98 protein-coding genes and 1 riboswitch (1 of these 99 running past the window's edge) are annotated in these 113253 nt (G+C 72.8%); of the genes, 40 read left to right on the forward strand and 58 right to left on the reverse strand.

Annotated elements, in window-relative coordinates; translation table 11 throughout:
• The 5 genes from ACZ6ZI_RS01265 to ACZ6ZI_RS01285 all read right to left on the reverse strand — a co-directional run.
• Window positions 1-695, reverse strand: partial view of a 2-hydroxyacid dehydrogenase gene (locus ACZ6ZI_RS01265; protein ID WP_469514242.1) — the 5' portion only. Its footprint begins 298 nt before the window's first position; 695 of the gene's 993 nt are visible here — the first part of the coding sequence; the start codon lies at window positions 693-695; its stop codon lies off the left edge, out of view.
• Between the two features lie 172 nt (window positions 696-867).
• The gene (locus tag ACZ6ZI_RS01270; protein WP_363057038.1) at window positions 868-1896 is read right to left on the reverse strand and encodes a 6-phosphofructokinase; all 1029 of its coding nucleotides are present in this window, start codon (window positions 1894-1896) and stop codon (window positions 868-870) included.
• Window positions 1897-2063: 167 nt separating this feature from the next.
• Complete coding sequence (locus tag ACZ6ZI_RS01275) at window positions 2064-2708, reverse strand: response regulator (RefSeq protein WP_469515757.1); 645 nt, start codon at window positions 2706-2708, stop codon at window positions 2064-2066.
• 23 nt (window positions 2709-2731) lie between these two features.
• A complete protein-coding gene (gene macS / locus ACZ6ZI_RS01280) occupies window positions 2732-3943 on the reverse strand; it encodes a MacS family sensor histidine kinase (RefSeq protein WP_469514244.1) in 1212 nt (403 codons plus the stop codon).
• Window positions 3944-3986: 43 nt separating this feature from the next.
• A complete protein-coding gene (locus ACZ6ZI_RS01285) occupies window positions 3987-4730 on the reverse strand; it encodes a lysophospholipid acyltransferase family protein (RefSeq protein ID WP_469515762.1) in 744 nt (247 codons plus the stop codon).
• Between the two features lie 169 nt (window positions 4731-4899).
• Here ACZ6ZI_RS01285 and ACZ6ZI_RS01290 point away from each other — a divergent pair, with 169 nt between their 5' ends.
• Both ACZ6ZI_RS01290 and ACZ6ZI_RS01295 read left to right on the forward strand, forming a co-directional pair.
• Complete coding sequence (locus tag ACZ6ZI_RS01290; RefSeq protein ID WP_469514247.1) at window positions 4900-5679, forward strand: alpha/beta hydrolase; 780 nt, start codon at window positions 4900-4902, stop codon at window positions 5677-5679.
• A complete protein-coding gene (locus ACZ6ZI_RS01295; RefSeq protein ID WP_469514250.1) occupies window positions 5672-6262 on the forward strand; it encodes a hypothetical protein in 591 nt (196 codons plus the stop codon). The genes ACZ6ZI_RS01290 and ACZ6ZI_RS01295 overlap by 8 nt, the downstream gene beginning before the upstream one ends.
• 104 nt (window positions 6263-6366) lie before the next feature.
• On the opposite strand, the gene ACZ6ZI_RS01300 is transcribed toward ACZ6ZI_RS01295, so the two are convergent.
• From ACZ6ZI_RS01300 to ACZ6ZI_RS01325, 6 genes are all read right to left on the reverse strand, one after another.
• A complete protein-coding gene (locus ACZ6ZI_RS01300) occupies window positions 6367-7113 on the reverse strand; it encodes an endonuclease/exonuclease/phosphatase family protein (protein WP_363056858.1) in 747 nt (248 codons plus the stop codon).
• Between the two features lie 72 nt (window positions 7114-7185).
• A complete protein-coding gene (locus ACZ6ZI_RS01305) occupies window positions 7186-8127 on the reverse strand; it encodes an ROK family glucokinase (protein WP_469514255.1) in 942 nt (313 codons plus the stop codon).
• A gap of 61 nt (window positions 8128-8188) precedes the next feature.
• Window positions 8189-8674, reverse strand: a complete 486-nt coding sequence (locus ACZ6ZI_RS01310; protein ID WP_469514259.1) for a DUF5304 domain-containing protein — start codon at window positions 8672-8674, stop codon at window positions 8189-8191.
• Window positions 8675-8741: 67 nt separating this feature from the next.
• Window positions 8742-9896 (reverse strand): ArsA family ATPase, encoded by a 1155-nt coding sequence (locus ACZ6ZI_RS01315; RefSeq protein ID WP_469514262.1) that lies wholly within the window; start codon window positions 9894-9896, stop codon window positions 8742-8744.
• A gap of 404 nt (window positions 9897-10300) precedes the next feature.
• Window positions 10301-10738, reverse strand: a complete 438-nt coding sequence (locus ACZ6ZI_RS01320) for an SRPBCC family protein (RefSeq protein WP_469514265.1) — start codon at window positions 10736-10738, stop codon at window positions 10301-10303.
• 153 nt (window positions 10739-10891) lie between these two features.
• Window positions 10892-11674, reverse strand: a complete 783-nt coding sequence (locus ACZ6ZI_RS01325; protein WP_469514268.1) for a metallophosphoesterase family protein — start codon at window positions 11672-11674, stop codon at window positions 10892-10894.
• Window positions 11675-11972: 298 nt separating this feature from the next.
• Between ACZ6ZI_RS01325 and ACZ6ZI_RS01330 the strand changes: the two genes are divergently transcribed.
• Window positions 11973-13769 (forward strand): AMP-dependent synthetase/ligase, encoded by a 1797-nt coding sequence (locus ACZ6ZI_RS01330; RefSeq protein ID WP_469514271.1) that lies wholly within the window; start codon window positions 11973-11975, stop codon window positions 13767-13769.
• Window positions 13770-13815: 46 nt separating this feature from the next.
• Here ACZ6ZI_RS01330 and ACZ6ZI_RS01335 read toward each other — a convergent pair whose 3' ends face one another.
• The 7 genes from ACZ6ZI_RS01335 to ACZ6ZI_RS01365 all read right to left on the reverse strand — a co-directional run bounded on the left by ACZ6ZI_RS01335 (window position 13816) and on the right by ACZ6ZI_RS01365 (window position 22254).
• A complete protein-coding gene (locus ACZ6ZI_RS01335) occupies window positions 13816-15432 on the reverse strand; it encodes a GMC oxidoreductase (RefSeq protein WP_469514274.1) in 1617 nt (538 codons plus the stop codon).
• Between the two features lie 131 nt (window positions 15433-15563).
• Window positions 15564-16706, reverse strand: a complete 1143-nt coding sequence (locus tag ACZ6ZI_RS01340; RefSeq protein ID WP_469514277.1) for a glycosyltransferase family 4 protein — start codon at window positions 16704-16706, stop codon at window positions 15564-15566.
• A gap of 23 nt (window positions 16707-16729) precedes the next feature.
• Window positions 16730-17947, reverse strand: a complete 1218-nt coding sequence (locus ACZ6ZI_RS01345) for a hypothetical protein (RefSeq protein WP_469514280.1) — start codon at window positions 17945-17947, stop codon at window positions 16730-16732.
• Between the two features lie 25 nt (window positions 17948-17972).
• Window positions 17973-19022 (reverse strand): C40 family peptidase, encoded by a 1050-nt coding sequence (locus ACZ6ZI_RS01350; RefSeq protein ID WP_469514283.1) that lies wholly within the window; start codon window positions 19020-19022, stop codon window positions 17973-17975.
• Window positions 19023-19299: 277 nt separating this feature from the next.
• The gene (locus tag ACZ6ZI_RS01355) at window positions 19300-20316 is read right to left on the reverse strand and encodes a C40 family peptidase (RefSeq protein WP_469514286.1); all 1017 of its coding nucleotides are present in this window, start codon (window positions 20314-20316) and stop codon (window positions 19300-19302) included.
• Between the two features lie 294 nt (window positions 20317-20610).
• A complete protein-coding gene (locus tag ACZ6ZI_RS01360; protein WP_363057044.1) occupies window positions 20611-21975 on the reverse strand; it encodes an NYN domain-containing protein in 1365 nt (454 codons plus the stop codon).
• Between the two features lie 39 nt (window positions 21976-22014).
• Window positions 22015-22254: a hypothetical protein gene (locus ACZ6ZI_RS01365; RefSeq protein WP_249771655.1), complete on the reverse strand. Its 240-nt coding sequence runs from the start codon at window positions 22252-22254 to the stop codon at window positions 22015-22017.
• A gap of 125 nt (window positions 22255-22379) precedes the next feature.
• On the opposite strand from ACZ6ZI_RS01365, the gene ACZ6ZI_RS01370 reads away from it, so the two are divergent.
• A complete protein-coding gene (locus ACZ6ZI_RS01370) occupies window positions 22380-23102 on the forward strand; it encodes a rhomboid family intramembrane serine protease (protein ID WP_469514289.1) in 723 nt (240 codons plus the stop codon).
• The gene (locus ACZ6ZI_RS01375; RefSeq protein WP_008738815.1) at window positions 23099-23380 is read left to right on the forward strand and encodes an Lrp/AsnC family transcriptional regulator; all 282 of its coding nucleotides are present in this window, start codon (window positions 23099-23101) and stop codon (window positions 23378-23380) included. The genes ACZ6ZI_RS01370 and ACZ6ZI_RS01375 overlap by 4 nt, the downstream gene beginning before the upstream one ends.
• Window positions 23381-23515: 135 nt before the next feature.
• Here ACZ6ZI_RS01375 and ACZ6ZI_RS01380 read toward each other — a convergent pair whose 3' ends face one another.
• The 6 genes from ACZ6ZI_RS01380 to ctaE all read right to left on the reverse strand — a co-directional run bounded on the left by ACZ6ZI_RS01380 (window position 23516) and on the right by ctaE (window position 30838).
• The gene (locus ACZ6ZI_RS01380) at window positions 23516-24928 is read right to left on the reverse strand and encodes an aminotransferase class V-fold PLP-dependent enzyme (protein ID WP_469514292.1); all 1413 of its coding nucleotides are present in this window, start codon (window positions 24926-24928) and stop codon (window positions 23516-23518) included.
• Window positions 24929-25146: 218 nt separating this feature from the next.
• A riboswitch (SAM riboswitch) is annotated at window positions 25147-25263 on the reverse strand.
• Between the two features lie 140 nt (window positions 25264-25403).
• Complete coding sequence (gene trpD, locus ACZ6ZI_RS01385; RefSeq protein ID WP_469514294.1) at window positions 25404-26468, reverse strand: anthranilate phosphoribosyltransferase; 1065 nt, start codon at window positions 26466-26468, stop codon at window positions 25404-25406.
• A gap of 179 nt (window positions 26469-26647) precedes the next feature.
• Window positions 26648-28279 carry a cytochrome bc1 complex cytochrome b subunit gene (gene qcrB, locus ACZ6ZI_RS01390; protein WP_363056887.1) on the reverse strand — a complete coding sequence of 544 codons (1632 nt, stop codon included), beginning with the start codon at window positions 28277-28279 and terminating at the stop codon, window positions 26648-26650.
• A complete protein-coding gene (gene qcrA / locus ACZ6ZI_RS01395; protein ID WP_469514297.1) occupies window positions 28276-29334 on the reverse strand; it encodes a cytochrome bc1 complex Rieske iron-sulfur subunit in 1059 nt (352 codons plus the stop codon). The genes qcrB and qcrA overlap by 4 nt, the downstream gene beginning before the upstream one ends.
• Window positions 29331-30140, reverse strand: coding sequence for a cytochrome bc1 complex diheme cytochrome c subunit (qcrC, locus tag ACZ6ZI_RS01400; protein ID WP_363056891.1), 810 nt, complete (start codon window positions 30138-30140; stop codon window positions 29331-29333). Before qcrC ends, qcrA begins: the two co-directional genes overlap by 4 nt.
• 77 nt (window positions 30141-30217) lie before the next feature.
• Complete coding sequence (ctaE, locus tag ACZ6ZI_RS01405) at window positions 30218-30838, reverse strand: aa3-type cytochrome oxidase subunit III (protein ID WP_069919977.1); 621 nt, start codon at window positions 30836-30838, stop codon at window positions 30218-30220.
• A gap of 187 nt (window positions 30839-31025) precedes the next feature.
• Between ctaE and ACZ6ZI_RS01410 the strand changes: the two genes are divergently transcribed.
• Complete coding sequence (locus tag ACZ6ZI_RS01410) at window positions 31026-31427, forward strand: DNA-binding transcriptional response regulator (RefSeq protein ID WP_363056893.1); 402 nt, start codon at window positions 31026-31028, stop codon at window positions 31425-31427.
• Window positions 31428-31597: 170 nt separating this feature from the next.
• Here ACZ6ZI_RS01410 and ACZ6ZI_RS01415 read toward each other — a convergent pair whose 3' ends face one another.
• The 4 genes from ACZ6ZI_RS01415 to ctaC form a co-directional block, all read right to left on the reverse strand.
• Complete coding sequence (locus ACZ6ZI_RS01415; RefSeq protein WP_469514300.1) at window positions 31598-32845, reverse strand: L,D-transpeptidase; 1248 nt, start codon at window positions 32843-32845, stop codon at window positions 31598-31600.
• Between the two features lie 127 nt (window positions 32846-32972).
• Window positions 32973-33371, reverse strand: a complete 399-nt coding sequence (locus ACZ6ZI_RS01420; RefSeq protein WP_363056897.1) for a cytochrome c oxidase subunit 4 — start codon at window positions 33369-33371, stop codon at window positions 32973-32975.
• Window positions 33368-35098: an aa3-type cytochrome oxidase subunit I gene (ctaD, locus tag ACZ6ZI_RS01425; protein ID WP_363056899.1), complete on the reverse strand. Its 1731-nt coding sequence runs from the start codon at window positions 35096-35098 to the stop codon at window positions 33368-33370. Before ctaD ends, ACZ6ZI_RS01420 begins: the two co-directional genes overlap by 4 nt.
• Window positions 35095-36069, reverse strand: coding sequence for an aa3-type cytochrome oxidase subunit II (ctaC, locus tag ACZ6ZI_RS01430; protein WP_363056901.1), 975 nt, complete (start codon window positions 36067-36069; stop codon window positions 35095-35097). Before ctaC ends, ctaD begins: the two co-directional genes overlap by 4 nt.
• Before the next feature lie 283 nt (window positions 36070-36352).
• Between ctaC and ACZ6ZI_RS01435 the strand changes: the two genes are divergently transcribed.
• Window positions 36353-37732, forward strand: a complete 1380-nt coding sequence (locus ACZ6ZI_RS01435; protein ID WP_469514304.1) for an aminotransferase class V-fold PLP-dependent enzyme — start codon at window positions 36353-36355, stop codon at window positions 37730-37732.
• Between the two features lie 133 nt (window positions 37733-37865).
• Here the strand turns inward: ACZ6ZI_RS01435 and ACZ6ZI_RS01440 are convergent, their stop codons facing one another.
• Window positions 37866-38843: a carbohydrate kinase family protein gene (locus tag ACZ6ZI_RS01440; RefSeq protein WP_363056905.1), complete on the reverse strand. Its 978-nt coding sequence runs from the start codon at window positions 38841-38843 to the stop codon at window positions 37866-37868.
• Window positions 38844-38975: 132 nt separating this feature from the next.
• Between ACZ6ZI_RS01440 and ACZ6ZI_RS01445 the strand changes: the two genes are divergently transcribed.
• Entirely contained in the window at window positions 38976-39191 is a 216-nt protein-coding gene (locus ACZ6ZI_RS01445; RefSeq protein ID WP_363056907.1) for a hypothetical protein, read from the forward strand.
• 84 nt (window positions 39192-39275) lie between these two features.
• The gene (locus tag ACZ6ZI_RS01450; protein WP_469514307.1) at window positions 39276-40709 is read left to right on the forward strand and encodes a hypothetical protein; all 1434 of its coding nucleotides are present in this window, start codon (window positions 39276-39278) and stop codon (window positions 40707-40709) included.
• Window positions 40710-40827: 118 nt separating this feature from the next.
• Here ACZ6ZI_RS01450 and erpA read toward each other — a convergent pair whose 3' ends face one another.
• Entirely contained in the window at window positions 40828-41184 is a 357-nt protein-coding gene (gene erpA, locus ACZ6ZI_RS01455; RefSeq protein ID WP_030010511.1) for an iron-sulfur cluster insertion protein ErpA, read from the reverse strand.
• A gap of 334 nt (window positions 41185-41518) precedes the next feature.
• Here erpA and nadA point away from each other — a divergent pair, with 334 nt between their 5' ends.
• Window positions 41519-42706, forward strand: coding sequence for a quinolinate synthase NadA (gene nadA, locus ACZ6ZI_RS01460; protein WP_363056911.1), 1188 nt, complete (start codon window positions 41519-41521; stop codon window positions 42704-42706).
• 221 nt (window positions 42707-42927) lie between these two features.
• On the opposite strand, the gene ACZ6ZI_RS01465 is transcribed toward nadA, so the two are convergent.
• The 3 genes from ACZ6ZI_RS01465 to ACZ6ZI_RS01475 form a co-directional block, all read right to left on the reverse strand.
• On the reverse strand, window positions 42928-46041 hold the full coding sequence (locus tag ACZ6ZI_RS01465; protein ID WP_469514311.1) for an efflux RND transporter permease subunit: 3114 nt from the start codon (window positions 46039-46041) through the stop codon (window positions 42928-42930).
• A gap of 179 nt (window positions 46042-46220) precedes the next feature.
• Window positions 46221-46940: a response regulator transcription factor gene (locus ACZ6ZI_RS01470; protein WP_363056915.1), complete on the reverse strand. Its 720-nt coding sequence runs from the start codon at window positions 46938-46940 to the stop codon at window positions 46221-46223.
• 30 nt (window positions 46941-46970) lie between these two features.
• Window positions 46971-47792, reverse strand: coding sequence for an adenosylcobinamide-GDP ribazoletransferase (locus ACZ6ZI_RS01475; RefSeq protein ID WP_469514314.1), 822 nt, complete (start codon window positions 47790-47792; stop codon window positions 46971-46973).
• Between the two features lie 70 nt (window positions 47793-47862).
• Between ACZ6ZI_RS01475 and ACZ6ZI_RS01480 the strand changes: the two genes are divergently transcribed.
• Window positions 47863-48693, forward strand: coding sequence for a hypothetical protein (locus ACZ6ZI_RS01480; RefSeq protein WP_469514317.1), 831 nt, complete (start codon window positions 47863-47865; stop codon window positions 48691-48693).
• A gap of 121 nt (window positions 48694-48814) precedes the next feature.
• On the opposite strand, the gene pspAA is transcribed toward ACZ6ZI_RS01480, so the two are convergent.
• Entirely contained in the window at window positions 48815-49093 is a 279-nt protein-coding gene (pspAA, locus tag ACZ6ZI_RS01485) for a PspA-associated protein PspAA (protein WP_469514319.1), read from the reverse strand.
• 13 nt (window positions 49094-49106) lie between these two features.
• Window positions 49107-49904, reverse strand: a complete 798-nt coding sequence (locus tag ACZ6ZI_RS01490; RefSeq protein WP_469514322.1) for a PspA/IM30 family protein — start codon at window positions 49902-49904, stop codon at window positions 49107-49109.
• 274 nt (window positions 49905-50178) lie between these two features.
• Between ACZ6ZI_RS01490 and ACZ6ZI_RS01495 the strand changes: the two genes are divergently transcribed.
• Window positions 50179-50778: a DUF3043 domain-containing protein gene (locus ACZ6ZI_RS01495; RefSeq protein ID WP_363056925.1), complete on the forward strand. Its 600-nt coding sequence runs from the start codon at window positions 50179-50181 to the stop codon at window positions 50776-50778.
• A gap of 110 nt (window positions 50779-50888) precedes the next feature.
• On the forward strand, window positions 50889-51596 hold the full coding sequence (locus ACZ6ZI_RS01500; RefSeq protein ID WP_363056927.1) for a class I SAM-dependent methyltransferase: 708 nt from the start codon (window positions 50889-50891) through the stop codon (window positions 51594-51596).
• 60 nt (window positions 51597-51656) lie between these two features.
• Here ACZ6ZI_RS01500 and ACZ6ZI_RS01505 read toward each other — a convergent pair whose 3' ends face one another.
• Complete coding sequence (locus tag ACZ6ZI_RS01505; RefSeq protein WP_363056929.1) at window positions 51657-51866, reverse strand: glycosyltransferase family 25 protein; 210 nt, start codon at window positions 51864-51866, stop codon at window positions 51657-51659.
• Between the two features lie 93 nt (window positions 51867-51959).
• On the opposite strand from ACZ6ZI_RS01505, the gene ACZ6ZI_RS01510 reads away from it, so the two are divergent.
• The 5 genes from ACZ6ZI_RS01510 to ACZ6ZI_RS01530 all read left to right on the forward strand — a co-directional run bounded on the left by ACZ6ZI_RS01510 (window position 51960) and on the right by ACZ6ZI_RS01530 (window position 58267).
• Window positions 51960-53174, forward strand: coding sequence for a bifunctional adenosylcobinamide kinase/adenosylcobinamide-phosphate guanylyltransferase (locus ACZ6ZI_RS01510; protein ID WP_469514327.1), 1215 nt, complete (start codon window positions 51960-51962; stop codon window positions 53172-53174).
• A gap of 133 nt (window positions 53175-53307) precedes the next feature.
• Window positions 53308-54372, forward strand: coding sequence for a nicotinate-nucleotide--dimethylbenzimidazole phosphoribosyltransferase (gene cobT, locus ACZ6ZI_RS01515; RefSeq protein WP_363056933.1), 1065 nt, complete (start codon window positions 53308-53310; stop codon window positions 54370-54372).
• Between the two features lie 85 nt (window positions 54373-54457).
• Window positions 54458-56338, forward strand: coding sequence for a phosphatidylglycerol lysyltransferase domain-containing protein (locus ACZ6ZI_RS01520; protein ID WP_363056935.1), 1881 nt, complete (start codon window positions 54458-54460; stop codon window positions 56336-56338).
• A complete protein-coding gene (locus ACZ6ZI_RS01525) occupies window positions 56335-57054 on the forward strand; it encodes a hypothetical protein (RefSeq protein ID WP_469514331.1) in 720 nt (239 codons plus the stop codon). The genes ACZ6ZI_RS01520 and ACZ6ZI_RS01525 overlap by 4 nt, the downstream gene beginning before the upstream one ends.
• Window positions 57055-57085: 31 nt before the next feature.
• Window positions 57086-58267 (forward strand): sensor histidine kinase, encoded by a 1182-nt coding sequence (locus ACZ6ZI_RS01530; protein WP_469515767.1) that lies wholly within the window; start codon window positions 57086-57088, stop codon window positions 58265-58267.
• Window positions 58268-58297: 30 nt separating this feature from the next.
• On the opposite strand, the gene ACZ6ZI_RS01535 is transcribed toward ACZ6ZI_RS01530, so the two are convergent.
• The 5 genes from ACZ6ZI_RS01535 to ACZ6ZI_RS01555 all read right to left on the reverse strand — a co-directional run bounded on the left by ACZ6ZI_RS01535 (window position 58298) and on the right by ACZ6ZI_RS01555 (window position 65076).
• The gene (locus ACZ6ZI_RS01535) at window positions 58298-59110 is read right to left on the reverse strand and encodes an endo alpha-1,4 polygalactosaminidase (RefSeq protein ID WP_469514334.1); all 813 of its coding nucleotides are present in this window, start codon (window positions 59108-59110) and stop codon (window positions 58298-58300) included.
• The gene (locus ACZ6ZI_RS01540; RefSeq protein WP_469514337.1) at window positions 59107-59766 is read right to left on the reverse strand and encodes a spherulation-specific family 4 protein; all 660 of its coding nucleotides are present in this window, start codon (window positions 59764-59766) and stop codon (window positions 59107-59109) included. The genes ACZ6ZI_RS01535 and ACZ6ZI_RS01540 overlap by 4 nt, the downstream gene beginning before the upstream one ends.
• 44 nt (window positions 59767-59810) lie before the next feature.
• Window positions 59811-61406, reverse strand: coding sequence for a hypothetical protein (locus ACZ6ZI_RS01545; RefSeq protein ID WP_469514341.1), 1596 nt, complete (start codon window positions 61404-61406; stop codon window positions 59811-59813).
• Window positions 61403-62917, reverse strand: coding sequence for a GT4 family glycosyltransferase PelF (gene pelF / locus ACZ6ZI_RS01550; protein WP_469514344.1), 1515 nt, complete (start codon window positions 62915-62917; stop codon window positions 61403-61405). The genes ACZ6ZI_RS01545 and pelF overlap by 4 nt, the downstream gene beginning before the upstream one ends.
• A 128-nt stretch (window positions 62918-63045) precedes the next feature.
• The gene (locus ACZ6ZI_RS01555; RefSeq protein WP_469514347.1) at window positions 63046-65076 is read right to left on the reverse strand and encodes a hypothetical protein; all 2031 of its coding nucleotides are present in this window, start codon (window positions 65074-65076) and stop codon (window positions 63046-63048) included.
• Window positions 65077-65432: 356 nt separating this feature from the next.
• Here ACZ6ZI_RS01555 and ACZ6ZI_RS01560 point away from each other — a divergent pair, with 356 nt between their 5' ends.
• The 6 genes from ACZ6ZI_RS01560 to ACZ6ZI_RS01585 all read left to right on the forward strand — a co-directional run bounded on the left by ACZ6ZI_RS01560 (window position 65433) and on the right by ACZ6ZI_RS01585 (window position 74963).
• A complete protein-coding gene (locus ACZ6ZI_RS01560) occupies window positions 65433-66968 on the forward strand; it encodes a leucyl aminopeptidase (RefSeq protein ID WP_469514350.1) in 1536 nt (511 codons plus the stop codon).
• Window positions 66969-67280: 312 nt separating this feature from the next.
• Window positions 67281-68669: a dihydrolipoyl dehydrogenase gene (gene lpdA / locus ACZ6ZI_RS01565; RefSeq protein WP_363056951.1), complete on the forward strand. Its 1389-nt coding sequence runs from the start codon at window positions 67281-67283 to the stop codon at window positions 68667-68669.
• A gap of 54 nt (window positions 68670-68723) precedes the next feature.
• Window positions 68724-70493, forward strand: coding sequence for a 2-oxoglutarate dehydrogenase, E2 component, dihydrolipoamide succinyltransferase (sucB, locus tag ACZ6ZI_RS01570; protein ID WP_469514354.1), 1770 nt, complete (start codon window positions 68724-68726; stop codon window positions 70491-70493).
• Window positions 70494-70683: 190 nt separating this feature from the next.
• Entirely contained in the window at window positions 70684-71307 is a 624-nt protein-coding gene (locus ACZ6ZI_RS01575) for a GntR family transcriptional regulator (protein ID WP_469515772.1), read from the forward strand.
• A 316-nt stretch (window positions 71308-71623) separates the two neighbouring features.
• Window positions 71624-74308 (forward strand): pyruvate dehydrogenase (acetyl-transferring), homodimeric type, encoded by a 2685-nt coding sequence (aceE, locus tag ACZ6ZI_RS01580; RefSeq protein ID WP_469514357.1) that lies wholly within the window; start codon window positions 71624-71626, stop codon window positions 74306-74308.
• 136 nt (window positions 74309-74444) lie between these two features.
• Window positions 74445-74963 (forward strand): DUF4240 domain-containing protein, encoded by a 519-nt coding sequence (locus tag ACZ6ZI_RS01585; RefSeq protein WP_363056957.1) that lies wholly within the window; start codon window positions 74445-74447, stop codon window positions 74961-74963.
• A gap of 28 nt (window positions 74964-74991) precedes the next feature.
• On the opposite strand, the gene ACZ6ZI_RS01590 is transcribed toward ACZ6ZI_RS01585, so the two are convergent.
• Complete coding sequence (locus ACZ6ZI_RS01590; RefSeq protein WP_469514361.1) at window positions 74992-75762, reverse strand: SDR family NAD(P)-dependent oxidoreductase; 771 nt, start codon at window positions 75760-75762, stop codon at window positions 74992-74994.
• Between the two features lie 85 nt (window positions 75763-75847).
• Between ACZ6ZI_RS01590 and ACZ6ZI_RS01595 the strand changes: the two genes are divergently transcribed.
• A complete protein-coding gene (locus ACZ6ZI_RS01595) occupies window positions 75848-76501 on the forward strand; it encodes a TetR/AcrR family transcriptional regulator (protein ID WP_469514364.1) in 654 nt (217 codons plus the stop codon).
• A gap of 64 nt (window positions 76502-76565) precedes the next feature.
• Here the strand turns inward: ACZ6ZI_RS01595 and ACZ6ZI_RS01600 are convergent, their stop codons facing one another.
• Both ACZ6ZI_RS01600 and glnA read right to left on the reverse strand, forming a co-directional pair.
• Window positions 76566-76868, reverse strand: a complete 303-nt coding sequence (locus ACZ6ZI_RS01600) for a hypothetical protein (RefSeq protein ID WP_469514367.1) — start codon at window positions 76866-76868, stop codon at window positions 76566-76568.
• Window positions 76869-77020: 152 nt separating this feature from the next.
• Window positions 77021-78430: a type I glutamate--ammonia ligase gene (gene glnA / locus ACZ6ZI_RS01605; protein WP_363056965.1), complete on the reverse strand. Its 1410-nt coding sequence runs from the start codon at window positions 78428-78430 to the stop codon at window positions 77021-77023.
• A 184-nt stretch (window positions 78431-78614) separates the two neighbouring features.
• Here glnA and ACZ6ZI_RS01610 point away from each other — a divergent pair, with 184 nt between their 5' ends.
• Complete coding sequence (locus ACZ6ZI_RS01610; protein ID WP_363056967.1) at window positions 78615-79082, forward strand: RDD family protein; 468 nt, start codon at window positions 78615-78617, stop codon at window positions 79080-79082.
• 204 nt (window positions 79083-79286) lie between these two features.
• Here ACZ6ZI_RS01610 and ACZ6ZI_RS01615 read toward each other — a convergent pair whose 3' ends face one another.
• The 4 genes from ACZ6ZI_RS01615 to lipB form a co-directional block, all read right to left on the reverse strand.
• Window positions 79287-79985, reverse strand: a complete 699-nt coding sequence (locus ACZ6ZI_RS01615; RefSeq protein ID WP_469514373.1) for a DUF4191 domain-containing protein — start codon at window positions 79983-79985, stop codon at window positions 79287-79289.
• A gap of 9 nt (window positions 79986-79994) precedes the next feature.
• Complete coding sequence (locus ACZ6ZI_RS01620) at window positions 79995-80192, reverse strand: SCO2195 family GlnR-regulated protein (RefSeq protein WP_363056973.1); 198 nt, start codon at window positions 80190-80192, stop codon at window positions 79995-79997.
• Between the two features lie 330 nt (window positions 80193-80522).
• Complete coding sequence (gene lipA, locus ACZ6ZI_RS01625; protein ID WP_469514377.1) at window positions 80523-81476, reverse strand: lipoyl synthase; 954 nt, start codon at window positions 81474-81476, stop codon at window positions 80523-80525.
• A gap of 110 nt (window positions 81477-81586) precedes the next feature.
• The gene (gene lipB, locus ACZ6ZI_RS01630) at window positions 81587-82384 is read right to left on the reverse strand and encodes a lipoyl(octanoyl) transferase LipB (RefSeq protein ID WP_363056977.1); all 798 of its coding nucleotides are present in this window, start codon (window positions 82382-82384) and stop codon (window positions 81587-81589) included.
• A 309-nt stretch (window positions 82385-82693) separates the two neighbouring features.
• Here lipB and ACZ6ZI_RS01635 point away from each other — a divergent pair, with 309 nt between their 5' ends.
• Complete coding sequence (locus ACZ6ZI_RS01635; protein WP_469514379.1) at window positions 82694-84130, forward strand: regulator; 1437 nt, start codon at window positions 82694-82696, stop codon at window positions 84128-84130.
• A 57-nt stretch (window positions 84131-84187) separates the two neighbouring features.
• Here ACZ6ZI_RS01635 and ACZ6ZI_RS01640 read toward each other — a convergent pair whose 3' ends face one another.
• The 3 genes from ACZ6ZI_RS01640 to ACZ6ZI_RS01650 all read right to left on the reverse strand — a co-directional run bounded on the left by ACZ6ZI_RS01640 (window position 84188) and on the right by ACZ6ZI_RS01650 (window position 87387).
• The gene (locus ACZ6ZI_RS01640; protein WP_469514382.1) at window positions 84188-85474 is read right to left on the reverse strand and encodes an FAD-dependent oxidoreductase; all 1287 of its coding nucleotides are present in this window, start codon (window positions 85472-85474) and stop codon (window positions 84188-84190) included.
• 161 nt (window positions 85475-85635) lie between these two features.
• Window positions 85636-86538 carry a TIGR01777 family oxidoreductase gene (locus tag ACZ6ZI_RS01645; RefSeq protein ID WP_469514385.1) on the reverse strand — a complete coding sequence of 301 codons (903 nt, stop codon included), beginning with the start codon at window positions 86536-86538 and terminating at the stop codon, window positions 85636-85638.
• 159 nt (window positions 86539-86697) lie between these two features.
• Window positions 86698-87387 carry a VIT1/CCC1 transporter family protein gene (locus tag ACZ6ZI_RS01650; RefSeq protein WP_469514388.1) on the reverse strand — a complete coding sequence of 230 codons (690 nt, stop codon included), beginning with the start codon at window positions 87385-87387 and terminating at the stop codon, window positions 86698-86700.
• A gap of 76 nt (window positions 87388-87463) precedes the next feature.
• Here ACZ6ZI_RS01650 and ACZ6ZI_RS01655 point away from each other — a divergent pair, with 76 nt between their 5' ends.
• Entirely contained in the window at window positions 87464-88594 is a 1131-nt protein-coding gene (locus ACZ6ZI_RS01655) for a PP2C family protein-serine/threonine phosphatase (RefSeq protein WP_469514391.1), read from the forward strand.
• A gap of 7 nt (window positions 88595-88601) precedes the next feature.
• Here the strand turns inward: ACZ6ZI_RS01655 and ACZ6ZI_RS01660 are convergent, their stop codons facing one another.
• A complete protein-coding gene (locus tag ACZ6ZI_RS01660) occupies window positions 88602-88868 on the reverse strand; it encodes a hypothetical protein (RefSeq protein WP_469514394.1) in 267 nt (88 codons plus the stop codon).
• Between the two features lie 107 nt (window positions 88869-88975).
• Here ACZ6ZI_RS01660 and ACZ6ZI_RS01665 point away from each other — a divergent pair, with 107 nt between their 5' ends.
• The gene (locus tag ACZ6ZI_RS01665; protein ID WP_469514396.1) at window positions 88976-89350 is read left to right on the forward strand and encodes an ArsC/Spx/MgsR family protein; all 375 of its coding nucleotides are present in this window, start codon (window positions 88976-88978) and stop codon (window positions 89348-89350) included.
• A 40-nt stretch (window positions 89351-89390) separates the two neighbouring features.
• On the opposite strand, the gene ACZ6ZI_RS01670 is transcribed toward ACZ6ZI_RS01665, so the two are convergent.
• Complete coding sequence (locus ACZ6ZI_RS01670; protein ID WP_469514398.1) at window positions 89391-91070, reverse strand: ABC-F family ATP-binding cassette domain-containing protein; 1680 nt, start codon at window positions 91068-91070, stop codon at window positions 89391-89393.
• Window positions 91071-91324: 254 nt separating this feature from the next.
• On the opposite strand from ACZ6ZI_RS01670, the gene ACZ6ZI_RS01675 reads away from it, so the two are divergent.
• Entirely contained in the window at window positions 91325-91903 is a 579-nt protein-coding gene (locus ACZ6ZI_RS01675; protein WP_469514401.1) for a hypothetical protein, read from the forward strand.
• 193 nt (window positions 91904-92096) lie between these two features.
• On the opposite strand, the gene ACZ6ZI_RS01680 is transcribed toward ACZ6ZI_RS01675, so the two are convergent.
• Window positions 92097-93038 carry a Gfo/Idh/MocA family protein gene (locus ACZ6ZI_RS01680; RefSeq protein ID WP_469515775.1) on the reverse strand — a complete coding sequence of 314 codons (942 nt, stop codon included), beginning with the start codon at window positions 93036-93038 and terminating at the stop codon, window positions 92097-92099.
• Window positions 93039-93226: 188 nt separating this feature from the next.
• On the opposite strand from ACZ6ZI_RS01680, the gene glnII reads away from it, so the two are divergent.
• The 3 genes from glnII to ACZ6ZI_RS01695 all read left to right on the forward strand — a co-directional run bounded on the left by glnII (window position 93227) and on the right by ACZ6ZI_RS01695 (window position 96300).
• Entirely contained in the window at window positions 93227-94246 is a 1020-nt protein-coding gene (glnII, locus tag ACZ6ZI_RS01685; protein ID WP_469514405.1) for a glutamine synthetase, read from the forward strand.
• A gap of 157 nt (window positions 94247-94403) precedes the next feature.
• Window positions 94404-95321 (forward strand): DUF6891 domain-containing protein, encoded by a 918-nt coding sequence (locus ACZ6ZI_RS01690; RefSeq protein ID WP_469514407.1) that lies wholly within the window; start codon window positions 94404-94406, stop codon window positions 95319-95321.
• Window positions 95322-95670: 349 nt separating this feature from the next.
• Window positions 95671-96300 (forward strand): winged helix-turn-helix domain-containing protein, encoded by a 630-nt coding sequence (locus ACZ6ZI_RS01695; protein ID WP_469514410.1) that lies wholly within the window; start codon window positions 95671-95673, stop codon window positions 96298-96300.
• A gap of 78 nt (window positions 96301-96378) precedes the next feature.
• Here the strand turns inward: ACZ6ZI_RS01695 and ACZ6ZI_RS01700 are convergent, their stop codons facing one another.
• Window positions 96379-97839, reverse strand: coding sequence for a PepSY-associated TM helix domain-containing protein (locus tag ACZ6ZI_RS01700; protein ID WP_469514413.1), 1461 nt, complete (start codon window positions 97837-97839; stop codon window positions 96379-96381).
• A 123-nt stretch (window positions 97840-97962) separates the two neighbouring features.
• Window positions 97963-99006: a hypothetical protein gene (locus tag ACZ6ZI_RS01705; RefSeq protein WP_469514416.1), complete on the reverse strand. Its 1044-nt coding sequence runs from the start codon at window positions 99004-99006 to the stop codon at window positions 97963-97965.
• Window positions 99007-99114: 108 nt separating this feature from the next.
• Here ACZ6ZI_RS01705 and ACZ6ZI_RS01710 point away from each other — a divergent pair, with 108 nt between their 5' ends.
• The 7 genes from ACZ6ZI_RS01710 to ACZ6ZI_RS01740 all read left to right on the forward strand — a co-directional run bounded on the left by ACZ6ZI_RS01710 (window position 99115) and on the right by ACZ6ZI_RS01740 (window position 105978).
• Entirely contained in the window at window positions 99115-99684 is a 570-nt protein-coding gene (locus ACZ6ZI_RS01710; protein ID WP_363057006.1) for a rhomboid-like protein, read from the forward strand.
• 68 nt (window positions 99685-99752) lie between these two features.
• Window positions 99753-100547 carry a tyrosine-protein phosphatase gene (locus tag ACZ6ZI_RS01715; protein ID WP_469514420.1) on the forward strand — a complete coding sequence of 265 codons (795 nt, stop codon included), beginning with the start codon at window positions 99753-99755 and terminating at the stop codon, window positions 100545-100547.
• Between the two features lie 142 nt (window positions 100548-100689).
• On the forward strand, window positions 100690-102612 hold the full coding sequence (locus ACZ6ZI_RS01720) for a hypothetical protein (RefSeq protein ID WP_469514423.1): 1923 nt from the start codon (window positions 100690-100692) through the stop codon (window positions 102610-102612).
• Window positions 102613-102743: 131 nt separating this feature from the next.
• Window positions 102744-103640, forward strand: a complete 897-nt coding sequence (locus ACZ6ZI_RS01725) for a metal-dependent hydrolase (RefSeq protein WP_469514426.1) — start codon at window positions 102744-102746, stop codon at window positions 103638-103640.
• A complete protein-coding gene (locus tag ACZ6ZI_RS01730; RefSeq protein WP_469514429.1) occupies window positions 103637-104680 on the forward strand; it encodes a PDR/VanB family oxidoreductase in 1044 nt (347 codons plus the stop codon). The genes ACZ6ZI_RS01725 and ACZ6ZI_RS01730 overlap by 4 nt, the downstream gene beginning before the upstream one ends.
• Window positions 104681-104709: 29 nt before the next feature.
• Complete coding sequence (locus tag ACZ6ZI_RS01735) at window positions 104710-105417, forward strand: TetR/AcrR family transcriptional regulator (RefSeq protein ID WP_363057016.1); 708 nt, start codon at window positions 104710-104712, stop codon at window positions 105415-105417.
• A 36-nt stretch (window positions 105418-105453) separates the two neighbouring features.
• Window positions 105454-105978, forward strand: coding sequence for a GNAT family N-acetyltransferase (locus tag ACZ6ZI_RS01740; protein WP_469514433.1), 525 nt, complete (start codon window positions 105454-105456; stop codon window positions 105976-105978).
• A 131-nt stretch (window positions 105979-106109) separates the two neighbouring features.
• Here ACZ6ZI_RS01740 and pulA read toward each other — a convergent pair whose 3' ends face one another.
• Together pulA and ACZ6ZI_RS01750 are read right to left on the reverse strand one after the other, a co-directional pair.
• The gene (pulA, locus tag ACZ6ZI_RS01745; protein ID WP_469515778.1) at window positions 106110-111467 is read right to left on the reverse strand and encodes a pullulanase-type alpha-1,6-glucosidase; all 5358 of its coding nucleotides are present in this window, start codon (window positions 111465-111467) and stop codon (window positions 106110-106112) included.
• Window positions 111468-111531: 64 nt separating this feature from the next.
• Window positions 111532-113232 carry a carbohydrate-binding module family 20 domain-containing protein gene (locus tag ACZ6ZI_RS01750; protein ID WP_469514435.1) on the reverse strand — a complete coding sequence of 567 codons (1701 nt, stop codon included), beginning with the start codon at window positions 113230-113232 and terminating at the stop codon, window positions 111532-111534.
• Window positions 113233-113253 lie beyond the last annotated feature (21 nt).

The raw sequence follows: 113253 nt of genomic DNA on the forward strand, positions 1-113253 counted from the left end.
CTGGAGTTGACGAGGATCGCGTCGTCGCGCATCGACCTCAGGGCGGCCCCGTCGACGATGTGCCGGGTGGACTCCAGCAGCGGCACGTGCAGGCTGATCAGGTCGGACCGCGCGAACAGCTCCTGCTTGTCCACGTACTCCATGCCCAGTTCCAGGCAGGCCGGGTTCGGGTCGAGGTCCCAGCCGAGCAGGTCCATCCCGAAGCCGTGGGCGATGCGGGCGAAGGCCGCGCCGATCTTCCCGGTGCCGAGGACGCCCGCCGTGCGGCCGTGGAAGTCGCGGCCCATCAGCCCGTTGAGCCGGAAGTCGAAGTCGCGGGTGCGGTTGGAGGCGCGGGCGATCTTGCGGTTGACGGCCAGGGCGAGCGTCCAGGCGAACTCGGCCACCGAGTGGGGCGAGTAGTGGGAGACGCGGCCGACGGTCATGCCGAGGCGGTGGGCCACGTCGAGGTCGATGTTGTTGAAGCCGGTGGAGCGCTGGGCGATCATCTTCGTCCCGCCGGCGGCGAGGGTGTTGAGGACCCGGGCGCTCAGGTCGGCGTTCACGCTGGAGGAGACGACCTCGTAGCCGGCGGCGATGGGGGCGGTGTCCTCGCTGAGGAACACCTCCAGGCAGCGGATCTCGTGCAGCCCCTCGAAGGCCCGCTCCAGGAGCGGCTTCTCGTCGGCGGTCACTCCGAAGGCCAGGATCTCCACGCTTGCTCCCGTACGTCGAGCCGCTCGAACCGGGTGGATCCGTGCGAACCCGGTACGGACCCGCTCGATCCGGGATGGTCCGGGGCGCCACGGGTCGTTCGTCACGATACGACCCGTGGCGCGCGTACGCCGTCCGGCAGGGGCGCGTGTGGGCCCGAGTGGCCCGCTCGGCTCAGCCGAAGAAGACGCCGGCCTCCGCGTACAGCGCCGGGTCCACCGTCTTGAGCTTCGCGGTGGCCTCCACGATCGGGACCCGGACGATGTCCGTCCCCTTGAGCGCGACCATCTTGCCGAAGTCGCCGTCGCGCACCGCGTCGATCGCGTGCAGCCCGAAGCGGGTGGCCAGCCAGCGGTCGTAGGCGCTCGGGGTGCCGCCGCGCTGGACGTGGCCGAGGACCGTGGTGCGGGCCTCCTTGCCGGTGCGCCCCTCGATCTCCTTGGCGAGCCACTCGCCCACGCCGGAGAGGCGCACGTGTCCGAAGGAGTCCTTCGTCGCGTCCTTGAGCACCATCTCGCCGTCGGTCGGCATCGCCCCCTCGGCGACCACCACGATCGGCGCGTAGCTCGCCTTGAACCGGGAGGTCACCCAGGCGCAGACCTTGTCGATGTCGAAGCGCTGCTCGGGGATGAGGATGACGTTGGCGCCGCCGGCGAGCCCGGAGTGCAGGGCGATCCAGCCCGCGTGCCGCCCCATCACCTCGACGACCAGGACCCGCATGTGCGATTCGGCGGTGGTGTGCAGCCGGTCGATGGCCTCGGTCGCGATGCCGACGGCCGTGTCGAACCCGAAGGTGTAGTCGGTGCCCGACAGGTCGTTGTCGATGGTCTTCGGCACGCCCACGCAGGGGATGCCGTACTCCTCGTAGAGGCGGGCGGCCACGCCCAGGGTGTCCTCGCCGCCGATCGCGATGAGCGCGTCGACCTCGTACTTGGCGAGGTTCTCCTTGATCTCGCGGACCCCGTGCTCGGTCTTGAAGGGGTTGGTGCGCGAGGAGCCGAGGATGGTGCCGCCGCGGGGCAGGATCCCGCGGACGGTGGGGATGTCGAGGGGGACGGTGTCCCCTTCGACCGGCCCCCGCCAGCCGTCCTTGAAGCCGACGAACCCGTATCCGTACTCCTGGACGCCCTTGCGGACGACGCCCCTGATCACCGCGTTGAGCCCGGGGCAGTCTCCGCCGCCCGTGAGCACTCCGACCTTCATGGAATCTCCCTTCGCCATGACGGTCACGCTAGTGGTGACCCAGGTCACAACAAGGGGCCTGGATGAGTCAATTCCGGTGGAATCGCGGGGCGTTGCGTCCCCGCGTTCACTCGTACGAAGACGTAAGTACGACCGGCTACTCCATCGGGGGAGCCGGTCGTACGCGGCTAGGCGTCGTCGAGTCCGCGCTCTATGGCGTACCGGACCAGCTCCACCCGGTTGTGCAGCTGGAGCTTGCCGAGGGTGTTCTGCACGTGGTTCTGCACCGTCCGGTGCGAGATGACCAGACGCTCCGCGATCTGCTTGTACGAGAGCCCCTTGGCCACCAGCCGCAGCACCTCGGTCTCACGGTCGGTCAGTTGGGGGGCCTTCGGCTCGTCGGGGGTGGCGGGCGTCGGCTCGGTGGCCAGCCGGCGGTACTCGCCGAGGACCAGACCGGCCAGGCCCGGGGTGAACACCGGGTCGCCGGCGGCGGTGCGGCGGACCGCGTCGATCAGCTCCTGGGCGCCGGCCGACTTCAGCAGGTAGCCGGTGGCCCCGGACTTCACCGCCTCCAGGACGTCGGCGTGCTCGCCGCTGGCCGACAGGACGAGCACGCGCAGCGTCGGATCGGCGCCGACCAGCTCCTTGCAGACCTGCACGCCGGGCATGCCGGGCAGGTTCAGGTCGAGGACCAGCACCGCGGGGCCGGCGGCACGGGCGCGGCGGACCGCCTCCGGGCCGTCGCCGGCCGTGGCCACCACGTCGAACCCGGCGGCGGCCAGGTCCCGGGCCACCGCGTCCCGCCACATCGGATGGTCGTCGACGACCATCACCTTGATCTCGTGCGGCTCGCTCACTGGGTCCTCCCCCTCGGTACTTTCAGTTCCACTTCGGTGCCCTGCCCGGGGACGGACACCAGCTCGGCGGTGCCGCCGAGGTCGCGCAGCCGGCCGCGGATCGACAGGGCCACGCCCATGCGCCCCTCGCCCTCCGCCTGGTCCAGCCGCCCGGCCGGGATGCCCGGACCGTCGTCGCGCACGGTCACGATCACCTCGTCGCCCCAGTCCTCGACCAGGATCCAGGCGCGGGCCTCTTCCCCGGCGTGCCTGCGCACGTTGTCCAGGGCCGCCCCGACGGCCGCCGCGAGCTCCCGCGCGGCGGGCACCGGCAGCGGTACGGGGGTGCCCGGCTCAGCGAAGCTCACCCGCGAACCGGCGTGCGGGGCGAGCAGGGAACGCAGGTCCAGCTCGCCGTCGTCGCCGCCGGGTTCCTCCACCTCGTAGGTGTCCACCAGCGCGCCGAGCGACTCGTCGCGCTGGACCCGCGAGGGGTGCACCAGCCCGCTGGAGACCAGGGTGCGCAGCGCGACCTCCTGTTCCCCGGCCATCCGGCCGAGTTCGGCGGCCTCGCCGCCCAGTTCGGTGCCGCGGCGCTGGACCATGGCGAGGACCTGGAGGACCCCGTCGTGGATGTCCCGGGCGAGGCGCTCGCGCTCGCGGGTGGCGGCCTCGATCTCCAGGGCGCGGGCCAGGGTGGCCTCACTGGCCCGGGCGACCTCGACGACGTAGCCGATCGCGATGGAGGCGACCCAGACCAGCAGGACGTTGTGCAGGGTGTCGCTGGTGGGGTCGCCGCCGTGGACGAGGATGTTGGCGGCGGCCACGAACGTCGAGGCGAAGCCGGCCCACCGCCAGCCGCCCTTGAGGGCGAAGGCGAGGACCGCGCCCGCCGTCCAGATGGTGGGGAGGGTGGGCCCGCCGGCGGCGATCCGCTCGTGGTTGTCGGTGAGCGGGGTCAGCAGGATGCCGACGATCGCGACGGTGAGGTCCGCGCCGAGGAACCCCTTGGTGCAGCGGGCGGCGTTCGCCACCCGGGAGTGGGTGGCGAGCGTCCACACGGCGAGCACCGCCAGGTAGCCGGCGGCGATCCAGGGCCGCTCGAAGCGCCGGTACGCGACGGCGAAGAGCAGCACCGCGTAGACCATGGTCAGCAGGCGGTAGGCCGTCAGGGCCCGCCACAACGGCTGCTCGACCGACATGCGTACGACGCGCTCGCGCTTCGCCATCTCCACCGCCCCCCGCGCGGGCGGTCAGGGCCGCCGCGCCGTCCTACTCGTTCTTCTCGCCCTGCTCGGCCTTCTCGGCCTTGGCCTTCTCCGTCTTCTCGGCCTTCTCCGCCTTCTCGGCGTCGGCGATCTGGCGCTTGGCGGCCGTGGCGTAGATGTCCACGTACTCCTGGCCGGAGAGCTTCATGATCTCGTACATGACCTCGTCGGTCACCGAGCGGAGGATGAAGCGGTCCCCGTCCATGCCCTGGTAGCGGCTGAAGTCCAGCGGCTTGCCGATCCGGATGCCCGGCCGCATCAGCTTCGGGACCACCTTGCCGGGCGGCTGGATCTTCTCGGTGTCGATCATCGCCACCGGGATCACCGGGGCTCCCGTGGCGAGCGCCACGCGGGCCAGCCCGCCGGGCTTGCCCCGGTAGAGCCGGCCGTCGGGTGAACGGGTCCCCTCGGGGTAGATACCGAAGAGCTCCCCGCGCTCGATGACCTCGATGCCGCTCTTGATGGCGGCCTCGCCCGCGCCGCGCGCGCCGGAGCGGTCCACCGGGAGCTGGCCGACGCCCTTGAAGAAGGCCGCCGTCAGCTTGCCCTTGACCCCGGGGGAGGTGAAGTACTCGGCCTTCGCGATGAAGGTCACCTTCCGGTCCAGGACCGCCGGCAGGAAGAAGGAGTCGGAGAAGGACAGGTGGTTGCTCGCGAGGATCGCCGGCCCCTCGGCGGGAATGTTCTCGAGGCCCTCCACCCACGGCCTGAAGGCGAGCTTCAGGGAACCGCCGATGGAGAACTTCATTGCGCCGTAGATCAACTCGAAAGCCTTCCTGTGTCTGTCGAACAGACCTTATCCCCTGGCTCCACCGGGAGCGGCCCGACGGCCCTGGTCGGTACCACCCCGGTCGCGTACGGTGAAGTCACACAGAGCAACGCACCCCCCACCCCCCGCCCCCGTTAAGGAGACCCTGGTGCCCGTCCTCCCTGGAGCCGAGCCGTTCCGCCACGAGGGCGGAGAGGTCGGCGTCCTCCTCTGCCACGGCTTCACCGGCTCCCCGCAGTCCCTGCGCCCGTGGGCCGAGTACCTCGCCGAGCGGGGTCTGACGGTGTCCCTGCCGCTGCTGCCCGGACACGGGACCCGCTGGGAGGACATGCAGCTCACCGGCTGGCAGGACTGGTACGCGGAGGTCGACCGCGCGCTGCGCGAGCTGCTGGACCGGTGCGAGCGGGTGTTCGTCTTCGGGCTGTCGATGGGCGGCGCGCTGACGCTGCGGCTGGCCGCCCGGCACGGGGACGCGATCAGCGGCATCGTGCTCGTCAATCCCGCCAACAAGGTGCACGACCCCCTGGCCGTGACCCTTCCGGTGGCCAAGCACTTCATCCGGTCGACGCCGGGCATCGCCAGCGACATCGCGAAGCCGGGGTCGGCCGAGGTCGGCTACGACCGGGTCCCGACGCGGGCCGCGCACTCCCTGCGCGCCTTCCTGCGCCTGGTGGACACCGAGCTGCCGCAGGTGACGCAGCCGGTGCTGCTGCTGCACAGCCCGCAGGACCACGTCGTCCCGCCGGCCGACTCGGCGCGGATCCTGGCCCGGGTGTCCTCGACGGACGTCACCGAGACCCTGCTGGAACAGAGCTACCACGTCGCGACGTTGGACCATGACGCGGAGCGGATCTTCGCGGACAGTTATGCGTTCGTCGGGCGGCTCGCACAGAGCGTCGGCAGGGAGGGGGCGGCCAGCGGTGGCTGAGCACGAGGAGCCGTCCGGGGGCGTACCCCCGCTGGACGAGGAGGCGGCGTGGGCCGCGATCGTCGCCGGGTACGGACAGGAGCCGCCGGACCCGCCGGGGGCCAGACCGTTCCGGCCGATCGAGAACCTGATGCTGCCCGAGGAGGACGTGAAGCCGGAGCCGCCGGAGGCCCCCGAGGCTCCCGCGACACCGGCCGCGCCGGCGGCTCCGGCCGCGCCCGCCCTGGGCAGCTCGGTGGTGTTCGCCCCGGGCGTGGGCGCGGACGGGCCCGTGGCGGGCCCGCGCGACCACTCCCTGGCGGAGCCTAAGGACGACGACCTGACCGCGTCGGACGAGGGCCACTTCGTCCCGCCGGAGCCGGAGCTGCCGCCCGCCGACACGACGGCGAAGTTCGCGTGGCTCGCGGTGGTCGGCGGACCGGTGCTGCTGTTGCTGGCGGTGCTGTTGCAGTGGGACATGACCTGGTGGCTGACCACCCTGGGCATCGGCGGCTTCCTGGGCGGCTTCGCCACCCTGGTGGCGCGCATGGACCACGGCGACGACGACGAGGACGACGACCCGGGCCGCGGCGCGGTCGTCTAGGCCGTCGCCCCGGCCCGAGCCTGGCCCGAGCCTGGCCCGAGCCCGGCGCGCGCCGGGCCGGGCTCGGGCCCGCCGGGGCCGCGCCGGGGCCGCGCCGGGGTGCGTCAGGCGGCGGGGAGGCGGAGGGTGGCCAGCACCGGGAGGTGGTCGGTGGCGGCGCGCAGGTCCGCCGGGTCGACGCCCGCGAGCCCCGCGGGGACGCCGCAGGCCAGGACCTCCACCCCCGCCGAGGCGAAGACGGCGTCGATGCGCCGGTCCGGCGCCCGCGCCGGGAAGGTGTCCGCGCCGCCCCAGGGGGCGACCGTCCAGCAGTCCCGCAGGGTCGAGGAGAGCAGCCCGAACGCCGCTCCCCCGGGAGTCTCGTTCACGTCGGCCGCCGCGACGGCGTACGGCACGTCCAGCGCGGCGATCCGCTCCAGCAGCAGCCCGGCGTGCGCGATCCGTTCCGCCCGGTCCAGCGACAGGTGGGCGCTGACCACCCCGACCCGCGCCGCCCCGAAGCGGACGACGGCCGTCGCGAAGCCGCGCCGGTGCAGCCCGGGCCGCAGCGGCAGCAGGACGTCCTCGGCGCGCTCCACGAAGGCCCGTAGCGAGCACAGCAGCAGCGGCCCGGCCGCCGTCGCTCCCCCGCCCAGCACCACCAGGTCCGTCTTGGCCGCCAGCCGGGCGGCGTGCTTGCGCCAGCGGAAGAAGCGCGGCGCCTCCTGGACGAGGACCAGGTCGGGGGCGCACGCGCGGATCACCCGGGCCAGCGCCTCCTCGTCGTCGCGCAGCGAGCGGATGTTGTAGCTGAGGACCCGGATCACGGCTGAACCGTCCGGCTCCGTGCGGGAGTTCGGCAGTATGCGCATGCCCCGCAACCTATGCGTCCGCCCGTCGCGCCCCCAGGGGGCGCGACGGGCGGACGCGGGCGGGGAAGGGGATCAGCCCTGGCGGGCCAGGTCGGCCGCGCCGACGAGCCCGGCCTCTCCGCCGAGCCGCGCCGCCAGCACCTGCGCGTGCGGGCGCCAGGCGCCGCCGATCAGCCAGCGCTTGAAGGACTTGCGGATCGGGTCCAGGACCAGGTCGCCCTCGTCGGAGACGCCGCCGCCGACGATGAACGCGGACGGGTCGAAGAGGGAGGCCAGGTCGGCGAGGCCGGCTCCGGCCCAGCGGGCCAGCTCCCGGAAGGAGTCGACGGCCACCGGGTCGCCGGCCCGCGCGGCCTGGCTGATGTGGCGGCCCTCGATGCCCTCGGGGGTGCCGTCGCCGAGGCCGAGGAGGACCGTCGCGTGCTCGGGGGTGGCGTTCGCGCGCTGCTTCGCGTAGCGGACGAGGGCGCGGCCGGAGGCGTACTGCTCCCAGCAGCCCTGGCTGCCACAGCCGCACAGGAGGCCGTCGGGGACGACCCGGATGTGGCCGAACTCGGCGGCCACGCCGAAGCGGCCGCGGCGGAGCTTGTTGCCGATGATGATGCCGCCGCCGAGGCCGGTGCCGAGGGTGATGCAGATGACGTCCTCGTGGCCCTGGCCCGCGCCGAAGCGGTACTCGCCCCAGGCCGCGCAGTTCGCGTCGTTCTCGACGACGACGGGCAGGCCGATGCGCTGCTCGACCTTGTCCTTGAGCGGCTCGTGCCGCCAGTTGATGTTCGGTGCGAAGAGCACCGTCGCGCGCTTGTCGTCCACGTAGCCGGCGGCGCCGATGCCGACGGCGTCGATGGTGTGGTTGCTGCTGACCTCGGAGACGGCGGCGCAGATCGCCTCCGTCACGCCGTCCGCGGTCGGCGGGGTGGGCACCTTGTACGTCTCAAGGATGGTGCCCTCTTCGTCGACCACGCCGGCCGCGATCTTCGTGCCGCCGATGTCGACGCCGATGGTGAGTCCCATTAGTCCCTCGGTTTCCGGTCAAGCCCCGCCACGGCCCACCGTACCCGAGGCGGACGGAGGATCAGTCGAGATCGATCCGCTCGCCCGCGCCCGGCCCCTCGTCGTCCGGGCCGTCGCCGCGCCGGTCGGCGCCGGGCCCCGGGGCGCGGGGCGCGGGGGGTCGCTCCCGGGTCCAGCGGCGTTCGTGGCCCTCGACTGCGGAGCGGTAGGCGGCCAGCAACTCGGAGCCGGCGGCCGCGAGGTGGCCGAAGACCTCCGGGTTGCGCTCGACGACCGGCCGGGCGGCGTGCTTCGCCTGGTTGACGAACTGGCGCACCGTGTCCTGGGCGGTGGCTCCCAGGAGCGGGTTGTCCAGGGAGGAGACCTTGTCGGCGACGGCCTCGAAGAGCTTGAACAGCTCCTCGGCGGCGGTGCCCGTGCCGGCTCCCGTGTCCTGCCGTCCGGCCCGGCGGCGTGCCTTCTCGGCGTCGAGGTCCTCGGCGCAGGCCCGCGCCCAGGCGTCTTCGTCGGCCGCGGGGCCGGTGGGGCGGTCGGTGGCCTCGCTCATCGCGGATTCTCCTTGCGGGCGTTCGGTAAGGCCGTATTTCGACCTTACCCGAACGGCGGTACGGGCTTCAGCGGGCCTGGGGCCAGAGCCCGGGGTCGGGGGTGAAGCGTACGCGCAGCGCGTCGTCGGCGAGGGCGGCGCCGGAGACGGCGCAGCGCCGCAGCGCGGAGGGCAGGGAGACGGTCCTGCGGTACGGGCCGACCGTGAGCAGGAGCTCGTCGCCGCGTCGTACGAGGTCCAGCTCGCTCTTGCGGGCGCCGGGCAGCGGGATCGCCCAGACCAGGACCCCGTCCTCGGCGAGCCGGTCCTCGACCGCCCAGTGCGGGCGGGGCGCGGCGGGGCTCGGGAGGAGGCCGCCGGCCTCGGCGAGGGCGGCGACGTCCCCGTGGCCGCGGGGGGCGCGGCCCAGGTGCGGCAGCCGGGTCACGGGCAGGGCGTCGCCCGCGGTCCGGGCCCACCGGGCGAGGGTGGCGTCCTGCTCGGCGGCGATGCCGGCCGCCCAGGGGTCGGTGGAGTCGGCGGGGGCGAGGCGGTTGGCGACGAGGTCCTCGACGCCGAGCCCGTACAGGGCGAACCCGAGCCGGCCGAGGCGCAGGGACCGCTCGGCGGCGGGCCCCGGTTCGACGACGATCCGCACGCGGGTGGTGTCGGCCTCGACGACGGCCTGGACGGCCGCCAGTTCCTCGTCCCAGCGGGCGGCGGTCTCGTAGAGCCACTGCGCGGGCATCGGGACCCCGGCGAGTTGGGCGAGTACGGGTCTCAGGGCGCGGGCCGCCTGCCGTTCGGCGGGCAGCAGCCGGGCCAGGTGGCGGCGCAGCTGCGCGGGGAGGGCGAGGGTGGTCAGCGCCCGGTGCAGCGGGGGCGCGTCCACGACCACGAGGTCGGTGTCGGGGGCGGCGGCGGCCCGGCGCAGGGCGCGGAGCAGGGAGAACTCCTCGGCTCCGGGCAGTTCGGTCAGCTCCTCGGCGCCGAGGGGCTGTCCACCGAGCAGGGCGAGGAGGGCGGATCCGCGTTCCTGGAGGGCGGCGAGTTCGGCGCGGAACTCCGCGCCGGAGTCGACGCGCGCCAGGCGCAGGCCCGGGGTGGGGGCGAGCTCCGGGAGCTCATCGGCGGACAGCAGCAGCACCCGGCGCCCCGCGCGGGCCGCCGCGAGGGCGGTGGCGGCGGCGACGGTGGTCCGTCCCGCCCCTCCGGGGCCGGTGATCAGCAGGGTCTGCGGCATGCGGTGGCGCTTCCTCCTCGGCGCGGCCCCGCCGACCGCGTCCGCCGGCCGGGAGGGCTCGGCGGAGGCTCCCCGCGGGGTCGGCCGGGATCCGGCCGGACCCCATTCTGTCCCGGGCCGACGCGCCGCCGGTCGGGGGGCCGGCCCCGGTGCGCGCGGACGCGACACCGGTCGGGTCCCGGACGGGCTCCGGACCTCCCCGGCCCGGGCGCGCGCGGACGCGGGTTCCCGGCCGGTCCCGGGCCGTCGACCCGGCCTCCCGGCCCGGGGCGCGCACGGCCGCTCACACGGCCCCGGACGCGCACGGACGCCACAGGATTCGCCCCCGGAGACGACCGGACCCCGGACGCGACCGGATCGGGCGGGATCCGGGAGGGCGGCCGGGGTCGGCGGAGGCGGTGGGCTCAGGCGGATTCGACGCGCTTCTTCAGGCCCGCCAGCGCGCGGTCGATGATGACCTTCTCGGCCTTGCGCTTGATCATGCCCAGCATCGGGATCTTGACGTCCACGGTCAGCTGGTAGGTGACCTGGGTGCGGCCGCCGTCCAGCGGGGCCAGCCGGTAGGAGCCGTCGAGCTGGCGCAGCATCTGGGACTTGTCCAGCGTCCAGCTGACCTCGTCCGTGCCCTTCCAGCTGTAGGCGAGGGTGTGGTCGTCCTTGATCGCGCCGGCGTCCAGGAGCAGGCGCACCTTCTCGGCGCGGCCCGCGGCGTCGGTGGAGAGCACCTCGGCCTCCTTCACCTCGCCGGTCCACTCGGGGTAGCGGGCGAAGTCGGCGATCACGGCCATGACCTCGGCCGGCGCGGCCTCGATCGTGATGCTCGAGCTGGTGTGTTCCGCCATCGCGGTCGCTCCTCCGGGGGGAATTCGACAAGTGTGCGGGCGGCCTCCGGCCGCCGCGTGAAGGCTACCGTGCGTGCGGCCTCGGCCACCGCCGCACCTCCCGCCGGGGCCGCCGGGGCGGCCGGCGGCGCCCCCGCGGGCGCGCCGCCCCGTTCACCACTCCAGCGCCCAGGGGCGTCCCGTCGAGGCGAAGTGGCCGACGTTCACGCACTCCGTGCCGCCGATCCTGACCCGTCGGGCGAGGGGCTGGTGGACGTGGCCGAACAGGGCGTAGCGCGGCCGGGTGCGGCGGATGGCCGCGAGCAGGGCCTCGCTGCCGCGCTCGAAGCGGCGCGCGACCGTGTCGTAGCAGAGCTCGGGGACCTCGGGCGGGATGTGGGAGCACAGGACGTCGACCTCGCCGAGGGCCTCCACCTTGGCGGCGTACTCCTCCTCGTCCACCTCGTAGGGGGTGCGCATGGGCGAGGGCAGGCCGCCGCCGACGAAGCCGAAGACCCGGCCGCCGATCTCCACGCGCTGCCCGTCGAGGACGGTGGTGCCCGGTGCGGCGTACTCCTGCCAGAGGGTCGGCACGTCGACGTTGCCGTAGGTGGCGTACGTGGGAGTGGGGAAGGCCGCGAACATCTGCGCGTACTGGCGGCGTACGGCTTCCTCGATCAGCCGCTCCCTGTCCAGTCCGTCCCACAGGCGGCGGCCGAATTCGCGTGCTTCCCCGAAGCGTCGGGCGGTGCGCAGTTCGACGATCCGGTCGGCGTTCTCGACGCCGAAGAGGTCGGGGAAGATGCCGCGCGAGTGGTCGGCGTAGTCGAGGAAGAGCACCAGGTCACCGAGGCAGATCAGCGCGTCGGCGCCGTCCCCGGCGCGGGCGAGCGCCTCGGTGTTGCCGTGTACGTCGCTGACGACGTGGATCCTCGTACGCATCCTGCTGGCACCCATGTCCGCAACCCTAGGGGGGTACGGCCAGGACGGGTAGAGGACCGGTGGAGTGGTCGCGGGGCGAGCCGCGCGCACCGCTCAGAGGTGGCCGGACCTGCGGTTACTTCCGAGTCGCGCGGCGGGTCGACTACTGTCGGCACGTTCGTTCCGGGTTCCGGGGCAGCCTGACAATGTCTGACGATGTACAGAATGTGACGCACGGAACATCTGGCCGGTTCCCTCTATCCGGAACCCACTACCGGTGGGTAACGTCCGGTCGGTCCACACGGTGGCGATGGCGCCCAGAGGAGCTTCAGTCTTGCGCGAGTTCAGCCTTCCGGCCCTGTACGAGGTCCCTTCGGACGGGAACCTGACGGATCTCATCCGCCGCAACGCCGCCCAGCATCCCGACACCGCCGTCATCGCCCGCAAGGTCGACGGCCGGTGGCAGGACGTGACGGCGACGCAGTTCCTCGCCGAGGTGCGCGCCACCGCCAAGGGCCTGATCGCCTCCGGCGTCCGGCCGGGCGACCGGGTCGCCCTGATCTCCCGCACCCGCTACGAGTGGGTGCTGTTCGACTTCGCGATCTGGAGCGCGGGCGCGGTCACCGTCCCCGTCTACGAGACCAGCTCCCCCGAGCAGATCCAGTGGATCCTCGGCGACTCCGGAGCCGTCGCGGTCGTCGTGGAGAGCCCCGCGCACGCCGAGGCCGTGGCCACCCTGCGCGACCGCCTGCCGGAGCTGCGCGAGGTCTGGGAGATCGACCGGGACGCGGTGGGCACCCTCCAGGCCGCCGGCGCCTCCGTCTCCGACGAGGAGGTGGACGCGCGCAGCGCCCTCGCGGGCGCCGACGACCCGGCCACCATCGTCTACACCTCGGGCACCACCGGCCGCCCCAAGGGCTGCGTGCTGACCCACCGCAACTTCTTCGCCGAGTGCGGCAACGTCGTGGAGCGCCTCAGCCCCCTGTTCCGCACCGGCGAGTGCTCCGTCCTGCTGTTCCTCCCGGCCGCGCACGTCTTCGGCCGTCTGGTGGAGGTGGCGGCGGTACTGGCGCCGATCCGGTTGGGCTGCGTACCGGACATCAAGAACCTCACCGACGAGCTCCAGTCCTTCCGGCCCACGCTGATCCTCGGCGTGCCGCGCGTCTTCGAGAAGGTCTACAACTCGGCGCGCGCCAAGGCCCAGGCCGACGGCAAGGGCAGGATCTTCGACGCGGCGGCCGAGACGGCCATCGCGTACAGCCGGGCGCTCGACGCCCCCGGCGGCCCCTCCTTCGGGCTGCGACTGAAGCACAAGCTGTTCTCCAGGCTCGTCTACAAGAAGCTGCACGCGGTCCTCGGCGGACGCGGCGAGTACGCCATCTCCGGCGGCGCCCCGCTCGGCGAGCGGCTCGGCCACTTCTTCCGCGGCATCGGCTTCACGGTGCTGGAGGGCTACGGCCTCACCGAGTCCTGCGCGGCCACGGCCTTCAACCCGTGGGACAAGCAGAAGATCGGCACGGTCGGCCAGCCGCTGCCCGGCTCCGTGGTGCGCATCGCCGACGACGGCGAGGTGCTGCTGCACGGCGAGCACATCTTCAAGGAGTACTGGAAGAACGAGTCGGCCACGGCCGAGGCGCTGACCGACGGCTGGTTCCACACCGGCGACGTCGGCACCCTCGACGAGGACGGCTTCCTCGCGATCACCGGCCGCAAGAAGGAACTGATCGTCACGGCGGGCGGCAAGAACGTCGCCCCGGCGGTGATCGAGGACCGCATCCGCGCCCACGCGCTGGTCGGCGAGTGCATGGTGGTCGGCGACGGGCGCCCGTTCGTGGCGGCGCTGGTCACCATCGACGAGGAGTTCCTCGGCCGGTGGGCCGCGGACAACGGCAAGCCGGCCGGGGTGACGGCGGCGGAGCTGCGCGAGGACGCGGATCTGATCGCCGCCGTCCAGAAGGCCGTCGACGACGGCAACGCGGCGGTCTCGAAGGCGGAATCGGTGCGGAAGTTCCGCATTCTGGCCTCCCAGTTCACGGAGGAGTCCGGGCACATCACGCCCTCGCTGAAGCTCAAGCGGAACGTGGTGGCGAAGGACTTCGCGGACGAGATCGAGGCCCTGTACCGGGGCTAGGCCGCACGGCGGGAGCCGTCCGGGCGGGAGCCGTCCGGGCGGGACGTCAGCGCGGGTCCTCGGCGAGGATCCGCGCCATGTTCCGTTCGGCGAGGGCCGTGATCGTCACGAACGGGTTCACGCCGAGCGAGCCGGGCACCAGGGAGCCGTCGACCACGTACAGCCCCTCGTAGCCCTTGGCCCGGCCGTAGAGGTCGGTGGCCTCTCCGAGGACGCAGCCGCCCAGCGGGTGGTAGGTGAAGTCGTCGGCGAAGGGCCGGTTGCCGCCGAACAGGTCGTAGCGGTAGATCGTGACGTTGCGCCGGTTGATCCGGTCGAAGAGGTTCCTGGCCGCCTGCACGGCCGGGGCGTTCTGACCTCGGGTCCAGCGCAGGCGGGCGGAGTCGGTGGCGGCGTCGTAGGTGAAGTGGCCGCGCTCCGGGTTCCTGGTGATCGCCAGGTACAGCGAGATCCAGTGCTCGAAGCCCATCGGCAACGGGGCGATCTCGGCGAACACCGGGTTGGCGGCGTTGTCCCAGTCGTCGATGCCGAGCGCCGGCATGGTGGCCTGGTGCGCGCCCACGGTGTCCCAGAGGTGGTTGGCGCGGGCGGTCATGACGTTGCCGTTGGGGCCCCAGCCCCGGCCGACCTGCTCGCTCAGCTCCGGCAGGGTGCCGGTCTCGCGGGCGCGCAGCAGGATCTCCGAGGTGCCGAGGCTGCCCGCGCCCAGGAAGAGCTGCCGACAGCCCAGTTCCCTGACCTGGGTGACCTTGCCGGTCAGGTCGCTGGTGCGGACCGTGACCACGTAGCCGCCCGCCGGGTCGGGGCGTACGCCGACCACCCGCTGCATGGTCTCGATGGTGACGTTCCCGGTGCCGAGGGCGGCGGCGAGGTAGGTCTTGTCGAGGCTCCTCTTGCCGTGGTTGTTGCCGTAGATGACCTCGCCGGCGAGCGCGGACCGCGGGACGGCGCCGGCGGCCTCGCGCTTCATGTAGTCGAAGTCGTAGACGTTGGGCACGAAGGCGGTCCGCAGGCCGGTGTTGTGGGCGTGCCGGCGGGAGATCCGGGCGAAGCGGTACCACTCCGTGGACTCGAACCAGGCCGGGTCGATGTCGTTGACGCCGAGCATGGCGCGGGCCCGCGGGAACCAGGTGCCGTACATCTCCTCGGCGTCGACGCGGGGCAGCACCTCGGCGAAGTACGAGCGGCGCGGGGTCGGGGCCATGCCGCCGTTGACCAGGGAGCCGCCGCCGACGCCCCGGCCCACGTACACGGACATGTCCCCGTGGTCGACCCGGTCCAGGACACCGGGGTAGGGGTTGATGTCGCGGTTGACCACGTCGAGCCAGAGGAACTGGGCGAGCGGGGCCTCGGTGCGGGTGCGGAACCACATGGAGCGCTGATCGGGCGCGGAGGTGGAGGGGAAGACCTTGCCGTCGCCCGCCGGCGTGTCCCACAGCCGGCCCATCTCCAGGACGACGGTGCGCACCCCCGCCTGCCCGAGGCGCAGCGCGGCCACGGCCGACCCGTAGCCGGAGCCGACGACGATCGCCGGGGCGTACCGTGCGGCGGGGGGTTCGGCGGCCTGCGCCGAGGACAACCCGATTCGGGTGAAACCGAGCGCCGCGGCGGTCTGGAGCGCGGTGACGCCGAGGAAGTGACGGCGTGTCAGTTTGGGTGTCATGGCGGCATGATGGGCGCCTTCGCGCCAACCGGCCAGAGACGGTGACGCCATTCATCGCGGGCACAGTCGTGGGTGGCGCATGGCCCGCGCACCGGGCGCCGCCGGCCCGGTGCGGCCCTCGGGCGCGCGGGCTAGAGCAGCTCCCGCAGCCGCTGCGCCAGGAGGTCCCAGCGCCACTTCTCCTCGACCCAGGCGCGGCCCCGGGCTCCCATGCGGGCCCGCAGTTCCGGGTCCCGCAGCAGGGCGACGATCCGGTCGGCGGCCTCGTCCGGCTCTCCGCCGCGGACCACCCAGCCGGTCTCCCCGTCGAGCACCGCGTCCGGGGCGCCGCCGGAGTCCCCGGCGACCACCGGCAGGCCCGTCGCCGAGGCCTCCAGGTAGACGATCCCGAGCCCCTCGACGTCCAGGCCGCCGCGCCGGGTCCGGCAGGGCATGGCGAAGACGTCGCCGGCGCCGTAGTGGGCGGGCAGTTCCTCCCAGGGGACCGCCCCGGTGAAGACCACGTTCCGCGCGACCCCGGTGGATTCGGCGAGCGCCCTCAGGTCCTTCTCGTAGGGGCCCCCGCCCACGATCAGCAGGATGGCGTCCGGTACGGCGGCCAGGATCCTCGGCATGGCCGCGATCAGGGTGTCCTGCCCCTTGCGCGGGACCAGGCGCGAGACGCACACGACCACGGGCCGGTCGGTGAGCCCGAGCCGGGCCCGGACCAGCGCCCCGCCGGAGTCGGGGTGGAAGGTCTTCTCGTCGACGCCCGGCGGCAGTTGCGTCATCCGGGCCGCCGCCCCCGGGGTGAGCGCCGAGGCGATCCGCGAGCGCGTGTACTCCCCGAGGTAGGTCAGGGTGTCGGTGCCCTCGCCGATCCTGCGCAGCAACTGTCGCGCGGCCGGCAGCTGAGCCCAGCCCGCCTCGTGGCCGTGGGTGGTGGCGACCAGCCGCCGGGCGCCGGCCCGGCGCAGCGCGGGGCCCATCAGGCCGAGCGGGGCCGCCGCCCCGAACCACACCGACTCGCAGCCGTGTTCGCGCAGCAGGGACACCGCCCGGCGGGTCACGCGGGGGGTCGGCAGCAGCATCGTCGTGCGGTCGCGCACCACGGTGAAGGGCTGCTCGGCGTCGAAGGCGGCGGTGGCGGCGCGCCCCTCGGCGCCGTGCTTCCAGGTGGAGGCGTAGACGACGACCCGCTCGGGGTCGAGCCGCAGCGCCATGTTGTGCAGGAAGGCCTGGATGCCGCCCGGGCGCGGCGGGAAGTCGTTCGTCACGATCAGCGTCTTGTGCATCCCCGCCAACGTACCGGACGACCTCAGCGCAGTTCCTCGCGCAGGGCCTCCCGCCAGGCCCGGTCCAACCCGTCCGGGTCGATGCCGAGGACCCGCTCCAGGGCCACGGGCAGCGCCTCGCGGCCGGCCTGCGCGTAGAGGCGTACGAGCTTGTCCTCGCCCCACCGGTCGGCGACGAGCCGGCAGGCGAGCCAGGCGCCCTCGTAGGCGCGCGCCGCGGCCTGCGGGTCCCCGCCGAAGGCGAAGTCGGCGTCCGCCGGGAGCGTGGCGGGGATCCGGCCCTCGCGTACGGCGCGGGCCAGCGTGGGCGCGACGCGGTCCGGGGCGAGGGAGCCGCCCCGGTACGCCGCCCAGTCCGCGAACCCCTCCGACAGCCACTGCGGGGTGCGGGCGGTGGTGGCGGCGCGGGTGGCGACGTGGGTGACCTCGTGGGTCAGCACCACCCGCCGCCCCTCCTCCCCGAGCTGCGCCCACCCCTCCGGGTTGATCACCACCCGGTCGGCGGGGGCGGGTCCCGTGCCCACCCGGCCGGTGGTGACGGCGCCCAGGCCCCGGTACTCGGCGGCCGGGCGGCCCAGCAGCGCGGCCATCGCGTCCAGCGAGGCGGGCGCCAGCACCACCACACGGCGCGCCCACTCCCCCGGCCAGGCGGCCCCGACGGCGGGCACCGCCCGGTCCGCCCCCTCGGCCAGGGCGGCCGCCTCGCCCGGCGGCCGGCCCGAGGCCAGGACCAGGGCGTGCGCGCCCCGGACCACCTCCACCGGCCCCTGGTCCCACAGCTGGGGCGGCGCGCCGGGCGCGGGTCGGTCGCCGAGCACCCGGTAGGCGCCCCCGGCCTCGGTGCGCGCGACCTCGACCTCGCGGCGCGCCTCGACGGGCGCCGTGTCGTGGCCGGCCAGCCGGTAGCGCAGCAGGGCGGGGACGCGCAGTTGCGCGCCGGGGTGCGGGGGCACGGAGGTGACCTCGTAGGACCAGTCCTCCAGGGGGATCCCGGCCGGCTTCCCGGAGGGCTCGGCCGACCAGGCGGCGACGGCCTCGCGGACCGGTCGCGCGTCGGCGTCGGCGTCGGGACCGGCCGGGGCCTGGCATCCGGCGGCGGCGAGGAGCAGGCCCGCCAGGAACACCCGCGCCGGGAACACCCGCGCCGGGAGCGCCCGCCGGGAGCGGACGCGCGGCCGGAGCGCGCGCCGCCGCCGCGGCGCGGGCACGCGGGGTCGTACGGCGCGCGGGACCGGGATCATCAGCCGATCGTACGCATCCCCGCGCTCAGGGCCGGGTCACCGAGGACACCGGCATCATCCCGACGGGGTCGTAGCGGACCCGGGCCCCCGGGTAGGGGGCGTGCACCACCTGGCCGTTGCCCACGTACATGCCCACGTGGCTGGCGTCCGAGCGGTACGTGACCAGGTCCCCGGGCTGGGCCTGCGAGAGCGGCACCTGCCGCCCGGCGTGGCGCTGGGCCTGGGAGGTGCGCGGCAGCGAGACGCCCGCCTGGCGGTACGACCACACCATCAGCCCCGAGCAGTCGAAGCCGGAGGGGCCGGTCGAGCCCCACACGTACGGCCGGCCGACGGCCGCGCGGGCCGCCATCACGGCGGTCATGGCCCGCCCGGAGGCCCGGCCGCCGCCGTACGCCGGGGCCGGTTCCGGCAGGCCGTCGGCGCGGCCCGCCGACCGGGAGGCCCGCTCGAAGTCGGCGCGTTCCCCGGAGGGCATGGCGTCGAGGAGCCTGCGGGCGGCGGCGAGCTTCGCGGTGACGGACCGCTTGTGGCGGGCCACGTCGGAGCGCAGGACGTCGAGCGCGGCGAGCTTGCGGCCGGCCTCCTCGCGCTGCTGGCCGATCCGCCGCTGCTCCTCGCGGAGTTCGCCGAGCTGCTGGGCCCGGCGACCGCTGAGCCGGTTGAGCACGGCGGCCTTGTCGAGGTAGTCGCGGGGGTCGTCGGAGAGCATCAGCTCGACGGTGGGGTCGATGCCGCCGGAACGGTACTGGGCTCCGGCGAAGGTGCCCAGGACCCCGCGCATGGTGTTGATGCGGTCCTGGCCGCGGGCCACCGCGTCCTGGGCCCGGCCGATCTCGGCCCGGAGCCGGTCGGCCTTCTCGCCCGCCTCGTTGAAGGCCTCGGTGGCCTTCTCGGCCTCCTCGAAGAGGCGGTCGACCTGGGCGCGGGAACCCTGGGGTTCCGGCGGGAGCGTGGGGGCCGCTCCGGCCGGTGCGCCCGCGAGGGCCACGGCGGCGCCCGCCGCGGCGGCGGTGAAGACGGTGACCTTGGTGTTCCGGTCGGGGCCGCTGAGCCCGGTCCGGCGATGGGACGCCACGTGGAACCGCTCCCTTCCGCTGCGCGGCCCCGGGTCCGCCCCCCGTGGACGGCCGTGGGCCGGGGTTCCGCGCTGGCAGACAGTAGCCGCGCGACCACGCGCCGACCAACGACCTCCGACGGGCCCGTACGGGGGCGCCCCGCCGCGTTCGCAGGTCACCGGCGGGGCGCGCGGTCAGGTCGGCTCCCCGCAATTCGCCCGGATGGGCGGTGTGCGGCGCGTCCCGCCGGAGCGCCGGACGGGGGGGCGCCCGCCGGGACGCCGGACGGGGCGGGCCTCAGATGCGGACGCCGAACCGGAACGGCATGTTGTCCAGGGACTCGTACTTGACGCCGCCGCGCGGGTTGGAGGCGTGCAGGGTGGTGTTGTTCCCCGCGTACAGGCCGACGTGGTGCAGGTCGTCGTAGAAGAAGACCAGGTCGCCGGGGCGCAGTTGGTCGCGGCCGATGCGGGTGCCGTCGTTGGCCTGGGTGTAGGTGGTGCGGGAGATGGCGACGCCCGCCTGGCCGTACGCCCACTGCGTGAGTCCGGAGCAGTCGTAGGCGCCGGGGCCGGTGGCGCCCATGATGTACGCGCTGCCCAGCTTGGTCTTCGCGGCGGCCAGCGCCGCCCCGGCGCGGCCCGAGGCGCCGACCGGCGCGGCGGGGGCGGCGCCGCGGCCCTCCTTCGCCTCGTCCTCCTTCAACTGGGCGCGTTCACGCGCGGTCAGCGTGTTGAGGAGGGTCTGCGCCCGGTTCAGCCTGTCCTGGGCGGTCTTCTTCTTCGCGGCGAGTTCCTCGCGGGTCGCGTCGAGGTCGGCGAGCTTGCCGGCGGCCTCCTGGCGCTGCTGCGCGAGGGCGCGTTGTTTCGCCTGGATCCGCGCGACCGCCTCGACCTGCCTGCCGCTCAACCGCTGGAGGGTGGAGGCCTTGTCGAGGTAGCCGCCCGGGTCTGCGGACAGGAGCAGGGCCACGGCCGGGTCGAGCCCGCCGCCGCGGTACTGGGCGGTGGCCAGCGAACCGAGCGCGTTGCGCAGGTCGTTCAGCTCGCCCTGGTCGCGGGCGACCCGGTCCTGGAGCCGCTCGATCTCCCGCTCCAGCTTCTCCTGGCGTTCGCGGGCCCCGTTGGACTGTTCGCCGGCCCGTTCCGCTTCCTCGTAGAGGGCGTCGACCTGCGCCTTGACCTCGTCCTTGGTCGGCCGGTCGGGGGCGGCCACGGCCGACTGGGAGGAGAGGGCGACGGCCGCCGCCGCGGTGGCGGTGAGCACGCTCACGCGCGCGCGGGCGGGCGGCTTGGTTCGACGGTGGGACGCCACGGGGGCGGACTCCTTCACCCTCCGGCCGCCGGGCGCGGGGCGCGTCCGGCGGGCACACCCCCGCCCGACACCCCGAACGGGTGACCCATCGCACGAAGGTTTGGGCGCACCTTAGTGACCAGTCCTTGATCACTTCAAAGGGTCGGACGCAAAATTCCGCTTGGCCGCCGGCTTCGTCAACCGCCGCGCACGCCACGTGCCGACGGGCTCACGGCGCGTCCCCCGCGCCCGCCCCCGAAGGGGCCGATCCACCCGGAACGCCCGCGACGGACGCGGCCCGCGCGACGGCCGGAGTCAGGACACCCGGGCGAGCCTCTTCAGCAGCAGCGCCGACGTCACGGGCCGGGCCCCCGCCTTCGCCACCCCGTCGGCGACCTCGCGGTCGGTGGAGACCACCACCACCGGCCGGCCCGGCGGCTCCGCGCGCACCAGCTGACGGATCAACTCGTCCGCCGTCACACCGGCCTTGGAGAACAGCACCCGCACCCCGCGCGGCGGCGCGAGCAGCACCGGCGCCGCCAGCTCCGCCCCGTCGAAGACGCAGGTCATCTCGGCGCCCGTCTGCGCGGCCAGCATCGACAGCCCGCCGAGCAGCCGCAGTCGCTGCTTCTCCAGCGGCATCGTCGGATAGCCGGTCTTCGTCACGTTGTAGCCGTCGACCACCAGGTGCGCCTGCGGCAGCGCCAACAACTGGTCCAGCAGGGCCGGATCGGTCTCCGAAAGGGCCCGCGCCGCGATGTCCTTCGGCGTCATCCGACCCGGCTCCACCGCCTCGACGGTGTCCGCGGGGCGCGTCGAGACCGGCGGCAGCGCCAGCTCGCGCCGCAGCCCGGCCGCCGCGTCCAACACGGTGTCCAGCAGCAGCCGCAGCCGCATGTCCTCGATGCTGCGCCCCTCGCGGGTGGCCCGCCGCGAGGTCTCCAGCGCCGACTCCACCTCCGCCAGGCGGGACTTGAGCCGACGGCTCTCGCTCTCGGCCGCCGCCACCTGGGCCGCCGCCTCCGAACGGATCCCGTCGATCTCGGCGCCCACCTTGCGCAGGGCCGCCTCGCCCCGCTTGACGTCGCTCAGGGCGCTGCGCAGCTTGCGCTGAAGCGATTCCGCTTCCTTGCGCGCGGCCTCCAGCTCGGCCCGTACCTGGTCCCCGCCGGCGCGGTGGCTCTCCCGTACGTGGGCCAGCTCCTCGCGCAGCCGTTCCAGCTCCCGCCGGGTCTCGTCCCCGACCCGCTCGGCGTCGGCGCGCTGCGCCTCCTCCCCCGCGGCGGCGACCAACTTGACCCAGCCCGCCGGGCGCAGCACGTACGCGGCGGCCGCCACGTCCAGCGGATCGGCGGCCGCGGGCGGCGCGCCCGCGTCCAGCGCCCCGGCCAGCTCCGGCTGCGCCTCGCGCACCTTCTCCGCGATCCGGCCGCGGAAGACGGCGTCGCTCTCCACGGCGGCGGCCATCGCGTTGCCCGCGAACTTGGCGCGCCGGCTCGGGGTGAAACGGGCGTACTGGCGCAGCTGCGCCGGGAGGTCCGCGACCGTCAGTCCGCCGAAGGCGTCCGAGACGAGCGCGACGACCCGGCGCCGCACGCCTTCCGGCAGCGGACGGTCGAGGACCTCCGCGGCGTCGCCGGCCGCGTCGGCCGACCCGGCGCCGCTTGCTGGCTCCACAATCCGTCACCCCTACCGTGATCTACTGTGGGCCCCGCTCCGTCAGGAGTCGGCGCCCGGCCTGTCCACGAGCTCGATCTGGTCCACCGCGTTGCACCAGCGACAGCGCACCGACTCGATGGTCTCACTGACCACCTCGCGCTCCTCGACCTTGGGCTCCCCGGCGAGGTCCAGGTGGACGTACTCCACGACCTTCGACGATCGGGTGACGTCGAACCGCGTGAGGTTGCCGCACAGGGTGCAGCGCCACCGGGTGGTGTCGGTCGGCAGGGGAACCGTCATCAGGCCGCTCTCTCCTTCGTAGCTCATTCAATCAAAGCCTTCCGCGGCGGTCGGCGGACCGCAGCACGTAACCCTACGGCCTGGCACCGCCGTCAGGTGGGTCCACCTGCGTCATGCTCTGTCTCATGATCGTAAAGTGGCGGAGCGTAGCCGACGCCGCACGCGGCCCCGTGGTCACGTACGCGCTGATCGCCGGCTGCTGCGCGGCGTTCCTCCTCGGCCCGGCCTCGGGCCTGAATCCGACCTACGGCACGGGCGAGCGGCTGCTCGCGAACGGCACCGCGTACTTCCGGCACTGGGGCGTGGTCCCCGACGAGCTGTTCTCGGGTGCCGGACGACCGCTGCTGACCCCGCTCACGGCCCTCTTCGTCCACGGCAGTTGGCTCCACCTGCTGGGGAACATGCTGTTCCTCCACGTCTTCGGCGCGATGACGGAGCAACGGATGGGCCGGGTCCCCTTCCTGGTCTTCTACGTCACCACGGGCTACCTGGCCCTCGCGGCGTACGCGGCGGCCAACGCCTCCTCGGACCAGACGCTGGTCGGGGCCTCCGGCGCGATCTCGGCGGTCCTGGGCGCCTTCCTGTGCCTCTTCCCCAAGGCGCGGGTGACGAGCCTGTTCCCGTTCCTGCTGTTCCTGCCGCTGCGCTTCCCGGCGTGGATCGTGCTGTTGTTCTGGTTCGGGCTCCAGTGGCTGGCGGCGCACCGGGCGGAGAGCGGCCCCGGAGTGGCCTACCTCGCGCACGTCGTGGGCTTCTCGGTGGGCTTCCTGTACGCGTGGGTGCGTTATCGGCGTACGACTAGAGTGGGACGACCAGTGACCGCAGTCGAGGGAGACAGCCAGCCGTGATCACCGCGATCGTGCTCATCAAGACCAGCGTGGACCGCATCCCCGAGATCGCCGAGTCCATCGCCGCGCTGGACAGCGTCAGCGAGGTCTACTCCGTCACCGGTACGTACGACCTGATCGCCCTGGTCCGCGTGGCCCGCCACGAGAACCTGGCGGACATCATCCCGGGCCGCATCAGCAAGATCCCCGGCGTGGAGGCCACGGACACGCACGTCGCGTTCCGCACCTACTCGCAGCACGACCTCGAAGCGGCCTTCGCCATCGGCCTGGACGCCTGAGGACCGCGCCGCGCACGTCCCGCGCCGCTCCCGTCCCGCGCCGCGCCCGGCAGGCACGGGAGCCGGTGGGCCCGGCCGGGTGGTCTCCCCCCGGCCGGGCCCACCGGCTCCCGGTACCGCCGCCCGCGCCGCGCCTCAGACGGCCGGGACGCAGCGGCCCTCTTCCGTGCGGTACCGCCACTTGGCGCCGTCCGCGACCAGCTCCTTGACGGCCCCGACGAAGCGCTCGACGTGCTCGTCGGGGGTGCCCGCCCCGAAGCTGACGCGGATCGCGTTCAGGGAGCGCTCGCCGGGCGCCGCCTCGGGCGCCCCGCACTCGCCCGGCTCCTGCGGCTCGCTGCCGAGCAGGGTGCGCACCAGCGGGTGGGCGCAGAAGAGGCCGTCGCGGACGCCGATGCCGTACTCGGCGGACAGCGCGGCCGCGAAGTGGGAGCTGTTCCAGCCGTCCACGACGAACGAGATGACGCCGACGCGCGGCGCGTCGTCACCGAACAGGGACAGGACGCGGACCGCCGGGACCTCGGCCAGGCCCTCGCGGACCTTCGCGATGAGCCGGCGCTCGCGGGCGACGAGGGAGTCGAACCCCGCCTCGTTCAGGGCCTTGCAGGCGGAGGCGATCGAGTAGACGCCGATCACGTTCGGGGAACCCGCCTCGTGGCGGGCGGCCGTGGTGTGCCACTCGACGTCGACGCCGCCGTCCTCCCGACGGGCGACCTTGCGGGAGGCGCCGCCGCCGGCGAGGTAGGGCTCCGCCTCCTGGAGCCAGTCGGCGCGGCCGGCGAGGACGCCCGAGCCGAAGGGCGCGTAGAGCTTGTGCCCGGAGAAGGCGACCCAGTCCACGTCCAGCTCCCGCACCGAGACGGGGTGGTGGGGCGCCAGCTGGGCGGCGTCCAGCACGATCCGCGCGCCGTGCGCGTGCGCGGCCGCGGCCAGCTCCTTGACCGGCCACAGCTCGCCGGTGACGTTGGAGGCGCCGGTGACGCAGACCAGGGCCGGGCCGTAGGGCTCGCGGTCGGCCAGCGCCCGCTCCAGGGTGGCGACGGCCTCGCCCGGGGTGCGCGGCGCGTTGAGGTAGGTGACCTTGGCCTTCGTCCACGGCAGGAGCGAGGCGTGGTGCTCGGTCTCGAAGACGAAGACCTGGCAGTCGGCCGGGAGCACGGCGGCGAGCAGGTTCAGGGAGTCGGTGGTGGACCGGGTGAAGACCACCTGGTCGGTGGGACGGCAGTCGAGGAACTCGGCGACCGTGACCCGGCTCTGCTCGAAGAGGTCGGTGGACAGCTGCGAGAGGTACCCGGCGCCGCGGTGGACGCTGCCGTAGTACGGGGCGTACGCGGCGACGTCGTCCCAGACCCGCTGGAGGGCGGGGGCGCTGGCCGCGTAGTCCAGGGCCGCGTAGGTGACCTCGCCGCCGGTCACGAGGGGGACGGTGACGTCGCGGCCGAGGACCGGGAGCGGCCCGTCACAGGCGGGCTCCGCGGAAGCGGCGCACGCGGCGGCGGACGTGGCGGCGACGGTGGCGGAGGAGGCGGCGTTCAGGGATGCGGACATGGCGGTATCTCCCGGCAGGCAGGGCTGAATGGCTTCGGTGTGCCCGTACGCGGATACGGCGGCGCGGCCGTCGGGGGTACGGGAAAGGCCTCGGAGGAGGAAGGCGGGTGCGCGGAGGCGACCCGGGTCCGAGGGGTGAAGAAGGGGCGGATTCGCCCTATCGCATTCGCTTGCTCACGGAAAAGCTCCTCGAGAGACCAGGACCCCTGGTGTCGAGGGATCCGCGCTTGCCGTGGGCCTTGCTGCCTACGACCTGGTCATCACCCGGGGCACCCCGCCACGGAAGGAGGGTTGCCGGACAGCAAGCCGGGGCCTAAACGCTGTCACTCGTGACCTGTGAGCATCTTGCCACAAGATCCTCCGAAGACAAGACCCCGGTCCGCCATGCGGACCGGGGTCTGTTCGTTCACACCGCTTTCACGCCGTTCTCACCGCGGACCACGTCCGCGCGGCGGACGGCCCGCGCCGCGCGCGGTCAGGCGTTGCTGGCCGCCACCCAGCGCTCCAGGGCCGCACGGGCCGCGCCCGAGTCGATGGCCTCGGCCGCTCGGGCGATGCCCGCCGCGATCTGCTCCTCCAGCGAGCCCGTACCGGGGTCCAGGGCCACGAGCGCCGCAGCCGAGTTCAAGAGGACGGCGTCCCGTACGGGGCCGGTCTCGCCGGCGAACACCCGGCGCGCGACGTCCGCGTTGTAGGAGGCGTCCTCGCCGCGCAGCCGCGAGACGTCCACGAGCTCGATGCCGACGTCGCGCGGGTCGAAGGGCAGCTCGGTGACCGTGCCCTCGCGGACCCACCACACCCGGGAGGTGGCGGTCGTGGTCAGCTCGTCGAGGCCGTCGTCACCGCGGAAGACGAGCGCCGAGGAGCCGCGTTCGGCGAGGACGCCGGCCACGATGGGGGCCATCCGGGCGTCGGCGACGCCGGTGGCCTGGGCCCGCACCTTCGCCGGGTTGGTCAGCGGGCCGAGGAAGTTGAACGTCGTGCGGATGCCCAGCTCCTTGCGGGCGGCGGCCACGTGCCGCAGCGAGGGGTGGAAGCGCACCGCGAAGCAGAAGGTGATGCCCGCCCGCTCGGCCACCCGGACCACCCCTTCCGGGGTCAGGTCCAGGTTGACGCCGAGCTTCTCCAGGACGTCGGAGGAGCCGGACGCCGAGGACGCGGCCCGGTTGCCGTGCTTGACGACCTTGGCGCCGGTTCCGGCCACGACGACCGCGGACATCGTCGAGATGTTGACGGTCTTGGCTCCGTCGCCTCCGGTGCCGACGATGTCCACCGTCCGGCCCGGGACCTCGATCAGGTTGGCGTGGTCGTACATCGCCCGGACGAGACCGTTGATCTCCGCCACGGTCTCGCCCTTGGCGCGCAGGGCGACCGCGAAACCGGCGATCTGCGCGTCGGTGGCCTCACCGCGCATGATCCGGTCCATGGCCCAGGCGCTGTCGTCGGCGGTGAGGTCCTGGCCGGTCAGCAGCGCGTCGAGGACGCCCGGCCAGCCACGGGCCGCCACGCTGTCGCCGCCTGCCGGGGTCGCAACGTTCATGGTCCGCTCCTGCTGTTGGTCGGCCACCCGATGTCGGGGTCCACGTCGAAATGGGAACGATCTCAGCCTATCCAGCGCCGGAGGAAGGCGAAGAGCCCCGTCCAGACACTGGACGGGGCTCTCGCCGTGGCGACACCAGGATTGACCTGAATCAATCCCTCAAGCTGTCGTGCCGGAGATCAGTGGTGGCCGTGGCCGCTCTGGATCTCCTTGTACTCCTCGACGGTGGGCTTCGGGATCTGGTTGCCCTCCGCGAACATGCCCTTGCTGAGCTTGACGCGCAGCTTCTCCGTGGCCGTCACCTTGCGCTCGACACCGTTCTCGTCGACCGTCGGGCCGATCTCGAGCGGCTCGTACTGGTCGTGCGAGGTGAGCGTGTGCAGCTTCGCCTGCGAGAGCGGCTCGTGGACCTCGACGAACTCACCGTGCGGCAGACGCTTGATGATGCCGGTCTCGCGACCGTGCAGCACCTTGTCGTGGTCCCGGCGCTGGAGGCCGAGGCAGATCCGCTTGGTGGCGATGAAGGCCAGGACCGGGACGACGAAGAAGCCGATCCGGACGAACCAGGTGATCGAGTTGATCGACAGGTGGAAGTACTGGGCGAACATGTCGTTGCCGCCGCCGATGAGGAGCACGATGTACTCCGAGATCCAGGCGACACCGAAGGCCGTACGGGTCGGGGCGTTGCGCGGGCGGTCCAGGATGTGGTGCTCGCGCTTGTCCCCGGTGACCCAGGACTCGATGAACGGCCAGACGGCGATGGCGCCCAGGACCAGCGGGAAGAGCACCAGCGGGATGAACACGCCCAGGACGAGCGTGTGGCCCCACAGGTTGATCTCCCAGCCCGGCATGGCTCGGATGAGGCCTTCCGGCATACCCATGTACCAGTCGGGCTGCGCGCCGGTGGACACGTGGTCCGGACGGTACGGGCCGAGCGCCCAGATCGGGTTGATCGAGGCGATCGCCGCGATGGCCGCGATGACACCGAAGACCAGGAAGAAGAAGCCTCCGGCCTTGGCCATGTAGACCGGCAGCAGCGGCATGCCAACGACGTTCTTCTCGGTCTTGCCGGGGCCGGCGTACTGGGTGTGCTTGTGGAACACGACCAGGATCAGGTGCGCGACCAGCAGACCCATCATGATGCCGGGCAGCAGCAGGATGTGGACCGAGTAGAAGCGTGCGACGAAGTCGCCGCCCGGGAACTCGCCGCCGAACAGGAACATCGACAGGTAGGTGCCGACGATCGGGACGGAGAGGATGGCGCCCTGCATGAAGCGGACACCGGTACCCGAGAGCAGGTCGTCCGGCAGGGAGTAACCGGTGAAACCGGTGAACATGCCGAGGACCAGCAGCAGGAAGCCGAAGATCCAGTTGACCTCGCGCGGCTTGCGGAACGCGCCGGTGAAGAACACGCGCATCATGTGCACGACCATGGCCGCGACGAAGATGAGCGCCGCCCAGTGGTGGATCTGTCGGATGAGCAGACCACCGCGGACGTCGAAGCTGATGTCCAGGGTCGAGGCGAAGGCCTCGGACATCATGACGCCCTGCATCGGCACGTACGAGCCGTGGTACTCCACCTCGTTCATGCTCGGGTGGAAGAACAGCGTCAGGTACACACCCGTGAGGATGATGATGATGAAGGCGTAGAGGCAGATCTCACCCAGCATGAAGGACCAGTGGTCCGGGAAGATCTTGCGCATGTTCGCCTTGGCGAGGGTGTAGATGCCCAGGCGGCCGTCCGCCCAGTCCGCTACGCGCTCGCCGGCCGGCGCTTTGCGCGCCGTCTTGGACTCGGTGGCAGTGCTCATCCGCGCTCCCAGAATGCAGGACCGACGGGCTCGTCGAAGTCGCCGTGCGCCTCGAGGAAGCCTTCGTCATTCACGCCGATCCGCAGCTGCGGAAGGGCGTGACCGGCCGGGCCGAAGATGACACGGGCGCCGTCGGAGAGGTCGAAGGTGGACTGGTGGCACGGGCAGAGCACGTGGTGCGTCTGCTGCTCGTACAGGCTGATCGGGCAGCCGACGTGGGTGCAGATCTTGGAGAAGGCCACGATGCCGTCGTGGGACCACTCCAGTTCCTTCTTGTCCTTGATGTCCTCCGGCTGGATGCGGACGATCATCAGGGCGGCCTTGGCGATCTGCACCTGGAAGTCGTGCTGGTCCTCCTCCAGGCCTTCCGGCATGGCGAAGGTCAGCGAACCGACCAGGACGTCCTCGGGACGCAGCGGCTCCATCGTGTTCTGGTTGATGAGCAGCTTGCCCTTGGACCACAGGGTCTTGCGGAGCTTGTCCTCGGGCAGCGGGCCGAGGTCGCGCATGATCACGAGGGCCGACAGCGGCAGCATGGACAGCGCGCCGATCATCGTGTTCTTGATCAGGGGGCGGCGGGCGATGCCGGACTCGTTCGCACCATCGGCGAAGTCCTGCATGACCTGCGCCTTGACCTCCGGCGAAGCGGCGATCTCGTGACGGTCGTCGGCGACCTCCACGTCGGACATCAGGGTGCGGGCCCAGTGGACCGCGCCCGCGCCGATGCAGAACAGAGCCACGCCCAGGGTCAGGCCCAGGGCGAAGTTCAGGGCGCTCACCTTCCCGATGGGGAAGATGTAGACGATCTTGTCGACCGGCAGGGCCACGTACGCCGCGATGAAGCCGACCGTGGCCAGCATCGACAGCGTGAACAGCATCGCGACCGTGCGCTCGGACCGCTTGGCGGCCCGCTCGTCGATGTCCTGGATGCGCGGCTTGTGGACCGGGAGGCCGGGGTCGGCGAACGGGTCGTCCGCGACCGCCACGCCGGCGTGGTGCGCGTCGCCCTGCTCGCTCGGCAGGTGCTTCTCTTCGGGAATGTCTTGGCTACTCATGACTTCTTGGCCTTAGCGGTGTGGGCCGCGACCCAGACGGCGACAGCGATCAACGCACCCAGACCGAAGATCCAGCCGAACAGACCCTCGGAGACGGGGCCGAGGCCACCGAGCTTGAGGCCACCGGGGTTCGTCGACTTCTCGCCGTTGACGTTCTGGAGGTACGCGATGATGTCCTTCTTCTGCTTCTCCGGCATGGTGCTGTCCGGGAAGGAGGGCATGTTCTGCGGGCCGGTGAGCATGGCCTCGTAGATGTGCTTCGGCGAAACGTCCTCGAGGTTCGGGGCGTACTTGCCGTTCGTCAGCGCGCCGCCCTCGCCGGTGAAGTTGTGGCACTGCGCGCAGTTGTTGCGGAAGAGCTCACCACCGTTGGCGATGTCGGCACCAGCCGGGTCGTACTGCTTCTCGTGGGGCGTGATCGGACCGGCGCCGAGCGACGCGATGTACGCCGCGAGCTGGTCGATCTGGGCCTGGGAGTAGATGTTCGGCTTCTTCGGCACCTGCGCGCCGGGCTGCTGGGCCGGCATGCGGCCCGTGCTCACCTGGAAGTCGACGGCCGCGGAGCCGACGCCGACCAGGCTGGGGCCGTCGGACGAACCCTGACCGCCGGTCCCGTGGCAGCTTGCGCAACCCACGGCGTAGAGCTTCTTGCCCTCCTCGATGGCGAGGGACTGGGCGGTTTCATCGGCCTGCGCCTTGCTCGCGGGCGCGAAGGCGGCGTACAGCCCCCCAGTGACCGCCAGCGCGAAGAGTAGAACGACGACCGCCGCCAGCGGATGGCGTCGTCGTGCGGAGAGCTTTTTCACGGATTACCCCGGTGTCAGGATCTTCTGCGTCGGTGTTTCTGGATGGAGTGCCGGGCGCGGGCCCGGCGACGTGTTCGCTACTTGATCAGGTAGATCGTGGCGAAGAGGCCGATCCAGACGACATCGACGAAGTGCCAGTAGTAGGACACGACGATGGCCGACGTGGCCTGTTCGTGGGTGAACCTCTTGGCCGCGTACGTCCGGCCGAGGACCAGCAGGAAGGCGATGAGACCGCCCGTCACGTGCAGACCGTGGAAGCCGGTGGTCAGGTAGAAGACCGAGCCGTACGGGCCTGACGAGAGAGACATGCCCTCGTGCTTGACCAGCTCGGTGTACTCGAACACCTGGCCGCCAATGAAGATCGCACCCATGACGAACGTGATGATGAACCACGTCCGGAGCTTCTTCACGTCACCGCGCTCGGCGGCGAATACGCCGAGCTGGCAGGTGAGCGAGGAGAGCACCAGGATCGTGGTGTTCGTCGCCGAGAAGGGCAGGTTCAGGCTCGATGCCTGCTCTGTCCAGTACTCGGCGCCCGTCACGGATCGCAGGGTGAAGTACATCGCGAAGAGGGCCGCGAAGAACATCAGCTCGGAACTCAACCAGATGATGGTTCCGACGCTGACGAGGTTCGGCCGGTTGACCGTCGGGTGCGCGTGCCCGGTATCTACTGTCGTTGCTGTCGCCACGACCGACATTATGTCGGTCGCTTATCCCGCCCTCACCCCGGGGGGTGCCGTTCGGAGTGTCAGGGGCGTGCGCTAGGCCCGAACGGCCCATCAGACGAGTGATCGGGAGGCTGTCCGAACCGATGTTGACAGCCGGTCGGACGGAGTAGCATCCCGCGCATCATCAGCGTGATTCACGGACACGTGGAGGAACGAAATGCGGGCGACTGCGCGGGTTCTGGTCTACAGCGACGACGCGGGCACCCGGGAGCAGGTGCGGCTGGCGGCCGGGCGCAGGCCGGCGGCGGACCTGCCGCCGGTGGAGTTCCTGGAGTGCGCCACGCTTCCGGCGGTTCTCAAGGAACTGGACGCGGGCGGCGTCGACGTGTGCGTGTTGGACGGCGAGGCGGTCCCGGCCGGGGGCATGGGCGTGTGCCGGCAGATCAAGGACGAGATCTTCCGGTGCCCCCCGGTGCTGCTGCTGATGGGGCGCCCGCAGGACGCCTGGTTGGCCACCTGGAGCCGCGCGGACGCCGCCGTCACCCTTCCGGTGGATCCGGTGGACTTCCCCGAGGTCTTGGCGGGCCTCCTGCGCTCCCGGCTGTCCCTGGACGCCTGAGCGGCGCACGAGGGGCCCCCGAGGGCCTCTCCGGGGCCACGACGGGCCCTGCGGCGCCCCACGGCGCCCCACAACGCCCCACGGGCGCCCGTACGGACGCCCGTGGGGTCTTGATCCGGCCCGATCCCGCCCGGTGCCGCGTCGGCCCGGCCGTCGGATCGGGCGCGCGGCTACACGGTGGGGCGCAGGCGGGCCTGGTCGAGGGGGCTGCGGCCTTCCTGGGTGCCCTTCAGGAGGGCGCTGCCCTCGCGCCATTCCTTCCAGTCCATGTTCCAGTCGCCGTAGCCGTTCCCGAAGGTGTCCATGTCGTCGCCGATGCTGTTGATCACCTTGACGATGTCGCCCTCGGTGATGTTCTCGTAGAACCAGGCGGCGTTGCCGGTGCTCATGCCGGTGCAGCCGTGGCTGACGTTCTCGTAGCCGTGGGAGCCGATGGACCACGGCGCGGCGTGCACGTATTCACCGCTCCACGTCACCCGCGTGGCGTAGTAGACGGGCAAGTTGTAGTACTCGCTGCCGCCGATGCCGACGGTGTCGCCGCGCATCTGGACGAAGTACTGCTTCCCGAGCACCACCTTGACCCCGTTGCGGGTGGAGAAGCCCGGCTTCCCGGTGGTCACCGGAATGGTGTTGATCACTTCTCCGTTGCGCTCGAACGTGAGGTAGTGCGAGGAGGCGTCGGTGGTGACCTCCACGCGGTCGCCGATCTCCAGCTTCACCGGCTTGGACGCGGTGCCGTGGAGCTCGTCGCCGATCTTGACGCCCTCCAGGTTGCTCCGTACGGAGACCTCGGTGTGCGCGGGCCAGTAGTCCTTCGGGCGGTAGTGCAGGTTCTTGTCGTCGACCCAGTGCCAGGCGCCCTCGACTCCGCTGGGCGCGTCGACGACCAGGCCGCGTTCGACGAGGGCCCGTTGGGCCTTGTCCTTGACGGGCTCGCTGAGTTCGGCGGTGAAGGGCTGTCCGACGCCGTACGTCCCCTCGTCCGGGCCGAACTCGACCTGGAGGACCTTCTTGGCCGGGGTGGTGTCGAAGGCCAGCGTGCGGCGCCCCGAGGCGCCGCGTTCGTCCTCGGTGCCCACGGTGACGGTGTAGTGGACGCCCGCGGCCATCGGGGCGGTGCTGTGCCAGCGGTCGCCCTTCGCCGAGAGTTCACCCGCCAGGCGCCGCCCGTGGGTGTCCACGACGGTCACGTCGGTCAACCGGGTCCGGGGGGCCTTGACGGTGACCTCCAGGGGCTTGTCGGGATCGACGGCCCGACCACCGGCGGTCCGGTTGAAGGCGACCTGGTCCGCCGCGTCGTACGGGCGGGCGGACAGCGGGTTGTCCTCTTCCGACCCGCACGCGGTGGCGCCGGCACCGAGGGACGCGACCAGCAGGGAACAGCCGATGACCGTCCAGAGACGCGGTGAGTGCTTCATGGAGCCAACGCTATGAAGATATGACATTTACGGCGCGCGGGGTGACTGCAAACGAGGGGCCCGGACTCCTCCGAAAAGGTGTCCGGGCCCCTCAAGGCGTCACGGCGTCGCCGTGCCGTAGTGCTCGTTACTGGTTCTGGTTCTCACCGCGGTAGTACTCGTACACCCAGCCCCACAGGCCGATCAGGATGATCGGGGCCGAGAAGTACATGAGCCACCAGCCGAAGACGACGCCCATGAACGCGAGCGCGCCACCGATCGCCAGCGAGAGCGGCTGCCAGCTGTGCGGGGCGAAGAACCCCAGCTCGCCCGCCTCGTCGGCGACGTCGGCCTCCAGGTTGTCCTGGGCCATCTCGTCCACGCGCTTGGCCGTGAAGGCCAGGTAGTAGCCGATCATGGCGCTCAGGCCGAAGGCCAGCGCGAGAGCGGTGGTGCCGACCGGCTCCTTCGACCACACGCCGTACACGACGGTCATGATCAGGATGAAGACGGCGAGCCAGAGGAACATCTTGCCCTGGATCTTCACTTGCCGGCCTCCTTGCCACCGGTGACGGCCTTGGTGCCGGCGCTGTGGTCCTCGAGGTGGTCGAGGGCAGCGATCTCCGGGTGGTGCAGGTCGAACGCCGGCGATTCACTGCGGATGCGCGGCAGGGTGAGGAAGTTGTGCCGCGGCGGCGGGCAGGAGGTCGCCCACTCCAGCGAACGGCCGTAGCCCCACGGGTCGTCGACCTCGATCTTCTTGCCGTACTTGGCGGTCTTCCAGACGTTGTACATGAACGGAAGCATCGACAGGCCGAGCAGGAACGAGCTGATCGTGGAGATCGTGTTCAGCGCGGTGAAGCCGTCGGCGGCGAGGTAGTCCGCGTAACGACGCGGCATGCCCTCGGCACCGAGCCAGTGCTGCACCAGGAAGGTGCCGTGGAAGCCGATGAACAGCGTCCAGAAGGTGATCTTGCCCAGGCGCTCGTCCAGCATCTTGCCCGTGAACTTCGGCCACCAGAAGTGGAAGCCGGAGAACATCGCGAAGACCACGGTGCCGAAGATGACGTAGTGGAAGTGCGCGACGACGAAGTACGAGTCGGAGACGTGGAAGTCCATCGGGGGCGAGGCCAGGATGACGCCGGTCAGACCACCGAAGGTGAAGGTGATCAGGAAGCCGACGGCCCAGAGCATCGGGGTCTCGAAGGACAACGAGCCCTTCCACATGGTGCCGATCCAGTTGAAGAACTTCACACCGGTCGGTACCGCGATCAGGAAGGTCATGAAGGAGAAGAACGGCAGCAGCACACCACCGGTGACGTACATGTGGTGGGCCCACACCGTCACGGACAGACCGGCGATCGCGATCGTCGCGGCGATCAGACCGATGTAACCGAACATCGGCTTGCGCGAGAAGACCGGGATGACCTCGGAGATGATGCCGAAGAACGGCAGCGCGATGATGTACACCTCTGGGTGTCCGAAGAACCAGAAGAGGTGCTGCCACAGGAGTGCGCCACCGTTGGCCGCGTCGAAGACGTGCGCACCGAACTTCCGGTCGGCCTCCAGCGCGAAGAGCGCGGCGGCGAGGACCGGGAAGGCGAGCAGGACCAGGACACCGGTCAGCAGGACGTTCCAGGTGAAGATCGGCATGCGGAACATCGTCATGCCGGGAGCGCGCATGCAGATGATCGTGGTGATGAAGTTGACCGAACCGAGGATCGTGCCGAAGCCCGAGAAGGCCAGACCCATGATCCACATGTCGGCGCCGATGCCCGGCGAGCGGACGGCGTCCGACAGCGGGGAGTAGGCGAACCAACCGAAGTCGGCGGCACCCGAGGGGGTGACGAAGCCGGCCACCGCGATGGTCGAGCCGAAGAGGTACAGCCAGTACGCGAACATGTTCAGCCGCGGGAACGCCACGTCGGGCGCGCCGATCTGCAGCGGCATGATCCAGTTGGCGAAGCCCGCGAAGAGCGGGGTGGCGAACATCAGCAGCATGATCGTGCCATGCATGGTGAACGCCTGGTTGAACTGCTCGTTCGACATGATCTGCGTGCCCGGACGGGCCAGCTCGGCGCGCATGAACAGCGCCATGACGCCGCCGATGATGAAGAACACGAACGACGTGACCAGGTACATCGTGCCGATGGTCTTGTGGTCGGTCGTGGTAAGCCACTTCACGACCACGTTGCCCGGCTGCTTGCGCCTAACCGGCAGCTCGTTCTCGTACGAGTCGGCGGCGGCACCCTGGGATTCGTTGAGGATGCTCACAGTTTGTTCGTCTCCGCATTCCGGGCCGGGTCAGTCTGCTTGATGCCGGCCGGCAGGAAGCCGGTCTGACCCTTCTCCGCCAGCTCCTTGAGGTGCGCCTTGTACTCCGCCGGAGAGACGACCTTCACGTTGAAGAGCATGCGGGAGTGGTCGACACCACACAGCTCGGCACACTTGCCCATGAAGGTGCCTTCCTGGGTCGGGGTGACCTCGAAGACATTGGTGTGGCCGGGGATCACGTCCTGCTTGAACAGGAAGGGCACCACCCAGAAGGAGTGGATGACGTCGTTCGACGACAGGATGAAGCGGACCTTCTCGCCCTTGGGCAGGTAGAGAGTCGGCCCCGGGTTGTTGGTGTCCGGGTTCCGGTCGCCGGGGACGCCCTTCTCGTAGACGCCTTCGGCGCCCGCGGGGAAGGCCTTGGTGTAGCGGTCCGGCAGGGTGGCGAGTTCCTTCGGAACCACGCCCGCCTTCGGCGTCGCGGCGTCACCGTCGACGTTCTCGACGTAGTTGAAGCCCCAGCTCCACTGGAAGCCGATCACGTTGATCGTGTGCGCCGGCTTGGCGGAGAGGGAGAGCAGCTTCGACTCGTCACGCGCGGTGAAGTAGAAGAGCACCGAGACGATGATGAGCGGGACCACGGTGTACAGCGCCTCGATCGGCATGTTGTACCGGGTCTGCGCGGGGACCTCGATCTTCGTCCGGCTACGCCGGTGGAAGATGACGCTCCACATGATCAGGCCCCACACCAGGATGCCCGTGATGAGAGCGGCCGCCCAGGATCCCTGCCACAGGGAGAGGATGCGAGGCGCCTCCTCCGTGACCGGGGTGGGCATTCCGAGGCGGGGGAAGTCTTTCCAGGTGTACGAGCAACCAGTGGCGGTCGCCAGGACCACGCCCGCAGTCAGCGCCTGCAGCAGCTTCCGCCGCATCGGGCGCCGCGGCGAGCGGTCGGAGCCGTAGGGACTCACGTAGCGCCTTCCCGAGAGTCTCGGCCCGCGCGGCCGGCCGCGGCCGTGTTCGGGTCGGTCGCCGGCCCTGACGCAGGCAGGGGTTTGGATGTTTATGCGGACCAAACCCTACTGGACGCTATTTGGGGTCGCGCGGGGAGGGTGCCCAACGCGCCGCTACTGCCCCCGAAGGGATGGATCCGCCGTACGGGGGACGGTCCATACGGCCCTGAACCGCGGGCTCGGCGGGACATCTGACGGACCCTGACCCGGACCCGCCGAACGCCCGGGTTAGCGTGGCCCGATGCCCTACTTCGACACCGCGTCCGCCGCCCCGCTGCACCCCGTCGCCCGGCAGGCGTTGCAGGCCGCACTGGACGAGGGCTGGGCGGATCCGGCCAGGCTCTACCGCGAGGGGCGCCGGGCACGACTGTTGTTGGACGCGGCCCGGGAGGCGGCGGCCGAGGCGGTGGGCTGTCGCGCCGACGAGCTCGTGTTCACTCCTTCGGGGACGCACGCGGTTCACACGGGGGTGGCGGGGGTCCTCGCCGGGCGCCGGCGTGTCGGCGCCCGACTGGTCGTGTCCGCGGTCGAACACAGTTCTGTACTCCACGCGGCGGAGCTGCACGCGGCGGCCGGCGGGACGGTGACGCAGGTCGCGGTGGACCGCTTCGGCGCGGTTTCGCCCGACGGGTACGCCGCCGCGCTCGGCGAGGGCACGGCGCTGGCCTGCCTCCAGTCGGCCAACCACGAGGTGGGCACGGTCCAGCCGGTCGCGGAGGTCGCCGAGCTGTGCGCCGGGGCCGGGGTCCCCCTTCTGGTGGACGCGGCGCAGTCGCTGGCCTGGGGACGGGTGCAGGCCGACTGGTCGGTGCTGACGGGCAGTGCGCACAAGTGGGGCGGGCCGCCCGGGGTGGGGCTCCTCGCGGTCCGCAAGGGGGTCCGCTTCTCCCCCCAAGGACCCGCCGACGAAAGGGAGTCGGGCCGCTCCCCCGGTTTCGCCAACCTGCCGGCGATCGTCGCCGCGGCGGCCTCGCTGCGGGCGGTGCGGGCGGAGGCCGACACGGAGGCGGCGCGGCTGCGGGTGTTGGTGGACCGGATCCGGCGGCGGGTCGCCCGGCTGGTGCCGGACGTGGAGGTCGTCGGCGACCCGGACCGGCGACTGCCGCACCTGGTGACCTTCTCCTGCCTGTACGTCGACGGCGAGAGCCTGCTGCACGAGCTGGACCGGGCGGGCTACTCCGTCTCCTCCGGGTCCTCCTGCACCAGCTCGACGCTGACCCCCAGTCACGTGCTGCGGGCGATGGGGGTGCTGTCGGAGGGGAACGTACGAGTGTCCCTGCCGGTCGGGACCTCCGCCGACGAGGTCAACGGCTTCCTGGAGGTGTTGCCGGGCGCGGTGGCCGGCGTCCGGGAGAAGCTGGGGGTCGGGGAGCCGGTGACGGTCGCGCCGGTGGCGCAGTCCCTGGAGCTGGACGCCCTCGGGTTGCGCTGCCCGCAGCCGGTGATCGAGCTGGCCCGGGCGATCGGGCGGGTGCCGGTCGGGGGCACCGTGACCGTCCTGTCGGACGACGAGGTCGCGCGGCTGGACATCCCGGCGTGGTGCGCGATCCGCGGCCAGGCGTACCTCGGCGAGGCCGAGGCCCCCGTCGGAGCGGCGTACACGGTCCGCCGCCTGGTCTGACGCCCCGGCCGGCCGCCGCGGCGGCCGGTGTCCTCCCCCGCCGCCGACGCCGGCGCCGGCCCCCGAACGCCGGACGCCCGCGCCGCGGCCGGGGGCCGAGCGGCGCGGGCGACGCGTCGAGGGAGGGGTCGGATCAGACCGTCAGGTGCGCCCGCACCTCGGCGGCGGCGTCGTCCCCGTAGGCCTTCGTGAAGCGCTCCATGAAGTGGGCGCGCGCCAGGGTGTACTCCTGCGTGCCCAGGGTCTCGATCACGAGCGTCGCCAGCATGCAGCCCACCTGCGCGGCCCGCTCCAGGCCGACGCCCCAGCCGAGGCCGGTCAGGAAGCCCGCGCGGAACGCGTCGCCGACGCCGGTCGGGTCGACCTTCGCGGTCTCCTCGGGGCATCCGACCAGGATGGGCTCGTGCCCGACGCGCTCGATGCGCACGCCCTGCGATCCCAGGGTGGTGACCCGGGTGCCGACCTTCGCGAGGATCTCCTCGTCGGTCCAGCCGGACTTCGACTCGATGAGCCCCTTCTCGTACTCGTTCGAGAAGAGGTAGGTCGCGCCCTCCATCAGGGTGCGGATGTTCTCGCCGTCCATGCGCGCGATCTGCTGCGAGAAGTCCGCGGCGAAGGGGATGCCGCGCGTACGGCACTCCTCCGTGTGGCGGAGCATCGCCTCGGGGTCGTCGGCGCCGATGAGGACGAGGTCCAGCCCGCCCACGCGGTCGGCGACGGCCTTCAGCTCGATCTGTCGGGCCTCGCTCATCGCGCCCGTGTAGAAGGAGCCGATCTGGTTGTGGTCGGCGTCCGTCGTGCAGACGAAGCGCGCGGTGTGCAGGACCTCGGAGATCCGCACGGATTCGGTGTCGACGCCGTGCCGGTCGAGCCAGGCGCGGTACTCGTCGAAGTCCGAGCCGGCGGCGCCGACGAGGATCGGGCGGCTGCCGAGCTGCCCCATGCCGAAGCAGATGTTCGGGCCGACCCCGCCCCGCCGCACGTCGAGGTTGTCGACGAGGAAGGAGAGGGAGACCGTGTGGAGCTGATCGGCGACGAACTGGTCGGCGAAGCGGCCCGGGAAGGTCATGAGGTGGTCGGTGGCGATGGAGCCGGTGACTGCGATGCGCACGGCGTGGATGCTCCTGCGGAGGACGGCGAGGGGACAGTCAAAGCTACCCGGTCACGGACCCCCGGCCGACCGTACGAAACTACCCCGTAGTAGGACTTCCTTCGCTCGCGATGGCGTGCCTAACGTGCCCCCATGACCTATACCGATGGCTTCGGGTACGCCGAGTACACCGCCGACGCCCGTCCCGGCTTCGCGCGACTGCTGGGCGACTGCGCACGGATGGCACCACACTGGCCGGTCCCGCACGAGCCCCGACCGGCCCGGGTCGACCCCTCCCGGATCCACGGCGTGCGCGTGCCGCCGGCCTCCGCGCGTCTGATCGCGTCCACCGCGGCGTACGGCGACTGACCCGACCGGACCCGGGGAACCGGTTCGGCGTCCGCCGCGTCACACCCGCATCACGTACGGCGGGACACGCGAAGGAGCGAATCGGTGACCAGCGAACAACCCGACACAGCACGCCCCACACGACGGCGGCCGTCCTGGGCCATCGGCTCGGTCGCGGCCGCCGTCCTCCTGGCCGGCGGCGGTACGGCCTACTGGGCGACGACGGCCCACGGCGACGCCTCGACCGGCGGCGGCCGTACGGGTGACAGCGCGGCCTCGGCGCCCCGCGCGGCGGGCACCCCCTCCGGCCCCGGCATCGCGCCCGGCGAGCCGGACCCCTCCGGCGGTCCGGTGGTCTACCGGGCCGAGGCGAAGCTGCCCGAGGGACCGGGCACCGCGCCCTCCTTCGCCGCGTCCGGGGAGGTCACCTCCGACGAGGTGGCCCGGCTCGCGAAGTCCCTCGGCATCGCGGGCATCCCCCGGCTGAGCGGCGACACCTGGACGGCGGGCGAGGTCGCCGACGGCTCCGGCCCCCGGCTCACCGTGACCCGCAAGGCGCCCGGCACCTGGAGCTTCACCCGTTTCCAGGCCGCCGGCGCCGGCGACGACTGCGTTCGGGGCAAGGACACCTGCGGCCCGGCCACCCTCCCGCAGGCCGCCGACGGCGCGGCCGGCGGGCCGGTGTCCGAGCAGGCGGCCAAGGCGGCCGCCGCGCCGGTGCTGGCCGCCGCCGGCCAGGCCGACGCCAAGGTGGACGCCCACCTCACCCAGGGCGCGGTCCGGGTGGTGAGCGCCGACCCGGTGGTGGGCGGGCTGCCGACCCAGGGATGGTCGAGCAAGGTGAGCGTGGGCGCCGACGGTCAGGTCGTGACGGGCGGCGGTGAGCTGAAGGCCCCGGTCCGGGCGGCCGAGCGGGCGGTGGTCGGGGCCGTCGAGGCGCTGGCCCGGCTCAACGAGGCCGGCAAGGGTGGTGACGGTACGGGCCCGGGCCCCAGCGGCTGCGCCACGTCCGTCCCGCTGACCCCGGACACCCCGACGGGGGCCACGGACACGCTGCCCTGCAACCCGGAGCCGCGCCCGATGAAGCCGCCGCGGACCGAGACGGTCCGGAGCGCCGTGCTGGGGCTGGCGCCGGGAACGGTCGACGGCGGCCGGGGGCTCGTACCGGCCTGGCTGTTCGAGGTGGCGGGCAAGGCGGGGGCCCCGGGCCGCACGGTGGTCCAGGCGGCCGGCGCCGACGAGGGCGCCAAGACCGCCCCGGTCCCGCCGGCGGGGCGGACGGTGCCCGGGTTCTCGTACGCCGCATCCGACCGGAAGCTGACCGTCGACTTCTGGGGCGGGGCGTGCAGCACCTACGCCCTGGAGGTGCGGGAGGAGGCCGCCTCGGTGATGGTGAAGATCACGGACACGCCCACCAACCCCGGTCAGGCCTGCATCCTGATCGCGCAGGAGATGTCCCTGACGGCGGACCTGAAGCAGCCGCTCGGCGACCGCGAGGTGGTCGACGCGACGACGGGCAAGCCGCTGACCCGCCGGTGAGCGGGAGCGGGTGAACAAGGGCGGCTGAACGGACGAAGGCCTCGGTGCCGGTCGGAATCGACCGGCACCGAGGCCTTCGTCGCAGGGGTCCGGCCGCGAGGGCCGGACCCGCCGCTGCCTAGCTGAACGAGTCGCCGCAGGCGCAGGAGCCGGTGGCGTTCGGGTTGTCGATGGTGAAGCCCTGCTTCTCGATGGTGTCGACGAAGTCGATCGAGGCGCCGTGCAGGTACGGGGAGCTCATCCGGTCCGTGACGACCTTCACGCCGTCGAAGTCCTTGACGACGTCGCCGTCGAGGGAGCGCTCGTCGAAGAAGAGCTGGTAGCGCAGGCCGGAGCAACCGCCGGGCTGGACGGCGACGCGCAGCGCGAGGTCATCGCGGCCCTCCTGCTCCAGCAGGGTCCTGACCTTCTCGGCGGCGGCGTCGGACAGGAGGATGCCGTCGCTCACAGTGGTCTTGTCGTCCTGTACGGACATCTGCATTCACTCCCGAAGTGGGCGGCTCCCCGCCGGAGGCTGGGGAAACGTCGGACTCTTGCCGTCGGTGGCAACCAGCCGGTCCACGGATTCATTCCGGATCCGGCTCCTTGTTTCAGACATTCATGCTCGCACACCCACGCGGAGCGGTGGACCCCTCGACGAGGGACGGTGGAGGGAGCCCTTCGGGACGGGCGAATGCGTCACATCGACACGAGCGGCCATCGTCAAAGTGACGTGAACCGGTTATGATAGATAGCGTCATATAGACGAGAAGTCGTGAGTGAAGTCGAAGCGAAGGCTTCGGGATTTCCCTTGTCGCGGAACAGAAAGGGTGCGTGTCGTGACCACCGCCCAGCCTTTGGACGTCCAGCCGACGCCCCTTGCCCTGCTGCTGCTCGGCCGTGAGGCCGACCCCAAGAGCGAGCGCGGGGTGGAGTGCCCCGGCGACCTGCCCTCGCCGTCCGACCCGAACCTGGTGGCCCGCGCCCGCGCGGCCAAGGAGAAGCTCGGGGACAAGGTGTTCATCCTCGGACACCACTACCAGCGTGACGAGGTCATCGAGTTCGCCGACGTCACCGGTGACTCCTTCAAGCTGGCCAAGGACGCGGCCGCCAAGCCGGAGGCCGAGTACATCGTCTTCTGCGGCGTGCACTTCATGGCCGAGTCCGCGGACATCCTCACGTCCGACGACCAGAAGGTCGTCCTGCCCGACCTGGCCGCCGGCTGCTCGATGGCCGACATGGCCACCGCCGAGCAGGTCGCGGAGTGCTGGGACGCGCTGACGGACGCCGGCATCGCCGACGTCACGGTGCCCGTCTCGTACATGAACTCCTCCGCCGACATCAAGGCCTTCACCGGCAAGCACGGCGGCACGATCTGCACCTCGTCCAACGCGAAGAAGGCCCTGGACTGGGCCTTCGAGCAGGGCGAGAAGGTGCTCTTCCTGCCGGACCAGCACCTGGGCCGCAACACCGCCGTCCGCGACATGGGCATGTCCCTGGACGACTGCGTGGTCTACAACCCGCACAAGCCGAACGGCGGCCTGACCGTCGAGCAGCTGCGCGGCGCCAAGATGATCCTGTGGCGCGGGCACTGCTCGGTGCACGGCCGGTTCTCGGTCGACTCGGTCAACGACGTGCGCGAGCGCATCCCGGGCGTGAACGTCCTCGTCCACCCGGAGTGCAAGCACGAGGTCGTGGCCGCCGCCGACTACGTCGGCTCGACGGAGTACATCATCAAGGCCCTGGAGGCGGCCCCGGCCGGCTCGAAGTGGGCCATCGGCACGGAGCTGAACCTGGTCCGCCGACTGGCGAATCGTTTCGCGGCGGAGGACAAGGAGGTCGTCTTCCTCGACAAGACGGTCTGCTTCTGCTCGACGATGAACCGCATCGACCTGCCGCACCTGGTGTGGACCCTGGAGTCCCTGGCCGAGGGCAACCTCGTCAACCGCATCCAGGTCGACAAGGAGACCGAGAGCTTCGCGAAGCTCGCGCTGGAGCGGATGCTCTCGCTCCCGTAGCGGAACCCGCACACGACCCGAAGGGCGCCCGGCACAGGCCGGGCGCCCTTCGGCGTTCCTCGGCGCCGCGTGCGAAGGGCGTTCCGGTGGTCGTCGTCGGCGAGGGCCGGGACACCTTCCGGACCGACATCCCGGGCCGGAGCCAGGGCGGCTGCCACCACGGGTACGAGCAGGGCCCCGAGCGCCGCTTCGTGCGGTGGTCGGGGCCCCTGGGGCTCGGATCAGACCTTGGCCGGGGTCTCCTCGTCGGCCGTGGGCGACGGGACCACCGAGAGGCGGGCCGTCTTCTTCGCGCGGCGGCGTTCCTTGCGCAGTTCGACCATCGTGTAGAGGGTCGGCACCAGGAGCAGCGTCAGCAGGGTGGAGCTGACCAGGCCGCCGATGACCACGACGGCGAGCGGCTGCGAGATGAACCCGCCCTCGCCGGTGACGCCGAGGGCCATCGGCAGCAGGGCGAAGATCGTCGCCAGGGCCGTCATCAGGATCGGGCGGAGCCGGTGCCGGCCGCCCTCGACGACCGCCTCGATCACGCCCAGGCCCTGGGCGCGGTACTGGTTGACGAGGTCGATCAGGACGATCGCGTTGGTCACGACGATGCCGATGAGCATCAGCATGCCGATCATCGCCGGGACGCCCAGCGGGGTGCCGGTGACGATGAGCAGGCCCAGCGCGCCGGTGGCGGCGAAGGGGATGGAGACCAGCAGGATCAGCGGCTGGATCAGCGAGCGGAACGTCGCGACCAGCAGCATGAACACGATCGCGATGGCCGCGAGCATGGCCAGGCCCAGCGAGCCGAAGGCCTCGTCCTGGTCTTCGGAGACCCCGCCGATGGAGGCGGTGGCGCCCTCGGGCAGGTCCAGCGCCTTGAGCCTGGTCTGGAGCGCGGAGCTGATGGCACCGGTGTTCTCGCCGACCGGCTTGGCCGTGATGGTGGCGGCGCGGGCGCCGTCGATCCGGGTCATGGCGACGGGGCCGGGGACCACCTTGACCTCGGCGATGTCACCGAGCCGGACGGGGCCGACGGGCAGGGCCTGGAGTTCGGCGAGGGTGGAGGCCGGGTGGGCAGAGCGTACGACGATGTCCCGCTCGGTGTTCTCGAGTACGGCCTTGCCCACCGGGTTGCCGCGTACGGCCTGGGCGACGACCGCGCCGAGCGCCATCTGGTTCAGGCCCGCCTCGGCGGCCTTGGGGGTGGCGGTGACGGAGATGCGGGGCACGGACTGGGCCAGATCGCTCTGGACGTCGGTGACGTCGTCGAGGGTGGCGACCTCGGCGCGGACCTGCTCGGCGGCCCGGGCGAGCACGCCGGCGTCCCCGGCCTTGACGATCACGCTCAGGTTCTGGCCGCCGAAGCCGCCGCCCGCCGAGAGGGAGGTGTCGCCGATGCCGTCGAGGCCGGCCAGGGCGTCCTGGATGCGCCGCTTGACGGCGTCGGACTCGCCGGCGTCCTCCAGGGTGACCTGGAAGGAGGCCTGGTTGGTGCCCGTACCGCCGCCGAAGGCCGCGAGGAAGCCGGAGGAGCCGACGGTGACCTGGTGGTCCTTGACCCCGTCGACGGAGTCGAGGGCCTTCTCCACCTTGCGGGCGGCCTCGTCGGAGGCGGCCAGGGAGGTGCCGACGGGCAGCTGCTGCTTGACCGTCAGGACGTCCTGGTCGCCCTGGTCGAAGAAGTTGGTCTTCAGCAGCGGGGTCATCCCGAAGGTGACGACCAGCACCACGATCGCGATGGCCACGCTGGTGAGCCGGCGGCGGGTGGCGAAGCCCAGGACCCGTACGTAGAGCTTCTGGAGGCGGCTGCGCGCCTCCTTCTCCTCGGCCTCGCGGCGGGCCCGCTCCGGGTCCTCGGAGGTGCCCTTGGGGGCGCGCAGGAACCAGAACGACAGCACCGGCACCACGGTGAGGGAGACCAGCAGCGAGGCCAGCAGTGCGGCGGTGACGGTGAGCGAGAAGGAACCGAACAGTTCGCCGATCATGCCGCCGACCAGGCCGATCGGCAGGAAGACGGCGACGGTCGTCAGGGTGGAGGAGGTGACCGCGCCGGCGACCTCCTTGACCGCGGTGACGATCGCGGCCTCGCGCTCCTCGCCGTAGCCGAGGTGGCGCTTGATGTTCTCCAGGACCACGATCGAGTCGTCGACGACGCGGCCGATGGCGATGGTGAGCGCGCCCAGCGTCAGCATGTTGAGGGACAGGTCCCGGGTCCACAGCACGATCAGGGCGAGGACCACGGACAGCGGGATGGAGACCGCGGTGACCAGGGTCGAACGGATCGAGGTCAGGAACACCAGGATCACGATGACCGCGAAGACCAGGCCGAGGAGGCCCTCGGTGGTGAGGCCCGAGATGGAGCGGGCGACGGCGGGACCCTGGTCGCTGACGACGGTCAGCTCGGCGCCGGAACCGAGGGTGGAGCGCAGCTCGGGGAGCTTGTCCTTGACGGCGTCGGAGATCGCGACGGCGCTGCCGTCCTTGTCCATGGTCAGGACGAGGGCGAGGCTGGGCTTGCCGTTGGTGCGGGTGAGGGAGTCGGCCTTGGCCGGTTCCTGCCTGACGGTGGCCACGTCGCCGAGGCGGACGGCGCCCTTGCCGGGGCCGGCGGTCAGGCGCAGGTCCTCCAGCTGCGCGAGGGATCCGTAGCCGGAACCGACGCGGACGGTGCGGTTCTTGCCCTCCTCGTCGAAGGAGCCGGCGGGGACGGCCGCGCCGCCCGCCTTGAGGCCCTCGGAGAGCTTCGCGGCGTCGAGTCCGGCGGCGGCGAGCTTCGCGTCGTCGGGAGTGATCGTGACCTGGATGTCGCGCACGCCGTCCACGCTGACCTGGCCGACGCCGTCGACGTCCTCCAGGACGGGGACCACGGAGCGGTTCAGCTGGTCGGCGAGGGCCTGCTGGTCCTTGTCGGAGGTGACGGCCAGGACGACGGTGGGGATGTCGTCGGTGGAGCCGGCCACGACCTGCGGGTCGACCTCGGCGGGCAGCCTGACGCGGGCCCGGTTGACGGCCTGCTGGACGTCGGCGACGAGCTGCTTGGTGCCGCTGTCGCCGTAGTCGAAGGTGGCCCGGATGAGGGCGTTGCCCTCACTGGCGGTCGAGGTGATGCCCGTGATGCCGTCGACGCCCTTGAGGGTGGCCTCGATCGGCTCGACGACCTGCTTCTCCACCACGTCGGGCGAGGCGCCCTGGTAGGGCGCGAGCACGGAGACCATCGGCAGTTCGATGGACGGCAGCAGCTGTTGCTTGAGCTGGGGAATGGCTATGGCGCCGAAGAGGAGCGCCACGATCGACACGAGGCCGACCAGCGCTCTTTGGGCGAGGCTGAAGCGGGACAGCCAGGACATGGGTGGGATCTCTCTGCAGGGGCGGACACGAGGTGGTGCCGTCGGGCACGCGCGAGGCTCCTCAGCCTCGCGCACGCGATGACGCCCCTGCGTCGTTCCCGGGGAGTGTCCTTATGTGCGGCATACCGCGTCCGCAGTACTCCGCCGTACTGCGCCCCGCCGGTCGGCGGGGCGGCGGTTCACTCGGAGCGGGGCCGGACCAGTCCCGACTCGTACGCGACGACCACCAGTTGCGCCCGGTCGCGGGCGCCGAGCTTGGCCATGGCGCGGTTGACGTGCGTCTTGACGGTCAGGGGGCTGACCTCCAGGCGGGTGGCGATGCCGTCGTTGGAGAGTCCGGCGGCGACGTGGACGAGGACCTCGCGCTCGCGTCCGGTCAGCGTGGCGAGGCGTTCGGCGTGCGCGGACCCGCCGGCGGGGGCTTCGGCGGGGCCGCCCTGGGCGAGGAAGCTGGCGATGAGCCCCTTGGTCGCGGCCGGGGACAGGAGGGCCTCGCCGGCGGCGGCGACGCGGATGGCGTTGAGCAGTTCGTCGGGCTCGGCGCCCTTGCCGAGGAAGCCGGAGGCGCCGGCGCGCAGGGCCTGGACCACGTACTCGTCGACCTCGAAGGTCGTCAGCATGACGACGCGGACGGCGCACAGCGCCGGGTCGGCGGTGATCATGCGGGTGGCGGCGAGTCCGTCGGTGCCGGGCATCCGGATGTCCATGAGGACCACGTCGGCCCGCCGGTCGCGGGCCAGGGCGTAGGCCTCGGCCCCGTCGGAGGCCTCGCCGACGACCTCCATGTCGGGTTCCGAGTCGACCAGCACCTTGAACGCGCTGCGCAGCAGGGCCTGGTCGTCGGCGAGGAGCACCCGGATGGGGTTCCCGTCGTGCGTCTGGTCCACGGTGTCGTCCACCCCCCGAGGGTACGTGGCCGGCGCCGGGCCTCAGCCCAGGGCGAGGACCACGAGGGCGGTGGTGACGGCGCTCTCGCAGAGCGCGCCGAAGACGTCGCCGGTGACTCCGTCGAAGCGGCGGACGCAGCGGCGCAGCAGCAGTTCGGCGACGAGCAGGGCGAGCAGGACGGCGGCGACCTGGCGGACGGCGGCGAGCGGTCCGGCCGGGAGGCCGGCGAGGCCGGCCAGGACGACGACCAGGGCGGTGACGGCGGCGGCCGTGCGGCGGGGCACGACGCCGGCGACGGCCGCGCCCAGTCCCTCGGGCCGGGCGGCGGGCACGCCGTCGCGGGAGGCCAGGGTCATGGCGAGGCGGCCGACGACGGCGGCGGTGACGACGGCGAGGGCGCCGCGGGTCCAGTCGTCGGCGTAGGCGTGCGCGAGGGCGGCGACCTGGACGAGCAGGGCGAGGACCAGGGTGACGACGCCGAAGGGGCCGATGTCGGACTGCTTCATGATCCGCAGGGCGGACTCGGCGGGCTTGGCGCTGCCCAGCCCGTCGGCGGTGTCGGCCAGGCCGTCGAGGTGCAGGGCGCGGGTGAGGGCGGCCGGGACGGCGACGGTGAGCGAGGCCGCGAGCAGGGCGCCGCCGCCGAGGGCGAGCAGCAGCGTGCCGGCCAGGGCGGCGAGCAGGCCGAGGACGAGGCCGGCGAGGGGGGCGCAGGCCATGCCGGTGCGGGCGGCGGGGCGGTCCCAGCGGGTGATCCGGGCGGGCAGCACGGTGAGCGTGCCGAAGGCGAAGCGGATCCCGTCGGGGAGGGAGGCCCGCTCGCCGGGGGGCGCCGGCTCCGGATCGTCGATCGAATCTGTCATCGGCGCGAACGCTACCCGCTTACGGTGGGCGTTAAATTACGCATTAGATGTCAAATCGGGAGCTGGTGTCGTGGGTCACTGGTGGTATCGCAACATCATCGAGCCGGGGAAGCTCCCGTTGCTGCTGGCGTTGCTGGCCTTCGTGACCTCGTTCCTGGTCACGCGCGTGATCACGCGGCTCATCCGGGCCGGGAAGGGGCCGTTCAAGAACATCACGCCGGGCGGGCTGCACGTCCACCACGTGGTGCCGGGCGTGGTGCTGGTGATCGTGGGCGGGTTCGGGGCGATCGGCAGCTCCCGGCACAGCTTCGGGGCGGGGCTGTCGGCCGTGCTGTTCGGGCTGGGCGCCGGGCTGGTGCTGGACGAGTTCGCGTTGATCCTGCACCTGGACGACGTCTACTGGAGCGAGCAGGGCCGCAAGAGCGTGGAGATCGTCGTGCTGACGGCCGCCGTGGTCGCCCTGGTCCTGGGCGGCTTCCTGCCCTTCGGCGTCAACGAACTCACCGTGGACGAGCGGCACAGCCGGGGCCTGGTGGTCATGAACACCGCGACCAACTTCTTCCTGGCCCTGGTCGCCCTGTGGAAGGGGAAACCGCGCACCGCGGTGTTCGGGACGGTCATCCCCTTCGTCGCGCTGATCGGCGCCGTCCGCCTGGCCCGACCCGATTCGCCCTACGCGCGGAAGTTCTACGCGAACCGGCCGCGGGCCCGCGCCAAGGCGGGGCTGCGGGCCTTCCACCACGACCGGCGCTGGGCGCGACCGCGCCGCCGGTTCGAGAACTTCATCGGCGGGACCCCGGACCCGGACCACCGCCCCGCGAAGCCCGGCGCGCACGCCGAACCGGACCGGCCCGCACCGGACCGGCCCGCACCGGACCGCTCCGAGCGCGAACGGCCGTGACGGGACGGCCGTGACGGCCCCGGGCCCGGAAACGGCGAAGGGCCGGGAACGGCGAAGGGCCGGGAACGGCGAAGGGCCCGCCTCCCGGGTGTTCCGGGCGCGGGCCCCGCGCGGGTCGGTGTCAGCCCGGGATCAGGCCGTCGTCACGGAGCATCCGCCTGACCTCGGCCAGCGTGGCGTCAGGGGCGGGGAGGATCAGCTCCGACGGCTCCAGCGCCTCGTCCGGGAGCGGCGTGCCCAGGCTCCGCACGGCGCCGAGGAGCGCGCCCAGCGTGCGCCGGAAGCCCGCCTCGTCGCCGCTCTCCATCTCCGCGAGGAGTTCGTCGTCCAGCCTGTTGAGCTCGGCGAGGTGGCCGTCGGCCAGCTCCACCTGCCCCTCCCCCATGATGCGGACAATCATGACGGACCCCGTCCTACTGCTTGTCGAACCGGTGCCGGTTCTCGGACTGCGGCCGGGCGTCGCCCGGGGCGCCGCCCTCGATGGCCTGCTGCTGCGCGGACGGACCGCCCGCCAGCTCGGCCTTCATGCGCTGGAGCTCCAGCTCCACGTCAGTGCCGCCGGAGAGCCGGTCGAGCTCGGCCTGGATGTCGTCCTTGGAGCCGAGGCCGCTCTGGTCGTCCAGGGCGCCCGAGGCGAGCAGCTCGTCGATCGCGCCGGCGCGCGCCTGGAGCTGGGCCGTCTTGTCCTCGGCCCGCTGGATGGCCAGGCCGACGTCGCTCATCTCCTCCGAGATGCCGGAGAAGGACTCGGCGATGCGGGTCTGCGCCTGCGCGGCCGTGTAGGTGGCCTTGATGGTCTCCTTCTTCGTGCGGAAGGCGTCCACCTTGGCCTGGAGGCGCTGGGCGGCGAGCGTCAGCTTCTCCTCCTCGCCCTGGAGGGTCTGGTGCTGCACCTCCAGGTCGCTGACCTGCTGCTGGAGCGCGGCGCGACGGGAGAGGGCCTCGCGGGCGAGGTCCTCGCGCCCCAGGGCGAGCGCCTTGCGGCCCTGGTCCTCCAGCTTGGAGGACTGCCCCTGGAGCTGGTTGAGCTGGAGTTCGAGGCGCTTGCGGGAGGTCGCCACGTCGGCGACGCCCCGGCGGACCTTCTGGAGCAGCTCCAGCTGCTTCTGGTAGGAGTAGTCGAGGGTCTCGCGCGGGTCCTCGGCCCGGTCCAGGGCCTTGTTCGCCTTCGCGCGGAAGATCATCCCCATACGCTTCATGACACCGCTCATGGGCTTCGCGCGCCCCCTTCTGACGGACTTCGCTCCAGGTCACCAACAAGACCCACAGTACGGGCCCTGTCTCTATTACCGCACCGATCGAGTGCGGATGCGCTCCTCCTCCAGGACGACTACGCCGGCCCCGTGTCAGGCGTAAGGAGTAGGTGATCCCCGAGGTAGACCGCGGATCCCCGGCGGGACCCGCGTACCCGTAAGACGCCCGCCGTTGCCGGATCGTTCCCCGCCGAGGTGGGGCCCGTGCCCTCGACCACGTAGGCTTGCTCGTGTGTTTGGTAGCCGCTCCTCCAAGGAAGAGAAGGCCGCCGCCACCGACAAGGTGAGCGCCGACCTCTCGCAGCCCCGTGACCCGCAGGCCCCGAAGGGCCGCCCGACGCCGAAGCGTGCTGTGGCCCAGTCGCAGCGCAAGGCCGTCGTGGCCTCGACCGGCAACCGCAAGGAGGACGCGCGGCGAGCCCGCGAGCGTCGCCGCGAGGAGATGGCCAAGCAGCGCGAGGCCCTGGCCAGCGGTGACGAGCGCTATCTGCCCGCCCGCGACAAGGGACCGGTCCGCCGGTACGTCCGCGACTTCGTGGACTCCCGCTTCTCCGTCGCCGAGATGTTCCTGCCGCTGGCCGTGGTCATCCTGATCCTCAGCATGGTCCGGGTCCCCTCGATCCAGAACATCGCGCTGATGCTGTGGCTCGGCGTGATCGTGCTGATCGTCATCGACTCCATCGGCCTGGTGTTCCGCCTGCGCAAGGCGCTCACCGCCCGCTTCCCGAACGAGCCCCGCCGCGGCGCCGTCGCGTACGGCCTCATGCGCACCCTCCAGATGCGTCGACTGCGTCTTCCCAAGCCGCAGGTCAAGCGCGGGGAACGACCCTGAGCCGAGCGACGCCCGGTACGGACGGGGCGTCGCCGGAGGGCTTCTCGGGGGGAGCCCGGCTCTGGCTGGAGGGTCTGGGGGGACTGCGCAACGCCGTCCGCCAGGAACTCGTGGGCCGGCAGGTCGAGGAACAGATCACGCACCGCTTCCCGGTCGGGCAGCGGCTGCGGGTCCTCGACGTCGGCATGGGCCAGGGCACCCAGGCGTTGCGCCTCGCCCGTGCCGGGCACAAGGTCACCGGGCTGGAACAGGACCCGGCCATGCTGGCGGTGGCGCACGCCGCGCTGGCCGCCGAGCCCGCCGGGATCCGCGACCGCGTCCGCCTGCTGGAGGGCGACGGCCGCGAGACCGGCGCGCACTTCGGCCCGGGCGGCTTCGACGTGGTCCTCTGCCACGGCGTCCTGATGTACGTCTCCGAGGCCGACGCGATGCTCGCCGGGCTGGCCCGGATGCTCGCGCCGGGCGGACTGCTGTCCCTGCTGGTGCGCAACGGGGACGCGCTCGCGCTGCGCCCCGGACTGTCCGGGGACTGGGCCGGCGCCCTGGCCGCCTTCGACACCGTCGACTACACCAACCGGCTCGGCCTGGAGGTGCGGGCGGACCGGCTGGCGGACCTGACGGCCACCCTGTCGGGGATCGGTGCCCCGCTGCACGCCTGGTACGGCGTACGGGTCTTCACCGACGGCACCGAGGCCGGGGAGGCCCTGCCGCCGGAGGAGGAGCTGGAGCGGCTGCTCGCCGCCGAGGAACGCGCCGGCCGCAGCGACCCCTACCGGTCGGTGGCGGCGCTGCTGCACCTGTGCGGCGTACGGGGCTGAGGAAAGGTCCGTCGAGACCCGGAGCGGGCCTCGACGGACGTCGTCCCGCCCGGAGCCGGCTCAGGCCTCCGCGGCCGCGCGCAGGCTCATCACGTAGATCTGCGTGTCGTCCTCGAAGAGGGTGACCTGCTCGGCGCCGCCGTCCAGCAGCTCCTTCCAGACCTCGCCGATCCACGACTCGGCGTCGCCCTGGGTCGTGAACTCCTCCGGCTCCACCGCCGGGCTCGTCTCGGTGCCGTCGGCCTTCTCGAACCGCCACGTCCACGCCATGTCCGCCTCCGATGCTCGTCCGCTTCTCACCTTGAGTGTGCCCGCAGAGTAACCGGGCGCGCACCACTCCCGGGGACGCGGGAAGATCTCCGTGTGGAACTCACCCTGCTCGGCACCGGCACACCCGAAGGACTGCCCCGCCCCGGCTGTCCCTGCGCCGCCTGCGCCGTCTCCGTGGGCCCCCGGGCCCGGGCGGCGACCTCCGTCCTCGTCGACGGGGCGCTGCTGCTCGACCTGACCCCCGGCGCGGTGCTGGCCGGGGCCCGTGCGGGGCATTCCCTGGCCGGCGTACGGCAGGTGCTGCTGACGCACCCGCACGACGGTCCGCCGGTGGAGCTGCCGCCCGGCCTGCCGGCGGCGGGGCGGGTGCCGGACGGGCGGGAGCTCGCGGTGATCAGCGGGCACCGGGTGCGGGCCGTGCCGATGGACGCGCCGGGCACGGGCTACGAGGTCACGGGCCCGGACGGGACCCGGCTGCTGTACCTGCCGCCGGGCGGGGCGCCCGCGGGGACCGACGGCACGGTGGCGCGCCGCCCCTACGACGTGGTCCTCGCCGACGTGCTGGGTCGCCCCGAGGCCCTGGCCCGACTGCGGGCGAGCCGGGCCGTCGGCCCCGCCACCGACGTGATCGCCGTGCACCTGGACCACGACACCCCGCCGGGGCGGGAACTGGAGCGGCGGTGCGCCGCCGCCGGGGCGCGCTCGGTCCCGGACGGCACGACCGTGGTGGCGGGCGCGTACCGCGCGCTGCCGGACGTGCCGCGCCGCACGCTGGTGCTGGGCGGGGCCCGTTCGGGCAAGTCCGTCGAGGCGGAACGGCGGCTCTCGGGGTTCCCGGAGGTGGTCTACGTCGCCACGAGCGGAACCCGTGACGGGGACGCGGAGTGGGCGCAGCGCGTCGGCCTGCACCGGGAGCGGCGTCCGGCGGGCTGGCGGACGGTGGAGACCTGCGAGCTGGTGCCGCTGCTGGAGGACGACGGGCCGCCCCTGCTGATCGACTGCCTGGCGCTGTGGCTGACCGACGCCATGGACCGGGCCGGGGCCTGGGACGACGCCGTGTGGGCGGCCGAGGGGCAGAAGGAGCTGCGGGAGCGGGTCGCCGACCTGGTGGCGGCCGTCCGCGCGACCCGGCGGGCGGTGGTGCTGGTGAGCAACGAGGTCGGCTCCGGGGTGGTGCCCGCGACCGCGTCGGGGCGGCGCTTCCGCGACGAGCTGGGCCGGCTCAACAACGCGGTGGCCGGCGAGTGCGAACACGTCCTGCTCGTGGTGGCGGGGCAGGCGCTCGTCCTCAAGGAACCGCCGGGCTGACCCCGCGTCACACCGGAGCCGGGCCGCGGGTCCTGACAGGAGGCCGGCGGAGGACGGGCGGGGGACGGGCGGGGCGCGGGCGGGGGCGGGACACCCCCTGAGGGAGAGCCTCACCGGCTGTACTCTCTGGCAGATGACCACGCTGAATCTCGACGAGTTCTCCGATCTGATCGAACGCCCCGACGGGGGCGTCCGGCGTGACGCCGAGGATCGCCGTGAGCGGCTGGCCGTGCCGCCCGGCGCGCTCGGCCGGCTCGACGAGCTGGCCGAATGGCTGGCCGCCGCCCAGGGCCGGGTTCCGGTGAAGCCGATCGAGCGGCCCCGCGTCGTGCTGTTCGCCGCCGACCACGGGATCGCCGCCGAGGGCGTCTCCGCCCGGGAGGCCGGCAGCGCCCACACCCTGGTACGGGCCGTGCTCGACGGCACCAGCCCCGTCTCCATCCTGGCCGGCCGGCTCGGCGCGAGCGTACGGGTGGTGGACGCCGGCCTGGACTGCGATCCGCAGCTGCTCCCCGAGGACGTGGTCCGCCACCGCGTGCGGCGCGGCAGCGGACGCATCGACGTCGAGGACGCCCTGAGCGCGCGGGAGGCCGAGGAGGCGCTGCGGCTCGGCATCCGGATCGCCGACGAGGAGGCCGATTCCGGCACCGACCTGGTGGTCCTCGGCGACCTGAGCGTCGGCGGCACCACGGTGGCGGCCACCCTCGTGGCGGCACTGTGCGGCACGGACGCCTCCGTGGTCACCGGCCGGGGCGGGGTCCCCATCGACGACCTGGCCTGGATGCGCAAGTGCGCGGCGATCCGCGACTCCCTGCGCCGGGCCCGCCCCGTGCTCGGCGACCAGGTGGCGCTGCTGGCGGCGGTCGGCGGCGCGGACGTCGCCGCGATCACCGGGTTCCTGCTCCAGTGCGCGGTGCGCCGTACGCCGGTCATCCTCGACGGGGTCGTCTCCGCGGCCTGCGGACTCGTCGCGCAGCGGGCGGCGTTCCGCGCTCCGGACTGGTGGCTGGCGGGCCAGACCAGCGGTGAGCCGGGCCAGGCGAAGGCCCTGGACCGGATGGCGCTCAACCCCGTGCTCGACCACGGCGTCACAGTGGGAGAGGGAACCGGGGCCCTGCTGGCGCTCCCCCTGGTCCAGGCGGCCGCCGCGCTCGCGGCGGAACTCCCGGAGCGGGCCGTGGAACAACCGAACGACTGACACACCGGGCACTACGGGCTGCCTGACCGGTCCGCAGTGCTCGCACTGCCTGCGGACGGCCGGACGCCCCATATCATCGCTTTTCATGGGAGAGGTCCGCTTGACCAGCGCAGACACCGACCGGAGCCTCGATCAGGCCTCCGGCAAGGCATCCAACGGCAGGAAGGAAGCCGGCGGGGACACCGCCGGGAAGCCGACCCGCAGGGGCAGTACCCGATCACGGCGCAGTGCCGCGTTCGCCGTCTGGTACCTGCGGGCCGTCACCTTCGTCAACTTCCTCAGCGCGGTGTGGCTGTCCCTGGGACAGGACCTGCGCCGGCACAACACCGCGGACTTCTACACCCCGTACCTGCTGACGGCCGGTTTCGCCTCGGGCCTGTTCTCGCTGCTGCTGGCCGTCACGATGGGCCGCCGCAAGCGCGCCGCCTGGATCCTCAACCTGGTGGTCAGCGGCCTGCTGCTGCTGGCGTTCGCGGTGGCCGCCTTCGCGCCCTGCGTCGGCGGCGAGCTGAACGTCTGCTACCCGGAGTTCCGCGACCACGCCCAGAACTGGGTCTCCCTGGCCCTGACCGCGGCCTTCGTCGGCGCCCTGTTGCTGGGCCGCCACGAGTTCTACGCCAAGGGCGACCGCTCCAACCCCAAGCTGGCCACGGCCGTCGCCGCCGTCGGCCTGCTCGTCACCTCCCTGGTGGCCGCGCTGCTGGTCGGCGCGACCAACACCGACGCCGACCGGGCGGACGCCACCTTCCTGGCCCGCTGGCGGTACGGCGTGATGCGGCTGATCACCCTGGCGCCCGACGACAAGGCGTACAACGCGATCAGCACGCCCGCCTGGGTGGACGTGTTCATCAACGTCATGTCGATGCTGCTGCTGCTCGCCGTGCTGTTCGCCGCGTTCCGCTCGCGCCGCGCCGTCGACCCCCTCACCCCCGAGGACGAGGAGCGGCTGCGGGCGCTGCTCGCCCGGCAGGGCGACCGCGACTCCCTCGGCTACTTCGCGCTGCGCCGCGAGAAGTCCGTCATCTGGTCCCCGACCGGCAAGGCCGCCGTCACCTACCGCGTCGTCGGCGGGGTGTCCCTGGCCTCCGGCGACCCGATCGGCGACCCCGAGGCCTGGCCGGGCGCCATCGAGCCCTGGCTGGCCGAGGCCCGCGAACACGGCTGGGTGCCCGCGGTGATGGGCGCGAGCGAGGAGGCCGGGCAGATCTACGCGCGCCACGGCCTGGACGCGCTGGAACTGGGCGACGAGGCCATCGTGGAGACCGACGAGTTCACGCTGGAGGGCCGCGCCATGCGCACCGTCCGCCAGGCCTACAACCGCGTCAAGCGGGCCGGGTACACGGTCCGCATCCGCCGCCACGCGGACATCCCGGCCGAGGAGATGGACGTCCTGCTGCGCCGGGCCGACGACTGGCGCGACGGCGCGACCGAGCGCGGCTTCTCCATGGCCCTGGGCCGACTGGGTGATCCGGCCGACGGCCAGTGCGTGATGTTGGAGTGCACCGACGGCAACGGCGACCTGCGCGCCGTGCTGTCGTTCGTGCCCTGGGGTCCCAAGGGCCTGTCGCTGGACCTGATGCGCCGTGACCGCGACTCGGAGAACGGCCTGATGGAGTTCATGGTCATCGAACTCCTGGAGCGTTCAAAGGAGATCGGCGTCACACAGGTCTCGCTGAACTTCGCGATGTTCCGTTCCGTCTTCGAGCGGGGGTCCAAGCTCGGCGCCGGCCCGGTGCTGCGCCTGTGGCGGTCGCTGCTGAGCTTCTTCTCCCGCTGGTGGCAGATCGAGTCCCTCTACCGGGCCAACGCCAAATACCGGCCGATCTGGGAACCGCGGTTCATGCTCTTCGAGAAGAGTTCCGACCTGTTGCGGATCGGTGTCGCGGCGGGCCGGGCCGAGGGCTTCCTGGAGGCACCCGGCCTGCCGAAGTGGCTGCACCGCAGACATCTGGAGACGATTCGTTGACGGCAAGGACGTCGGCCCCACTGCGGCGGTTCGCCCGCCGCGAGTGGGGCCCCCTGCTGCGGACCCTGAGGGACTCCCTCGTCCGTGACCGGTGGCGGGCGGTGCCGATGACCCTCGGCGCCGTGGCCCTGACGTCCGTCTTCCAGCTCGTGCAGAACACGTCCTGGGGCTTCCAGCCCGTCCAGGACCTCGGCTCCGTCAAGGCCGTCGACCCCCTGTGGCTGGCGCTGCTGCGCACCCCGCTGTCCCTCTTCGTCCCCGCCCTGGACCTGCCCGTGTGGGGGGCCCTCGCGCAGATCCTGCTGGTCTTCGGCATCGCCGAGATCTGCATCGGCTGGTGGCGGACGCTGGTCATCGGCTACCTCGCCACCCTCGCCGGCACCACCTATGCCCGCATCGGTCTCGCCCTGGGCCCCGACCACCCCTTCGGCCTGCCGGACTCCGACCGGATCGTCAACGACACCGGGCCGTCGGCGGCCGTGGTGGGCCTGGCCGTCTACGTGTGCTGGCGGTACCGGGCCTACCTCACCGGGGCCCTGGTGGTGCTGGCGATGATCGGCGAGATCATGGTCAAGGACAACCTGGCCGGCAAGGAACACCTCGCGGCGATCGCCGCCGTCCTGCTGCTGTGCGTCGCGCAGGCGAAGTGGGAGGCCGCCCGCCCGGCCCGCACGGGCGGCCGCGGCGAGCCCGTACCGTATCGGGGTGACGACTGACCTCGGGCCCTTCGCCCCCACCCGGCAGTGGATGCGGGCCCACCCGCTCGCCACCGACGCCGTGCTGGCCCTCGGGGCGCTCGTCTCCATGGTCGTCGGGTCCTTCGCCGATCCGCACGGACCGCACGGGCCCACCTTCGGGAGCCGCACCCCCGACCCCTTCTCGCTGCTGCTGATGCTCCTCGGCGCCGCCGCGCTCGTCCTGCGACGCCGCCGGCCGCGGGCCGTCCTCGCCGTCACCTGCGCGCTGTCCCTGCTGGAACTGACCACCGGCGAACCGCGGGCGCCCGTCGCGATGTGCACGGTGATCGCCCTGTACACGGTGGCCGCGCGGACCGACCGACCCACCACCTGGCGCGTCGGCCTGCTCACGATGACCGGGCTGACCGGGGTGGCCATGCTCGCCGGGCCGCTGCCCTGGTACGCGCAGGAGAACATCGGGATCTTCGCCTGGACCGGCATGGCCGCCGCCGCCGGCGACGCGGTGCGCAGCCGCCGGGCCTTCGTCGACGCCATACGGGAACGGGCCGAACGCGCCGAACGGACCCGCGAGGAGGAGGCCCGACGGCGCGTCGCGGAGGAACGGCTGCGCATCGCCCGGGACCTGCACGACGTGGTGGCCCACCACATCGCCCTGGTCAACGTGCAGGCGGGGGTGGCCGCACACGTCATGGACAAGCGGCCCGACCAGGCCAAGGAGGCCCTGGCCCACGTACGGGACGCCAGCCGGTCCGCGCTGAACGAACTGCGGGCGACGGTGGGCCTGCTGCGCCAGTCCGGCGACCCGGAGGCCCCCACCGAACCCGCGCCGGGACTGGACGTCCTCGACGGGCTGCTCGACACCTTCCGGCACTCGGGGCTGCCGGTGGAGGCGGTCGTACAGCTCGGGCCGGAGCGGACGGCCGAGCCGCTGCCGGCGGCCGTGGACCTGGCGGCGTACCGGGTGATCCAGGAGGCGCTGACGAACGTGAGCAAGCACGCCGGTCCGGGCGCGCGGGCCGAGGTCAGCGTGGTGCGGGTGGGTTCCTGCGTGGAGGTGACCGTCCTGGACGACGGGGGCACCTCCGCCGACTCCTCGCCGGGGGCCTCGGATCCGGGCGGCGGCCACGGGCTGCTGGGGATGCGCGAGCGCACGGGCGCGCTCGGCGGCTCCTGCTTCGCCGGGCCCCGCTACGGGGGCGGATTCAGGGTGCACGCGATCCTCCCCCTGTAGCGGCGCCGGCCGCGGGTCCGCGGCGGCCCCTCAGCAGGCCTTGCGCCAGGGGCCCAGCTCCAGCTTCTTCTCCAGGGAGCTGAGCCTCAGCTCGCGCGAGCGGGCGCAGAAGCGGGACGTCGGCAGTTCGTACTCCACGTGGAAGACGGCCTTGCCGGCCTCGATGAAGGGGGTCAACCGGTCGCATTCGTCGTACTGGGCGCACTGCTCGTTGACGGCGAAGTCGAAGTCGCCGACGAGCTGCGGGATCTGGTCCAGGTCGTTCTTGAGTCCGACGGCCATCCCCCGGTCGTGGGCGAGGCGGGCGATCATCCGGTTGAACCGGAGCTGGTCGTCGGCGGTGACGGGGAAGCCGGACGAGTTGAGGTAGGCGTCCATGTTGTCCGGTTCCACCGCGTCGAAGCCCTTGTCCCGGCACATGTCGAACCGTTCGGCCATGATCGGCTCCAGCTCGGCGATGCCCCGGATGTCGAGCCAGCGCTCGCCCTTCCAGCCGTTGCCCTCGCCGAGCAGCGCCTTCGGGAACCGGTCGGCGTCGGAGCGGAAGTCCTCCCAGGCTCCGGCGGAGATGTAGCAGATGGTCCGGCGGCCGTCCTTCCTGAGCCGGGCGACCTCCTCCTTGGTGGTGTTGAAGCCGTCCACGTCGTAGACGGGCACGTCCACGGAGGGGTCCAGCCGGCCGGTGAGCTGCCACTGCCAGGCGGTGCCGGGTCGGGGCTGCCAGCGCTCGCCGGGCGCCGGGTCGGGCCGGGGGCCGGGGCCCTCGTCCTCGTCCGGCTCGGCGCCGCAGGCGGCGGTCAGTAACAGCAGCGCCGCGACCAGGACGGCGGTGAAACGCTTCATCGGGACGTCTCCAGGGCGTACGGGAGGGTCCCCCAGGGATGCGCGCCGGTGCCGGGCACCGCGCAGTGCACCCCCGCCCGCCGCTCGGCGGCGAGTTCGGCGGCGGGTGCCCCCGGCGGCACGGCGTACACGAGGTGGCAGAACGTCCCGGCGGGGTGGTCGGCGGTCCAGGCGGGCGGCGCGGCGGCCGCCTCCCGGTAGGCGTCCCAGGGGCCCTCGAAGGTGACGAGGAGGTCGGCGAGCGGTACGTACCCGGGGTGCGGGTGCACGCCGTGGTTCAGGACGAGCGTACGGGCCCCCGCCGCCCGGGCGGCGACGGCGAGGCGCCCGTAGTGCGGCAGCAGTTCCGGATCGGCGGCGGCCTGGTCGAGGAAGGCGCCGTCGGTGGCGTACCAGTCGCGGTGGCGCACCAGGTCCTGGACCACGGCCGCGTGCGGGCGCCGCCCGTAGTCGGTGTCGACGTAGCCGAGGACGGGCACGCCGGCGTCCGCCAGCCGGGCGGCGACGGCCGCGAACCGTTCGTCGGGGGCCTCGCCCGGCCCGCTGTCGGGGTTGAGGACCACCGAGTGCACGAGGCCGGTGCCCGCGCGCTCGATGAGCCGCTCCCACTCCTCGGGACGGTCGGCGGGATGCTCGTAGAGCGGTACCAGGAGCACGGGGTCCTTCTCCTCACGGGAACGGGGGTCTGGCGCGGTGGCGGTCAGCGGTGTGCGGTGGCGCGGCCCAGGAGCAGGCAGACGAGCACGGCCAGGGCGCAGGCCGCGCCGGCCGCCACCGTCACCTGGACCGCGCCCGGCCGGCCGAAGCCGACCAGCAGGGCCAGGCTCTGGACGACGGCCGCCGAGGCGCAGACCACGGCCGCCGGGCGGACCGCGCCGAAGGACTGGAGGAGCAGCCCGGTCCACATGACGGCGCCGAGCAGCAGCAGGGTGGCCACGCGCGGGCCCGTCAGCCCGGGGGCGTCGGGCCACAGCAGGGTCCCGGTGACGCCGAGGACCAGCAGCACCGCCAGGTAGAGCGCGAGGCAGCGGGCCAGGGTGACGAGCATCCGCCGCCGAAAGGCCCGCGGCGACCGGGCTCCGCGCAGCCCCGCGAGGCTGCCGCTGCGGAAGCGGTGGAGCAGCCATTCGGCGGGGCCCATGCTGAGGGTGAGGGCCACGGCGGAGGGTGCCGCGACCGCCTCGGCGGGGCCTCCGGCGAGAACCTCCCCGAGGGCGGCGTACAGCACGAGCAGGCCGGTGCCCAGGCCGAAGACCCCGTAGGGCACCGAGTCGCCGATGCGGGGGCCGCGGCGGGCGCGGTCCTCCTCGGCGCCGCGCAGCATCCGCCAGCGCACCGGCCCGCCCTCGCCGGGGCGGCGCCGGAGCCGCTCGCGCAGCCGGCGCCGGGCGGCCCGCAGCCCCCGGGCGAGGGGAAGTTCCCGTACGGCCAGGACGCAGGCGGCCAGCAGGGACACCAGCAGGAGCCCGATCCGTACCGGCACGGGCGGGTCCGCGACGAGCGCGAGCAGCGCCCCGGCGGCCATCGGGCCGAGCGCGGCGAGCAGCACCCGTTCCCGGCCCAGGACGAGCAGGACGGTCGCCGCGCCGACGTACAGGGCCTGGCCCGCGGCGAAGGCGTACGAGAACGGCGGCCCGCCCGGCACCGCGCACGCGGCGGCGGTCCCGAGCAGGGCCCCGACGGGGGCGCCGACGAGCAGGGTGCGGCCGGCGGCGGCCCGGTCGCCGAGGCCGAGCCAGGAGTAGGCGCGGTGGGACAGGGTCTGGTCCCACACCCAGCCGATGAGCGCGCCGGCGAGCAGGGTGAGGGTTCCGGCGGGGAGCCCGAGCCGGTCCGGGGGCCCTTCGAGGAGGGGGGCGCCGAGGACGTAGGCGAGCCCCGGCAGGGCGAAGATCACCCCGCGCAGCAGGCAGGCGGTGAGGGAGACCCTCCAGGGGTCGGGGACGCGGTCGGGCTCCGGGAAGGAGCGGGGCACGCGGGCGTAGAGCTCCTCGGCGAGGGCGAAGGAGTCCCGGCGGCCGTAGGTGAGCCGGATGTACTCGTCGTTCATCCCGTCGGATTCCAGGACGGCGGCGATCTCGTCGGGGTGGACGGCGGCGGAGACGAACGCGTCGAGGCGTTCGGCGAGTTCGTCCATCGGGTCGGCGGCCGTGCCCGCGGGCCGCGGCCGGAGCGGCGCCGTGAGGGTGTCGGTACGGAGGTCGGCCGCGCCGCCGGCGCCGTGGGACGCGCGGTGGCCGAGGCGGACCCAGCCGCCCTCGGGGCCGGGGGGCTTGAGCCAGAGGGATCCGCTCACCACAGGCTCCCGTCGGCCGCGAGTTCCCGGTACCAGGGGTCGGCGAGGCGCTGCGTCCAGTCGTCGCCCGCGTGGACGGGCAGGACGGGCTGGCCGGCGAGTTCGCGGTAGATGTGCCGGAAGCCGTCGACGGACTGGTGGAGGGTGAACTTCTCCACCACCCTCCTGCGGGACATCCGGCCCAGCTCGGCGCGGCGTTCGTCGTCGCGGAGCAGGGCGAGGGTGGCGCGGGCCATGGTCTCGGGCTCGCGGGGCGGTACGACGAGCCCGGTGTCCCCGACGGCCTCGCGGACCCCGCCGACGTCGGTGGAGACGGTGGTGCGGCCGCAGGACATGGCCTCGATGATGCTGAAGGGGAAGCCCTCGCTGATGGAGGAGAGCATGACGACGCTGCCGGCCGCGTAGGCCCGCGCGACCTGTTCGACGCGGCCCTCGTAGGTGATGCCGTCGGTGACGCCCAGTTCGGCGGCGAGCTTCTCCAGGCGGATCCGGTAGTCCTCGCAGCCGGCCGGGACCGGGCCGAAGAGGCGCAGGCGCAGGGCGGGCAGCTCGGCGCGCATGAAGGCGTAGGCGCGGATGAGGGTTTCGAGGTCCTTGATGGGGTCGATGCGACCGCACCAGCTGAGGGTGGGCACCTCGGGTTCGGGGCCGGCCTCGGGGAAGGCGTGCGGGTCGACGCCGTTGTAGACGGTGCGGATGCGTTCGGAGTCGGCGCCCCCGCGTTCCTCCCAGCGGCGGTTGTACTGGTTGACGGGGGTGATCAGGTCGGCCTGGCGGTAGCCCTCGGTGTTCAGCTCGCGGTAGAAGCCGAGCATCAGGGCCTTGACGGGCCAGCGTTGGGCCGCGGTGCGGTAGCCGAGGTAGCGCTCGCGCAGGTAGATGCCGTGCTCGGTGAGCAGGAACGGTACCCCGTCGAGGCGTTTGGCGGCGAGGGCCGGGAGCGTGGCGAGGCCGCTGCTGACGGCGTGCGCGACGCTGTCGGGCGGGATGCGCACGGACAGCGGGCGCAGGGCGTGTTCCAGCAGGTCGGTGGCGGTGAGCGCGTCGTGGATGGTGGGCTTCGCCTCGGCGGTGGGCAGCCCGGGGCGGGTCCACACCTCCATCAGCAGGCGCAGCACCGACTCGGAGCGCAGGGCCGGGGCGAGGCGGCCGGCGCGGGCGAGGCGGGTGAACTCGCCGAGGGCGTCGGAGAAGGTGCCCCGGTCCGGGTCGACGAGGGAGAGCAGGAAGGCTTCGTACGTCTCGTGGAACAGGCGGCGGGCCTTGCCCCGCAGGGCGAGCCGGCGGGTCCGGGACGGGGGCGGGCCCCAGAGCGGCACGGCGGTGTGCCGGTAGACGTTGCGCGGCAGTTCCCAGGTGACCGGCTCGCGACCGGAGCCGGTCAGGGCTATGACGTTGAAGTCGACTTCCGGCATGCCGCGGACCAGTTGGTCGCACCAGGTGCTGACGCCTCCGTGGACGTGCGGATAGGTTCCTTCGGTGAGCATGGTGACGTGACGCCCATGGCTCATTTCGGTGTGTCCCCCCAGGACTCTCTGCTCTGTGTCGGGCTCGGTTCGCCTCCGGGGGCGCGACGGTCTGCCCGCCGCACCCCCTTCGGCTCACTCGCCCGTGCGATGTGTGGTGGTGCGGAGGTGGATCAGCTGGGCAGGCGGAGCGTCACCGCGCTCTGGAGCAGCGCGGGGCCGGTCCAGCCGGAGAGGTTCCCGGCGTAGGCGGCGCCGAAGTCGGTGGTGCCGAGCAGCAGCTGCTTCTTCGTCCCGTTGGGCGCGGTGATCGGGGCGAGGACCCCGGCGGGCGCCTTGACGGTGACGTCCTTGCCGATCTTGTAGGCGGTGACCTGGCCCGCGGCGAGCGCCTTGTCCCAGGCGGTGCGGCGGGTCAGTTCGAGACCGGTGTCCTTCATGCTCTGGTTGACGATCGGCGCGGAGGCCGCGTACAGGGACCGGTAGGTGTCGAGGACCTGGTTGAGCACGGGGTAGAGGGTGCGGTCCTCGGCGAGGTTGGACTGGTGCACGTAGTGCGGGCGCGGGTCGTTGGCGAGGACGTGGCGCAGCGCGGTGCGGGCCTCGGCGGGCACGATGGTGCTCAGGTAGCCCGTGTTGACGTCGAGCGGGGCCGGCAGGCAGGTCGAGGTCGCCGGGTTGTCCTCGCAGATGCCGCTGCCGCCGTCGGCCCGGCTGGTGTAGATCCAGTTGTACTCGTCGGCCATCTCCGCGTTGGTGCCCGTGTTGTAGTACACGTTCATCGGGTGGCGGGGGACGGTCAGGGCGGCGCCGACGGCCCGCTGGGCGGGTTCGCGGGAGTTGTCGCTGCCGACCCACTTGACGCCGTTGTCGGCGAGGGCGCCCGCGAGGTTGGGGTTGTCCTGGGGCTGCTGCGGGGCGGTCTTGAGCCCCGAGTGCTCGCCGGTCACCAGCTCGGTGCGGTCGGTGACGATGCCCTTGGACGCGGCCCAGTTGTTGTTGTCGCGGATCTGCGCGGAGATCTCGGCCCGGCTCATCCAGTTGATCGCGCCCTGGGCGTTCTTGGTGCAGGTCCACGGCACGGTGGTGGTGTCCTGCACGCAGCCGAGGAACGGGTGCGTGTAGGTGTGGTTCATCCACCGGTACTTGGCCCGGTCGGCCACCAGCCGGTCCGTCAGGGCGTCGACCCCGCCGTTCTCGGCCTTCCACTCCTCGCCGGCGCCCGCGTTGAAGAGCAGGTCGAGCTTGAAGTTCTTCGACGTCTGCCACTGCGCCGCGTACTGCGCGTCGGCGGCCGTCATCCGGATGGTGCTCTCCTTGCCCTCGCCGCCCGCGCAGGCGTAGTCGCCGGGCGTGCAGTCGAGCTCCTTGTTCCAGCGGGCGTCCGGGGCGAAGACGTCGTCGACGTGGACGGCGAAGTAGTTGCGGCTCTGGCCCAGGTGGACGCCCTGCGTGAGCCACTCGACGATGCCCCGGGCGAGCAGCCGGAACTGCTGCTGGTGCTGGTTGTAGCCGAAGGTGACGACCAGCTCGCTGCGCCCGTCGTGGGTGTACTCGCCGACGAGCGAGGCCCGCCCGGAGCCGACGGGGGCGTCGAGGTAGCTGGTGTAGCCGGCGCGCGGCTTGCCCATGAAGCCGTAGCTCTCGGGCACCAGCGGGGAGTTGTCCTCGAAGGTGACCTGACCTCCGAGGTAGGCGAAGGGGCCCGCCTTGCCGGCCGCGGTGACCGTGGCCGGCGTGCCGTCCAGGGTGCCGCTGAAGCCTCCGTTGTCCGTGTACTCCAGACCCACTCCCGGGTGGGCCCAGGTGTAGGCGTCGACCTGGCGGATCCCGTACGTCGTCTCGTACGCGCTCAGCGCGGTCATCTCGGCGGAGCCCGCGCCGAACGGGTTCTCGTTGGGCAGGACCACGCCCTGGTACTTGGCCCGGGGCCGACCGTCCACGGTGTCGCTGAGGAACGCCGCGTTGATGACCGGGCGCGTGGGGCTGCCCAGGTCGACGCGGGTGAACGGCACTCCGGTGTCGCGCAGCTCGGCGGTGATCGCCTCGACGGAGCTGCCACCGTCGTCGACGACCAGCACCTTCAGGTCGACGCGCGGTGTCACGGCCGCGGCGTGCGCGGTCGCGGCGGGTACTGCCACGGACATCAGAGCTGCCGCGGCCATGGCGGCGGCGACCCTGTTCATCCGGTTCTTGTTGACCATTTCGGCCTTCCCCCCGCAGGCCTCCCCGGTGCCGGCCACAGGCGGAGGGCCGAACGGGTGAGGCTCTGTGGAAATCATGCAAAGGAACCCCGCGTCCCCTTGCGAGAGTGGCTCGATCCTCTCGGACCCCGTCAGGTCTAAGAGGCAAACCTGGAGCAGAGTCCACAGATGGGTGAACCTCGCGGCGCGTTGATCGAACAAGTTGCCAAACCTTCGAGTGACGTACGGGCGAGTACGTGCGCGTAGGCTCGTTTCCGGCGGCCGCCGCGCCGGAATACGATCGCTGCGGAAGCGGCCGGCGATCCCGGTACCACCACCAGCTCCCCATACACAAACGGAAGCGAGACCTCACCACCGTGACTGCTCTGACTCTCAGCACCGCCGGCGCAGCGACGCTGCGCGCCGACGCCCTCGTGGTCGGCGTGGCCAAGGGCCCGAAGGGCCTCCTCGTGGCCGCCGGCGCCGAGGCCGTGGACAAGGCGTTCGACGGAAAGCTCTCCGCCGTGCTCGACGCCCTCGGTGCCTCCGGCGCCGAAGGCGAGATCACGAAGCTGCCCGCACCGGCCGGTCTCAAGGTCCCCGTCGTGCTGGCGGTCGGGCTGGGCTCCGCGCCCGAGGCGGACGAGTCCTTCGACGAGGAGGTGCTGCGCCGCGCCGCCGGCTCCGCCTCCCGCGCCCTGCACGGTACGAAGAAGGCCGCCTTCGCGCTCCCCCTGGACGACGCCTCCGCCGTCACCGCCGTCGCCGAGGGCGCGCTGCTGGGCGCGTACGCCTTCACCGCCTACCAGGGCGGCGAGAAGAAGGCCGGCAACGGCAAGAACTCCGGCCCGAAGCAGCCCCTGGCCGAGGTGGCCCTGCTCGGCGCCAAGCCGCGCGACAAGGAGCACAAGGCCGCGGCCGAGCGCGCCACGATCGTCGCGACCGAGGTCAACATCGCCCGTGACCTGATCAACACCCCGCCGAACGACCTCACCCCCGAGGCCTTCGCCGCCGTCGCGTCCGCGACCGCGAAGGAGAACGGCATCAAGGTCCAGATCCTCGACGAGAAGGCCCTCGTCAAGGGCGGCTACGGCGGCATCATGGGCGTCGGCAAGGGCTCCGAGAACCCGCCGCGCCTGGTGAAGCTCACCTACACGCACGCCAAGGCGGAGAAGAGCCTGGCCTTCGTCGGCAAGGGCATCACCTACGACTCGGGCGGCATCTCCCTCAAGCCGGCCGGCCACAACGAGACGATGAAGTGCGACATGGCCGGCGCCGCCGCCGTCTTCGCCGCCGTCGTCGCGGCCGCGAAGCTGGGCCTGCGGGTCAACGTCACCGGCTGGCTCGCGCTCGCCGAGAACATGCCCTCCGGCTCCGCCACCAAGCCCGGCGACGTGCTGCGCATGTACAGCGGCAAGACCGTCGAGGTCCTGAACACCGACGCCGAGGGCCGTCTGGTCCTGGGCGACGCGCTGACCAAGGCCTCCGAGGACAACCCGGACGCGATCGTGGACGTGGCGACCCTGACCGGCGCGATGGTGCTGGCCCTGGGCGACCGCACCTTCGGGATCATGGCGAACGACGACGCCTTCCGCACCTCGATCCACGAGATCGCGGAGGAGGTCGGCGAGTCCTCCTGGCCGATGCCGCTCCCCGAGGACCTGCGCAAGTCCATGGACTCCCCCACCGCCGACATCGCCAACATGGGTGTCCGCATGGGCGGCGGTCTGGTGGCCGGCCTCTTCCTGCGCGAGTTCGTCGGCGAGGGCATCACCTGGGCCCACCTGGACATCGCGGGTCCGGCCTTCCACGAGGGCGCCCCGTACGGGTACACCCCCAAGGGCGGCACCGGCTCGGCCGTGCGCACCCTGGTGCGGCTCGCCGAGCGCACCGCCACGGGCGACCTGGGCTGACGTACCGGTCCGTGAGACGACCGGTGTGACGTGCGGAACGCGCCCCGGGACCCGTTCGTGGTCCCGGGGCGCGTTCGCTCTGGAAGAAACCTTGAGGATCAGTAGGTTTCTACGCAGCGGTAACCCTCACTTCGGACGGAACGACCGTCCACACCCGGGGCCCGGCGTCCCGCGTTCCCCCGACAAATGCGAAGATGGGTTCTCGGCAGGACAGGGCCCCCACCACAGGGCCGAAGAAACAAGCGGCCGATTACCAGCCGCCGCCCGGTCACAGAGGACCGGTGCCCGGCGCACATGCATGGAGGACGTGACGTGGCGAACGACGCCAGCACCGTTTTCGACCTAGTGATCCTCGGCGGTGGCAGTGGCGGTTACGCCGCGGCTCTCCGCGCATCCCAGCTGGGTCTCGACGTTGCGCTGATCGAGAAGAACAAGCTCGGTGGCACCTGCCTGCACAACGGCTGCATCCCCACGAAGGCTCTGCTGCACGCCGGTGAGGTCGCCGACCAGGCGCGCGAGGCCGCCCAGTTCGGTGTCAAGGCCTCCTTCGAGGGCATCGACATCGCGGGCGTGCACAAGTACAAGGACGAGGTCATCTCGGGCCTGTACAAGGGCCTCCAGGGCCTGGTCGCCTCCCGCAAGGTGACGTACATCGAGGGTGAGGGCCGCCTGTCCTCCCCGACGTCCGTCGACGTCAACGGTCAGCGCGTCCAGGGCCGCCACGTCCTGCTGGCGACCGGCTCCGTGCCGAAGTCGCTGCCGGGCCTGCAGATCGACGGCAACCGCATCATCTCCTCGGACCACGCGCTGGTCCTGGACCGCGTCCCCGAGTCGGCGATCGTCCTGGGCGGCGGCGTCATCGGCGTCGAGTTCGCCTCGGCGTGGAAGTCCTTCGGCTCCGACATCACCGTCATCGAGGGCCTCAAGCACCTCGTGCCGGTCGAGGACGAGAACAGCTCGAAGCTGCTGGAGCGCGCGTTCCGCAAGCGCGGCATCAAGTTCAACCTCGGCACCTTCTTCGACAAGGCCGAGTACACCGAGAACGGCGTACGCGTCACCCTCGCCGACGGCAAGACCTTCGAGGCCGAGGTGCTGCTGGTCGCGGTCGGCCGCGGCCCGGTCTCGCAGGGCCTGGGCTACGAGGAGCAGGGCGTCGCGATGGACCGCGGCTACGTCCTGGTCGACGAGTACATGCAGACCAACGTGCCGACCATCTCGGCCGTCGGTGACCTCGTCCCGACCCTCCAGCTGGCGCACGTCGGCTTCGCCGAGGGCATCCTGGTCGCGGAGCGTCTGGCCGGCCTGAAGGCCGTCCCGATCGACTACGACGGTGTCCCGCGCGTCACGTACTGCCACCCCGAGGTCGCCTCCGTCGGCATCACCGAGGCCAAGGCCAAGGAGATCTACGGCGCGGACAAGGTCGTCGCCCTCAAGTACAACCTGGCGGGCAACGGCAAGAGCAAGATCCTCAAGACCGCGGGCGAGATCAAGCTCGTCCAGGTCAAGGACGGTGCCGTGGTCGGCGTCCACATGGTCGGTGACCGCATGGGCGAGCAGGTCGGCGAAGCCCAGCTGATCTACAACTGGGAAGCCCTGCCCGCCGAGGTCGCGCAGCTCATCCACGCGCACCCGACCCAGAACGAGGCGCTCGGCGAGGCCCACCTGGCCCTGGCCGGCAAGCCGCTGCACTCCCACGACTGATTCGTCACGGGCGCGACGACCACTTCCGCACTTTCGTAAGGAGCAACAGAAACCATGTCGGTTTCCGTAACCCTTCCGGCGCTCGGCGAGAGCGTCACTGAGGGCACTGTCACCCGTTGGCTGAAGGCCGAGGGCGAGCGCGTCGAGGCCGACGAGCCGCTGCTCGAGGTCTCGACCGACAAGGTCGACACCGAGATCCCCTCCCCCGTCTCCGGCATCCTGGCCTCCATCAAGGTCGCCGAGGACGAGACCGTCGAGGTCGGCGCCGAGCTGGCCGTCATCGACGACGGCTCCGGCGCCCCGGCCCCGGCCGCCGCCCCGGAGGCCGAGACCGTGGTCGCCGAGACCCCGGCCGCCCCGGCGCCCGCCGCCGAGGCCCCGGCCGCGCCGGCTCCGGCCGCCGAGGCCCCCGCCGCCGCCGCTCCCGCCGCGTCCGGCACGGATGTCGTGCTGCCCGCGCTGGGCGAGTCCGTCACCGAGGGCACCGTCACCCGCTGGCTGAAGTCGGTCGGCGAGACCGTCGAGGCCGACGAGCCGCTGCTGGAGGTGTCCACCGACAAGGTCGACACCGAGATCCCCGCGCCGGTCGGTGGCACCCTGCTCGAGATCCTGGTCGGCGAGGACGAGACCGCCGAGGTCGGCGCCCGTCTGGCCGTCATCGGTGTCGCGGGCGCGGCTCCCGCCGCCGCCCCGGCCGCCGCCGCTCCGGCCCCCGCGGCCGCTCCGGCTCCGGCCGCTCCGGTCGCCGCCCCGGCTCCGGTCGTGGCCGCGCCCGCCGCCGCCGCTCCGGCGCCGGCCCCGGTGGCCGCTCCGGCCGCCCCGGCCCCGGTGGCCGCTCCGGCCCCGGTCGCGGCTCCGGCGCCCGTCGCCCCCGCCGCTCCGGTCGCCTCCGGTGACGAGGGTGCGTACGTGACCCCGCTGGTGCGCAAGCTCGCCTCGGAGTCCGGCGTCAACCTGTCCTCGGTCACGGGCACCGGTGTCGGTGGCCGCATCCGCAAGCAGGACGTCCTGGCCGCCGCCGAGGCCGCCAAGGCCGCCGCGGCCGCCCCGGCTCCGGCCGCCGCCGCCCCGGCCGCGAAGGCTCCGGCCGCCGCGGTGTCCGAGCTGCGCGGTCAGACCGTCAAGATGACCCGCATGCGCAAGGTCATCGGCGACAACATGATGAAGGCCCTGCACTCGCAGGCGCAGCTCAGCTCCGTGGTCGAGGTGGACATCACCAAGATCATGAAGCTGCGCGAGAAGGCCAAGGCCGGCTTCCTCGCCCGCGAGGGCGTCAAGCTGTCCCCGATGCCGTTCTTCGTCAAGGCCGCCGCCCAGGCGCTGAAGGCCCACGCGGTCGTCAACGCCCGGATCAACGACGACGAGGGCACCATCACCTACTTCGACTCGGAGAACATCGGCATCGCCGTGGACTCCGAGAAGGGCCTGATGACCCCGGTCATCAAGGGTGCCGGTGACCTCAACCTGGCGGGCATCTCCAAGGCCACGGCCGACCTGGCCGGCAAGGTCCGCGGCAACAAGATCACGCCGGACGAGCTGTCGGGCGCGACCTTCACCATCAGCAACACCGGCTCGCGCGGCGCGCTGTTCGACACGGTGATCGTGCCCCCGAACCAGGTCGCCATCCTGGGCATCGGTGCCACGGTCAAGCGTCCGGTGGTCATCGAGACCGCCGAGGGCACCAACATCGGCATCCGCGACATGACGTACCTGACCCTGTCCTACGACCACCGCCTGGTGGACGGCGCGGACGCGGCCCGGTACCTCACGGCCGTCAAGGCCATCCTGGAGGCCGGCGAGTTCGAGGTCGAGCTCGGCCTGTAAGGGTCCCCGCGCACGGCCCGTGCCGTCGATCGCGGCGCCCCCGCCCGGATTCGTCCGGGCGGGGGCGCCGTCGTTGTAACGAGCCTCACCCTCAGTCCCCGACCGGGAACGCATCGCAGCAGGCCACGACGGCCGTATTGTCTACGCATCAGGCCCCGCGTGCCCCCACCCAGGAGTTGAAGCGCCGATGATCACCCCACCCGTCGTGCACTCGCTGCGCGAGCAGATCCGCGAGCACATCGTGGAGGGGATCGTCAGCGGCCGTTGGAAGCCCGGGGAGCGGATCGTCGAGCGGCGGATCGCGGTGGAGCTGGAGGTCAGCCAGACGCCCGTGCGGGAGGCCCTGCGCGAGCTGGAGACGCTGCGACTGATCGAGTCGGCCCCGAACAAGGGGGTCCGCGTACGGAACCTCTCGGCGGCCGACCTGGAGGAGATCTACCCGGTCCGGGCCGGCCTGGAGCAGATCGCGGCGGAGCTCGCGGCTCCCCGGCTGGCGGCCGACTGCTCGGCCCTGGAACCGCACGTGGCGGCCCTGTGGGAGGCCGACCGCACCGAGGACGGCACGGCGCAGGTGCGGCACACCGTGGGCTTCCACCGGGAGATGGTCCGGGCGGCCGGGAACAGCGTCCTGCTGCACACCTGGGAGAGCCTGGGCATCGAGGTGTTCACGGCCCTGTCCATCCGCTGGCTGGGTACCGTCCAGAAGTCCTACGCCGAGGAGCACGAGGCCCTCGTGGCCGCCTTCCGTGCCCAGGATCCGGACATCGGGCTGCTGGTGAAGCGGCATGTCCTGGGTTGCGCCCCGCGCGCTTGATCCTTTCGCCGGCGGGCTTGCCGCCGGCCTTTCCCTTACCCTGCGAAACCCCATTTGACCTGGGGTTTTGAGGATTCCTCAAGGGACCCTCCGGTGCCAGGCCCTGTACTGAATCCACCGGCACGGCGTGCCTGCGTTCATGGCACCCGGTGCCGACTTTCGTCACAGCGACATTTATTCGTCACTTTTATTTGATCGATCATCGATCAGCGCTTTACAGTCGACGCGGACCCCACCCGGGCCCATCGACCCTGTCCTGCCCGTCAGGGTTTTCTTCACCACCTCCTCTCCTTTGTCCGGAAGGCGGCGCACACCGATGTCCGACCCCGTAGGAAAGCTTCCGAGCGAGCTCGACCAGCTCCCGGACCGCGACACCGAGGAGACCGCCGAATGGGCGGCCTCCCTCGACGCCGTCGCAAAGGCCGCCGGTTCGCGCCGCGCCGAGTACCTGCTCCGCCGCACCCTCCAGCACGCCGAGGCCGCAGGCCTCGCCCTGCCCAAGCTGCTGGAGACGGACTACGTCAACACCATCCCCACCTCCGCGGAACCCGAGTTCCCCGGTGACGAGGCGATGGAAGCCAGGATCACCGCCTGGAACCGCTGGAACGCGGCCGCCATGGTGACCCGCGGCTCCAAGTACGGCGTCGGCGGCCACATCGCCACCTTCGCCTCCGCCGCCTGGCTCTACGAGACCGGCTTCCAGCACTTCTTCCGCGGGAAGGAGGCCGACGGATCGGGCGACCAGCTCTACATCCAGGGCCACGCCTCCCCCGGCATCTACGCCCGCGCCTTCCTCGACGGACGCGTCTCCGAGCAGCAGCTCGACAACTTCCGTCAGGAGTCCGGCGGCAACGGCCTGCCCTCCTACCCGCACCCGCGGCGCCTGCCGTGGCTGTGGGAGTTCCCCACGGTCTCCATGGGCCTCGGCCCCCTCTCCGCGATCTACCAGGCGCGCTTCAACCGCTACCTGCAGAACCGGAACATCAAGGACACCGCCAACTCGCACGTCTGGGCCTTCCTCGGCGACGGCGAGATGGACGAGCCCGAGTCGACCGCCGCCCTGGCCCTGGCCTCGCGCGAGCAGCTCGACAACCTGACCTTCGTCATCAACTGCAACCTGCAGCGCCTCGACGGTCCGGTCCGCGCCAACTTCCGCGTGGTCCAGGAGCTGGAGGCCCAGTTCCGCGGCGCCGGCTGGAACGTCATCAAGACCCTGTGGGGCTCCGCCTGGGACGAGCTGTTCCAGCTCGACACCACGGGCGCCCTGGTCCGTCGCATCCGTGAGGTACCGGACGCGCAGTTCCAGACCTACGCGACCCGCGACGTGGCGTACATCCGGCAGCACTTCTTCGGCGCCAACGCCGAACTCGTACAGCTGGCCGGCGTCCTGTCCGACGCGAAGATCGCCGAGTGCTTCCACACCTCGCGCGGCGGCCACGAGCCCCGCAAGGTCTACGCCGCGTACAAGGCCGCCCTCGCCCACAAGGGCGCGCCGACGGTCATCCTCGCGCAGACCGTCAAGGGCCACACGCTGGGTGCCGGGTTCGAGTCGAAGAACGCGAACCACCAGATGAAGAAGCTGACGATCGACGAGTTCAAGGACATGCGCGACCTCCTTGGCCTCCCGATCCCCGACAGCGCCTTCGCCGACGGCGTCGTCCCCTACGGCCACCCCGGCGCGGACAGCCCCGAGGTCCGGTACCTGCACGAGCGCCGCGCGGCGCTCGGCGGCCCCGCCCCGGCCCGCAAGGTCCACCACGTGGCCCTGCCGGCTCCGGCCGACCGCTCCTTCGCCCCGCTCCTCAAGGGTTCCGGCAAGCAGGAGATGGCCACCACCATGGCCTTCGTCCGCCTCGTCAAGGACCTGATGCGGGACAAGGAGACCGGCAAGCGCTGGGTGCCGATCGTCCCCGACGAGGCCCGCACCTTCGGCATGGAGTCCCTCTTCCCGTCGGCCGGCATCTACTCGCCGCTGGGCCAGACGTACGAGCCGGTCGACCGCGACCAGCTCATGTACTACAAGGAAGCCAAGGACGGCCAGATCCTCAACGAGGGGATCACCGAGGCCGGCGCCATGGCCGACTTCATCGCCGCCTGCACGTCGTACGCGACGCACGGCGAGCCGATGATCCCGTTCTACATCTTCTACTCGATGTTCGGCTGGCAGCGCACCGCCGACCAGATGTGGCAGCTCGCCGACCAGCTCGGCAAGGGCTTCATCGTCGGCGCCACCGCCGGTCGCACCACGCTGACCGGCGAGGGCCTCCAGCACGCGGACGGCCACTCGCACCTGATCGCGTCCACGAACCCGGCGTCGCTGAACTACGACCCGGCCTTCGCGTACGAGATCGCGGTGATCGTCAAGGACGGTCTGCGCCGCATGTACGGCGAGACGCCGGAAGACGTCTTCTACTACCTGACGGTCTACAACGAGCCGAAGGTGCAGCCCGCGATGCCCGAGGGCGTCGAGGAGGGCATCGTCAAGGGTCTGTACCGCTTCAACACGGCGGCCGACCTGGCGGAGGCGGCCCCGGCCGCCGACGCCGCGAAGATCCAGCTCATGGCCTCGGGCACGGCGATCCACTGGGTGCTGGAGGCGCAGAAGCTCCTCGCCGCCGACTGGAACGTCTCCGCCGACGTCTGGTCCGCCACCTCGTGGGGCGAGCTGCGCCGCGACGCGCTGGAGTGCGACGAGGCGCTGCTGCGCGGCGAGGTCCGCACCCCGTACGTCACCCGCGCGCTGGAGGGCGCCCAGGGCCCGGTCCTGGCCGTCTCCGACTGGATGCGTCAGGTCCCGGACCAGATCAGCCAGTGGGTCGAGCAGGACTACACCTCGCTGGGCACGGACGGCTTCGGTCTGTCCGACACCCGTGAGGGCGCCCGCCGCCACTTCGGTGTCGACGCCCAGTCGATCGTGGTGGCCGCGCTGGCCCAGCTCGCCCGCCGCGGCGAGGTACCGGCGTCCTCCGTCAAGGAGGCCCGGGAGCGCTACGGCCTCTGAGCCCGCGCACCGATCCGACCGCGAGGCGGCCCACCCCTTCGGGGGCGGGCCGCCTCGCGGCGTTCCCGTGCCCGCGCCGCCTTTGGCCGTATGCGCGGTGGCGGCGCCGGTGGCGAGCCGTGATGCTGGAGCGGTGATGGACGAGACGGAGTTCTGGGAGATCGTCGACCGTACCCGCGAGGCCGCCGAGGGCGACCCCGAGGAACACGCCGAGCTGCTCGTGGAGCGGCTGGCCCTGCTCGACCCCGACTCCGTCCTGGACTTCGCCCGACATTTCGAGTCGCGGTACAACCGGGCGTACACCTGGGAGCTGTGGGGAGCGGCGTGGGTGTTGCTGGACGGGGCGAGCGACGACGCGTTCGACTACTTCCGGTGCTGGCTGATCGGCCAGGGCCGGGAGGTGTTCGAGGGCGGCGTCCACGAGCCGGACCGCCTGGCGGAGCTGCTGGGCGAGTTCGACGAGGAGATCGACGGGGACGGCGAGGAGCTGGGGTACGCGGCGGACGAGGCGTACGAGCAGCTGACGGGCGCGGTCGCCCCGGACCTCGGGATCCCGTTGCAGGCGGCCGAGCCGGAGGGCGCCGCGCTGGACTTCGAGGACGAGTCCGTGCTGGCGGAACGCTTCCCCCGGCTCTGGGACCGCTTCCGGGCCTGAGGGGCCGTGGCGCCCCGCACGACACGCCTCAGAAGTGCGTACCGCCGTCGATGCGGATCTCCGTGCCGGTGATGAAGGCGCCGTCCTCGGAGCCGAGCATGGCGACGACGCCGGCCACGGTCTGGGGGCCGGCGAAGCCCTGGCCGAGGGCCGGGGCGAGCTTGGTGAACAGGCTCCAGTCGGTGTCCTGCGGCAGGCCGGGGCCCTCGCCGGTGGTCATGCCGCTCTCGATGGAGCCGGGGGCCACGGCGACGAAGCGCAGGCCCTGCTTGCTGTACTCGGCGGCCAGGGCGTGGGTCATGGACTGGATGCCGCCCTTGCTGGCCGCGTAGGCGGACATGTAGGGGTGGGCGAAGCTCGCCGAGGTGGAGCTGAAGTTGACCACGACGGGCTGGTCGCCGGCGAGGAGCGCCGGGAGGGATTCGCGGATGACCAGGAAGGTGCCGGTCAGGTTGACCGCGATGACCTTGTTCCAGAAGTCGAGCGTGGTCTGGTGGGTGTGCGCGGAGCGCAGGATGCCCGCCGCGTTGACGAGTACGTCGATGCCGGTGAGGGCGTCGACGGCGGCGGCGACCCCGGCCTTGACGGCGGCCTCGTCGGATATGTCGAGGACGGCGGTGGTCAGCCGGTCGGCGTGGCCGTCGGCGGCGGCGCGGTCGGCGGTGGTGGCGAGGCCGGCCTCGTTGACGTCCACGGTGTGGACGCGGCCGCCCTCGGCGAGAATGCGGTGGACGGTGGCCTGGCCGATGCCGGAGCCGCCGCCGGTGATGAGGACTCGGCGTCCTTCGTAACGGTTCATGGGCGAAGGGTACCGAGCACATGGCACGTTTTGCCAGAGTGTCACGCAATGCAATGCCTGGCATCCCGGGCGGTACGCTTCACCCGTGAGATCTCCCCGCCCGTACTCCCCCCAGAGCGGTCCCGGAACCCCGTCGCTGACCGAGCGGCGCAAGGCCGCCACCCAGCTCGACATCGCCCGCGCCGCCTGCGAGCTCTTCGCCGAACACGGCCCCGACGGCACCACCGCCGAGGACATCGCCCACCGCGCCGGCGTGGCCCTGCGCACGTTCTACCGCTACTTCCGCAACAAGCAGGAAGCGGTCGCCCCCCTCCTCGCGGGCGGCGGCGACGCCTGGCGCGCCCTGCTCGCGGAAGAGGATCCCGGCACCCCCCTGGCGGTCGCCCTGGAGCGGGCGGTCACCCGCTCGCTCAGCGACTCCCAGGCCGTGGAGGAGGGCCTCGAGGTCACCCGGGGACTGCTGCGCGCGGCCGCGGCCGACGAGGCGCTACGGGGCGTCTGGTACCGGGTGAACCAGGAGTCCGAGGAGCGCCTGGTGCCGGTGGTGGCCCGCCTGGCCGGACCGGGGGCGAGCGAGGTGTCGGTGCGCCTGGTCGCGGCGGCGGCCACGGACGCGATCCGGGTCGCCCTGGAGGTCTGGTCGGCCGGCGACGCCCCGGTCTCGGGCCCCGGCTCCCCCGCCGACCTGGCGGTCCGCTGCCTGCGCGAGCTGACCGGCGCGATGCCCCTGCTCCGCTGACGCGCGGAACAGGGGCATCGGTCCTACGGCCCTACGGCCCTACGGTGTCCGTCGGTGCGGAGGGTCAGCGCCACCCGCCCCGGTCGTCGTAGTAGTAGCGGCCGTCGTACCCGTCGTCGTACCAACCGCCGTGGCCCCAGTTGGCGTTGTCCCAACGGCCCCAGTCGTCGTCGTAGTTGCGGTGGTGGTCGTTCCAACGGCCGTTCCCGCCGCCGCCACAGTCGTCGTCGTACCAGTGGTCGGAGTAGCGGGAGTCCGAACGCCCGCCCCAACCGCCGTCGTGGGCGGAGGCACTGGTCGCCGGCAACAGCCCCAGGGTGAGCCCCGCGGCTCCGGCGACGACGACTCCAACGATCCTACGGCGCATCTTCATGCACCTCCGAACGTGTCTGGCTTATCGGGCTTTTACGTCGGTATCAACCGTTACCCGGACAGGCCCGGCTGTCAAAAGCAGAAGGCCCCCGCCGCTCTCCGAAGAGAGCCGCGGGGGCCTTCCCTGCCTACGCTGACCTGGGGTTCTTACAGGTCGAAGTAGAGCTCGAACTCGTGCGGGTGCGGACGCTGGGCGATCGGGGCGATCTCGTGCGTGCGCTTGTAGTCGATCCAGGTCTCGATGAGGTCGGGGGTGAAGACACCGCCGGCCAGGAGGTACTCGTGGTCCTCCTCCAGGGCCTTGAGGACGTCCTCCAGGCTGGTCGGGACCTGCGGGACGCTCGCGTGCTCGTCGGGCGAGAGCTCGTAGAGGTCCTTGTCGATCGGCTCCATCGGCTCGATCTTGTTCTTGACACCGTCGAGGCCCGCGAGGAGCAGGGCGGCGAAGGCGAGGTACGGGTTCGACGACGGGTCCGGCGCGCGGAACTCGACGCGCTTGGCCTTCGGGTTCGAGCCCGTGATCGGGATGCGCATGGCGGCGGAGCGGTTGCGCTGCGAGTACACCATGTTGACCGGGGCCTCGAAGCCCGGCACCAGGCGGTGGTAGGAGTTCACCGTCGGGTTGGTGAACGCCAGCAGCGACGGGGCGTGCTTGAGGATGCCGCCGATGTAGTAGCGGGCGGTGTCCGACAGACCCGCGTAGCCGGCCTCGTCGTAGAACAGCGGCTCGCCGTTCGCCCACAGCGACTGGTGCACGTGCATGCCCGAGCCGTTGTCGCCGAAGATCGGCTTCGGCATGAAGGTCGCGGTCTTGCCGTTGCGCCAGGCGACGTTCTTCACGATGTACTTGAAGAGCATCAGGTCGTCGGCCGCGGCGAGCAGCGTGTTGAACTTGTAGTTGATCTCGGCCTGACCACCGGTGCCGACCTCGTGGTGCTGACGCTCGACCTGGAGGCCCTGGGCGTCCAGTTCGAGGGAGATCTCGGCGCGCAGGTCCGCGAAGTGGTCGACCGGGGCGACCGGGAAGTAACCGCCCTTGTAGCGGACCTTGTAGCCGCGGTTGTTCTCCTCGGAGCCGGTGTTCCAGGCGCCGGCCTCGGAGTCGATGTGGTAGAAGCCCTCGTTCGCGGAGGTCGCGAAGCGCACGCTGTCGAACACGTAGAACTCGGCCTCGGGGCCGAAGAACGCGGTGTCGGCGATACCGGTCGAGGCGAGGTAGGCCTCGGCCTTCTTCGCGATGTTGCGGGGGTCGCGGCTGTAGGCCTCGCCCGTGATCGGGTCGTGGATGAAGAAGTTGATGTTGAGCGTCTTGTCCTTGCGGAACGGGTCCAGCCGCGCGGTGGTGATGTCGGCGCGCAGAGCCATGTCGGACTCGTGGATCGCCTGGAAACCGCGGATCGAGGAACCGTCGAAGGCGAGCTCCTCCGCCGGGTCGAACGCTCGCGCCGGGATGGTGAAGTGCTGCATCACACCAGGCAGGTCGCAGAAGCGGACGTCGACGAACTTGACGTCGTTCTCCTCGATGTACTGCTTCACTTCGTCGGCGTTCTTGAACATCCAACTCCTCCTACTCCCGACCCGGGGCAGGGACGGGCTTTATAGCTCGTGGTGCGTCAGTGCGGTGCCGCACGCTGACCCGACCATAAGCAGGCGGGATTTCCCAAGCATGACCCATTTGTTTCGCACAAGTTAACCAGGGTCCCGTCCGAGGGCCCGCAGACACCACCGGTACCGTGGTCGGGTGGACAACAGGCAAGCAATCGGATCCTGGCTCTCCGGCCCCCGTGCGGCCGCCGAGGAGATGGGCGTCGACTTCGGCTATCCGGGCCAGCGGCTCGGCCTGCCCCAGTCGGGGCCCGGCTCGGTGGCCCGCTTCGGACGTCGGATCGGAGCCGTCGCCATCGACTGGATCGGCTGCCAGCTGATCGCATACGGACTGATCACGGGCGGCGACCTGGCCGCCGCCGGCAATTGGACGCTGGGCCTCTTCCTGGCCCTGACCCTGCTCACCGTGAGCACGGTGGGCTTCACCCCCGGCAAGCGGATCCTCGGCCTCCGGGTGATTTCGCAGGACGGCGGCCGCCTCGGCATCCCGCGCGTCCTGCTGCGCACGGCCCTGCTGGCCCTGGTCGTCCCGGCGCTGATCTGGGACCGCGACGGCCGCGGCCTCCACGACCGCCTCGCGGGCGCCCTCCAGGTCCGCATCTAGCGCCGGTCTCCCGCCCGGGGCACCCGGGGGCCCCTCGGGTACCCGCGCCCCGCGCACGGGGCCCGCACGGCGCACGCACGCACGAGAAACGGGGGCGCCCCCGGCCTTCCGGCCGGGGGCGCCCCCGCGTGTATACGAACCGTAGGTACGACGATCGGTCCGCCGGCAGCTCTCGCGACCGGCCCGGGTCCGTCGACTACGGCGTCAGCGCATCTTCCCGCCGCGCGGCATCCGCATGCCCTTCGGCATGGGGCCCTTCGGCACCGGCATGTTGCTCATGAGGTCGCCCATGGCCCGGAGCTTGTCGTTGGCCTGGGTGATCTGGGGGCCCGACAGGACGCGCGGGAGCTTCAGGAGGGTCGTACGGACCTTCTTGAGCGGCACCTCGCCCTCGCCGGTGCCCACGATGAAGTCGTGGACCGGGACGTCCGGCATGATGCGGGCCAGCTTGCGCTTCTCGGCCGCCAGGAGGGTCTTGACCCGGTTCGGGTTGCCCTCCGCGATGAGGACGACGCCCGCCTTGCCGACGGCGCGGTGCACGATGTCCTGGTTGCGGTTCATCGCGACGGCCGGGGTGGTGGTCCAGCCCCGTCCCACGTTGTCCAGTACGGCCGCGGCCGCGCCCGGCTGTCCCTCCATCTGCCCGAAGGCAGCCCGCTCGGCCCGTCGTCCGAAGACGATCGCCATCGCGAGGAACGCCACCAGGAAGCCCAGGATGCCCAGGTAGACCGGGTGGCCGATCAGGAAGCCGATCGCAAGGAAGACACCGAAGGTGACGATTCCCAGGCCCGCGACGATCAGACCGACCTTCGGGTCGGCCTTGCGCGTCATCTTGTACGTCAGGGCGATCTGCTTCATTCGCCCGGGGTTCGCAGCAGTCTCTGCGTTTGACTTCCTCGCCATAGGGCGAGTTTACGTGGCCTGTGGGGTACGGGTGGCCGCGGCCTCGAGTACGTGCTCGGTTTCGACCCGGTCCTTCGCCCTGCGGCGGTCCTCCAGGACCGCGGTCCAGGCGTTGCGGCGGGCACCGCTCATGAGGAGCGATTCGATGCCGCGGACGGCCTGGGTGAAGGACGGAATGGCGATGGCGCGAACGGGCGCGGCCTGCATGATGTCGATCCCTCTCTCGGAGCTCGCATCGGATTGTGTGCGGTGCGTGGACCCAGCGTCACTGACAGGTGTTACCAGGGCGTGACCGGTCGGTCAAATGTGATCGACGCGTTGCAAACACTGACGCGGCCCGCCAGGCTCTTCCTCGAATGAGCCTAGGGGCCGCGCCACCACTTTGTTACCCGGCGGTAAGGGTTTGTGCGTGACTTCACACGGTCCACCGCGTAGCGCGCGTCACACGGTCGCGCGCTTCTCGCCCCGTCGGTCGAGCTCCGCCTCGCCACCGCTTCGGCCGCGTGCCCGCCCTCGTACCTCGAGCGGGCCCGCAACCTACGCTACGGCTCCGCTGCGCTTCTCCATCGCCTGCGTGTAGAGGCGGCCCGCCCGGTAGGAGGAACGGACCAGCGGGCCGGACATGACGCCGGAGAAGCCGATCTCCTCGGCCTCCTTCGCCAGCTCGACGAACTCGGCCGGCTTCACCCAGCGCTCGACGGGGTGGTGCCGCGGCGAGGGGCGCAGGTACTGGGTGATCGTGATGAGTTCGCAACCCGCGGCGTGCAGGTCGCGCAGCGCCTCGCTGACCTCCGCGCGCTCCTCGCCCATGCCGAGGATCAGGTTCGACTTCGTCACCAGGCCGTACTCGCGCGCCTTGGTGATCACGTCGAGCGAGCGCTCGTAGCGGAAACCGGGGCGGATCCGCTTGAAGATGCGCGGCACGGTCTCGACGTTGTGCGCGAAGACCTCGGGGCGGGAGGCGAAGACCTCCTCCAGGAGCTCCGGGACCGCGTTGAAGTCGGGGGCCAGCAGCTCGACCTTGGTGTGGCCGGCCTCGCGGCCCGCCGTCTGCTGGTGGATCTGCCGCACGGTCTCCGCGTACAGCCACGCGCCGCCGTCCGGCAGGTCGTCGCGGGCGACGCCGGTGATGGTGGCGTAGTTCAGGTCCATGGTGACCACGGACTCGCCGACGCGACGCGGCTCGTCCCGGTCCAGGGCCTCGGGCTTGCCCGTGTCGATCTGGCAGAAGTCACAGCGCCGGGTGCACTGGTCGCCACCGATGAGGAAGGTGGCCTCGCGGTCCTCCCAGCATTCGTAGATGTTGGGGCAACCGGCCTCCTGGCACACGGTGTGCAGTCCTTCGCCCTTCACCAGGGCCTGCATCTTCGTGTACTCGGGACCCATCTTCGCCCGGGTCTTGATCCACTCGGGCTTGCGCTCGATGGGGGTCTGGCTGTTACGGACCTCCAGGCGCAGCATCTTGCGTCCGTCGGGTGCGACTGCGGACACGACCGGCTCCCTGTGACTTCGATTCTTCGGCGCCCACCAGGGTACGCCCGTAATTTCGTACGCTCTTACGTCGGCCAACCCGAGGTCGGCCGGACGCATTCCCCCGCCGGTCAGCCGGCGGCCGGCTCGATCTCGCGGGGACGCAGCTCCGCGTTCTCCAGCACGTCCCTGAGGTGGCGCTCCACCACCGGCAGCAGTTCGGCGATGGTGACCTCGCGGCCCAGTTCGTACGAGAGCGAGGTCACACCGGCGTCCCGGATGCCGCAGGGCACGATCCGGTCGAACCAGGTGTTGTCCGGGTTCACGTTGATCGAGAACCCGTGCATCGTGACGCCCTTGGCGACCCGGATGCCGATGGCGGCCAGCTTGCGGTCCTCGCGGCGCTGGCCGGCGTTGGACGGAGCGTACTCGGGTCCGTTGAGGCGGGCGTCGAACTCGTCGTCGTGCAGGCGGGGGTCGAAGTCCAGGGAGAGACCGCCGAGCTTCGGGCGGTCCTCGACCGGGTCGCCGAGCACCCACACCCCGGAACGGCCCTCGATCCGGGTGGTCGCCACGCCGAACTCGGCGGCGGTGCGGATCAGGGCCTCCTCCAGGCGGCGCACGTGCGCGACCACGTCGACCGGCCGGGGCAGCTTCATGATCGGGTAGCCGACGAGCTGACCGGGGCCGTGCCAGGTGATCTTGCCGCCCCGGTCCACGTCGATGACGGGGGTGCCGTCCAGGGGACGCTCGCTCGGGTCGGTGCGCCGACCGGCCGTGTAGACCGGCAGGTGCTCCACGAGCAGGCAGGTGTCGCCGATCTCCTCGGCGAAGCGGGCGGCGTGCACGCGCCGCTGCTCCTCCCATGCCTCGGTGTACTCGACGGATTCCGGCCCGAAGCCCAGATGGACGAACGAAAGCTCAGTCACCGCGGCGCCTCCTCGTTGAACCTGCTGTGTGCACGTATCGCACTCGGCAAGGGTACGGCGACCCCCGCGCGGGCCGTCAGGCCCCTCCCGCGCCGGGCCCCGGCCCGGTCCCGCGGGGTCGGGGCCGGCGGGTCGTCGGGGCGCAGCGTACGCGGAGGGTGTGGATCGGGCCGTAAAGAGCCCTACCCAATCTGCACACGATCGGATGAATGTGGGGCAGAGAGGGCGGTGTGAGCGAAGTTCGCCGCTACATTCGCGCCGTTCAAGGGCCGGTGCTCCGGTCCGTCGCGTCAGGAAACCGTGGAGCCGATGACGGAACGACCTGCCCAGCGCGTCCCCAACCGGCAGCTCGCGGCGCTGATCGCCGAAGCCGGGTTCTCCAACGCCGGGCTCGCCCGCCGCGTCGACCAGCTCGGCCTGGAGCACGGGCTCGACCTGCGGTACGACAAAACCTCCGTGACCCGGTGGCTGCGCGGCCAACAGCCGCGCGGTACGACCCCCGCGCTGATCGCGGAGGTCTTCACCCGGCGTCTGGGCCGCCGCCTGTCCGCCCAGGACCTGGGCCTGGACGCCTGCGCGCCCGTCTACGCCGGGTTGGAGTTCGCGGCCACCCCCGAGGAGGCCGTCGACATCGCGAGCGGCCTGTGGCGCAAGGACTCCGGTTCGCACGCCGAGCTGCGCAAGATCGCCTTCACCCCGGCCGGGCTGGTCGTCCCCAGCCGGGACTGGCTCATCGGCCGGGCCGACGAGCGGGTGGGGCGCGGCGCGGAGGCCGGCGCCCGGGTCCCGGCGCAGGGCCGCGCCTCCGTCCCGCGGCAACGGCAGGTGGACCGGGGTCCCGGACAGCGGGTGACGGGTGGGGACATCGCGGCGCTGCGGTCGGTGGGCGAGCTGTTCCGGACCCTGGACCACACCTACGGCGGCGGGCACGCCCGGCAGGCCCTCGTGCGGTACCTGGAGCACGAGGCGGAGCCCATGCTGCGGGGCACCTACGGGGAGGCCACCGGGCGGCGGCTGTTCTCCGCCGCGGCCGACCTGACCCGCCTCGCGGGCTGGACCTCGTACGACATCGCCGCCCACGGGCTCGCCCAGCGCTACTTCGTGCAGGCGCTGCGGCTGGCGCAGGCCGCCGGGGACCGGGCGTACGGGTCGTACGTGCTGATCACGATGAGCCGGCAGGCGGTGTACCTCGGGCACGGCCGGGAGGCGGTGCAGCTGGCCAGGGTGGCCCAGCAGGGCGTCGGGTCGGGCCCGCCGCCGGTGGTGCAGGCCCTGCTGCACTCCTCCGAGGCGCGCGGGCACGCGGTGCTGGGCGAGGTGCGGGCGGCCACGGCCTGTCTGGTGCGGGCCGAGCGGGCGCTCGGCGCGGCCCGGCCGGGGGACGACGTACCGCACTGGGCCCGGCTGTTCGACGAGGGGCAATTGGCGGACGAGTTCGGGCACTGCCACCGCGACCTCCAGCAGTACCGGGCCTCGGCGCAGCACGCGGAGCGGTCCCTGCAGCTGCGGGCGCCGGGCTTCGCCCGCTCGCGGTTGTTCTGCCGGGTGGTGCTGGCCACGGCCCGGCTGGGGCTGGGCGAGCTGGACCAGGCCTGCGCGCTGGGGGCGGAGGCGGCGCAGCAGGCGACGGAGATGCGGTCGGTGCGGGCGGTGGAGTACGTGCGCGACTTCGAGCGGCGGCTGGAGCCCTACCGGGACGCGGCGGCCGTGCGGACGTACCGGGACCGCGTGGCGGCCCTGTCCTGATCGCGGGCGCGTCCGTCGGGGCCCGGTCCCGGGAGGGACCGGGCCCCGACGGGTGGGTCAGGCGGCCGCCGGTACGGCGGGGCGCGGGTGGGCCGGGATCGGGATGCCGAAGTCGCGCAGCAGGGCCCCGGCGGCCCGCCGGGCGGAGTGCAGGGCGCCCTGGACGGTGTTCGAGTCGCGGTGGTCCCCGCAGACGTAGAGCCCGGCCAGGACCCGTACGGGTCGTCGCAGGTCGTACGGGGGCGGCATGGCGGGGACGGCCTCCGGGGTGTGGTGGACGGCCAGGAGCTCCCAGTCCCGGGTCGAGGTCTCGTAGAGCCGGGCCAGGCGCGCGGCGACGGTGCGGGCGGGCGGGGGCGGGCCGTGGACGGTGGTGGTGACCAGGCCGCGGCCGGCGGGGGCCCGGGTGGGGTCGACGGCGCTCATCACGGTGGTGTGGGCGATCGGCCACTTCGGGTCGGCGTCCAGGAGCAGCGAGCCGTCCCAGGGCAGGGGGGTGCGGGTCGCGTGGTGGATGACCGTGACCTCGTGGAAGTCGGGCACCCGCAGGCCGGGCAGCAGTTCGGCGGCGGCGCGGGCGCCGGTGGCCAGGACGACGGAGCGGCAGGCGAAGTCGCCGTGCTCCTCGGTGGTGACCAGGTGGGTGGAGACGGAGCGGACCCGGACGCCGGTGCGGACGGTGCCGGGGGGCAGGCCGGCCGCGAGGAGGTCGGGCAGGACGCGGGCGCCGCCCTCCGGGACGGCGAGCCGGCCGCGGGCGAAGGTGCGCAGGGCGAGGTCGGCGACGCGGCTGGAGGTGGTGAGCTCCGGGTCGCGCAGCAGGGCGGACAGCAGGGGCCGCAGGATCCCGTTGACGGTGCGGGGCGGCAGGCCGCGGGTGCGCAGGGCGGCGTGGGCGGTGCGTTCGGGCCGGGCGAGCAGCCGGTCCGGGGGCAGTGCGGCGAGCCGCGCGAGGGCGGCGCTGAGGCGGGCCTGGTCCAGGGAGCCGCTGGCCAGGGCGCGGGCGGGGGTGAGGGCCCCGGCCCGCTGCTGCCTGCCGTCGGCGCCGGCGACCAGGACGCCGGGGGCGAAGGGGCGCAGGACCAGTCCCTCCAGGCCCGGGGTGCGGTCGGGTTCGGTGTACGAGGTGTTGAGGAGCTGGCCGACCCGGTCGAGCCGGAAGCCGTCCACCGACGCGGTGGCCATCCGGCCGCCGGGATCGGCGGCGGTCTCCAGGACGCTGACCGTGACCCCCGCCGCGATCAGGTGGTGTGCGGCCGCGAGTCCTGAGACTCCGGCTCCGACGATGACTACGTCCGCACGGTGTGCGGCGTGGTGTACGGCGCGGTGTGTGCTGCTGAGCACGTGCCCCTCCCCGAGGTCGGCGCGGCTGTGTGGGGATCCTCCTTCCCCCAACGGGCTCCGGCAGAACCCGAGTCCGGCCGGGTATTACGCACAACTCCGGTCGCATGACGGTCGCATCCGGGTCACGAACGGTCGCACGTGGTCAGACGGTGCGCCCGCCCCTACGTCGGCTCGCGCTTCAGGGCCGCCCGGATCGCCTCTTCGATGCCGGGGTGCGCGAAGGTGAAGCCGGTCTCCGACAGGCGCCGGGGCACGGCCCGCTGACCGACCAGCACGTCCTGCGAGAACTCCCCGAGGGCGAGGCGCAGGGCCGGGGCGGGCACGGCGAACACCGTCGGGCGGCGCAGGACCCGCCCCATGGCGGCGGTGACCTCACGGTTCGTCAGGGGCTCGGGGGCGGTGAGGTTCACGGGGCCGAAGAGGGCGGGGGTGTCGATGATGTGGCGCAGGGCGGCGACCTCGTCGTGCAGCGAGATGAACGGCCAGTACTGGCGGCCGTCGCCGAGCCGACCGCCGAGTCCGGCCCGGAAGAGCGGGAACATCCGCCCCCAGGCCCCGCCCTCGGCGGAGACCACCAGCCCGGTACGGGCGTGCGCGGTACGGATGCCGGCCTCCCGGGCGGGGCGGGCGGCGGCCTCCCACTCCACGCAGACGGAGGGCAGGAAGCCCTGTCCGGGCGGGGCCGACTCGTCGACGCGGTGCTCGCCGGTGTCCCCGTAGTAGCCGACGGCGCTGCCGCAGACGAGGACGGACGGCGGGGTCGCGAGGGCGGCCACGGCGCGGGCGATGGCGGCGGTGCCGAGGACCCGGCTGTCGCGGATCTCCTTCTTGTACGCGGCCGTCCACCGGTGGTCGCCGACGCCGGCCCCGGCCAGGTGCACGACGGCGTCGACCCCGTCGAGCCCGGCGGGGTCGACGTACCCCTCGCGGGGATCCCACCGCGCCTCCTCGGGACCGGTGGGGGCGCGGCGCACGAAGCGGACGATGTCGTGGCCGTCGGCGCGCAGGGAGCGTACGAGGGCCTTGCCGATGAGTCCGGAGGATCCGGTGAGGGCGATACGCATGCCCCCAGTGTGGCGGCCGGGTACCCCGCCGGGCCCCTGCCCGGGCCGATCGGTGCGGCTCCCCCGCGCGCCGCCGCACGGGCCGCGCTCCCCGCCCCGCCCCGGACCCGGCCCCACAGCCACCGGACCCCGGACCCCGCAGCCACCGGCCACCCGGCGTCAGGTCGTGCCGAGCCAGGTGCCCACCGCGTACGTGACGGCCATCGCGAGGGCCCCGCCCAGGACGTTGCGCGCGACCGCCCGCGCCGGAGGGGCCCCGCCCAGGCGGGCGCTGACCAGCCCGCACAGGGTGAGCGCCGCCAGTACCGCCCCCACCGTCACCGGCACCCGCTGCGACGCCCCCGGCAGGACCACCGCCACCAGCGGCAGCAGCGCCCCCACCGTGAAGGCAACCAGGCTGGCGAACGCCGCGTGCCACGGGTTCGCCAGCTCGTCCGGCTCGATCCCCAGCTCCACCCGGGCGTGCGCCCGCAACGCGTCCCGCTCGGTGAGCTGCTCGGCCGCCTCCCGGGCCAGGTCCCGCTCCAGCCCCCGCGCCGTCAGCAGGTCGGTCAGCTCCTCCAGCTCCGCCTCGGGCTCCTCGGCCAGTTCCCGCCGCTCCACGTCCAGCGCGGCCCGCTCCGAGTCCCGCTGGGAGCTGACGGACACGTACTCCCCCGCCGCCATCGACAGCGCGCCCGCCAGGAGTCCGGCCACGCCCGCCGTCAGGATCGCGGCGCGCGAGGTCGTGGCCCCGGCCACGCCCACCACCAGGCCGGCCGTCGAGATGATCCCGTCGTTGGCGCCGAGCACCCCGGCCCGCAGCCAGTTCAGCCGGGTGCTGATCACGGCGCTCTGCGTTCGCGTCATGGGACCACTGTGGCCGCGCCCGCCCGACGGGGCCGGCCGGCGTGCGCGGCCGAGGCCCCCGTACCAGGGTGGAGGGGTGAGACGCGGACGCCAGGAGCCGGGCCGGCTGCACGGGACCCCGCCGCCGCGCTGGGCCCGGTTCGCGCCCGCGGTGGCGATGTTCGGGCTGTGCCTCGCCCAGTGGCTGACCCCGGGCGATATCGAGCTGGGCTACTTCCTGGCCGGGCTGCCGCCGGTGGCCGCCTTCTCCTACGGGGCCACCGGCACGGCCGTCTTCGCCGCGCTGGTCATGGCGGTGCTCGCCCTGCCCGCGCTGGGCGTCGCCCACGCGCGCGGGAGCGACCTGGCCACCGTGGCGGTGGTCGGGGTGCTCAGCGTGATCATCGCCTGGGTGCGGCGGCGTCGGGACGAGCAGCTGGTCAGCGTCCGCACGGTCGCGGAGGCCGCCCAGCTGGCGGTCCTGCCGCCGGTGCCGGAGCGCGTGGGTCCGGTGCACTGCGCGGCCCTGTACCGGGCCGCGCAGACGGGCACGCTCGTCGGCGGCGACCTGTTCGACGTGCGGGCCGGACCGTACGGGGTGCGGGCGGTGGTGGCGGACGTACAGGGGCACGGGCTGACGGCGGTGGCCACGGTGGCCGCGCTGCTCGGCGCCTTCCGCGAGGCGGTGCTCGACGATCCGGAGCTGGCGGCCGTCGCGGCCCGGCTCGACCGCCGGCTGACGGCGGACGCGCAGGCCGACGCCGCCCCGCACGAGGAGTTGTTCGCGACGGCCGTCCTGCTGGAGTTCCCGCCCGGGCTGGACCTCGTCCGCGTCGTCTCCTGCGGCCATCCGCCCATCCTGCTGCTGCGGGGGCCCACGGTCTCGGAGGTGGGCGCGGAGCCCGGCCCCCCGCTGGGCCTGGGCCTGGCCGGGCCGGTGCACCCGCCCGTGGCGGAGATCCGGCTGCGCCCCGGGGACCGGCTGCTCGCCTACACCGACGGGGTCACCGAGGCCCGGGACGCCGCCGGTCACTTCTATCCGCTCGCCGTCCGCATCCCGGTGCTGGCGAACGACCCGGGGGGCCTGGTCCCCGCGGTCTGGAGGGACCTCGCCGCCTTCTCCGGGGGCGGCCCCCACGACGACGTCGCGCTGCTGCTGCTCTCGCCGGAAGCGGCCGGACCGGCCCGCCCGGGACCCGCACCCCGGGGCGGACCGGCGCGACGCTAGGCCTGCCCTACGCCGTCTGGCGTTCGCCGGCGGCGATGAAGGCGCGGACCATCCGGCAGGTGAGGTTGGACGGGCGGTGGATGCCCACCCGCACGGCCATCGTCCGTATCTTGCGGTTGGTCGCGCGGCGCGGGTCGTACGTCCCCGTGTCGAGCAGGGAAATGGCCAGACGCATCGCCTTCAGGCGGCGGTTGTGGCTCTCGTACCGCTCGCGGGGCAGGCCCGCGGGCAGCGGCTTCTTCTTCGGCATCACAATGATCGCGGCAGCGGCCATCTACAGCCTCCCAAACGGTAGTTGGCTTCCTGTCGTGCTGCTTCGATTTTACCGGGGGGCACTGACAAAAGCCCCTGGCCGGACGGCGTTCTCCTACCCTGGGGGGCATGGAGATCTGGATCAATCCCGCCTGTTCGAAGTGCCGCTCGGCGCTGACCCTGCTGGACGCGGAGGGCGCCGACTACACGGTGCGCCGCTACCTGGAGGACGTGCCCTCGCCGGACGAGATCCGCGAGGTGCTCCGCCGCCTCGGGCTGGAGCCCTGGGACATCACGCGCACCTCGGACCCCCTCGCGAAGGAGACCGGCGTACGGGACCTGCCGCGCGAGGCGACGCGGGAGGCCCGGGAGCGCTGGATCACCCTTCTGGCCGCGCACCCGAAGCTGATCCAGCGGCCGATCATCACCGCCGAGGACGGCACGGCGGTCGTGGCCCGCTCCGAGGAGGCCGTGCGCGACGCCCTGTCCCGCACGGGCGGCTAGCCCGGCCTGTCGCCACGGCGGCGCCCGGCCCCGCCCCGGCTCACGCCGCGAGGGCCGGGTGCGCCGGGTGGGCCGGGTGGGCCGGGTGGGCCGGGTGCGCCGGGCGGGCGGCGCCGCGGCGGTCGGGGCCCGGGAGTTCGAGGCGCCGCCCGGCGAACGCGGCCCGCAGCCGCCGGTCGTGGGTGACCACCACGAGGGTCGCGGTGTACGGCGCCAGCGCCGCCTCCAGTTCCTCCACCACGGCGGGGGCCAGGTGGTTGGTCGGCTCGTCGAGCAGCAGCAGGTCCAGCGGCCCGGCGGTGACGAGGCGGCCCAGCTCCAGCTTCCGCCGCTGGCCGGCCGACAGCTCCCGGACCGGGCGGTCCAGGTCGGCGGCGGCCAGCAGGCCGAGCCCGGCCACCCGCGCCGCCCGGACCTCCCCGAACAACGCGGACGCCGACCGGGCCTCGTCCGCGAGCGGATCGTCCTGCCGCAGCATCCCGACGCGGCCCGGCACCCGCAGGGCCCCTCGGGTCGGGGCCAGTTCACCGGCGAGCAGGCGCAGCAGGGTGGACTTCCCGGCGCCGTTGGGCCCGGTGACCAGCAGTCGTTCGCCCGGTTCCAGGCGCAGCGACAGCGGGTCGAGCCGGCCCGGCACCGCGATCCCCTCGGCGTGGACGGCTCCCGCCGCGTCGCCTCCGGTGAAGCCGCCGGTGAAGACGAGCGGCTCGGGGGGCCGGGGTACGGGGTTGTCGTTCAGGCGCTGGAGCCGTTCCCTGGCGTTGCGGATGCGGCTCATGGCGCCGTGGGCACGGGACCGCGCCCGGAACGCGCCCGCTCCACTGAAGGCCGCCGGGGCCTTGCGCGGGATCACCGCGAGCCGGTCGATGTGCCGGTCGGCCAGCCGTTCGACGCGCCGGGTCTCCTCGCGCCATTCCTCGTGTTCCCGCTCCCAACGCGCCCGGGCGGCGGCGCGGGCGGCCAGGTGGCCCGCGTAGCCGTTGCCGTGGCGGTGCACGGTGCGGCGTTCGTGGTCGACCTCCAGGACGGTGGTGGTGACCCGGTCCAGGAAGAGCCGGTCGTGGGTGACGGCGACGACCGTGCCGCGATGGGCCAGGAGGCGACGCTCCAGCCAGTCGACGGCCTCGTCGTCGAGGTCGTTGGTCGGCTCGTCCAGCAGCAGCAGTTCCGGTTCGCAGGCGAGGGCGCCGGCGAGGGCGAGGCGGGAGCGCTGCCCGCCGGAGAGGGTGCCGAGGAGCCGGTCGGGGTCCAGCGGCTCGCGTTCGCCGAGCCGGCGCAGGGCGGTGGCGAGCCGCCGTTCGGCCCCGTGGCCGCCGCGCGCCTCGTGGCGGGCCAGCAGGTCGTCGTAGGCGGCGAGTTCCTCGACGCCGGCCAGGTGCATCCGCGCCTCGGCCGAGCGGATGTCGCGCTCCAGGGCGCGCAGTTCGGCGAGGGCGTGGTCGACGGCGTCGCCGACCCGCGCGGTCGGGGGGAGGTCGAGGGTCTGGCCCAGGTGGGCCAGACCGCCGGGGGCGCGGACGAGGACCTCGCCCCGGTCGGGGCGCTCCAGTCCGGCGAGCATCCGCAGCAGGGTGGACTTGCCGGAGCCGTTGTCCCCGACGACCCCGACCCGTTCGCCGGGCCGGACCGTCAGGCTCACGCGGTCGAAGACGGGGCGCGCGTCGTAGCGCTTGCCGACCTCGGACAGGACGATCTGGGTTGCGGCGAGTGGAGTGCGCAAGCGCGTTCCTTTCGTTGACGACAGGGGAAGCGGGACCGGAAACCCGATCCGAGACGAACCGTCTCGTCTCGCTTCGAGGGAGACGGTACACCGCGCCGACCCGTCACGCAAGACGTTCCGTCTCGTGAAGTGCGGACGGAGCGGAGAGGGTGGCCACGAGAGCCCCGGGCCTCACGCCGACCCCACCTCCGGCCGCCTAGGGTGACCGGTACCCGAAGGGAACAAACCGCAGCAAAAGGAACCAAGGTCCATCCGTGAGCGAGCAGCCCCGCATTCCCCCCGTCCCCCGCGCCGGCGCCGACGCCGACACCGGCGGGCACCCGGCGCATCCGGCGCACCACGCGGCCCACCCGCCCCACCGGGGCGCCGACTGGATGTTCGGCGGGGTGTACGGGACGGTCCTCGCCAGCGGCCTGCTGGCCGCCCTGGACCAGGCGGGCGAGGAGTACACCCCCTTCTACGACGCCAGCTGGGTCCTGGTCACCGCCGCCACCGCCGCGCTCGCGCACGGCTACTCCCACCACATGGCCGGCCACCAGGGCGGCTCCGCCGGGCACCGGTGGCGGGTGCTGCTGCGGGCCCTGTGGAACGAGTGGCCGATGATCGTGGCCACCCTGCCCACCGTCCTGCTGCTGGTCCTCGCCGGGGTCGCGGAGTGGGAGTCCTACGGGGTGACGGCCGTCGGACTCGGCCTGAACACCGCGCTGCTGTTCGCCTGGGGCTCCTTCGTGGCCGTGCGCGTCGGTTACCGGCTCGCCTCGGCGCTGCTGATCGGCCTGGCCGACGCGACCATCGGACTGGCCATCATCGTGGCGAACGCCGTCATCAAGTGAGCGACGCCGGCCGGGCATCCGGCCGACGCCGACTCGCGGCCGGGGCCGGGGCCGGGGCCGAGGCCGGGGCCGGCGCCGGGGCCGGGGCCGGCGCCGGGGCCGGGGCCGGGGCCGGCGCCGGGGCCGGGGCCGGGGCCGGGGCCGCGATCGGGGTCAAGCCCGCGGTCACGGCCGGGCCCGCGCCGCGCGCCGCTCAGGGTTCCAGCTGCGCCTCCGCCCGCGCGAGGATCTCCGTCAGGCGGGCCCCGAACGCCGCGTCGCGCGGGTCCGCGACCCCCGTGCGGGCGGCGGTCAGGAGCGCGTCCAGGGCCCGCCCGTAGGCGCCCGGCACGTCGGTCCAGTCGGGCAGCGAGAACACGCCCTCGGCGCCGCGCAGTTCGAGCCCCACCCCCGCGGCGGCCGACGGGGCGCCGAGGCTGAGCACGGCGGTGCCGGCCGCGCCCGAGGCGTGCCGCAGGGCCAGCTGGACCAGGTCGGAGGGGCCCCGCGTGGCGCTGACGGACTCCACGTCGCCCAGGATCGGGATCAGCACGGACAGCGCGTGGGGGCCGACGTCCCACAGCCCGCCCTTGGCCCTGCGCCAGGGCGAGTCGGCGTACGCGCTGGGCGCCCCGTCGGGCGGGAAGACCGCGCCGAGCCAGTGCGCGGAGGCGGTGTACCACCCGGAGCGCGCGGCCTGTTCGGCGACCCAGCCCGCGGTGGGCTCGGCGAAGCGCAGCGTCAGGAAGACGACGGAGGCGACGCGGTGGAGCGCCGCGGCGTCGGCGACGGCCCGGGCCGCCTCCGCCGTGGTCGCGACGGGCTTGTCGAGCAGGAGGTGGCACCCCGCGGCCGCGGCGCGGACGGCGAGCGGCGCCTGGACGTCGGGGGGCAGGGCGAAGGCGGCGACGTCACAGTCCGCGAACAGCGCGTCGGGGTCTTCGTACACCTTCACGCCGTACGCCCGCGCCAGTTCGGCGGCGGCCTCGGGCCGGCGGCCCCAGACTCCGGCGAATTCGGAGCCGGCGTGCGCGGCGAGCGCGGGGGCGTGGGTGCGCGCGGCCCAGGGGCCGGTGCCGAGCAGGCCGACCCGGGGGCGGGGAGCGTCGGGGCCCTCGGGGGAGCCGGACGCGGAGGAGTTCAAATCGTACGAAATGCTCACCGGGTCAGTCTGCCGCACCCGGCCGGCCGGGCCGCCGGCGACCCGCACGGAGCGCCCCGGCGGCGGGGTGAACGTCGGTAACACGGGGTTCACACCCGGGCAACGGACGGGAAATCGCGGCGGGGGACGCTGCCGAGGACACCATGGCGATCCGCAGCACCCGCAGAGTCAGGATGGGGCCCGTGAGCTACAAGGCTGAGTACATCTGGATCGACGGCACCGAGCCGACCGCGAAGCTTCGCTCCAAGACGAGGATCCTGGCCGACGGCGCGGAGCTGCCGATCTGGGGCTTCGACGGATCGAGCACCAACCAGGCCGAGGGGCACGCCTCCGACCGGGTGCTCCAGCCGGTCTTCTCCTGCCCGGACCCGATCCGCGGCGGGAACCACGTCCTCGTGCTGTGCGAGGTCCTGAACATCGACATGACCCCGCACGAGTCGAACACCCGGGCCCTGCTGCGCCCGGTGACGGAGCGGTTCGCGGGTCAGGCCCCGATCTTCGGCATCGAGCAGGAGTACACCTTCTTCGACGGCATCCGCCCGCTGGGCTTCCCGGTCGGCGGCTTCCCGGCGGCGCAGGGCGGTTACTACTGCGGTGTCGGCGCGGACGAGATCTTCGGCCGGGACATCGTCGAGAAGCACCTCGACCACTGTCTGGCCGCCGGCCTGGAGATCTCCGGCATCAACGCCGAGGTCATGCCCGGCCAGTGGGAGTTCCAGGTGGGTCCGCTCTCCCCGCTGGAGGTCTCCGACCAGCTGTGGATCGCCCGCTGGCTGCTCTACCGCACCGCCGAGGACTTCAACGTCTCCGCGACGCTGAACCCGAAGCCGGTGAAGGGCGACTGGAACGGCGCGGGGGCGCACACCAACTTCTCCACGAAGGCGATGCGCGAGGACTACCGCGCGATCATCTCGGCCTGCGAGGCGCTGGGCGAGGGCAGCAAGCCCCTGGACCACGTCAAGAACTACGGCGCGGGCATCGACGAGCGCCTGACGGGCCTGCACGAGACCGCCCCGTGGAACGAGTTCAGCTACGGCGTGTCCGACCGCGGCGCCTCGGTGCGCATCCCGTGGCAGGTGGAGAAGGACGGCAAGGGCTACATCGAGGACCGCCGTCCGAACGCGAACGTCGACCCGTACGTGGTGACCCGTCTGATCACGGACACCTGCTGCGCCGGCCTGGAGAAGGACGGCCTGGCCTGAGACGGCCCGGTCCGCGACGGCCCGGTCCGCGACGGCCCGGTCCGGGAGGTCCCGGTCCGGGACGGACCGCGTAGGGAACGCCGACGGCGCGGCGCCCGTCCTCCCCGGTGGGAGGGCGGGCGCCGCGTTGTCGGCGGGGCCTGTCATGGTGTCCCCCATGCAGCAGGCGATCAGCATCAGAATCGACACCGAGCGCGGGGAACGCCACGACCGTCCCGTGCTCGCGACCCTGACCGGGCTCGTGGAGCGGATCGGCGGGGACGGGGACCACTTCGTCATCGTGTCCCGACTGCCTGACGATCCGGACGTCTACGTCCAGGTGTGGCACGAGAGCGGCGGGGACTACCAGCTGGAGCACCGGGCGGGCGCCCCGGACCGGCACTTCCAGGCGTTCGTCCCCTCGGCGGCGGAGGTCGTCGAGGTGATGCGCCGTTGGGCGGCCCGTGAGAAGGGTTGGGACGTCGGCCCGGACTGGAAGCGGCTGGACTTCCCCGTCGAGGACGTGCCGCCTCTCGACCCGGTGCTGGACGAGCAGCTGAGCGGGATCGTCCGCGACCGGCTGCGGTGCGGGTACGCCGGCCGGGCCGCGCTCATCGAGGACGCCGAGGACAACCTCGTCGAGGACGGGGTGCGTCCGGTGTCGCGCGCCCAGGCCGAGCGCCTGGTGAACCGGTTGTGGCGGGAGCGGGTGGAGGAACAGGCCGACTGGGTGGGCGAGACCGACCCCGAGCGGCTGGGGCGGGCGTTCGCGGCGCTGGACGCGTCGGGCATCACCGCCCGGGAGAACTTCACCTGTTGCCGCACCTGCGGCCTCGGGGAGATCGGCGGGGAGGCGGAGCCGGGGGCGCGGGGGTTCGTCTTCTTCCACAGCCAGTGCACCGAGGGCGCGGCGGCCGGCCACGACCTCTACCTGCTGTACGGGGGTCACGAGCCCGGCGTGGAGCTCACGGAGGCGGTGGGTCGGGAGGTGACGGCGGCCCTGGACGCCGTGGGTCTCGACTGGCTGTGGGACGGATCCGCCCACGATGCGATACGGGTGACGGGTCTGGACTGGCGGAAACGATTGACCGGTTGATGGTTTTGTCGGGAATGTAACGTCTTGACGAAACCTTGATCGCTGAATATGAGATTCCGCTCCACGAAGTGAGATGGGGCCTGCCTCGGGCCCCGTCCGTCTGCTTCAATGGCGTCCATGGCCGGCTATTCGTACACCTCGACAGGTCACGGCGACCTCCAGCCGTTCTGGCCCTCCCGTCAGCACCACGATTTCGACCGGGTGTGTTGCCGCGCGAAGAACGCGCCGGCCCTCTAAAGCCTCCGGGACACCCACCAGAACAGCCCCCGAGGCCTTCGGTCTGCGCGGACCGCAACGACGACGTACGCACGTCTCCTGCCGACTCTCCGCGTGAAAGAGCTGACCACTCATGACGAACGCCCGCTCCATCGCCTCCGCCCCGTCCGCCGCGACCTCCGCCCCCCTCGCCTTCCCCACCGGCCCGCGCCATCGACTGCGGTCCGTGGACCGGGACGAGGTGGCCCGCGTCGTGGACCTCCTGCCGCCCGGCGCCACCTGGCTGCCCGCGCCCCAGCACACCCTTCCGGCCCTCCCGGGCCGGCCGCCGATGGTCGGCTACCTGGTCCTCGTACCCGCCGACCAGCAGCCCCCGATCGCCTTCGCCCCGCAGGCCGTGCCCGGCTCCACCGCCGCCGCGACCGCCGCGACCGCCGCGGCCACCACGGTCCCGACCGCCGCGCCCACGACCGTCACCGGGGACCGGCTCGTGCGCATCGACACCGCGCAGCGCACGGCGGAGGTGGACGGCGAGCTGCTGGACCTGACGTACCTGGAGTTCGAGCTGCTGGCCCACCTCGTGGCCAACCCCCACCGGGTGCACAGCCGCGACCAGTTGGTCACCACCGTGTGGGGCTACGGCCACGTCGGCGACGGCCGTACGGTCGACGTCCACATCGCCCGCCTGCGCCGCAAGCTGGGCGCCTCCCACCGGGGCGCGATCCAGACCGTGCGCCGGGTCGGCTACAAGTACACCCCCTGATCGCGACCGTACGACGGTGGGCCCGCACCCCTTCGGGGGTGCGGGCCCACCGGTCGTCACGGCCGGACGGCGCGCGCCCTACGCGGCCTTGGCCCGACGGCGCGCCACGAACCCGAGGGCCACGTCGCCCGCGAGGAAGACCAGCAGGCTGATCCCCAGCATCGGGACGAACCACCCGACGACCGCCACCACGCAGGCGAGCGGCAGCAGGGTGGTCACTGGCAGGCGGCGCCAGGCGCCGCGCGGCTGGGGGCGCCCCACCGACAGGCGACGCTCCTTGGTGGGCCTGCGCATCCACCACATGCGGTAGCCCCACACGACGAGGAACATGACGGCGACGGCGAGGGCGGCCAGCGCGATCTGGTTGGCGATCCCGAAGGTCAGACCCATGTGCACGTCGATGCCGAAGCGGGTGAGCTTCGCGAGCAACGGATGGTCGGCGAAGCGCAGTTCGTCCATGATCCGGCCGTCGGCGGGGTCCACCGCGACGGCGTCCAGGTGCACCGGCACCTGCTTGTCCGCCTCCTTGATCACGTAGCCCTTGCCCTGGGCGGGCAGGGTCACGCGCAGGCTCTCGGTGACACCCGCCGCGCGGGCGGCGGCGACCGCCCGGTCGATGCCCACATCGGCGGTCGGGGCCGGCGGGGGCATCTCCATGCCCTCGGTCATGACGTGCCCGGCGTGCTCGTCGGAGCCCCCGGCGGCGGCGCCGTCGAGCTTCGCGGCGACGGAGGGGGTGGCCCCGCCGAGGCGGTCCTGGAGCTGCCCGATGTTCTCGCCCGCGTACTTCGACCAGGTCAGGCCGGTGGCGGACAGGACGACGAGTCCGACGACGGCCCACAGGCCGACGGTGCCGTGCCAGGACAGGGTGCGGCGGCGGCCGGTGGCCTTGCGGTCGGGCACGACGAGGTCGGCCTTGCGCGACCGGCGGCGGCCGATCCACAGGGCGAGGCCGCCGAGGGCCACCACCCACAGCCAGCTGGCGGCCAGCTCGCTGTAGTTCCGGCCGAACTCGCCCAGCTGGAGGCTGGAGTGGAACTCGCTCAGCCAGGCCCGCAGGGGCAGCGCGTCACCGGCGATGGTGAGCTGCCCGCGCACGTCGGCGGTGTACGGGTCGACGAAGACGGTGAGGGTCTCGCCCTCGCCGAGTCCCGGGCTCTCCATGATCACCCGGGTGGTGGCGTCGGCCTCGGGCGCGGGCCACACGCCCAGCACCTTGCCGTCGGGGGCGGCGCCCTGGGCGGCCTTCACCTGTTGGCCGAGCGGCAGGGCCGTGTCGCCGACGCGGTCGACCGTCAGCTGGTCGGAGTAGAGGATCCGCTCGGCCTGCCAGGAACCGGCGTACAGCAGGCCGGTGGTGGCGGCGAGGAAGAGGACCGGGGCGATGAGCAGCCCCGCGTAGAAGTGCATGCGCAGGAGCAGCGGGCGCAGGGCGGACCAGCCGCCCTTCGTGCGCGCGGTCGGTCCGGCGGGCGCGTCCGGCGCGTCCGGCTCCGGGGCGTCCCGTACGGGGACGTCCTTGATCTCGTCGAGGGACATGTGGGTCCTAGGGGTTGGCGCAGACAGGGGTGATCGGCCCCGTGGTCTCGCCCCCTCGCCGGACGGACGCGCGCGGCGTGGCCGGCGCGCGGGTGGGGAGGGTGGGTGTGCCGTTCGACCGGCTCAGGCCGGGTACGCCGGGTACGCGCGCCGGTGACCGGTCCGCGCCGCGCGCGGGGCGCGGGCGGTGGGGGTCACCGGGTGGGCGGGGGCGTGACGGCACGGCCTCGGGGCCGTGGTGCGGAGGTCCCGCCGGACGGGTGGGCCGCGGCGCACCGCGGTGTGGGCGTGGACGGCTCCGCGCAGTCGGCGCGGTGGTACGTGGGGGGCGGGCCGCGCGGGCGGCGCCGCGGCGGGGGCCGGCCGCAGGCGCAGCAGGTTCAGGGCGCGGGCCAGCGGTCGGGCGGCGAGCAGCGCGGTGGCCCCGAGGGCGGCGGCGAGCCGGAAGACGGCCGCCTCTCCCCGGGCCAGCCACAGAGCGCAGAACAGGCCTGCCAGGACGTGCGCGGCGATCATGCCGAAGCCGCCGTGCCCGGCCATCGCGGCCACGTCGGCCAGCCCCGCCAGGTCGGGCAGAGCGGCGGGGTCAGGCAGGGCGGCGGGATCGGGCAGGGCGGCGGGATCGGGCAGCGCCGCGGGGTCCGTTCGGCCCGCGAGGTCGACCGCGCCGGTCGGGTCGCCCGTACCGGTCGGGGCAGCCGCAGCGTGGCCCGACCCGGCGGTGGCCGTCGCGCCGTGGCCCGATCCGGCGGTGGCCGTCGCGCCGTGGCCGGATCCGGCGGTGGCCGTCGCGCCGTGGTGCGTACCGGCCGCCGTCGCGCCGTGGCCGGCGTGTGCGTGGTGGCCGGGCATCGGCTCCGGCGCGGACTCCGGGAGGGCTGCGGAGGCGGCCATCGCCGCGTGCGCCCCGCTCGCGGAGAAGGCCACGTGCAGCATGCCCTGGACGGAGAGCAGCGCGGCGGTGATCCCGACGGGCCCGCACCGGCCGCGCCCGGCGGCCATCCAGGCGGGTACGCAGGTCGCCACGAAGGCGCCCAAAAGCCAAGGAATCGGAATGTCCATCCCGGACATGTACGAATGCCCCACCGCACCCAAGGCCACGCACACGGCCGCGAACATCGCGGCCCGCGTGACGCGCATCGGCGCGCGGGATCGGGATTCAGACATGTCCCGGTCATGGTCGCACGGGGGCCCGCCCGCGACCGCGACGGGGCCGTATCCGATCATGTTCCGGTGAACCCATTGCCATGGTCATGGTCAGTACCCCTGGGCGCGGTGTACGCCGGAGGGGTCCAGCTCGGCGCCCTCGTCCTGGAACGACGGGATCCGGCCGCACGGGAGCGCCTGCTGCGCTGCTTCTCGACGAACGTCGACAACCTCGACGCCGGCCACTGGGAAACCCTGCTGACCAGCGCCCTGGTGGTCGAGGAGCCCATGCCGCTGCCCTACGCGCTGCTCCTGGTGGCCGCGCTCGGCTACGCGGAGTACGCGTACGGGGCCTGGTGGACGGCCGCCGCCTTCCTCTTCGGCCACGCCTCGGCGACCCTCCTCGTCCACGGCGTCCTGCGGCGCACCGCGGACACCGCGACCCGGCGGGCCCTGGACGTCGGCACGAGCTACGGGTTCAACGCCGTGCTCGGCGCCCTGACCGCGACCCTGCCCCGCGGGCCGGTGCGCCACGGCGCCCGGGCGGCGCTACTGGCGGTGGGCGCGTGGCCGGTGGTGCGGCGCGGGCGGACCTTCACCGACGCCGGGCACCTGGTGGCGCTGGGCATCGGGATCGGGCTCTCGTTCGCCGTCGATTGTCTTTCCGAAAAGAATCATCGGAAAATCGCTCTGGCATGACCTGAATGCCGCGGATGACCGCCAATCATCCGAATGACACGAGTAAGCCGATCGCTGGAGCCGCCACGATGACCGCCAAGCCCTCCACCACCGTCGCCAACCTCCGCGACCTCGGTGGCACCCCGCTCCCCGGCGGCCGCACCGTCCGCCCCGGCCTCGTCCTGCGCTCGGGCGCCCTCGACCGGCTCGACCTCGACGCCGACCCCGTGGTGGCCGGGCTGGGCCTGCGCACCGTCGTCGACCTGCGCAGCGCTCCCGAGCGCGCCGACCACCCGGACGTGCTGCCCGAGGGCGCCCGGCTGCTGGTGCGCGACGTCCTGGCCGACAAGATGAGCGAGAGCCGGATGCCCGCCGCCGCGCAGCTCAAGGACCTGCTCGCGGACCCGGTGGTGGCCGAGGAGCACCTGGGCGGCGGCAAGGCGCAGGCCCTCTTCGGCTCCGTCTACCGCTCCTTCGTCGTCACCGCCTCGGCGCAGGACGCGTACCGGACCCTGCTGAACGAGGTCGCCGACCCGCAGGCGGGCCCGCTCCTCTTCCACTGCACGGCCGGCAAGGACCGTACGGGGTGGGGCGCCACCGTGATCCTCGCGCTGCTCGGCGCCGACGAGGAGACCCTGATGGCCGAGTACCTGTCGGTGAACCCGGCGGTCAAGCAGGCCTTCGCCCCGATGATCGAGGGATTCACCGCCGCCGGCGGGGACCCGGACATCGCGCTCGCGCTGATCGGCGTCTTCCCCGACTACCTGGAGGCGGGCCTGGACGAGGTGCGACTGCGCTTCGGTTCCATGGAGAAGTACGTGCGCGAGGGGCTGGGCGTGTCCGACGAGACGGTCGAGGCCCTGCGCGCCCGCCTCGTCGTCTGACCCGGGCGCCCGCCGGACCGCCGGACGGCCCGGCTGCCGGACCGCCCGGCCACCCGGCCACCGCCTCGCCGGGACCCCGGTTCGTCCGAACGCGTGCGCCGGTGGCGGGTGACCATCCGACGAATCGCTCGTTCTGCTGAACGTGACTGCGCCGGACACCGCCACCCGCCCCCCGCTCCCCGACGTCGAGCAGGCCGAGGCCGCCATCGTCGAGCACTACCCGCGGCTGGTGCGGCTCGCCTACCTGGTGCTGCCGCCCGCCCTCGGCCGCAACCGGCGGGTGCTCACCGCGCACTCGCTGGCCCAGCGGGCCCTGCCGCGCGGGCGCCGCGCCCTCGACCCCGCCGCCGTGCGGGGCGGGGTCCCGGCCCAGCGCGCCGGGGCGGACGGCCCCGAGTCCGGGTACGCGTACGTCCGACTGCGCGTGCTGCGCTCCGCCCTGGAGGCGGGGATCCCGCTGACGTTCAGGGCGTTCCCGCTGCGCGGGCAGCTGCCCGCGCCGCTGCCCCGCGTGTGGGGGCTGCGGCTCTTCCCGCGCTCGGGCGGGGCCGAGGAACTGGCCCTGGACCAGTGGCTGGCCACCCTGAACGGTCCCGGTCGCGCCGCCTGCGTCCTGCGGGCCCTGGAGGGGCTCGCGGAGGCGGACGTGCTGCGGGTGCTCGCCCAGGCCGGGGTCGCGGATCCCGAGGCGGCGGTCGCCGAGTCCGGGGATCCGGCGCACGACGGCCTCTTCGCCTCCCCCGAGTTCGACCCGTGCGTGCTCCAGGCCCGGCCCACCGACCTGCTGCGCCGACGCCGGCTGGCCCGCGCCGGGCTCGCCGGGGCGCTCGCCCTCGCGGTGTGCGGGGCGCTGCTGGCGCTGCCCGGCGGCGGGTGGGGCTCCGACGGTCCCGCCGCCCCGCCGTACGCGCGCAACGCGGCGGCGGAGCAGGCCCTGGACCCGGGGCAGCTGACGCGGGTCGCGCCGACGCTGTGGCGCACCTCGTCCCGTACGGACTACGCGGCCTGGCCCGCGCGCGGCGACCGTCTCACCGACGCGGAACTGCTGCGCCGGGCCCTGGCCACCTGGGCCCGGCCCGGGAAGGCGGTGGTGGTCTCCGCGACGCCGGGGACCCCGTCCGGGCCGCCGATGGGGCCGCCCCAGCTGCTGTTCGCGGGGGTCGTCGACCAGGCCGTGGTGGTCCTGTTCCACGACGGGCTGCGCGTGGTGCGCTACGCGGAGCCGCGCTCCGGGACGGCGGGCGCCGCGCTCGACTTCGCCCGGACGGACGGTGCCTCGGCGGACACCGCGACGGGTCTGGTGCTCAGCCGCGTCGACGGCAACGTCCGCTACCTGACGGCCCCCTGGGTGACGGGCGCGGCCCTGCGGGACCTCCTCAAGCCCGGTGAGGCCCCGGCCCCGCTGAAGCTCACCCCGGACGGGATCACCCCGCCGGTGGTGGGTCCGGCCCCGGGCGGGACGTGTACGGGCTGGAACGCGCTGGCCCTGACCGGCGACGGGACGACCCGGCTGGTGACGGACCTGGGCGAGCTGACCCCGGTGCGGCTGACCTCGGGCGCGCCGGGCGCCGCGCGGGACGTCTCGGAGGCGGCGGAACTCGGCGAGTGGTCGAGGATCGCTTGCCTGCTCCCCTCGGTGCGCTCGCACGGGGTGCGTACGGTCAACGCCTGGACGTACGCCAAGCAGCCGCTGCCCGAGGGCGACGGCGCGGCGACCTGGCTGTGCACCCGGGCGGAGACCTGGCGGGGCACGGCGGACCGGGTGCAGGCGCAGTTCCTGGCCCCCGGCGCCCCCCTCGCGGCCCAGGCGGCCAAGGCGGAGGGCTCCGCCGCGTGCGGGCCCCGCGAACCGCGGGTGCTGGCCGGGGTGCTGTGGAAGTCCCGGGCGGGGCAGTGGTACGTACTGGCGGCGGGCAGCGCGCAGTTCACCTCGCTGTCGGTGTCGGGCGAGGGGATCGGCGGCGCCGCGAACGGGAATCGACTGGCCCTCAAGGCCAAGGAGGGCGCGCAGGTCGACCTGTCGGGCAAGCTGACGGACGGCACCACGGCGGGGGTACTGCGCTAGGTCGCCTCTTTCGGATGCTTCGCGACACCGGAGGGTGCGGGGCGGGTCCGGGCCGGCCGAATGCGGTCGGGCCGTGATTTTCGGCGTCGCGGGGGGTTCTCCTCTCCTGTACCGCTCAGTACATTGACGCCATGTCTAATACGCCGCTCGTGCCCGCCCCCGTGGCGTCGGAACACATAGACCTCCAGGCGCGGAACGTCTCCTTCTCCTGGGACGACACCCCGCTCCACTGGCTGCCCGGCGATCCCTTCGCCGGACACACCATCAACGTCCTGCACCTGCTGCTGCCCGCCGGCGAACGCTGGTTCGTCCACGTCTACAAGCAGGTGCTCCCCCACATCACCGACGACCGGCTCCGGGCCGACGTCATCGGGTTCATCGGGCAGGAGGCGACGCACGCCGCCGCGCACGACGACGTGCTCCCCCACCTCAAGCGCCTGGGCCTGGACCCGACGCCCTACACCGCGCAGGTCGACTGGCTCTTCGAGAAGCTCCTCGGCGACCGCACCCTGCCGCCCGGCCGCGCCCGCACGTGGTGGCTCATGGAACGGGTCGCGATGATCGCGGCCATCGAGCACTACACCGCCTTCCTCGGCGACTGGATCCTCAACGCCGAGGAACTCGACCGGCGCGGGGCCGACCCGGTGATGCTCGACCTCCTGCGCTGGCACGGCGCCGAGGAGGTCGAGCACCGCTCGGTCGCCTTCGACCTCTTCATGCACGTGGACGGCAGCTACCGCCGCCGCGCCCGGACCTGGGCCACCGGCTTCGCGGCCCTGGCCTTCCTGTGGCAGCGCGGCGCCCGCTTCTTCATGGAGAACGATCCCCACCTGCCCGCGGCGAAGGCCTCCGTCGCGCAGTTCTTCCGCGCCGGACAGCAGGGCGTCCTCCCCTCGACGGGAGCCATGCTGAAGTCCATCCCCACCTACCTCTCGCGCACCTACCACCCCTCCCAGGAGGGTTCGACGGCCCAGGCCGAGGCCTACCTCGCCTCCTCCCCCGGCGCGGGCGGCGGGGTGCGGCCGTGAAGCGGACCCTCACCGTCACGGCCCTGGCGGGAGCCGCGGTCCTCACCCGGCGCGCACTGCGCCGGCGGGTCCGCCGCTCCCCGCTGTGGCCGCTGCCCGCGCTGGACGTCCCCGTCTCGGGCCACTCCCCGCGCCGGACCCTGCGGGCCCGCGTGGTCTCGCGCACCGAGCCGGCCGAGGGCGTCGTACGGATCGTGCTGGCCTCGGACGAGCTGCCCGCCTGGACGCCGGGGGCGCACGTCGACCTCGCCCTGCCCTCCGGAGCGGTCCGCCAGTACTCGCTGTGCGGGGACCCGGCCGACACCGGCCGCTGGACGATCGCGGTCCGGCTCGTCGAGGACGGTCGCGGAGGCTCCCGCGAGGTCCACGAGGCGCTCGTGGAGGGCGTCGAACTCGCGGTGCGGCCCCCGCGCAACCGCTTCGAGCTCCTCCCCGCGCCCGCGTACGCGTTCGTCGCCGGCGGCATCGGGATCACCCCGATCCTGCCGATGCTGCGGGCCGCGACGGCCGCCGGCGCCGACTGGACCCTGCTGTACGGGGGCCGTTCGCGGGCCACGATGCCCTTCCTGTCCGAACTCGCCGCCTACGGGGACCGGGTCACGCTCCTGCCCGAGGACGAGACGGGCCTGCCCGACCTGACGCCGCTCGCCGGGATCCGGCCGGGCACCCTCGTCTACTGCTGCGGGCCGCAGCCCCTGATGCGGGCCGTCACCGATGCCGTCGCCGACCCGTCGGCCGTGCGCCTGGAACGCTTCGCCCCCGCCGCCGCCGTCGCCGCGCGCCCCTTCACCGTGGAACTGCGCCGCTCCGGCACCTCGGTGGAGGTCGCGGCGGACGAATCGACCCTGACGGCCGTCCGACGCGCCCTGCCCGACACCCCGTACTCCTGCGAACAGGGCTTCTGCGGAACCTGCCGGCACCGCGTCCTGGCCGGCCCCGTCGACCACCGCGACGACCTCCTGACCGACGCCGAACGCGCCGACTCCATGCTCCTGTGCGTCTCGCGGGCCGCGGAAGACCGGATCGCCCTGGACCTGTAGCGCGCCGGTCGGAGAAGTAGGGTGTCGGCATGACAACCGGGGTGCGGCGCAGGATGGGTGTCGAGGAGCGGCGGCAGCAGCTGATCGGGGTTGCCCTGGAGCTGTTCAGCAACCGGTCGCCCGACGACGTGTCGATCGACGAGATCGCCGCCGCGGCCGGGATATCGCGGCCGCTGGTCTACCACTACTTCCCCGGCAAGCTGAGCCTGTACGAGGCCGCGCTGCGGCGGGCCGCCGACGAGTTGGCGCAGCGGTTCGAGGAGGCGCACGAAGGACCGCTCGGGGCGCGGCTGTTGCGGGTGATGGGGCGTTACTTCGCGTTCGTCGACGACCACGGCCCGGGTTTCTCGGCGTTGCTGCGGGGCGGCCCGGCGGTCGGCAGCAGCCGGACCAACGCGATGATCGACGAGGTCCGGCAGGCGGCGTACGAGCAGATCATCACCCACATCGGGGTGCAGGACCCGCCGGCCCGACTGGAGCTGGTGGTGCGCTCCTGGGTGTCGCTGGCCGAGTCGACGGCGCTGCTGTGGCTCGACGGCCGTCGCATCCCGCGCGGCGAGCTGGAGTTGCAGCTGGTGCACGACTTCGCGGCCCTGGCCGCCGTGAGCGCGGCGTACGACGAGGAGATGGCGGGGATCCTCGTACGGATCCTGGCGGACGAGCCCGCCGACGGGCCGTTCGGGGAGCTGGTCGCTCGACTGGCCGCGCTGGTACCCGGTCCCCGCACGGGAGAATGAGCCGCCGCCGGCGGTCCGGTTGCCGATAATGCCCAGGTGATCATTGAAGACGGGGTGTTGTTCCGGCAGGCCGCGGAGAAGGACGCCGGCACGCTGGTGGAACTGTACGACCGGGCCGCCCGCTGGATACTGGCGCGCGGCATCGAGCAGTGGAAGCCGGGCGACAAGGACGAGGCGCACTTCCGTGCCCGGATGCGCGACGGCGAGGTGTGGCTCGCGCAGGACGCGGACGGGCACGTCGTCGGCGGGTACGAGCTGTGGTGGTCCGACGAGGAGGCCTGGGGCGTGCAGCCGCCGGTCGCGGGCTACGTGCACCGGCTGATGGTGGAGCGGGAGGCGGCTCCCCCCGGCACCGGGATGCGGATGCTGGTGCACGCCGAGCGGCGGATCGCCCGCACCGGGAGGGACCGGGCGCGGCTGGACTGCGTGTCGACGAACCCGCGGCTGCTGGAGTACTACCGGGGCGCGGGCTACCGGATCGTCGGCGAGTTCCCGCACAAGGAGGGCAAGGACGGCCGGGTCTACGGGGTGATCCTGCTGGAGCGGCGCCTCGACGTGTGAGCCGGCCGCGCGCGGCACGCAAGAGGCCGGCGCCGACCCCGGGGAGCGGGGGCCGGCGCCGACCTCGTCGTGCGGGTGCCCGGACGGTCGGGCGGTCGGGCGGGCGGTCGGGCGGTCGGGCGGTCGGGCGGTCAGGACCGCTTGAAGACGGCCACCGTCCGCGCCGGTACGGTGAACTCCCCCGTGGCCGCTTCGTACGCGGCGCCCTTGACCACCGGGTCCGCGCCGCCCGCCTGGAGCGGGTGCAGGGCGTGGCCGACGCCCGCGAGGGCCGGGATCCGCTGGGCCCGCCGCTCGGGGCCGGCGTTGAAGACGACCACCAGGTCACCGAGGGCCATGGTGAGCACGCCCGGGGTCTCGTCCGGGCCCGACAGCGGGAACGACAGCCGCGCCTGGACCGCCTCGGCGGTGGTGAGGGCGAAGGCCGGTTCCGTCGTACGGATCCGCAGCAGGTCGCGGTAGGCGGCGGAGGCTCCGCCGATCTCGGCGCAGCCGGGGACCGGACCGGTCAGCAGGGGCTTGGCATAGGTCCACTTGGAGCGGTTGTCGGCGGCGGGCGGCAGGCCCCGGCCGAAGCCGTTGCCGTCCCGGCAGTCCCAGTGCAGGGCGTTGAACCAGTCGCCGCTGTCGTAGGAGTTGCGGTCCAGGGACTTCGAGCGGAGCAGGTCGGTACCCGCCTGGGAGAGGGCGGGGCCCTGGGAGAGCGCGGCCGTGGCCATGGCCAGGACCTGTGCGCGGGCCCGGTCGGCCGGGGTGGTGCCGGCCGGCAGCTTGTAGGCGAGGGCGTCGTAGAGGGTCTCGTTGTCGTGGGCGTCCGCGTAGGCGAGGGCGTCGCCGGGGGCGGCGGCGTAGCCGGCGGGGGCGCCGTTGTAGTCGACGTCGGAGCCCTTGACGCGGCGGCCGGTGGAGTCGGTGAAGGAGTAGGAGGCCAGGTTGCCGGAGAGGCCGACCTTCAGGAGGTCCTGGGCGTGCAGCAGGCGGGCGCGCTGCTCGGTGGTGGTGCCGTTGGCCGGTGAGCCGTTCGGGTCGGTGAACAGGCCGCTGGCGAAGCCCTGGACGCGCGGGTCCTCGTCGAAGGGGCCGCCGCCGCGCACGGCGTCGCGGGCGCGGTCGGAGAAGGTGGCGATGCCCGTGCCGGCCATGTTCTTCTGGGTGGCCTGCACGAAGCGGGCGTCGTCGGCGATCTCGCCGAAGTTCCAGCCCTCCCCGTAGAGGACGATCCTCTTCCCGTCGACGCCGTCCTTGGCGACGGTCAGGGAGTCGAGGGCCTTGCGGACGGCCAGGATGTTGGCCTTCGGGTGGTGGCCCATCAGGTCGAAGCGGAAGCCGTCGACCTTGTACTCCTTGGCCCAGGTGACGAGGGAGTCCACGACGAGGCGGCCCATCATGGCGTTCTCGGGGGCGGTGTTGGCGCAGCAGGTGGAGGTGGCGACGGTGCCGTCGGCCAGCAGCCGCTGGTAGTAGCCGGGCACCACGCGGTCCAGGACCGACTTGTCGTCCTGTCCGGCGGCCACGGTGTGGTTGTAGACCACGTCCATCACGGTGCGCAGTCCGGCCCCGTTCAGGGACTGGACCATCCTGCGGAACTCGACGGTGCGGGCGGTGCCGTTCGGGTCGGAGGCGTACGAGCCCTCGGGGACGGTGTAGTGCAGCGGGTCGTAGCCCCAGTTGTAGGAGTCCTTCGCGGCGGCGGCCGCCACGCAGGCCTGCTGTTCCTCCGAGTCGGGGGCGAAGACCTTCAGGTCGCAGGCGGGTTCGGTGCGGTCGGCGGCCTTCTCGGGGATGGTGCCGAGGTCGAAGGCGGGCAGCAGGTGGACGTAGGAGGTGCCGGCGCCGGCCAGGTCGCGCAGGTGCCGCATGCCGGCGGAGTCGGTGTCGGTGAAGGCCAGGTAGCGGCCGGGGTGCTTCGAGGTGCGGTCCGCGACGGAGAAGTCGCGGACGTGGAGTTCCTGGATCTGGGCGTTGGTGAAGGGGACGGCCGCCGGCTTGCGCAGGTCCTTCCAGCCGGGCGGGGCCAGCTTCGGGTCGGCGAGGTCCACGACCAGGCTGTGGGTGGAGTCGGCGGTCAGGGCGGTGGCGTACGGGTCGGTGACCAGGTTGCGGACCATCGAGCGGGTGCTCGGGGCCCAGACGCTCACCGCGTAGCGGTACGGCTTCCCGGACCAGGAGCGTTCGCCGCGCACCGACCAGACGCCGGTGGCGTCGTCGCGGCGCATGGGGACGGTGCGGCCGTCGAGTTCGAGGGAGACCTCGCGGGCGGTGGGGGCCCAGACGGAGAGGGTGGGGCGGCCGTCCTTGAAGACGGGGCCGAGGGGGGTGTCGTTGGCGTACAGGTCGTCGAGGACGCCGGCGAGCTGGACGCCGGTGGCGGCGAGGACGGCGCCGTTCGCGGCGCGGGCGCTCGCGACGAGTTGGCCGCGCAGGGCCTCGCGGACCCGGTCGCGGTCGCGGGGGTCGACGGTGTGGGCCGCGTACGCCGCCAGGTGCGGGAACCTCTGCTTTTGGGCGGGGGTGAGGGCGGAGCGGTTCAGGCGCAGCCAGGCGGCGCCGTTCTCGCGCAGGGTGCCGTTCTCGGCGGTGACCTTGCCCTCGCGGGAGGCGAGGAGCTGGACGGAGGCGGCGGTGTCGGGGGCGTTCCAGGCGAGGGTGTCGCGGTCGATCCAGACGGCGTGGGCCTTGGTGAGGTCGACGGCGGCGGCCGAGCCGGCGGGCTGGGGCAGGAGGTGGTTCTCCTTGCCGGCCAGCAGCCACACCTCGTGGCCGGTGCCCTTGAGGTCGAGGGACCGGTCCGAGGGGAGGTCCTTCTCGTCGCCCTTGTGGAGGATGTAGCTCAGGGAGGTCGCGCCGGCGGCGAGGGGGACCTCGTAGACGGCGCCGTAGGAGTCGGTGCGCACGGGCATGAGCGGCTTCGACCAGTCGGTCGGGTTCGCGGCGCCGGTCCACACGTGCAGGCCCCAGCCTTCGTGGGCGCCGTCGGGGCGCTGGTAGTGCAGGACGGCCTTGGAGGTGTCGGCCGGGGGCAGGTCGGGCCGCTGGGTGCGGACGGGTTCCTTGCCCTGTTCGAGCCAGATCTCGCCGGTCTTCGTGACGTCGAGGACGCGGTCGGCGGCGACGTCCTTGTTGCCGTCCTTGTCGATGACGAGGTAGCCGACGGAGGTGGCGCCGGGCTTCAGGCGGACGTACGCGAAGGCCCCGTAGGCGTCGCGGCCGGTGAAGCCGTGCCCCTCGGGCCAGGGCTTGGCCTCGCCGTCGGCGAGGTCGCCCCAGGCGTACAGACGCCAGTTCGCGTAGTCCCCGTCGGGCCGGTTGTAGTGGACGACGGCGTACTCGCGCTGCGTGGCGGTCGGGACCTCCGCGGGCGGGGTCCGGCCGGCCGCGGACGCGGCGAGCGCGCCGGCGGTGTGTCCGGCGGAGTCGACGACGACGGCCTTGTAGCGCAGGGGCGTCCCCTCGGCGGCGTCGACGTGCTGGGTGACCCGGTAGGGGGCGTGGTCGGCGGAACCGAGGACCTGCCAGGGGCCGTTGCCGACCTGGGCCGCGAACACGACCCGGTTCAGGGCGCCGCCCGTGACCTCGGCGCCCACCTCGACGGTGCCGGTGGCGCCGGCGGCCGGGGCCTTGAGCGTGAGGGTGGGGCCGGTGGCGGGCTTGGCCTGCGGGGTCTCGGCGCGCAGCACGACGGAGCCGTACGCGGGCACGGGCACGGTCAGCTTGCCGCCGGCGGAGGCGCGCAGCAGCGCGGTGCCCCCGTACAGGGTGCGGTACTGGACTCCGGCGGGGGCGTCGATCTCGACGGTGCGGCCCTCGGCGGCGTTGTTCGCGGCGACGAGGTACTCGGTGCGGGACTTCGCGTCGGTGCGGGCGAAGGCGTACACGGAGCCGTCGGCGAGGCGCTCGCTCTGGACGCCGTCGCGCAGCGCCGGGTGCTCGCGGGTGAGCTTCGAGAGGGCGGCGATCTGCCGGTAGAGGGGGTGGCCCGGGTCGTGGGCGTCGGCGGCGTGGGTGCGGTCGGTGCCCAGCTGGTCGTCGTCGAGGTAGTCGGCGACGCGGGAGGCGAAGAGCGGCTGGCGGGAGTCCTTGTCGCCGCCGGCGCCGGTGAAGCCCTGCTCGTCGCCGGAGTAGACGACGGGGTTGCCCCGGGTGAGGAACATCAGCTCGTTGGCGAGCCGGTAGCGGGCGAGCAGTTCCCGCTCGTCGGCGCCCGGCCGGTCCTGCTTCAGGAAGGTGCCGAAGCGGCCCATGTCGTGGTTGCCGAGGAAGGTGACCTGCTCGTAGGCGTTGGCCTTGTCGGTGGTGTACCGGTAGTCGTCGGCGAGGACGGAGCCGAGGCGGGAGGCGGGCGCGCCCTGGGAGGCGTAGGCGCGCAGGGCGTCCTGGAGCGGGAAGTCGAGGGTGGCGTCGAGGCGGCCGCGGGTCACGTAGGGGGAGGTGACGGCGGTGTCGGCGGAGTAGACCTCGCCGAACATGAAGAAGTCCTCGCGTCCGCGCTCGGCCGCGTACTTGTCGAGTGCGGTGGCCCACTGGGTCCAGAACGCGGTGTCGACGTGCTTGACGGTGTCGATGCGGAATCCGTCGATGTCGAAGTCCCGCACCCACTTCTCGTAGATCTTCTCCATGCCCCGGACGACCTCGGGACGCTCGGTCCACAGGTCGTCGAGGCCGAAGAAGTCGCCGGTGCCGGAGGATTCGCCGGCGAAGGTGGAGTCGCCCCGGTTGTGGTACATCGTCGGGTCGTTGAGCCAGGCGGGGACCTTCAGGTTCTTCTTGCCCTCGGGCACGAAGGGGGTGCGCGGGAAGGAGTCGGCGTCGACGGGCGGGAACGCGCCCTTGGCGGTGTCGTCGAAGGGCACGCCGTCCTTCTTCAGGTAGGGGAAGGCCCCTTGCGACAGGTGGCCGTACGCGCCCTCGCGGTAGTCGACGACGTCGGCGGTGTGGTTGGTGATGACGTCGAAGAAGACCTTCATCCCCTTGGCGTGGGCCTTGTCGACGAGGCGTTCCAGGTCGGCGTTGGTGCCGAAGTGCGGGTCGACCTGGGTGAAGTCGGTGATCCAGTAGCCGTGGTAGCCGGCCGAGACGTCGTCTCCCTTGCCCTGTACCGGCTGGTTCTTGAAGATCGGCGCCATCCAGATCGCCGTGGTGCCCAGGCCCTTGATGTAGTCCAGCCGGTCGGTCAGCCCCTTGAGGTCGCCGCCCTGGTAGAAGCCCTTGTCGGTCGGGTCCAGGCCCGTCTGCAGCCGGGAGCCGGTCAGGCCGCCCCGGTCGTTCTTCGGGTCGCCGTTCGCGAACCGGTCCGGGAGGACGAAGTAGAACTGCTCCCGGGTCAGGTCGTGGCGGGCGGGCTCCTTGGCCAGTTTCGCGTCGGAGGGCGGGGCGGGAGCCCGGTCGGCGGTGGCCGCCGCGGGCAGGGCGGGCAGGAGCGTCACGGCCAGCGCGGCGGCGAGGGCTCCTGCGGCGGGGCGTATCAAGGCGGATCTCCTTGGGTACGGGATGAGGGCCGCCCGGCGGTGGCGGGGATCGTGAGTGCCGGGCGGCCCTGGTCGGGGGCGCTGCGGTTCAGTCGCGCCAGGTGTCGGTCAGCGTGACCTTGCCGCCCGCGGGGGCGGTCGCGGTGCGGTTGGCCCCGCTCTCCCAGGTCACGTTCCCGGCGGCGTCCTTGCGGACGTACTTGTACGAGAAGGCGGTGCCGGGCGGGAGCGTGACGTCGAGCTTCCACACCGGGTAGGCGGCCGGGTCGAGCTTCGGCGCGACGGCGGTGTTCCAGGAACCCAGCTCGGGGCGGTCCCCGACGACGTGGATGTTCTGGCCGGGGACGGTGTTGGCGTTGACGGCGAGGGAGGCGCCGGCCCCCGCGCCGGGCGGGGTGCCGGCGCAGGTACGGGCGCCGACGTGGAGGGCGAGCGCGGTCCCGGCGCCGACCGTGGCGGTGAAGCGGCCGGCGGAGTCCACCGACACCGGGCGTCCGCTCTGGACGTCGCAGTAGTCGCCGGCGGGCAGCGAGGTCTGGAACGTGCGGGTCAGGGCGGAACCCTCGTGGTTGATCACCACGTAGCCCTTGTTCCCCCGGCCGAACGCGATCCGGTCGCCGCCGTCGTCCCACCAGCCGGTGACGGCCTGGCCGCGCACGGCGTTGCGGAAGCCGACCATGGAGGAGATCTCCCGCCAGGCGTGCTGGCACTTCCACCCGTCGGTGTAACAGGCGTTCACCTTGCCGCCGTTGGGCGGTCCGGCGTCCTTGTCGCTCCACTCGTAGCCGGAGTGGACGTCGGGCGAGCCGTAGGGCCAGGCCAGCATGAACACGTTTCCGAGCGTGTAGGCGGAGCCGTCCTTGTAGCTGAGGGTGTCTCCGACGCGCTCGGTGTCGTGGTTGTCGACGAACACCCCGGACCGCCCGCCCGGCATGTGTCCCCAGGCCTCGCCGAAGTTCTTGAGGTAGGCGAGGTTCTCGCCTCGGAAGACCCGCTGGAGGTCCCGGGCGTACCGGAACTCCTGCACGTCGCCGTTGCCGAGGTACTCGTCGGGGGACACGGCCTCGCCGGCCCCGTGTATGGCCTCCTGCTTCCAGTAGACGCCCGGACTGCTCAGCCGGGACTTGATGTTCGCGAGGTCGGCGGCGGGCATGTGCTTGGCGGCGTCGATCCGGAAGCCGTCGACGCCGAGCGACAGCAGGTCGTTCAGGTACCCGGCGACGCGGCCCCGTACGTAGTCCTCGCCGGTGTCGAGGTCCGCGAGCTGGACGAGCTCGCAGTTCTGCACGTTGCCGCGGTTGCGGTAGTCGGTGATGACGGACCGGCAGTCGTCCATGTCGGAGCCCGAGTAGATGCCGGGGTACCCGTACTTCGTGTACGAGGAGCCGCCGGTCCCGACCCCGTCGCCGGCCGCCATGTGGTTGATCACGGCGTCGGCGACGACCTTCACGCCGGCGGCGTGGCAGGTGTCGACCATGGCCTTGAACGCGGCCCGGTCGCCCAGCCGCCCGGCGATCCGGTAGCTGACGGGCTGGTACGAGGTCCACCACTGGGAGCCCTGGATGTGCTCCTGCGGGGGCGAGACCTGCACGAACCCGTACCCGGCGGGCCCGAGCGATTCGGTGCAGGCCTTGGCCACGGACTCGAACCGCCACTCGAAGAGGACGGCGGTGACGTCCTTGTCGCCCGGCGGGGCGGCCTGCGCCTGGGGCACCTGGAGGCCGAACGTGGCGGCGGCCAACGCGGCCACCACCGGCAGGGCTCTGCCGGCGCGTACGGATCGAGCCATGGGGGGGGTCCTCCTGGCGGG

Source organism: Streptomyces sp. NPDC103540, from assembly GCF_055584445.1.

Coding starts and splice junctions, on each gene's coding strand:
- ACZ6ZI_RS01475 (WP_469514314.1), bottom strand. CDS start 47,792: ATGACAGATTCGATCGACGATCCGGAGCCGGCGCCCCCCGGCGAGCGG.
- ACZ6ZI_RS01725 (WP_469514426.1), top strand. CDS start 102,744: ATGTCTAATACGCCGCTCGTGCCCGCCCCCGTGGCGTCGGAACACATA.
- glnA (WP_363056965.1), bottom strand. CDS start 78,430: ATGTTCAAGAACGCCGACGAAGTGAAGCAGTACATCGAGGAGAACGAC.
- macS (WP_469514244.1), bottom strand. CDS start 3,943: ATGGCGAAGCGCGAGCGCGTCGTACGCATGTCGGTCGAGCAGCCGTTG.
- ACZ6ZI_RS01345 (WP_469514280.1), bottom strand. CDS start 17,947: ATGATCCCGGTCCCGCGCGCCGTACGACCCCGCGTGCCCGCGCCGCGG.
- ACZ6ZI_RS01465 (WP_469514311.1), bottom strand. CDS start 46,041: ATGTCCTGGCTGTCCCGCTTCAGCCTCGCCCAAAGAGCGCTGGTCGGC.
- ACZ6ZI_RS01270 (WP_363057038.1), bottom strand. CDS start 1,896: ATGAAGGTCGGAGTGCTCACGGGCGGCGGAGACTGCCCCGGGCTCAAC.
- ACZ6ZI_RS01410 (WP_363056893.1), top strand. CDS start 31,026: ATGCGGGCGACTGCGCGGGTTCTGGTCTACAGCGACGACGCGGGCACC.
- ACZ6ZI_RS01340 (WP_469514277.1), bottom strand. CDS start 16,706: ATGCACAAGACGCTGATCGTGACGAACGACTTCCCGCCGCGCCCGGGC.
- ACZ6ZI_RS01750 (WP_469514435.1), bottom strand. CDS start 113,232: ATGGCTCGATCCGTACGCGCCGGCAGAGCCCTGCCGGTGGTGGCCGCG.
- ACZ6ZI_RS01305 (WP_469514255.1), bottom strand. CDS start 8,127: ATGGGACTCACCATCGGCGTCGACATCGGCGGCACGAAGATCGCGGCC.
- ACZ6ZI_RS01380 (WP_469514292.1), bottom strand. CDS start 24,928: ATGTCCGCATCCCTGAACGCCGCCTCCTCCGCCACCGTCGCCGCCACG.
- ACZ6ZI_RS01320 (WP_469514265.1), bottom strand. CDS start 10,738: ATGGCGGAACACACCAGCTCGAGCATCACGATCGAGGCCGCGCCGGCC.
- ACZ6ZI_RS01530 (WP_469515767.1), top strand. CDS start 57,086: ATGCGGGCCCACCCGCTCGCCACCGACGCCGTGCTGGCCCTCGGGGCG.
- qcrA (WP_469514297.1), bottom strand. CDS start 29,334: ATGAGTAGCCAAGACATTCCCGAAGAGAAGCACCTGCCGAGCGAGCAG.
- ACZ6ZI_RS01300 (WP_363056858.1), bottom strand. CDS start 7,113: ATGCGCATACTGCCGAACTCCCGCACGGAGCCGGACGGTTCAGCCGTG.
- ACZ6ZI_RS01315 (WP_469514262.1), bottom strand. CDS start 9,896: ATGCCGCAGACCCTGCTGATCACCGGCCCCGGAGGGGCGGGACGGACC.
- ACZ6ZI_RS01435 (WP_469514304.1), top strand. CDS start 36,353: ATGCCCTACTTCGACACCGCGTCCGCCGCCCCGCTGCACCCCGTCGCC.
- ACZ6ZI_RS01365 (WP_249771655.1), bottom strand. CDS start 22,254: ATGACGGTTCCCCTGCCGACCGACACCACCCGGTGGCGCTGCACCCTG.
- ACZ6ZI_RS01650 (WP_469514388.1), bottom strand. CDS start 87,387: ATGACGCGAACGCAGAGCGCCGTGATCAGCACCCGGCTGAACTGGCTG.
- ACZ6ZI_RS01285 (WP_469515762.1), bottom strand. CDS start 4,730: ATGAAGTTCTCCATCGGCGGTTCCCTGAAGCTCGCCTTCAGGCCGTGG.
- qcrB (WP_363056887.1), bottom strand. CDS start 28,279: ATGAGCACTGCCACCGAGTCCAAGACGGCGCGCAAAGCGCCGGCCGGC.
- ACZ6ZI_RS01490 (WP_469514322.1), bottom strand. CDS start 49,904: ATGAGCGGTGTCATGAAGCGTATGGGGATGATCTTCCGCGCGAAGGCG.
- ACZ6ZI_RS01665 (WP_469514396.1), top strand. CDS start 88,976: ATGGAGATCTGGATCAATCCCGCCTGTTCGAAGTGCCGCTCGGCGCTG.
- ctaE (WP_069919977.1), bottom strand. CDS start 30,838: ATGTCGGTCGTGGCGACAGCAACGACAGTAGATACCGGGCACGCGCAC.
- pelF (WP_469514344.1), bottom strand. CDS start 62,917: ATGAGCCATGGGCGTCACGTCACCATGCTCACCGAAGGAACCTATCCG.
- ACZ6ZI_RS01615 (WP_469514373.1), bottom strand. CDS start 79,985: ATGGCGAGGAAGTCAAACGCAGAGACTGCTGCGAACCCCGGGCGAATG.
- ACZ6ZI_RS01415 (WP_469514300.1), bottom strand. CDS start 32,845: ATGAAGCACTCACCGCGTCTCTGGACGGTCATCGGCTGTTCCCTGCTG.
- ACZ6ZI_RS01555 (WP_469514347.1), bottom strand. CDS start 65,076: ATGGTCAACAAGAACCGGATGAACAGGGTCGCCGCCGCCATGGCCGCG.
- ACZ6ZI_RS01715 (WP_469514420.1), top strand. CDS start 99,753: ATGACCGCCAAGCCCTCCACCACCGTCGCCAACCTCCGCGACCTCGGT.
- ACZ6ZI_RS01735 (WP_363057016.1), top strand. CDS start 104,710: ATGACAACCGGGGTGCGGCGCAGGATGGGTGTCGAGGAGCGGCGGCAG.
- ACZ6ZI_RS01590 (WP_469514361.1), bottom strand. CDS start 75,762: ATGAACCGTTACGAAGGACGCCGAGTCCTCATCACCGGCGGCGGCTCC.
- ACZ6ZI_RS01520 (WP_363056935.1), top strand. CDS start 54,458: ATGGGAGAGGTCCGCTTGACCAGCGCAGACACCGACCGGAGCCTCGAT.
- ACZ6ZI_RS01700 (WP_469514413.1), bottom strand. CDS start 97,839: ATGTCCCTCGACGAGATCAAGGACGTCCCCGTACGGGACGCCCCGGAG.
- ACZ6ZI_RS01535 (WP_469514334.1), bottom strand. CDS start 59,110: ATGAAGCGTTTCACCGCCGTCCTGGTCGCGGCGCTGCTGTTACTGACC.
- ACZ6ZI_RS01635 (WP_469514379.1), top strand. CDS start 82,694: ATGACGGAACGACCTGCCCAGCGCGTCCCCAACCGGCAGCTCGCGGCG.
- ACZ6ZI_RS01275 (WP_469515757.1), bottom strand. CDS start 2,708: ATGGTCGTCGACGACCATCCGATGTGGCGGGACGCGGTGGCCCGGGAC.
- ACZ6ZI_RS01695 (WP_469514410.1), top strand. CDS start 95,671: ATGACGAACGCCCGCTCCATCGCCTCCGCCCCGTCCGCCGCGACCTCC.
- ACZ6ZI_RS01310 (WP_469514259.1), bottom strand. CDS start 8,674: ATGAGCGAGGCCACCGACCGCCCCACCGGCCCCGCGGCCGACGAAGAC.
- sucB (WP_469514354.1), top strand. CDS start 68,724: ATGTCGGTTTCCGTAACCCTTCCGGCGCTCGGCGAGAGCGTCACTGAG.
- ACZ6ZI_RS01370 (WP_469514289.1), top strand. CDS start 22,380: ATGATCGTAAAGTGGCGGAGCGTAGCCGACGCCGCACGCGGCCCCGTG.
- ACZ6ZI_RS01335 (WP_469514274.1), bottom strand. CDS start 15,432: ATGACACCCAAACTGACACGCCGTCACTTCCTCGGCGTCACCGCGCTC.
- trpD (WP_469514294.1), bottom strand. CDS start 26,468: ATGAACGTTGCGACCCCGGCAGGCGGCGACAGCGTGGCGGCCCGTGGC.
- ACZ6ZI_RS01445 (WP_363056907.1), top strand. CDS start 38,976: ATGACCTATACCGATGGCTTCGGGTACGCCGAGTACACCGCCGACGCC.
- ACZ6ZI_RS01660 (WP_469514394.1), bottom strand. CDS start 88,868: ATGGCCGCTGCCGCGATCATTGTGATGCCGAAGAAGAAGCCGCTGCCC.
- aceE (WP_469514357.1), top strand. CDS start 71,624: ATGTCCGACCCCGTAGGAAAGCTTCCGAGCGAGCTCGACCAGCTCCCG.
- ACZ6ZI_RS01325 (WP_469514268.1), bottom strand. CDS start 11,674: ATGGGTGCCAGCAGGATGCGTACGAGGATCCACGTCGTCAGCGACGTA.
- ACZ6ZI_RS01620 (WP_363056973.1), bottom strand. CDS start 80,192: ATGCAGGCCGCGCCCGTTCGCGCCATCGCCATTCCGTCCTTCACCCAG.
- ACZ6ZI_RS01505 (WP_363056929.1), bottom strand. CDS start 51,866: ATGGCGTGGACGTGGCGGTTCGAGAAGGCCGACGGCACCGAGACGAGC.
- ACZ6ZI_RS01600 (WP_469514367.1), bottom strand. CDS start 76,868: ATGCGCCGTAGGATCGTTGGAGTCGTCGTCGCCGGAGCCGCGGGGCTC.
- erpA (WP_030010511.1), bottom strand. CDS start 41,184: ATGTCCGTACAGGACGACAAGACCACTGTGAGCGACGGCATCCTCCTG.
- ACZ6ZI_RS01585 (WP_363056957.1), top strand. CDS start 74,445: ATGGACGAGACGGAGTTCTGGGAGATCGTCGACCGTACCCGCGAGGCC.
- ACZ6ZI_RS01690 (WP_469514407.1), top strand. CDS start 94,404: ATGCAGCAGGCGATCAGCATCAGAATCGACACCGAGCGCGGGGAACGC.
- cobT (WP_363056933.1), top strand. CDS start 53,308: ATGACCACGCTGAATCTCGACGAGTTCTCCGATCTGATCGAACGCCCC.
- pspAA (WP_469514319.1), bottom strand. CDS start 49,093: ATGATTGTCCGCATCATGGGGGAGGGGCAGGTGGAGCTGGCCGACGGC.
- ACZ6ZI_RS01705 (WP_469514416.1), bottom strand. CDS start 99,006: ATGTCTGAATCCCGATCCCGCGCGCCGATGCGCGTCACGCGGGCCGCG.
- ACZ6ZI_RS01645 (WP_469514385.1), bottom strand. CDS start 86,538: ATGCGTATCGCCCTCACCGGATCCTCCGGACTCATCGGCAAGGCCCTC.